This window comes from Ruminococcus sp. 5_1_39BFAA (genome assembly GCF_964240875.1).
Lineage (GTDB): Bacteria > Bacillota > Clostridia > Lachnospirales > Lachnospiraceae > Blautia_A.
Genome location: NZ_CAXSVO010000001.1, coordinates 340,906 through 456,248, shown reverse-complemented (window position 1 = coordinate 456,248; position 115,343 = coordinate 340,906). Strand labels below are relative to the sequence as shown.

107 protein-coding genes and 3 riboswitches (1 of these 110 running past the window's edge) are annotated in these 115,343 nt (G+C 45.6%); of the genes, 97 read left to right on the top strand and 10 right to left on the bottom strand.

The window, feature by feature from the left end:
* The 9 genes from ACESZH_RS02040 to atpC all read left to right on the top strand — a co-directional run.
* Positions 1–341, top strand: the 3' portion of a protein-coding gene (locus ACESZH_RS02040; RefSeq protein WP_373216352.1) for an ATP synthase subunit I. It extends 82 nt beyond the left edge of the window; only the last 341 of its 423 coding nucleotides appear in the window; its start codon lies off the left edge, out of view; it ends in the stop codon at positions 339–341.
* A 132-nt stretch (positions 342–473) separates the two neighbouring features.
* Entirely contained in the window at positions 474–1,235 is a 762-nt protein-coding gene (locus ACESZH_RS02035; protein ID WP_373216350.1) for a F0F1 ATP synthase subunit A, read from the top strand.
* A 45-nt stretch (positions 1,236–1,280) separates the two neighbouring features.
* The gene (gene atpE / locus ACESZH_RS02030) at positions 1,281–1,559 is read left to right on the top strand and encodes an ATP synthase F0 subunit C (protein ID WP_373216348.1); all 279 of its coding nucleotides are present in this window, start codon (positions 1,281–1,283) and stop codon (positions 1,557–1,559) included.
* Between the two features lie 35 nt (positions 1,560–1,594).
* Positions 1,595–2,092 (top strand): F0F1 ATP synthase subunit B, encoded by a 498-nt coding sequence (atpF, locus tag ACESZH_RS02025; protein WP_373216346.1) that lies wholly within the window; start codon positions 1,595–1,597, stop codon positions 2,090–2,092.
* The gene (gene atpH, locus ACESZH_RS02020) at positions 2,089–2,628 is read left to right on the top strand and encodes an ATP synthase F1 subunit delta (RefSeq protein WP_373216344.1); all 540 of its coding nucleotides are present in this window, start codon (positions 2,089–2,091) and stop codon (positions 2,626–2,628) included. The genes atpF and atpH overlap by 4 nt, the downstream gene beginning before the upstream one ends.
* 15 nt (positions 2,629–2,643) lie before the next feature.
* On the top strand, positions 2,644–4,173 hold the full coding sequence (atpA, locus tag ACESZH_RS02015) for a F0F1 ATP synthase subunit alpha (protein WP_373216342.1): 1,530 nt from the start codon (positions 2,644–2,646) through the stop codon (positions 4,171–4,173).
* Positions 4,174–4,195: 22 nt separating this feature from the next.
* The gene (gene atpG / locus ACESZH_RS02010) at positions 4,196–5,056 is read left to right on the top strand and encodes an ATP synthase F1 subunit gamma (RefSeq protein ID WP_373216340.1); all 861 of its coding nucleotides are present in this window, start codon (positions 4,196–4,198) and stop codon (positions 5,054–5,056) included.
* A 78-nt stretch (positions 5,057–5,134) separates the two neighbouring features.
* A complete protein-coding gene (gene atpD / locus ACESZH_RS02005; RefSeq protein WP_373216339.1) occupies positions 5,135–6,535 on the top strand; it encodes a F0F1 ATP synthase subunit beta in 1,401 nt (466 codons plus the stop codon).
* Positions 6,536–6,547: 12 nt separating this feature from the next.
* The gene (gene atpC, locus ACESZH_RS02000; RefSeq protein ID WP_373216338.1) at positions 6,548–6,949 is read left to right on the top strand and encodes an ATP synthase F1 subunit epsilon; all 402 of its coding nucleotides are present in this window, start codon (positions 6,548–6,550) and stop codon (positions 6,947–6,949) included.
* 56 nt (positions 6,950–7,005) lie between these two features.
* Here the strand turns inward: atpC and ACESZH_RS01995 are convergent, their stop codons facing one another.
* On the bottom strand, positions 7,006–7,635 hold the full coding sequence (locus ACESZH_RS01995; RefSeq protein WP_373216337.1) for a Uma2 family endonuclease: 630 nt from the start codon (positions 7,633–7,635) through the stop codon (positions 7,006–7,008).
* A 250-nt stretch (positions 7,636–7,885) separates the two neighbouring features.
* On the opposite strand from ACESZH_RS01995, the gene iorA reads away from it, so the two are divergent.
* The 4 genes from iorA to ACESZH_RS01975 all read left to right on the top strand — a co-directional run bounded on the left by iorA (position 7,886) and on the right by ACESZH_RS01975 (position 12,610).
* A complete protein-coding gene (gene iorA / locus ACESZH_RS01990) occupies positions 7,886–9,661 on the top strand; it encodes an indolepyruvate ferredoxin oxidoreductase subunit alpha (protein ID WP_373216336.1) in 1,776 nt (591 codons plus the stop codon).
* 4 nt (positions 9,662–9,665) lie between these two features.
* Positions 9,666–10,238: an indolepyruvate oxidoreductase subunit beta gene (locus ACESZH_RS01985; protein ID WP_373216335.1), complete on the top strand. Its 573-nt coding sequence runs from the start codon at positions 9,666–9,668 to the stop codon at positions 10,236–10,238.
* A 51-nt stretch (positions 10,239–10,289) separates the two neighbouring features.
* Positions 10,290–11,477 carry a pyridoxal phosphate-dependent aminotransferase gene (locus tag ACESZH_RS01980; RefSeq protein ID WP_373216333.1) on the top strand — a complete coding sequence of 396 codons (1,188 nt, stop codon included), beginning with the start codon at positions 10,290–10,292 and terminating at the stop codon, positions 11,475–11,477.
* Between the two features lie 170 nt (positions 11,478–11,647).
* The gene (locus tag ACESZH_RS01975; RefSeq protein ID WP_373216332.1) at positions 11,648–12,610 is read left to right on the top strand and encodes a hypothetical protein; all 963 of its coding nucleotides are present in this window, start codon (positions 11,648–11,650) and stop codon (positions 12,608–12,610) included.
* A 161-nt stretch (positions 12,611–12,771) separates the two neighbouring features.
* On the opposite strand, the gene typA is transcribed toward ACESZH_RS01975, so the two are convergent.
* Entirely contained in the window at positions 12,772–14,604 is a 1,833-nt protein-coding gene (typA, locus tag ACESZH_RS01970; RefSeq protein ID WP_373216330.1) for a translational GTPase TypA, read from the bottom strand.
* Positions 14,605–14,853: 249 nt separating this feature from the next.
* On the opposite strand from typA, the gene ACESZH_RS01965 reads away from it, so the two are divergent.
* The 13 genes from ACESZH_RS01965 to hpf all read left to right on the top strand — a co-directional run bounded on the left by ACESZH_RS01965 (position 14,854) and on the right by hpf (position 27,642).
* The gene (locus ACESZH_RS01965; RefSeq protein WP_373216329.1) at positions 14,854–15,480 is read left to right on the top strand and encodes a single-stranded DNA-binding protein; all 627 of its coding nucleotides are present in this window, start codon (positions 14,854–14,856) and stop codon (positions 15,478–15,480) included.
* 271 nt (positions 15,481–15,751) lie between these two features.
* Positions 15,752–16,243 carry a cob(I)yrinic acid a,c-diamide adenosyltransferase gene (locus ACESZH_RS01960; RefSeq protein WP_373216327.1) on the top strand — a complete coding sequence of 164 codons (492 nt, stop codon included), beginning with the start codon at positions 15,752–15,754 and terminating at the stop codon, positions 16,241–16,243.
* 38 nt (positions 16,244–16,281) lie between these two features.
* Positions 16,282–17,175: a 4-hydroxy-tetrahydrodipicolinate synthase gene (gene dapA, locus ACESZH_RS01955; RefSeq protein WP_373216325.1), complete on the top strand. Its 894-nt coding sequence runs from the start codon at positions 16,282–16,284 to the stop codon at positions 17,173–17,175.
* A 30-nt stretch (positions 17,176–17,205) separates the two neighbouring features.
* Complete coding sequence (dapB, locus tag ACESZH_RS01950) at positions 17,206–17,964, top strand: 4-hydroxy-tetrahydrodipicolinate reductase (RefSeq protein WP_373216323.1); 759 nt, start codon at positions 17,206–17,208, stop codon at positions 17,962–17,964.
* A 258-nt stretch (positions 17,965–18,222) separates the two neighbouring features.
* Positions 18,223–19,212: a BMP family protein gene (locus ACESZH_RS01945; RefSeq protein WP_373216321.1), complete on the top strand. Its 990-nt coding sequence runs from the start codon at positions 18,223–18,225 to the stop codon at positions 19,210–19,212.
* Positions 19,213–19,279: 67 nt separating this feature from the next.
* The gene (locus ACESZH_RS01940) at positions 19,280–20,806 is read left to right on the top strand and encodes an ABC transporter ATP-binding protein (RefSeq protein ID WP_373216319.1); all 1,527 of its coding nucleotides are present in this window, start codon (positions 19,280–19,282) and stop codon (positions 20,804–20,806) included.
* Complete coding sequence (locus ACESZH_RS01935) at positions 20,806–21,873, top strand: ABC transporter permease (RefSeq protein ID WP_373216318.1); 1,068 nt, start codon at positions 20,806–20,808, stop codon at positions 21,871–21,873. The genes ACESZH_RS01940 and ACESZH_RS01935 overlap by 1 nt, the downstream gene beginning before the upstream one ends.
* 1 nt (position 21,874) lies before the next feature.
* The gene (locus ACESZH_RS01930) at positions 21,875–22,795 is read left to right on the top strand and encodes an ABC transporter permease (RefSeq protein WP_373216316.1); all 921 of its coding nucleotides are present in this window, start codon (positions 21,875–21,877) and stop codon (positions 22,793–22,795) included.
* 28 nt (positions 22,796–22,823) lie between these two features.
* The gene (locus ACESZH_RS01925) at positions 22,824–24,449 is read left to right on the top strand and encodes an amidohydrolase family protein (RefSeq protein ID WP_373216315.1); all 1,626 of its coding nucleotides are present in this window, start codon (positions 22,824–22,826) and stop codon (positions 24,447–24,449) included.
* On the top strand, positions 24,446–25,633 hold the full coding sequence (locus ACESZH_RS01920) for a YgeY family selenium metabolism-linked hydrolase (protein ID WP_373216313.1): 1,188 nt from the start codon (positions 24,446–24,448) through the stop codon (positions 25,631–25,633). Before ACESZH_RS01925 ends, ACESZH_RS01920 begins: the two co-directional genes overlap by 4 nt.
* A 96-nt stretch (positions 25,634–25,729) precedes the next feature.
* Positions 25,730–26,161, top strand: coding sequence for a hypothetical protein (locus ACESZH_RS01915; RefSeq protein WP_373216311.1), 432 nt, complete (start codon positions 25,730–25,732; stop codon positions 26,159–26,161).
* A 117-nt stretch (positions 26,162–26,278) separates the two neighbouring features.
* Positions 26,279–27,049 carry a phosphoribosylformimino-5-aminoimidazole carboxamide ribotide isomerase gene (gene hisA / locus ACESZH_RS01910; protein WP_373216310.1) on the top strand — a complete coding sequence of 257 codons (771 nt, stop codon included), beginning with the start codon at positions 26,279–26,281 and terminating at the stop codon, positions 27,047–27,049.
* Between the two features lie 65 nt (positions 27,050–27,114).
* A complete protein-coding gene (hpf, locus tag ACESZH_RS01905; protein ID WP_373216308.1) occupies positions 27,115–27,642 on the top strand; it encodes a ribosome hibernation-promoting factor, HPF/YfiA family in 528 nt (175 codons plus the stop codon).
* A 129-nt stretch (positions 27,643–27,771) separates the two neighbouring features.
* On the opposite strand, the gene ACESZH_RS01900 is transcribed toward hpf, so the two are convergent.
* Complete coding sequence (locus ACESZH_RS01900) at positions 27,772–28,332, bottom strand: 4'-phosphopantetheinyl transferase superfamily protein (RefSeq protein ID WP_373216307.1); 561 nt, start codon at positions 28,330–28,332, stop codon at positions 27,772–27,774.
* Positions 28,333–28,537: 205 nt separating this feature from the next.
* Here ACESZH_RS01900 and secA point away from each other — a divergent pair, with 205 nt between their 5' ends.
* Entirely contained in the window at positions 28,538–31,114 is a 2,577-nt protein-coding gene (secA, locus tag ACESZH_RS01895; protein WP_373216305.1) for a preprotein translocase subunit SecA, read from the top strand.
* A gap of 25 nt (positions 31,115–31,139) precedes the next feature.
* Here secA and ACESZH_RS01890 read toward each other — a convergent pair whose 3' ends face one another.
* Positions 31,140–31,964: a helix-turn-helix domain-containing protein gene (locus ACESZH_RS01890; protein WP_373216303.1), complete on the bottom strand. Its 825-nt coding sequence runs from the start codon at positions 31,962–31,964 to the stop codon at positions 31,140–31,142.
* A gap of 180 nt (positions 31,965–32,144) precedes the next feature.
* On the opposite strand from ACESZH_RS01890, the gene dapF reads away from it, so the two are divergent.
* From dapF to ACESZH_RS01800, 18 genes are all read left to right on the top strand, one after another.
* Positions 32,145–32,993, top strand: coding sequence for a diaminopimelate epimerase (dapF, locus tag ACESZH_RS01885; protein WP_373216301.1), 849 nt, complete (start codon positions 32,145–32,147; stop codon positions 32,991–32,993).
* A gap of 93 nt (positions 32,994–33,086) precedes the next feature.
* Positions 33,087–33,776 (top strand): response regulator transcription factor, encoded by a 690-nt coding sequence (locus ACESZH_RS01880; RefSeq protein ID WP_373216300.1) that lies wholly within the window; start codon positions 33,087–33,089, stop codon positions 33,774–33,776.
* Complete coding sequence (locus ACESZH_RS01875) at positions 33,773–35,179, top strand: ATP-binding protein (RefSeq protein WP_373216299.1); 1,407 nt, start codon at positions 33,773–33,775, stop codon at positions 35,177–35,179. Before ACESZH_RS01880 ends, ACESZH_RS01875 begins: the two co-directional genes overlap by 4 nt.
* 116 nt (positions 35,180–35,295) lie before the next feature.
* Positions 35,296–36,318, top strand: a complete 1,023-nt coding sequence (locus ACESZH_RS01870) for a hypothetical protein (RefSeq protein ID WP_373216298.1) — start codon at positions 35,296–35,298, stop codon at positions 36,316–36,318.
* Complete coding sequence (locus ACESZH_RS01865) at positions 36,315–37,235, top strand: formyltransferase family protein (protein ID WP_373216297.1); 921 nt, start codon at positions 36,315–36,317, stop codon at positions 37,233–37,235. Before ACESZH_RS01870 ends, ACESZH_RS01865 begins: the two co-directional genes overlap by 4 nt.
* A complete protein-coding gene (locus ACESZH_RS01860; RefSeq protein ID WP_373216296.1) occupies positions 37,216–37,449 on the top strand; it encodes an acyl carrier protein in 234 nt (77 codons plus the stop codon). The genes ACESZH_RS01865 and ACESZH_RS01860 overlap by 20 nt, the downstream gene beginning before the upstream one ends.
* Before the next feature lies 1 nt (position 37,450).
* Positions 37,451–39,034, top strand: a complete 1,584-nt coding sequence (locus ACESZH_RS01855; RefSeq protein ID WP_373216294.1) for an MBOAT family protein — start codon at positions 37,451–37,453, stop codon at positions 39,032–39,034.
* Positions 39,021–40,016, top strand: coding sequence for a hypothetical protein (locus tag ACESZH_RS01850; protein ID WP_373216293.1), 996 nt, complete (start codon positions 39,021–39,023; stop codon positions 40,014–40,016). The genes ACESZH_RS01855 and ACESZH_RS01850 overlap by 14 nt, the downstream gene beginning before the upstream one ends.
* Positions 40,017–40,322: 306 nt before the next feature.
* Positions 40,323–41,436 (top strand): peptide chain release factor 2 gene (gene prfB, locus ACESZH_RS01845; protein WP_373216291.1). Its coding sequence is split into 2 segments (ribosomal slippage): positions 40,323–40,397 and positions 40,399–41,436, totalling 1,113 coding nucleotides; the frame shifts between segments, so codons are not numbered across the junction.
* An 81-nt stretch (positions 41,437–41,517) separates the two neighbouring features.
* The gene (locus tag ACESZH_RS01840; RefSeq protein ID WP_373216290.1) at positions 41,518–41,970 is read left to right on the top strand and encodes an ACT domain-containing protein; all 453 of its coding nucleotides are present in this window, start codon (positions 41,518–41,520) and stop codon (positions 41,968–41,970) included.
* A 7-nt stretch (positions 41,971–41,977) separates the two neighbouring features.
* A complete protein-coding gene (locus ACESZH_RS01835) occupies positions 41,978–43,195 on the top strand; it encodes a homoserine dehydrogenase (RefSeq protein ID WP_373216288.1) in 1,218 nt (405 codons plus the stop codon).
* A 28-nt stretch (positions 43,196–43,223) separates the two neighbouring features.
* Positions 43,224–44,435: a cofactor-independent phosphoglycerate mutase gene (locus ACESZH_RS01830; RefSeq protein ID WP_373216286.1), complete on the top strand. Its 1,212-nt coding sequence runs from the start codon at positions 43,224–43,226 to the stop codon at positions 44,433–44,435.
* Between the two features lie 24 nt (positions 44,436–44,459).
* Positions 44,460–45,668 (top strand): aspartate kinase, encoded by a 1,209-nt coding sequence (locus tag ACESZH_RS01825; protein WP_373216284.1) that lies wholly within the window; start codon positions 44,460–44,462, stop codon positions 45,666–45,668.
* A gap of 23 nt (positions 45,669–45,691) precedes the next feature.
* A complete protein-coding gene (locus tag ACESZH_RS01820) occupies positions 45,692–46,579 on the top strand; it encodes a DegV family protein (RefSeq protein ID WP_373216282.1) in 888 nt (295 codons plus the stop codon).
* 15 nt (positions 46,580–46,594) lie between these two features.
* Positions 46,595–47,383 carry a DUF975 family protein gene (locus tag ACESZH_RS01815; RefSeq protein ID WP_373216280.1) on the top strand — a complete coding sequence of 263 codons (789 nt, stop codon included), beginning with the start codon at positions 46,595–46,597 and terminating at the stop codon, positions 47,381–47,383.
* Positions 47,384–47,448: 65 nt separating this feature from the next.
* Positions 47,449–49,608 carry a Tex family protein gene (locus ACESZH_RS01810; RefSeq protein ID WP_373216278.1) on the top strand — a complete coding sequence of 720 codons (2,160 nt, stop codon included), beginning with the start codon at positions 47,449–47,451 and terminating at the stop codon, positions 49,606–49,608.
* The gene (locus ACESZH_RS01805; protein WP_373216276.1) at positions 49,608–49,883 is read left to right on the top strand and encodes a DUF1294 domain-containing protein; all 276 of its coding nucleotides are present in this window, start codon (positions 49,608–49,610) and stop codon (positions 49,881–49,883) included. Before ACESZH_RS01810 ends, ACESZH_RS01805 begins: the two co-directional genes overlap by 1 nt.
* Positions 49,880–50,806 carry a mechanosensitive ion channel family protein gene (locus tag ACESZH_RS01800; protein WP_373216275.1) on the top strand — a complete coding sequence of 309 codons (927 nt, stop codon included), beginning with the start codon at positions 49,880–49,882 and terminating at the stop codon, positions 50,804–50,806. The genes ACESZH_RS01805 and ACESZH_RS01800 overlap by 4 nt, the downstream gene beginning before the upstream one ends.
* Positions 50,807–50,825: 19 nt before the next feature.
* Here the strand turns inward: ACESZH_RS01800 and ACESZH_RS01795 are convergent, their stop codons facing one another.
* Positions 50,826–52,019, bottom strand: coding sequence for an MFS transporter (locus ACESZH_RS01795; RefSeq protein WP_373216274.1), 1,194 nt, complete (start codon positions 52,017–52,019; stop codon positions 50,826–50,828).
* Positions 52,020–52,153: 134 nt separating this feature from the next.
* Positions 52,154–52,292, top strand: a riboswitch (FMN riboswitch).
* Positions 52,293–52,434: 142 nt separating this feature from the next.
* Here ACESZH_RS01795 and ACESZH_RS01790 point away from each other — a divergent pair.
* From ACESZH_RS01790 to ACESZH_RS01760, 7 genes are all read left to right on the top strand, one after another.
* Positions 52,435–53,070 (top strand): ECF transporter S component, encoded by a 636-nt coding sequence (locus ACESZH_RS01790; protein WP_373216272.1) that lies wholly within the window; start codon positions 52,435–52,437, stop codon positions 53,068–53,070.
* 160 nt (positions 53,071–53,230) lie between these two features.
* Positions 53,231–53,911, top strand: coding sequence for a response regulator transcription factor (locus tag ACESZH_RS01785; RefSeq protein ID WP_373216270.1), 681 nt, complete (start codon positions 53,231–53,233; stop codon positions 53,909–53,911).
* A complete protein-coding gene (locus ACESZH_RS01780; protein ID WP_373216268.1) occupies positions 53,908–55,173 on the top strand; it encodes an ATP-binding protein in 1,266 nt (421 codons plus the stop codon). The genes ACESZH_RS01785 and ACESZH_RS01780 overlap by 4 nt, the downstream gene beginning before the upstream one ends.
* 79 nt (positions 55,174–55,252) lie before the next feature.
* On the top strand, positions 55,253–56,011 hold the full coding sequence (locus ACESZH_RS01775) for an ABC transporter ATP-binding protein (protein WP_373216266.1): 759 nt from the start codon (positions 55,253–55,255) through the stop codon (positions 56,009–56,011).
* Position 56,012: 1 nt separating this feature from the next.
* Positions 56,013–58,358, top strand: a complete 2,346-nt coding sequence (locus ACESZH_RS01770) for an ABC transporter permease (protein ID WP_373216264.1) — start codon at positions 56,013–56,015, stop codon at positions 58,356–58,358.
* 128 nt (positions 58,359–58,486) lie between these two features.
* Entirely contained in the window at positions 58,487–58,951 is a 465-nt protein-coding gene (locus ACESZH_RS01765) for a MarR family winged helix-turn-helix transcriptional regulator (protein WP_373216262.1), read from the top strand.
* A complete protein-coding gene (locus ACESZH_RS01760; RefSeq protein ID WP_373216260.1) occupies positions 58,948–60,279 on the top strand; it encodes an MATE family efflux transporter in 1,332 nt (443 codons plus the stop codon). The genes ACESZH_RS01765 and ACESZH_RS01760 overlap by 4 nt, the downstream gene beginning before the upstream one ends.
* 101 nt (positions 60,280–60,380) lie before the next feature.
* On the opposite strand, the gene ACESZH_RS01755 is transcribed toward ACESZH_RS01760, so the two are convergent.
* Positions 60,381–60,575 carry a hypothetical protein gene (locus ACESZH_RS01755; protein ID WP_373216258.1) on the bottom strand — a complete coding sequence of 65 codons (195 nt, stop codon included), beginning with the start codon at positions 60,573–60,575 and terminating at the stop codon, positions 60,381–60,383.
* A 154-nt stretch (positions 60,576–60,729) separates the two neighbouring features.
* Here ACESZH_RS01755 and ACESZH_RS01750 point away from each other — a divergent pair, with 154 nt between their 5' ends.
* The 13 genes from ACESZH_RS01750 to ACESZH_RS01690 all read left to right on the top strand — a co-directional run bounded on the left by ACESZH_RS01750 (position 60,730) and on the right by ACESZH_RS01690 (position 72,447).
* Positions 60,730–61,341 carry an NUDIX hydrolase gene (locus ACESZH_RS01750; RefSeq protein ID WP_373216256.1) on the top strand — a complete coding sequence of 204 codons (612 nt, stop codon included), beginning with the start codon at positions 60,730–60,732 and terminating at the stop codon, positions 61,339–61,341.
* A 22-nt stretch (positions 61,342–61,363) separates the two neighbouring features.
* Positions 61,364–62,365 carry a Gfo/Idh/MocA family protein gene (locus ACESZH_RS01745; RefSeq protein ID WP_373216254.1) on the top strand — a complete coding sequence of 334 codons (1,002 nt, stop codon included), beginning with the start codon at positions 61,364–61,366 and terminating at the stop codon, positions 62,363–62,365.
* 62 nt (positions 62,366–62,427) lie between these two features.
* On the top strand, positions 62,428–63,312 hold the full coding sequence (locus ACESZH_RS01740) for a ribokinase (protein WP_373216252.1): 885 nt from the start codon (positions 62,428–62,430) through the stop codon (positions 63,310–63,312).
* A gap of 132 nt (positions 63,313–63,444) precedes the next feature.
* Complete coding sequence (locus ACESZH_RS01735; protein ID WP_373216250.1) at positions 63,445–65,178, top strand: S8 family peptidase; 1,734 nt, start codon at positions 63,445–63,447, stop codon at positions 65,176–65,178.
* A 210-nt stretch (positions 65,179–65,388) separates the two neighbouring features.
* A complete protein-coding gene (locus tag ACESZH_RS01730; RefSeq protein WP_373216248.1) occupies positions 65,389–65,829 on the top strand; it encodes a DUF6075 family protein in 441 nt (146 codons plus the stop codon).
* Between the two features lie 16 nt (positions 65,830–65,845).
* The gene (locus ACESZH_RS01725; RefSeq protein ID WP_373216246.1) at positions 65,846–66,013 is read left to right on the top strand and encodes a hypothetical protein; all 168 of its coding nucleotides are present in this window, start codon (positions 65,846–65,848) and stop codon (positions 66,011–66,013) included.
* A 17-nt stretch (positions 66,014–66,030) separates the two neighbouring features.
* Positions 66,031–66,807 (top strand): ParA family protein, encoded by a 777-nt coding sequence (locus tag ACESZH_RS01720; RefSeq protein ID WP_373216245.1) that lies wholly within the window; start codon positions 66,031–66,033, stop codon positions 66,805–66,807.
* Positions 66,800–67,693 (top strand): ParB/RepB/Spo0J family partition protein, encoded by an 894-nt coding sequence (locus tag ACESZH_RS01715; protein WP_373216243.1) that lies wholly within the window; start codon positions 66,800–66,802, stop codon positions 67,691–67,693. The genes ACESZH_RS01720 and ACESZH_RS01715 overlap by 8 nt, the downstream gene beginning before the upstream one ends.
* 19 nt (positions 67,694–67,712) lie before the next feature.
* Positions 67,713–68,837 (top strand): DUF6017 domain-containing protein, encoded by a 1,125-nt coding sequence (locus ACESZH_RS01710; RefSeq protein WP_373216241.1) that lies wholly within the window; start codon positions 67,713–67,715, stop codon positions 68,835–68,837.
* 108 nt (positions 68,838–68,945) lie between these two features.
* Entirely contained in the window at positions 68,946–69,203 is a 258-nt protein-coding gene (locus ACESZH_RS01705; protein WP_373216239.1) for a hypothetical protein, read from the top strand.
* Between the two features lie 22 nt (positions 69,204–69,225).
* Positions 69,226–69,744 (top strand): hypothetical protein, encoded by a 519-nt coding sequence (locus ACESZH_RS01700; RefSeq protein WP_373216237.1) that lies wholly within the window; start codon positions 69,226–69,228, stop codon positions 69,742–69,744.
* Positions 69,732–70,544, top strand: a complete 813-nt coding sequence (gene srtB, locus ACESZH_RS01695) for a class B sortase (protein ID WP_373216235.1) — start codon at positions 69,732–69,734, stop codon at positions 70,542–70,544. The genes ACESZH_RS01700 and srtB overlap by 13 nt, the downstream gene beginning before the upstream one ends.
* Before the next feature lie 55 nt (positions 70,545–70,599).
* The gene (locus ACESZH_RS01690; RefSeq protein WP_373216233.1) at positions 70,600–72,447 is read left to right on the top strand and encodes a CAP domain-containing protein; all 1,848 of its coding nucleotides are present in this window, start codon (positions 70,600–70,602) and stop codon (positions 72,445–72,447) included.
* Positions 72,448–72,810: 363 nt separating this feature from the next.
* Here ACESZH_RS01690 and ACESZH_RS01685 read toward each other — a convergent pair whose 3' ends face one another.
* Positions 72,811–73,119 (bottom strand): helix-turn-helix domain-containing protein, encoded by a 309-nt coding sequence (locus ACESZH_RS01685; RefSeq protein WP_373216231.1) that lies wholly within the window; start codon positions 73,117–73,119, stop codon positions 72,811–72,813.
* A 150-nt stretch (positions 73,120–73,269) separates the two neighbouring features.
* Here ACESZH_RS01685 and ACESZH_RS01680 point away from each other — a divergent pair, with 150 nt between their 5' ends.
* The 26 genes from ACESZH_RS01680 (at position 73,270) to ACESZH_RS01555 (ending at position 104,337) form a co-directional block, all read left to right on the top strand.
* The gene (locus tag ACESZH_RS01680) at positions 73,270–73,905 is read left to right on the top strand and encodes a hypothetical protein (protein WP_373216229.1); all 636 of its coding nucleotides are present in this window, start codon (positions 73,270–73,272) and stop codon (positions 73,903–73,905) included.
* Between the two features lie 178 nt (positions 73,906–74,083).
* Positions 74,084–80,227 (top strand): SpaA isopeptide-forming pilin-related protein, encoded by a 6,144-nt coding sequence (locus tag ACESZH_RS01675; protein WP_373216227.1) that lies wholly within the window; start codon positions 74,084–74,086, stop codon positions 80,225–80,227.
* Between the two features lie 128 nt (positions 80,228–80,355).
* Positions 80,356–80,649 carry a hypothetical protein gene (locus ACESZH_RS01670; protein ID WP_373216225.1) on the top strand — a complete coding sequence of 98 codons (294 nt, stop codon included), beginning with the start codon at positions 80,356–80,358 and terminating at the stop codon, positions 80,647–80,649.
* Between the two features lie 9 nt (positions 80,650–80,658).
* Positions 80,659–81,570, top strand: a complete 912-nt coding sequence (locus ACESZH_RS01665) for a hypothetical protein (protein WP_373216223.1) — start codon at positions 80,659–80,661, stop codon at positions 81,568–81,570.
* 30 nt (positions 81,571–81,600) lie between these two features.
* A complete protein-coding gene (locus ACESZH_RS01660) occupies positions 81,601–82,038 on the top strand; it encodes a PrgI family protein (protein ID WP_373216221.1) in 438 nt (145 codons plus the stop codon).
* Positions 82,013–84,484 carry a VirB4-like conjugal transfer ATPase, CD1110 family gene (locus ACESZH_RS01655; protein ID WP_373216218.1) on the top strand — a complete coding sequence of 824 codons (2,472 nt, stop codon included), beginning with the start codon at positions 82,013–82,015 and terminating at the stop codon, positions 84,482–84,484. Before ACESZH_RS01660 ends, ACESZH_RS01655 begins: the two co-directional genes overlap by 26 nt.
* 16 nt (positions 84,485–84,500) lie before the next feature.
* Positions 84,501–86,180, top strand: coding sequence for an NlpC/P60 family protein (locus tag ACESZH_RS01650; RefSeq protein ID WP_373216217.1), 1,680 nt, complete (start codon positions 84,501–84,503; stop codon positions 86,178–86,180).
* On the top strand, positions 86,170–88,455 hold the full coding sequence (locus tag ACESZH_RS01645; protein WP_373216215.1) for an NlpC/P60 family protein: 2,286 nt from the start codon (positions 86,170–86,172) through the stop codon (positions 88,453–88,455). The genes ACESZH_RS01650 and ACESZH_RS01645 overlap by 11 nt, the downstream gene beginning before the upstream one ends.
* A gap of 10 nt (positions 88,456–88,465) precedes the next feature.
* Positions 88,466–89,077, top strand: coding sequence for a hypothetical protein (locus tag ACESZH_RS01640; protein ID WP_373216214.1), 612 nt, complete (start codon positions 88,466–88,468; stop codon positions 89,075–89,077).
* 10 nt (positions 89,078–89,087) lie between these two features.
* Positions 89,088–90,299, top strand: coding sequence for a hypothetical protein (locus ACESZH_RS01635; RefSeq protein WP_373216212.1), 1,212 nt, complete (start codon positions 89,088–89,090; stop codon positions 90,297–90,299).
* Between the two features lie 12 nt (positions 90,300–90,311).
* On the top strand, positions 90,312–91,271 hold the full coding sequence (locus tag ACESZH_RS01630; protein ID WP_373216211.1) for a hypothetical protein: 960 nt from the start codon (positions 90,312–90,314) through the stop codon (positions 91,269–91,271).
* Between the two features lie 185 nt (positions 91,272–91,456).
* Positions 91,457–91,993, top strand: coding sequence for a hypothetical protein (locus ACESZH_RS01625; RefSeq protein ID WP_373216209.1), 537 nt, complete (start codon positions 91,457–91,459; stop codon positions 91,991–91,993).
* A gap of 249 nt (positions 91,994–92,242) precedes the next feature.
* Complete coding sequence (locus tag ACESZH_RS01620; RefSeq protein WP_373216207.1) at positions 92,243–93,427, top strand: AAA family ATPase; 1,185 nt, start codon at positions 92,243–92,245, stop codon at positions 93,425–93,427.
* Positions 93,424–94,167 (top strand): hypothetical protein, encoded by a 744-nt coding sequence (locus tag ACESZH_RS01615; RefSeq protein WP_373216205.1) that lies wholly within the window; start codon positions 93,424–93,426, stop codon positions 94,165–94,167. Before ACESZH_RS01620 ends, ACESZH_RS01615 begins: the two co-directional genes overlap by 4 nt.
* A gap of 145 nt (positions 94,168–94,312) precedes the next feature.
* On the top strand, positions 94,313–94,648 hold the full coding sequence (locus ACESZH_RS01610) for a hypothetical protein (protein ID WP_373216204.1): 336 nt from the start codon (positions 94,313–94,315) through the stop codon (positions 94,646–94,648).
* Between the two features lie 219 nt (positions 94,649–94,867).
* Positions 94,868–95,800 carry a zincin-like metallopeptidase domain-containing protein gene (locus ACESZH_RS01605; RefSeq protein WP_373216203.1) on the top strand — a complete coding sequence of 311 codons (933 nt, stop codon included), beginning with the start codon at positions 94,868–94,870 and terminating at the stop codon, positions 95,798–95,800.
* Positions 95,769–95,927, top strand: coding sequence for a hypothetical protein (locus tag ACESZH_RS01600; protein ID WP_373216201.1), 159 nt, complete (start codon positions 95,769–95,771; stop codon positions 95,925–95,927). Before ACESZH_RS01605 ends, ACESZH_RS01600 begins: the two co-directional genes overlap by 32 nt.
* Positions 95,928–96,333: 406 nt before the next feature.
* Complete coding sequence (gene mobC / locus ACESZH_RS01595; protein WP_373216199.1) at positions 96,334–96,702, top strand: plasmid mobilization relaxosome protein MobC; 369 nt, start codon at positions 96,334–96,336, stop codon at positions 96,700–96,702.
* A complete protein-coding gene (locus ACESZH_RS01590) occupies positions 96,674–97,927 on the top strand; it encodes a relaxase/mobilization nuclease domain-containing protein (protein ID WP_373216197.1) in 1,254 nt (417 codons plus the stop codon). The genes mobC and ACESZH_RS01590 overlap by 29 nt, the downstream gene beginning before the upstream one ends.
* 103 nt (positions 97,928–98,030) lie before the next feature.
* Complete coding sequence (locus tag ACESZH_RS01585) at positions 98,031–99,020, top strand: hypothetical protein (RefSeq protein ID WP_373216195.1); 990 nt, start codon at positions 98,031–98,033, stop codon at positions 99,018–99,020.
* Positions 99,017–99,247: a hypothetical protein gene (locus ACESZH_RS01580; RefSeq protein ID WP_373216193.1), complete on the top strand. Its 231-nt coding sequence runs from the start codon at positions 99,017–99,019 to the stop codon at positions 99,245–99,247. Before ACESZH_RS01585 ends, ACESZH_RS01580 begins: the two co-directional genes overlap by 4 nt.
* Before the next feature lie 185 nt (positions 99,248–99,432).
* A complete protein-coding gene (locus ACESZH_RS01575; RefSeq protein WP_373216191.1) occupies positions 99,433–100,422 on the top strand; it encodes a DUF5688 family protein in 990 nt (329 codons plus the stop codon).
* Between the two features lie 89 nt (positions 100,423–100,511).
* Positions 100,512–101,087: a hypothetical protein gene (locus ACESZH_RS01570; RefSeq protein ID WP_373216190.1), complete on the top strand. Its 576-nt coding sequence runs from the start codon at positions 100,512–100,514 to the stop codon at positions 101,085–101,087.
* Positions 101,084–102,061, top strand: a complete 978-nt coding sequence (locus ACESZH_RS01565) for a hypothetical protein (RefSeq protein ID WP_373216188.1) — start codon at positions 101,084–101,086, stop codon at positions 102,059–102,061. The genes ACESZH_RS01570 and ACESZH_RS01565 overlap by 4 nt, the downstream gene beginning before the upstream one ends.
* A 4-nt stretch (positions 102,062–102,065) precedes the next feature.
* Entirely contained in the window at positions 102,066–104,132 is a 2,067-nt protein-coding gene (locus ACESZH_RS01560) for a VirD4-like conjugal transfer protein, CD1115 family (protein ID WP_373216186.1), read from the top strand.
* A gap of 19 nt (positions 104,133–104,151) precedes the next feature.
* Positions 104,152–104,337, top strand: coding sequence for a hypothetical protein (locus tag ACESZH_RS01555; protein ID WP_373216184.1), 186 nt, complete (start codon positions 104,152–104,154; stop codon positions 104,335–104,337).
* Between the two features lie 91 nt (positions 104,338–104,428).
* Here the strand turns inward: ACESZH_RS01555 and ACESZH_RS01550 are convergent, their stop codons facing one another.
* From ACESZH_RS01550 to ACESZH_RS01540, 3 genes are all read right to left on the bottom strand, one after another.
* Positions 104,429–105,232: a helix-turn-helix domain-containing protein gene (locus tag ACESZH_RS01550; RefSeq protein WP_373216183.1), complete on the bottom strand. Its 804-nt coding sequence runs from the start codon at positions 105,230–105,232 to the stop codon at positions 104,429–104,431.
* 63 nt (positions 105,233–105,295) lie between these two features.
* On the bottom strand, positions 105,296–106,159 hold the full coding sequence (locus ACESZH_RS01545; RefSeq protein WP_373216181.1) for a leucine-rich repeat domain-containing protein: 864 nt from the start codon (positions 106,157–106,159) through the stop codon (positions 105,296–105,298).
* Positions 106,160–106,185: 26 nt separating this feature from the next.
* Positions 106,186–106,336, bottom strand: a riboswitch (cobalamin riboswitch).
* Positions 106,337–106,359: 23 nt separating this feature from the next.
* Positions 106,360–107,205: a leucine-rich repeat domain-containing protein gene (locus ACESZH_RS01540; RefSeq protein ID WP_373216179.1), complete on the bottom strand. Its 846-nt coding sequence runs from the start codon at positions 107,203–107,205 to the stop codon at positions 106,360–106,362.
* Positions 107,206–107,403: 198 nt separating this feature from the next.
* A riboswitch (cobalamin riboswitch) is annotated at positions 107,404–107,601 on the bottom strand.
* 329 nt (positions 107,602–107,930) lie between these two features.
* Here ACESZH_RS01540 and ACESZH_RS01535 point away from each other — a divergent pair.
* The 6 genes from ACESZH_RS01535 to ACESZH_RS01510 all read left to right on the top strand — a co-directional run.
* Complete coding sequence (locus ACESZH_RS01535) at positions 107,931–109,088, top strand: DUF4430 domain-containing protein (RefSeq protein ID WP_373216177.1); 1,158 nt, start codon at positions 107,931–107,933, stop codon at positions 109,086–109,088.
* A complete protein-coding gene (locus ACESZH_RS01530; RefSeq protein ID WP_373216175.1) occupies positions 109,085–109,972 on the top strand; it encodes an energy-coupling factor transporter transmembrane protein EcfT in 888 nt (295 codons plus the stop codon). Before ACESZH_RS01535 ends, ACESZH_RS01530 begins: the two co-directional genes overlap by 4 nt.
* Positions 109,945–111,654 (top strand): ABC transporter ATP-binding protein, encoded by a 1,710-nt coding sequence (locus tag ACESZH_RS01525; RefSeq protein WP_373216173.1) that lies wholly within the window; start codon positions 109,945–109,947, stop codon positions 111,652–111,654. The genes ACESZH_RS01530 and ACESZH_RS01525 overlap by 28 nt, the downstream gene beginning before the upstream one ends.
* A complete protein-coding gene (locus ACESZH_RS01520) occupies positions 111,636–112,373 on the top strand; it encodes an ECF transporter S component (RefSeq protein ID WP_373216171.1) in 738 nt (245 codons plus the stop codon). The genes ACESZH_RS01525 and ACESZH_RS01520 overlap by 19 nt, the downstream gene beginning before the upstream one ends.
* The gene (locus tag ACESZH_RS01515; protein WP_373216169.1) at positions 112,370–113,260 is read left to right on the top strand and encodes an energy-coupling factor transporter transmembrane component T; all 891 of its coding nucleotides are present in this window, start codon (positions 112,370–112,372) and stop codon (positions 113,258–113,260) included. Before ACESZH_RS01520 ends, ACESZH_RS01515 begins: the two co-directional genes overlap by 4 nt.
* 855 nt (positions 113,261–114,115) lie before the next feature.
* Positions 114,116–115,343 (top strand): hypothetical protein (locus tag ACESZH_RS01510; protein WP_373219842.1); only part of this gene is annotated, 1,228 nt, incomplete at its 3' end.

The following is a 115,343-nucleotide window of genomic DNA, read 5'->3' as shown; positions in this document are numbered from 1 at the left end:
TATTAATGTGGGTGGTGTTCGGCATCCTCCATGTGATAATGCCGGAACAGGTACCCTTTGACTATACTGTGATTTTGGGAGGACTGGGAGGCGGCATCATTGCCGTGCTGAATTTTTTCCTGATGGGGCTGACTGTACAAAAGGTGGTGTCTCTTACAGACGAAGGCGATGCACGCAATAAAATGAAAGCGAGCTATTCCCAGAGAATGATGCTTCAGCTCCTGTGGGGCGTGGCTGCTATCGCAGTGCCATGCTTTCAGTTTGCCGCAGGACTTCTGCCGCTGCTTTTTCCGAATATCGTGATCAAGGCAGTCGGGATTTTTGGAAGAAAAAAAGAGTAGGTATCAAATTGACAAAAGAGGAATTTCAGCGGATAAAGTTGGGAACTCTTATAAAAGCAGAGAATTACCAGGCTCCTTGTATTTTGGAGTCGTAATCATAAAAATTCAGCCGGATAGGAGGTGGAAACATATATGGACATAGAGATAACAGGTGGGAAAATATTTTATACCTTTCCCATTGATTTTCCCATCCTGGGAAAATTCCAGATTACCGAAACGCTTGTGGTAAGCTGGATCGTTATGCTGCTGATTACAGGTTTGTGTATCTGGCTGACTCGCGACCTGAAGGTGGAAAAAATATCAAAACGCCAGGCAGTGGCTGAGATGCTTGTGGAAACGGCCAATAAATTCGTTGTTGGAAACATGGGTGAAAAATTCCGGTACATGATTCCATTTGTTGCGGCGTTATTTGCCACAAGCGTTGTGTCAAATCTTATCAGCCTTGTAGGCTTAAGAAGCCCGACTGCGGATCTATCCACAGAGGCGGCATGGGCAGTCGTAGTATTTATTATGATCACCGCCCAGAAGATCAAGGCAAACGGCTTCGGCGGATATTTAAAGGGCTTTACAACGCCGATCCCTGTTATGACTCCTTTTAATATCCTTTCTGAGCTGGCTACGCCGATCAGTATGGCGTGCCGTCATTTCGGAAATATTCTGTCAGGAGTTGTAATCAACGGCCTGATCTACGCAGCGCTGGCGCTGGCAAGCTCCAAGCTGTTCGGACTGATTCCGGGTGTCGTTGGAAAGGTTCTGTCACAGATTCCATTCCTGGATGTAGGTATTCCGGCGATCCTGTCCGTTTATTTTGACTGGTTCTCAGGAATCATGCAGGCATTTATTTTCTGTATGCTGACGGTAATGTACATTGCCAATGCGGCAGAGGAAGGCTAAATTTGTAAAAAACAAAAGTATTTTTAAAAATAGGAGGATTTTATTATGGATTTTCAGGTACTGGCAAAAGGTATTGCATTAGCAGGTTGCGCGATTGGTGCAGGTTGTTCTCTGATAGCAGGTATCGGACCTGGTATTGGTGAAGGTAACGCAGTAGCAAAGGCTCTGGAAGCTATCGGACGTCAGCCGGAGTGCAAGGGTGATGTAACATCCACTATGCTCCTTGGTTGTGCAATCGCAGAAACAACAGGTATTTACGGTTTCGTTACCGGTCTGCTGCTGATTTTCGTGGCTCCTGGCTCATTCATGAAATTCCTGGCATAATCCGGAGGCAGGAAGCAAGAACAGGAGGTTAGATCATGCAGGAACTTGTTGGAATCGTGCCATGGAATTTCGTTGCGCAGATTTGTAACCTTTTTCTTCAGATGTACTTGATCAAACGGTTTTTATTCAAACCGGTGTGTGCCATGCTGGAAAAGAGAAGAGCTATGGCTGATGCCCAGATTCAGGATGCGGTAAAGGCAAAAGAGGAAGCGCTTGCCATGAAGTCTGAATATGAGCAGAATATGCTGGAGGCAAAGAACAAAGCCAATGAAATCGTGACAACCGCCCAGAAGACTGCGGCTGTTCAGAGCGAGGAGATGCTGCGGGAGGCAAGCCAGCAGGCAGCAGCCATGAAGGCAAAGGCTGAGAGCGACATCGCCCAGGAGAAGAGAAAAGCGGTCAATGAAGTGAAAAATGAGATCGGCGGTATGGCTATGGAGATTGCCGGAAAGGTGATCGAGCGTGAAATTAATGAAGAAGACCATGCGAAACTGATTGATGAATTTATAGCGAATGTAGGTGAGGCATCATGACGCAGACTGCCAGACTGTATGGCGGCAGCATGTACGAGCTTGCTGCTGAGGAACAGCTTACGGATACTGTGATGGAGCAGATGAATGAGATCCGGCAGCTTTTCAGGGAAAATCCTGATTATATGAAGCTGCTTGGTGAGCCGTCCATTCCAAAAGCGGAGCGGACAGGCATGATAGAAGCGGCATTCGGCAACCAGGCAGAGCGGTATTTGGTGAATTTTCTGAAGCTGCTGTGCGAGCGGAATATCCTGATGGAATATGCAGGATGCTGTGATGAATTTACAAGGCGTTATAATGCGGACCGGGGAATCGCTGAGGCTGTTGTGACAAGCGCAGTAGTCTTAAGCGAAGAACAGATGGCAGCGTTAAAAGCCAGACTGGAAAAAATGAGCGGAAAGACAGTGTCCCTCATTCAGAAAAAAGACCCCACTGTGCTGGCTGGTCTGCGCGTGGAACTTGAAGGAAAGCAGTTGGACGGAACTGTACAGGGCCGTCTGTCGAGCATTTCCAGAAAACTAAATGAGCTTATAGTATAAGGATGGAAAGAAGACATGCAACTAAAACCTGAAGAAATTTCAAAGGTCATCCGCAGTCAGATCAAATATTACGAAAATGCCATTCAGCAGAATGAGACAGGCACCGTTCTGGTGGTGGGCGATGGTATCGCCAGGGCCAGCGGACTGATAAACTGTATGGCAGGTGAGCTGCTGGAATTTGAGGACGGCAGCTTCGGCATGGCGCAGAACCTGGAAGAAAACAGTGTGTCCATCGTATTATTTGGAGATGACTCCGGAATCGGCGAGGGTCAGACCGTAAAACGTACCGGTAAGGTCGTGTCTGTACCTGTAGGCGAGGCTATGATAGGCCGCGTTGTAAATGCACTGGGACAGCCGATTGACGGTGCAGGCCCCATTGCAACAGAAGAATTCAGGGCGATCGAAAGCCCGGCACCCGGAATCTGTGAGAGGAAAGGCGTAAACCAACCCCTCCAGACCGGAATTAAAGCAATTGACTCCATGGTACCTATCGGAAGAGGACAGCGTGAGTTGATCATCGGTGACCGTCAGACTGGTAAGACCACTTTGGCAGCTGACACCATCATCAACCAGAAGGGTGAAAACGTAATCTGTATTTACGTTGCCATTGGTCAGAAACGTTCTACCGTGGCTTCCCTGGTGGAGAACCTGACGAAAAACGGTGCTATGGATTATACTATCGTTGTGGCGGCTTCCGCTTCAGAGGCAAGCCCGCTGCAGTATATTGCGCCCTATTCAGGATGTGCAATGGGCGAATACTTTATGTACAAGGGAAAAGACGTACTCATTATTTATGATGACCTGAGCAAGCATGCGGTTGCTTACCGTGCACTTTCTCTGCTGATCCGCCGTCCGCCGGGACGTGAGGCGTACCCTGGCGATGTTTTCTACCTGCATTCCAGACTTCTGGAGCGTGCGGCAAAGCTGGATGATGAGCACGGCGGCGGTTCCCTTACCGCGCTTCCCATTATCGAGACACAGGCGGGAGACGTTTCGGCGTATATCCCCACCAACGTTATTTCTATTACAGACGGGCAGATCTTCCTGGAGACAGAACTGTTCCATTCCGGTGTTATGCCGGCTGTAAACCCCGGTATTTCCGTATCACGAGTTGGAGGAAATGCCCAGATCAAAGCAATGAAAAAGGTTGCCGGTACTTTAAAGCTGATTTATTCCCAGTACCGTGAACTGCAGAGCTTTGCCCAGTTTGGTTCTGACCTGGATGCAGACACCAAAGCGCGTCTGGACCAGGGCGCCCGTATTGTGGAGGTGCTGAAGCAGGATCGGAATGCCCCTGTTCCTGTAGAAAAACAGGTGGCGATCCTTTATGCTGTTACCAAGGGGATCCTTACAAAAGTGGAAGTAGAAGATGTAAGAAGCTACGAATCCGGACTTTTCACCTATCTGGATACAGACGCGGACGGAATGGCTGCTATGCAGGAGATCCGCTCCACCGGAAAGCTGGAAGCAGATACGGAAGAAAAGCTGAAAAAGGCATTGGAGCAGTATACGGAGAATTTTCTGAATACAAGACCTGAGAAATAAATTGTGATTAGGAGGACTGAATATGGCTGCAAACATGAAAGCGGTAAAGCTGCGTATCAAAAGTGTGCAGAGCACCATGCAGATTACCAAGGCTATGGAACTTGTAGCATCCTCCAAACTGCGTAAGGCGAAGGAAAGGGCAGAAGTATGCCGCCCTTATTTCCAGACTCTTCACGGAACACTGAAAGAGATCGCACAGGGAAACACGGACTTTTCTTCTGTTTATACCAGAGATGCCTCCAGCGAAAAATGCTGCTATGTGGTGATCGCAGGAGACAGAGGACTGGCAGGCGGATATAACGCCAACCTGTTCAAACGTCTGGAAGCGGACTGTGCAGGAAAGGATTACATGGTCCTTCCCATTGGAAAAAAAGCAGTGGAATACTTCCGGCGAAAAGGCATTGAATGTCTGACAGAGGCTTTCGCGGAGATTGCAGACGTTTCCGTGGCAGATTGCTTTGAGATGGCAAATCTGCTGTGTACGGAGTTTAAGAATGGCAGATTCGGTCATATAGATCTGTGTTACACAAAATTTGTTTCCATGCTGTCACAGCAGCCGGATGTGATCTCAGCACTCCCGCTGAAGGATCTGGCTGAGGAGGCAGGAGAGAAAAAGGGAGCTGTCCGTAACCTGATTTTATATGAGCCAAACGGAGCAGAGGTGTTTGATGCCATTGTTCCGGAGTATCTGGCGGGACTGATCTATGGCGGTGTGTGCGAGGGTGTTGCCAGCGAGCTGGCAGCAAGGCGTACAGCTATGGAGGCCGCTACCAGCAATGCAGAGGAAATGATCGAGCGTCTGAACCTGCATTACAACAGGGCACGCCAGGCCAGCATAACGCAGGAAATCACAGAGATTGTTGGAGGTGCGGAAGGAGTATAACGGTTTCCGTTCAGCATCCGGCTGAATGGTATCGTAAACGCACATTGCAAGTAGAACGTATTAGAAAGGAAACCAGGAATGAGCGAAAAACACATTGGCGAGGTAGTGCAGGTCATCGGTCCTGTTTTGGACATTCGTTTTGCACATGATGAATTGCCTGCGCTTCTCAATGCCATCGAAATTGATAATAAAGGCGTAAAGCTTACAGCCGAAGTAGCTCAGCAGATCGGTGACAATACAGTTCGCTGTATTGCCATGAATTCCACCGATGGTCTGGTAAGGGGAACAAAGGCAGTGGACACCGGAGGCCCCATTACCGTGCCGGTAGGTGAAGAATGCCTTGGCCGTGTGTTTAATCTGCTGGGTGACCCGGTAGATAATCTTCCGGCACCGGAGGCAAAGGAACGCTGGGCAATCCATCGTCCGGCGCCATCCTACGAGGAGCAGACCCCGGCTACAGAGATTCTGGAAACAGGCATTAAAGTCGTTGACCTGATCTGCCCCTATGCGAAGGGCGGAAAGATCGGTCTTTTCGGAGGCGCGGGAGTTGGAAAAACCGTTCTTATCATGGAGCTGATCCACAACGTGGCGACGGCGCATGGCGGACTTTCCGTATTTACGGGTGTTGGAGAGCGTACCCGTGAGGGCAATGACCTTTACAATGAAATGAAGGAGAGCGGCGTAATTGACAAGACTGCCCTGGTTTACGGGCAGATGAATGAGCCGCCGGGAGCACGTATGCGTGTCGGCCTTTCCGGCCTGACTATGGCAGAGTATTTCCGTGATGTGAAAAATCAGGACGTGCTGCTGTTTATTGATAATATTTTCCGTTTTACCCAGGCAGGCTCCGAGGTATCGGCGCTTCTTGGACGTATGCCTTCTGCGGTAGGTTATCAGCCTACACTGGCAACGGAGATGGGTACTTTGCAGGAGCGTATTACATCTACCAGAAAAGGATCTATCACATCTGTACAGGCTGTCTACGTGCCTGCGGATGACTTGACTGACCCGGCTCCGGCTACCACCTTTACCCATCTGGATGCCACTACGGTATTGTCCCGTGACATCGCGAGCCAGGGTATTTATCCGGCAGTTGATCCGCTGGATTCCACCAGCCGTATTCTTTCCCCGGAGGTTGTGGGCATAGAGCATTATGAGATCGCCCGTGCAGTACAGAGGGTGCTTCAGCGATATAAAGAGCTTCAGGATATCATTGCCATCATGGGTATGGACGAGCTGTCCGAGGATGATAAGCTGACGGTAAACCGCGCACGTAAGGTACAGCGTTTCCTGTCCCAGAGCTTTTCCGTGGCAGAACAGTTTACGGGTATGGCAGGACAGTATGTGCCTCTGAAGGAGACACTGAGAGGATTTAAGATGATTCTGGACGGCGAATGCGATGATGTTCCGGAGAGCTGCTTCCTGTTTACCGGAACCATTGACGATGTATTCGAAAAGGCAAAGAGCCAGAAGCAGTAAAGGAGGCTGTCTATGAGGACATTTCCGCTTAGAATCGGCACACCGGACGGCCTTTTGTTTGAAGGAGAGGTAGAGCGGGTTGTCTGCCGAAGCATTACCGGAGATCTGGCGATCCTGGCAGGGCACTGCAATTTCTGTACAGCCCTTGGTATGGGCGAAGCCCATGTGGTGACGGCAGACGGCACCAGACGGGAGGCTGCCTGCATCGGCGGAATGCTTTCCGTGATGGATGGAGAGTGCCACGTTCTTGCGACTACCTGGGAATGGCAGGAGGATATTGACGAAGAGCGTGCCAGCAGCGCAAAACAGCGGGCTGAGGAAAAGCTTGCCAAGGGCGGCCTTACCGACCAGGAATACAAGATTGTTCAGGCCAAGCTGCAGAGAGCGCTGGTCCGGCTGAGTGTAAAGAATTAAACTATAAGCAAAAAATGGCGCTGTCAGCGGATGACAGCGCCATTTTTCAGCCATTTTTACAACCGGAAATCCAGTTCTTTGAAGTCAATGGAGAAATCTCCGTAGATAGCTACGGGTATGGTGTCTTCGAAGGTGTACTGGGTTGGGACGATGCCGTTCTGGAAGTCATAGACAAGAACCCGTTCCGTGCCGGGATCTACGATCCAGTATTCTCTCACTCCGGAGGTGGAGTATTTGCTTAGTTTATTGATGTAATCCATTGTCCTGGAAGAAGGTGAAACAACTTCCAGGACAAAATCCGGCCCGCCGTAGCAACCATTCTTCTGGTATCTGTCTTCTTCTTCGCCGCGAGGACAGATGATCAAAAGATCCGGTTCCAGATAGTTGTATTCATCGCGGTTGATGAACACGGCAAAGGGTGCAAAGTAAGTCCGGCATTTTTTTCCATTTTCCTTCTGATATTTCAGAAAAACGTAGGACAACTCTGCAAGCAGTGTTTGGTGAATCAGACTTGGGGAGGCCATATAGAAAATCTCCCCGTCAATGAGTTCTGCCCGTACTCCTTCGGGTAACTCTTCGATATCTTTTGTAGTGTAAAGCCTTTTGGTGTCTAATGCCATAGTTCCATACACTTCTTTCTTTAGATTAGGCCGTATGGCCATAGTGGTATCCATTAAGGAATTCATGGTAAATAGTTTTCTCCTTGCTCATTATACATAAACATTTGAATAGTGACAATTAGAGAATTAAAAAAAGGGGAATATTGGCGAAATGCCGTGAATCAAAATTAATTAAAATAATAATATAATATGAGTCATGAGATTGCAAGGGTTAAGTAAATAACGATGCCAGAACTCTTTAGCACATAAATGCGTTGACACCATAAGCTGTAAGGGGTTACAATTGTTATTAAGAGAATATCATAGGAGGTAACTTATGAGGAAGTTGATGACCGGCGATGAGGCCATCGCCAGAGGGGCTTATGAAGCAGGGGTTTCCTATGCGTCTGCATACCCGGGAACTCCCAGTACCGAGATTTTGGAAAATCTTTCTACATATAAGGAAATTTATACAGAATGGGCGCCAAACGAAAAAGTGGCTATGGAATCAGCCATCGGCGCATCCGTAGCCGGACTTCGAAGCATGGTTTCCATGAAGCATGTGGGAATGAACGTTGCGGCAGACCCTATGTTTACCTGGGCTTATATGGGGGTTAACGGGGGAAATGTGATCATCACGGCAGATGAACCCGGAATGTTTTCTTCACAGAATGAACAGGACAACCGAAACTATGCAAAAGCTGCTAAAATCGCCATGCTGGAGCCATCTGACAGCCAGGAATGTATTGACATGGTAAAGGCTGCCTATGAGCTTGGAGAAAAATTCGATACCCCATTTATCATTCGTATGACCACCCGTGTCTGTCACTCCAAGTCCATTGTGGAATTAAGTGACAGGGCAGACATTCCGGCAAAAAGCTGGGAAAAGAATCCGGCAAAATATGTTTGTCTCCCTGCAATCGCCAGAAAGCTCCGCGTAAACCTGGAGGAGCGCATGAAAAAGCTGGCTGCATACAGCGAGACAACACCTTTTAACCGTGTGGAAATGGGCGATACCAAGGTGGGTGTCATTGCCTCCGGTGTCTGCTATTACTACGCAAAAGAGGTATTCGGAGACAGCGCTTCTTACCTGAAGCTTGGCTTTACCAACCCTCTTCCGGCAGATATGATCAAAGATTTCTGTTCCAAGGTAGAAAAAGTATATATTTTAGAGGAGAATGACCCGTATATAGAGGAGTCTGTAAAAGCTTTGGGATGCGCATGTGTGGGAAAAGAGCTTTTCCCATCCTACGGCGAGCTGACCCCGGATGTGATCCGTGCCTGTGTTACCGGAAAAGCCAACAAGACTATGGAGTTTGACAGAAGCAAGCTGATCAGCCGTGCGCCTACCTTCTGTGCAGGATGTCCTCACAGAGGATTATTTTACCGTCTGGGCAAGCGTAAGGACATTATGATAAGCGGCGACATCGGCTGCTATACCCTGGCAGCAGGAAAGCCATACAATGCTATGGATTCTACCGTATGTATGGGCGCGAGCATCAGCCTTGGCGCAGGTGCACAGAGAGCTTTCAATATGGAGGGTGTAAACCGGAGAGTGGTGACAGTGCTTGGCGACTCCACATTTTTCCATACAGGAATCAATTCCCTGATCAACACGGTTTACAATAAGAGTAATACAGTCAATATCATCCTGGACAACCGTATTACAGGAATGACAGGCCACCAGGACAACCCGGGTACCGGGTATACCGCAAAGGGCGAGGAGACGACCCTCATTAAGATTGAGGATCTTGTCCGTGCGATCGGAGTAAAGTATGTTTATGTCATTGATCCGAACAATCTGCAGGAGGTAGACGAGACGCTGGATAAATGTCTGGCATTGGATGAGCCGTCTGTGATCATCACACGCTGGCCTTGCGCTCTGAAGAAATTCTCCGCTGAGGATAAAGAGGAATTTGACAGCCTCTTTGTGACAAAGAATAAGGTAGATACGGAAAAATGCGTGGGATGTAAGCTCTGCCTGAAGGCTGGCTGTCCTGCCATGTCTTATGATAAGGATGCAAAGAAGGTACATATCAATAAGGCACAGTGCGTAGGCTGTGATGTCTGCACACAGGTTTGCCCGAAGAATGCCATTGTGAAGGAGGATTAAGACCATGACAAAAAGCATTTTATTAGTAGGTGTGGGCGGTCAGGGTACCATCCTCGCCAGCAAAATTCTCACAAACGGTCTGATGGAAGCCGGATATGATGTAAAAATGAGCGAGATCCACGGAATGTCCCAGCGGGGCGGCAGCGTTTCCTCACAGGTGCGTTATGGAGAAAAGGTTATGTCCCCCGTTATCGAAAAGGGACAGGCTGATATCGTGGTTTCCTTTGAAAAAATGGAAGCCCTGCGTGCTCTGGACTATCTGAAGGAGGATGGTACCCTTGTTGTAAATAATGAGGAAATCCCATCCATGTCTGTTATTACCGGAGACGAGGTTTACCCGGATGATGTATTGGATGAAATCCAAGCACATGTAAAGGCAAAGGTGGTGGACGCCACCCGTCTGGCACAGGAGCTTGGAAATGAAAAGGCAGCTAATATCATTCTTCTTGGCACCATTATTAAAGCAATGGGACTGGAGCATATTGACTGGGATAGTATTTTAGAGGCAAATATAAAGGCAAAATTCCTGGAGCTGAACAAAAAGGCATTGAAGGTCGGCATGGAAGCTCTTGCATAAAAGAGAGTATCCTGTTCGAGCTGCCTTCTGGGAAAAAAGGAGAGATTAGAAATGATAGCAGAAAAAATGAAACCTTATGTACAAAATAACTCGGCAATTCGTATGATGTTCGAGGAGGGCAACCGTCTCCGTGCAATTTACGGGGCAGAAAACGTGTTTGACTTCAGCCTGGGAAATCCAAGCGTCCCGGCGCCGGACTGTGTGCGTCAGGCGATCATCGACCTGGTGAACGAGGAGGAGCCTACCTTCCTGCACGGTTATATGAGCAATGCAGGCTTTGAGGACGTGCGCCAGACTATCGGGGAGTCTCTGAACCGCCGTTTTGGCACTGCCTTTGCAGCGAAAAACCTGATCATGACCGTAGGTGCTGCCAGCGGTCTGAACGTGGCATTTAAGACGATCCTGAATCCGGGCGAAGAGGTGATCGTATTTGCCCCGTATTTCCTGGAATATGGCGCATATGTAAAAAATTACGACGGTGTGCTTGTGGAGGTTTCCCCTGATACAGAGACTTTCCAGCCTAATCTGGAGGAGTTTGCACAGAAGATTACGGCAAAGACAAAAGCGGTTATCGTAAACACACCCCACAACCCTACAGGAGTGGTATATTCGGAGGAAACTATTAAGAAGCTGGCTTCTATTATGGAGGAGAAGCAGAAGGAATTCGGAACAGTGATCTATCTGATCTCCGATGAACCATACAGAGAGCTTGCTTATGATGGTGTAGAAGTTCCGTATCTGACAAAATACTATGCAAACACGATCGTGGGCTATTCCTACAGCAAATCCCTGTCTCTGCCGGGAGAGCGTATCGGCTATCTTGTAATTCCGGATGAGGCGGACGGAAGCGAGGAGATGATCACAGCGGCTGCGATCGCAAACCGTACTATTGGAAGCGTAAACGCTCCGTCCTTGATCCAGCGGGTTATCGGTCGCTGCGTAGATGCAGAGGTAGATGTTGCCGCATACGACAAAAACCGTCTGGCTCTTTACAATGGATTAAAGGAGCTGGGCTTTGAGTGCATCAAGCCTCAGGGAGCCTTTTATCTCTTTGTGAAATCTCCTGTCGCAAATGAAAAGGAATTTTGCGAAGCAGGAAAGAAATACAATATCCTGATGGTACCGGGAAGCTCCTTCGCCTGCCCGGGCTATGTGAGACTGGCTTACTGTGTTTCCTATGACACCATCATCAATTCCCTTCCGCAATTCAAAAAGCTGGCAGAGGAATTCGGACTGTAAAAAACTCAAATAGAATCAGACAGCACTCTTTCGTGGGGTGCTGTCTTTGTTTGAAGGCATAGGTTCCAAGGGTTGGCAGAAGATGATTTTTGTGGTACGATAGCTATAACAGAAGTGCGTAAGCTTTCTGGTGATGAGCTGCAGAATATAAAAAGGAAGCGGGTGATGTAATGTCAAATACACCATATGATGATGTATTTCGTACTTTACTTAATGACTGCAGTAGTCTGGCTTTACCATTGCTGAATGAAGTTTTCGGGGAACACTATACCGGAAAGGAGAAAATTGTTTTTTCTCCCAACGAACATTTCATAAACCAGCAAGATGGTGAAGAGGATAAAAGGATCACAGATACCTGTTTTGTCGTAGTGGACGAAAAGAAAAAGAGGTATCACTGGGAATGCCAAAGCACAGAAGATAAAAGAATCCTGGTTCGGATTTTTGAGTACGATGCACAGATAGCACTTGATGAAGGAGAAATTACCGGGGAGGTTTTGGAGGTGGAGTTCCCAAATTCTGCAGTGCTGTCCCTGCGGGGAGGCGGATCCACTCCGGAAAATATGAAAATCCGTATTAAAACACCGGGCGGAACCATAGAATATCCGATTCCCGTAATGAAGATGAGGAAATATACTTTGGATGAAATTTTCGAAAAAGAACTGCTGTTTCTTCTGCCTTTTTATATTTTTACCCATGAAAGCAGATTCTCAGAATACGAAAGAGACGAGGAAAAGCTGGAACTGCTAAAGGAAGAATACATATCTATGGTTGAACGTCTGGACAAACTATGCTTGGAAGGAAAATTCGGCGAATATGAAAAGTGCGCAATCATAGATATGAGTAAAAAGGTGGCCGAAAATATAGCTTCCGGCTATGAAAGGGTTCGGAAAGGGGTGAAGGAGATCATGGGCGGACAGATATTGGATTATGAAGCAAAGACCATATTAAAACAAGGCATTGAGAAAGGCAGAGAGGAAGGAATAGAACGAGGAATAGAACAGGGGCAGAAAACCTTTGCGGATCTTACAGCAATCCTTCTGGAAGAAAACCGCTTGGAGGATTTGAAACGTGCTACGCAGGATGCGGCATATAGAAAGCAGCTCTGCAGGGAATTGCATATCGGGGAAGATTAGGGAAGCTAAATAATCTGCTGTTGGATGGAAATTAATACGCAAAAAACTGCCTGTCAGAGTACAAATATGATCTGACAGGCAGTTTTTGTTAAATTTCATCGAAATGCTTACTTAGCGGAAAAATTGGATTGGCTCTTCAGCAACTATCGAAATATCTTATATCAGCTCTTTCTAAATGCAGCTCTCTTCCTGTCTCTGGAATCCAGGATCCTCTTTCTGATACGCAGGCTTTTCGGAGTGACCTCCAGAAGCTCATCCGTATCAATAAACTCAATGGACTGCTCCAGGCTAAGGATTTTCGGCGGAGTCAGCTTCAGGGCTTCGTCGGCAGAGGAGGAACGGGTGTTAGTCAGGTGCTTGGTCTTGCATACGTTCAACTCAATATCCTCAGCCTTGCCGTTCTGTCCAATGACCATTCCGGCATACACCTTTTCACCAGGTCCGATAAACAGAGCACCACGCTCCTGGGCTGCGAACAAACCGTAGGTGACTGCCTCTCCTGCCTCAAATGCAATGAGAGAGCCTTGCTTTCTGTACTGGAAATCTCCCTTGTAAGGAGAGTAACCGTCAAAAATCGTATTCAGGATACCGGTACCCTTTGTGGAGGTCAAAAAATCTCCGCGGAAACCAATCAGTCCTCTGGAAGGAATGTGGAACTCCAGTCTCACGGAGCCGTCGCTTGCAGTACTCATTCCCTGCAGCTCGCCTTTACGTTCACTTAACTTCTGGATCACCGTACCGGAAAATTCCTCCGGTACATCCACATAAGCAATCTCCATAGGCTCCAGTTTTTTGCCGCGCTCATCGAATCGGTACAGTACCTCCGGCTTGCTGACAGCAAATTCATAGCCCTCACGTCTCATATTCTCGATCAGCACGGAAAGATGCAGCTCACCGCGCCCGGAAACCTTAAAGCACTCCGTGGTGTCCGTATCCTCCACACGAAGGCTTACGTCGGTATTCAGCTCCTTGTACAGCCTGTCGCGAAGGTGGCGGGAGGTTACATATTTTCCTTCCTGTCCTGCCATAGGGCTGTCATTTACAATGAAATTCATAGCAATGGTCGGCTCAGATATCTTCTGGAAAGGAATAGCCTCCGGATTTTCCCCGCCGCACAGGGTATCACCGATATGGATTTCTGAAATACCGGAAAGCGCCACGATTGAACCGATGGATGCCTCCTTTACCTCCACCTTGTTCAGTCCGTCAAACTCATATAACTTGCTGATCTTTACCTTCTGCTTTTTATCTGCATCGTGATGATTCAAAAGAGTCAGCTCCTGGTTGACAGCGATGGTACCATTTTCTACCTTTCCAACTCCGATACGTCCCACATATTCATTATAATCAATGGTACTGATCAGTACCTGAGTGTCCGCCTCCGGATCACCTTCGGGAGCAGGAATATATTTCAAAATAGCCTCAAAAAGCGGAGCCATATTTTCCGGGGTATCCTTTAAGTCAAGTACAGCATGGCCTGTCTTCGCGGAAGCATAGAGGAACGGACAGTCAAGCTGCTCATCGGAAGCGCCAAGATCCATAAGAAGTTCAAGTACTTCATCCACAACCTCATCGGGACGTGCCTCAGGGCGATCAATTTTATTAATGCAAACGATTACGTGGAGATCAAGCTCCAGAGCCTTTTTTAAAACAAACTTGGTCTGGGGCATAGCGCCTTCAAAGGCATCAACCAGAAGGATAACGCCGTCCACCATTTTCAGTACACGCTCTACTTCACCGCCGAAATCTGCATGGCCAGGGGTGTCGATGATGTTGATTTTTACATCTTTATAATGCACAGCAGTATTTTTGGAGAGGATCGTGATACCGCGCTCTCTTTCAATGTCATTGGAATCCATGACGCGTTCCTGAACCTCCTGATTTTCGCGGAAAACACCGCTCTGCTTCAGAAGCTGATCCACCAGAGTGGTCTTGCCATGGTCAACGTGTGCAATAATGGCTACGTTGCGTACATCTTCGCGTTTCGTCTTCATAAAAATCGAAATCCTTTCTTTTATTTCTATATTAATGTATTTTTCTCATATTCTTGTCCGATTTTCCAGTTTACCACATTTTTCGCAGAATACAAGGTGTTGAAAAAAATTTTTTCAATTTTTGGTTCTAAACATGTTTTTGCGAACATACATAAATATAGACCAAATCAACCAGCCGTATCATGGCGACCATGGCCATGGCATGGCTTAAGTCTACAGACAAAGTGAAAGAGGAAGGAGAACTACATCATGGCAGATAAAATTATTGAAAACAATCAGGTTTCGATTATGGGGAAAATCGTTACCGGCTTTACGTTCAGTCACCAGGTATTTGGGGAGGGCTTCTATACAATGGAGCTTCTGGTGAAAAGATTAAGTGATTCCGAGGACCGGATTCCGGTTATGGTTTCTGAAAGGCTTGTGGATATCACACAGGATTATGTAGGGGAATATATTGAAATTCACGGACAATTCCGTTCCTATAACCGGCACGAGGAAAAACATAACCGTTTGGTGCTTTCGGTTTTTGCACGGGAACTGAAATTTGTGGAGGAAGAGGACGATACCATTCCGGTGAACCAGATTTTTCTGGACGGATACATCTGTAAACCTCCTGTTTACCGGAAAACCCCTCTTGGAAGGGAAATCGCTGACCTTTTATTGGCAGTAAACAGACCCTATGGAAAATCTGATTACATACCGTGCATATGCTGGGGGAGAAACGCCCGCTATGCCTCTGCTTTTGAGGTGGGCGGACATGTACTGATCTGGGGAAGGATCCAAAGTCGGGAATATATGAAGCGGATTGGGGAAAATGAGACGGAAAAGCGGACCGCTTATGAGGTTTCGGTGAGCAAACTGGAATATATTGAATAGTCCGTATCACTGTGCTTTGGTAATATTATGTGAGGCATTTCAGGGGGGAATTTGCAGTGACGCAAATGGACATTATACCAGGCTTGCAATTCTTCCCAATCTGAGGTAATATAATCATATTAAATTGGCATATCTTGCGCCATATAAGAAAGTCGCTGCTCCCAAAGGCAGAGGCTTATGGCGGCAGGATGTGTGGCGCCAGGCATCACCGGGAGGAGACTCCGGGACTTCAGGTATAAACATACCTGCATTAACAATAAGAGGAATTGCTATGGAAAAAGAATTAACGGAAGTTTACTGTGGAAATGCCAGAGGAAAGACGACCCTGGCTATGGGTCAGAGCCTGAGGGCTTCCACACAGGGTAAAAGTGTGATCATCATCCAGTTCCTAAAGGGAAGCGAGAAGCAGGAGCTTGATTTTCTGGAAGAGCTGGACAATCTGGACATTAAGATTTTCCGGTTTGAGAAGATGGAAACCTGTTACGATGAGTTGAACGAACAGGAGAAGGATGAGGAAAAACGCAATATCCTGAACGGACTTAATTTTGCGCGAAAGGTCATTGCCACCCGGGAATGTGATTTCCTGGTGTTGGATGAGATTCTGGGGCTTTTGGATAATGGCATTGCCACAACGGAGATGATCACAGATATCCTGAAGCTGAAAGATGAGTCCATGCATATCATTATGACAGGCAGGACGATGCCGGAAAGCATGGAGGAATATGTGGACAGTGTTACCACTATGACCACCGAGGAAAAATAATAATAGAAGCTGCTAAAGAAAGAAGAGGAGGAAACGAAATGGCAATTTTTAAAGGAGCAGGCGTTGCAATAGTAACCCCGATGCATGAAGACGGAAAGGTGAATTACGAGAAGCTGGAGGAGCTGCTGGAGTTTCAGATTGCCAACAGCACCGATGCGATCATCATCTGCGGAACGACAGGTGAATCTTCTACTTTGACACACGGAGAGCATTTACAGACGATCAAGTTTGCAATTGATAAGGTGGCAAAGCGTGTTCCGGTTATTGCGGGAACAGGTTCCAACTGTACAGAAACTGCCATTATGATGTCTAAGGAGGCTGTATCCTATGGTGCGGATGCCCTGCTGATCGTGACTCCATATTATAATAAAGCAACCCAGAAGGGTCTGATCAGACATTATACCGCAATCGCAGAAGCGGTTTCGGAAACTCCGATCATTATGTACAATGTGCCCAGCCGCACAGGCTGCAACATCCAGCCGGCAACTGCGGTAACACTGGCAAAAAATGTAAAAAATATCGTTGGAATCAAGGCTGCAAGCGGCGATCTGTCCCAGATCGCAAAGATGATGTCCATGGCAGACGGCTGTTTAGAGCTTTACTCCGGCAATGACGATCAGGTGCTACCTATTCTGTCACTGGGCGGTTTAGGCGTAATTTCCGTACTTTCCAACGTTGCGCCAAAAGAAACCCATGACATGGTTATGAAATTCCTGGAAGGTGACCTTGAAGGAGCTGCAAAGATCCAGTTGGATGCCATCCCGCTGGTCAATGCTCTCTTCTGTGAGGTAAACCCGATCCCGGTTAAGGCAGCTCTGAATCTTATGGGCTGGAAGGTTGGCCCTACCCGCATGCCGCTGTGCGAAATGGAACCGGAGAACGAGGAGAAGCTTGCAAAGGCACTGAAGGATTTTGGAATCAAACTTGCATAAAGCAGCAGAATCATAGAAAGGGAGATACAAATGGTAAAAATTATTATGCACGGCTGCAACGGTCACATGGGTCAGGTGATTTCCGGCCTTGTGGAAAAAGATCCGGATGCAGAGATCGTTGCTGGAATTGATATAGCAGACCAGGGAAAGAACAGCTATCCGGTCTTTACGGATATGGATGCCTGTCAGACAGAAGCAGATGCGATCATTGATTTTTCATCTGCAAAAGCAGTGGACGCTCTCCTGGATTACAGTGTGAAGCGCCAGATTCCTGTTGTTCTGTGTACAACAGGCTTAAGTGAAGAACAGCTTGCAAAGGTAGAGCGGGCATCCGAAAAGGTTGCTGTTTTAAGATCTGCCAATATGTCTCTGGGAATCAACACCCTTCTGAAGCTGATCCAGGATGCGGCAAAGGTTCTGGCAGCGGCAGGTTTTGATATGGAGATCGTGGAGCGCCATCACAAGCTGAAACTGGATGCGCCGAGCGGCACAGCCCTTGCTCTGGCAGACAGTCTGAATGAGGCTATGGATAATCAGTATCACTATGTGTATGACCGCAGCCAGCGCAGAGAGCAGCGTGATGCAAAGGAAATCGGTATTTCAGCAGTCCGCGGAGGAACTATTGTGGGCGATCACGAGATTATTTTCGCCGGACCGGACGAGGTGATCGAGTTCAAGCACACAGCATATTCCAAGGCTGTTTTCGGAAAAGGAGCTGTGGAGGCCGCTAAATTCCTGGCAGGAAAGCCGGCTGGTAAATATGACATGAGTGATGTCATCAACGGATGATATTCGGCATAATTGTAACTAAAAAAATTTGAGATTATCTAAAAAAAATTATTTATTTTGCAAAAAAAATATTGAATTCGTTACTGGTATGTGTTATACTTAGTCTATCAAAAAACAGGGACTGTGATTACAAAGGCGTAGACTCCATAGTTTGGGTCTGCGCCCTTTTTCTTTATCACATCATGCGGTTCGATGGAAAAAAATCAGCATCTGGATATGGAAATTCGCGGTCAGCCTGAATTATAAGGAGGAAAAAACATGAAGAAAGCATTTTTTGCAGCAGCAGCCTTATGTGGAGCTTTGACTCTCACAGCAGTGCCGGTATTGGCAGAAGAACCGGATTACGCATCTATGAAAATTGTTCTGATCCTTCCGGGAAGCATTGATGACCAGAGCTGGAACGCCAGCAATAATGCAGGCGCAAAAGCCTGCGATGAGCAGCTTGGAACTTCCATCGAGGTTGTAGAATCCGTTCCTGTTGAAGAGTTTGAGTCTACCTTTACCGAATACGGTGAGAAAGGCTACGATCTGATCATGTCCGCAGGAAGCCAGTTTGATGAGGCTTGTGCAGCAGTAGCTCCGCAGTATCCGGAATCCATTTATACTGTTATTAATGGACAGGTAAGCGAGTCTGATAATATGGTTCCTGTATTCCCGAAAGAGTACGAAGGCTCCTATCTTGCAGGTATTGTTGCCGGCTATGCTACTGAGAACGGAAACTTTGCAGTAATGGGCGGCGAATCCAACGCACCTATGGTTAAGCTGATGGATACCTATGATGGAGCAGCAAAGGCTGTTTGTGAGGAAAGAGGACTTGAATTTACCACAACACGTTCTTTCGTAAATACCTGGACAGATGTTTCCGCTACAAAATCCATGGCAGACCAGATGATCGATAACGGCGCAGACACTGTATTCTGCTACTCCAACGAGGGTACCTCCGGAGCAATTCAGTCTACAGACGAAAAAGACGCTAAATTTGTTGCATTTGCAGCTAACAAAAACGAAGAGAGCGACAGCGTAGTTGCTTCTATCAATATGAACTGGGTAAATGTTTATCCTTGGATCATTGAAGGCGTTGCAAAGGGTGAGCTTACCGGCGCACAGGAAGTGGGCGTTGCAGAAGGCGTATTCGAGCCGATCTTCTCCGATGCATGCTCTGACGAGTGCAAAGAAGCAGTAGAAAAAGCTGTTGAAGATATCACTGCCGGAAATGTTGATTTTACACAGTATTTTTCTGAGGAATAAATAGTATTCAGATTGGCAGTGTGTCACAGCACTGCCAATTTTTTTTAATAGAAAGGATGATGCAGAAATGAGCGAGGCTGTCATTCAATTAAAGCATATCACAAAGCGGTTCGCCAAGGTTCTGGCAAATGACGATGTTTCCATCACCATCCATAAGGGAGAAGTGGTAGCTCTTCTCGGAGAAAACGGAGCTGGAAAGAGTACCATTATGAAAATCCTTTACGGCCTTTATCATGCAACCTCAGGAGAAATCCTGATCGACGGGCAGGAGAGGAAAATATCTTCGCCCAAGGAGGCCATGGGTCTGGGAATTTCCATGATTCAGCAGCATTTTTCACTGGTGCCTGCTCATACAGTGACGGAGAATATTATTCTTGGCAACTGCAAAGGAAAGCTGGACATCAAGGCGAAAGAAAAGGAAATCGAGGCTCTGGCAAAGCAGTACGGCTTTGACGTTCCGGCAGGGGAATATATCCGCAATCTTTCTGTGGGAACACAGCAAAAGGTTGAAATCTTAAAAGCTCTTTACTTAAATGCCAGAATCCTGATCATGGATGAGCCTACCGCGGTTTTGACACCTCAGGAAATTGACACCTTGATGGAATTTGTAAAAAGCTATGTTGCAAAAGGCAATTCCGTTGTGTTCATTACCCATAAAATGAAAGAGGTCATGCAGGTTTCCGACACCATAGTGGTTATGAGAAACGGTAAGATATGCGGAACCGTAAAGCGCGAGGACACCAACGAAAAGGAACTGGCGCATATGATGATTGGCCGTTCCCTGGAAAACCTGAAAACACCGGGACTGGAAGATCTTTCGGACAAAAAGGTACGGCTTTCTGTGGAGAATCTTACGATACAGAAAAAAAGTCAGGCACCTGTACTTGATAATATCAATTTTGTCATCCATGAGGGAGAGGTACTGGGCGTTGCTGGTGTATCAGACAACGGACAGGAGGAGCTGTGCGAAGCCTTGTACGGAGCAGCGGATATCACTTCCGGAAAGATCCTTTTGGACGGAAAGGATATTACAGGTACAACCGTAAAGGATCGGATTGCCATGGGAATTGGATATACTGCCTCGGACCGCCATCGCTACGCCATGGTGGCAGACATGAGCCTTTCGGAAAACATGCTGATGAAGTCAAGCTATCTGAAAGACTGGGTGAGCCATGGGATCATTAATTGGAAAAAGCTTCACCAGTACACGGAGGATTGTATCAAAAAATATGCCATCAAAGCGCCGGACCACAGCGTAACTGCAGGAAGCCTGTCGGGAGGAAACCAGCAGAAGGTAGTAGTGGCCAGAGAGGTGGACATGGGGGATAAAGTGATCATATTTGACCAGCCCACCAGAGGACTTGATCTTGGCGCCATTAACTATGTTCACAAAACCATACTTACCGAAAAGGAAAAGGGAAAATCGGTTCTTTTGATCTCCACGGAGCTTTCGGAAATTTTTGCCCTGTCTGACCGCATAGCGGTTATGTATAAGGGAAAGATCATGGGAATCTATAAAAATGGCGAGCTTACCACAGAAAAGATCGGTCTTCTGATGGCAGGCTTTCAGCCGGATAAGGAGGAGAGTGCGTAATGCAAAAAGGAAAAGTAAAAGATTTTCTTCTGTGGACATTCCTGGCGATTATCCTGGGTCTGGCAATGAGCTTTGCGTTTCTGCCGCTCCTTGGAGTAGATCCTATTGATTCTCTGGTCATCATGCTGACAGAGACATTTTCCGATAAGTTTACCATGGGAAATATCCTGGTAAAAACCACGCCGCTGATCCTCACCAGCCTTGCTTTTGCCTTTACCTACAAGGCAAATCTCTATAACATCGGCGCTCAGGGACAGTTTTATGTAGGCTGTATCTGCGCTGTGGCAACCACACTGGCACTGGAGACAAAGGTTCCGGGCGTGGTAGTGCTGCTCTGTGCTTTTGCAGCAAGTGTGCTGGGCGGCGGTCTGATCGGTCTGCTCATCGGATTTTTAAAAGCGAAATTTAATGCCAATGAGTTCCTGGTAAGTATGATGTCCACTTACGTGGTGCAGTATGTGATGCAGCTTCTGCTGCGTACTGTGCTTCAGGAGCCAAAGCATGAATATATCAAGACAAAATATATTGATGCGTCCGCCTGGCTGCCTAAGATTCTTCCGGGAACCTCCGTTTCCCTGGGAATCGTGATCTCACTGGCAGCGGCAGTTCTGATCTGGTTTATCCTGTACCATACCGCATTGGGTTACCGGGTAAGGGTAACCGGCCTGAACCAGGATGCAGCAGCTATGTCTGGTATTAATCCGAAAAAAATGTGTATGACCGCATTTTTTATCAGCGGTGCCATTGCAGGACTGGCAGGCTTCACGGAAATCAACGGTATGCAGCATATGCTTTTGACGGGCTTTGAATCCGATATTGGTTCCTATGGTATCGGTATTGCGATCATGGCCAACGCAAACCCTATCGGTATTATTTTTGCAGCGCTCCTTTTTGGTGCCCTGCAGGTAGGCGGTACGGCCCTTGGGCATTCTACGGACGCACCTGCCAGCGTTATTGATGTAATGCTGGGATTTGTAATGCTGTTTGTGCTCATGTCCTTCTTTGTGAGACATAAGCTGGAAATCCGTAAAATGAAACAGCAGAAGCTGAAGGAAGGAGAGGCATGATATGCAGATATTTGTGAATTTGATATCCAGAGCATTTTTTATGAGTACGCCTCTGATTCTGGGGGCATTGGGCGAGGTGCTTGCAGAACGCACCGGAATGATGGTTACGGCTGTTGAGGGTATTTTCCTGATCGGAGCCTGGGGAGGCTTTATCGGCGCATATCTCTCAGGAAATATGCTTGTAGGTTTCTTGGCTGCTATGGGATGCGGTCTTTTGGTGTCCCTTCTTTATGGTGCCACAACGATTTATATGAACCAGCACCAGATCGTAATGGGAACTGCGATCTCTATATTGATAACAGGCTTCTGTACCTTCTTCTACCGTGTTATTTTCGGTGTGCAGACGGTGCCGCTTAAAGTATCGCCTCTTCCGGTGATAAAAATTCCGCTGCTGTCAAAAATCCCTGTGATCGGGCAGGTTCTGTTTTCGCAGAATATCATTACGTACCTTACGTATATTCTGGTTCCGATTATTTTCTTTGTAATCTATAAAACATCGCTGGGATTGTCCATGCGTTCCTGCGGAGAAAATCCTGAGGCAGCAGACGCAGCGGGAATCAATGTGGCAAAAACCAGATTCCTGGCTGTGGCAGTAGCAGGCTGCATGGGCGGCATTGCCGGAGCCTACTACTCACTTTGCAATGTGGGAATGTATAATGTGGAGATTATCGGCGGACGAGGCTGGATCGCATTTGGAATCTGCTTCTTAGGAAACTGGAATCCTGTGGGAGCGCTGATCTTCGGCATTATTTTCGGTATTTCCGATGCCCTGGGAACCTACGTGAGAGCGTTGGGAAATGCTTCGATTCCGAGCGAGCTGTTCAGCGCTCTGCCATATATTCTGGTAATCGTGCTAACGGTTTGCAGAAAACAGTTCAATGTTCCGGCTAAACTGGGCGCAAATTATGTAAAAGAGGATTAAAAGCCCCACAGAAAAGCGGATGATAAAAATGTTTGATTATCTTATAAAAAATGGTTTCATTGTAAACGGAAAAAAAGAAAAAGCTTTTCCTGGCGCCATCGGTGTGAAGAACGGAAAAATCGCAGAGGTTTTTCACACCCCGGAGCCTGAACGGGAGGTTTCTGCGGAGAAGATCCTGGATGCGGCAGGCAGCTATGTGACGCCGGGATTTATTGACATTCACCGCCATGGCGACTGGGAGGCTTTGCGAAACGGTGACGATGAGCTTTTAAACAGACAAGGATTGACCACAGTTGTAAACGGAAACTGTGGTCTTTCCGTTGCTCCGGCAGGGAGAAAATACCAGGAGGAAATTACGGCTTTTCTAAGCAGCGTAACGGGAAATCCGCCGAGGGATGTTGCTGCGGCACCGCCTGTTTCTGACATGAAGGAGTACATGGAGGCGCTGCGCAGGGTGAAACGAAGCGTAAACACCGGAATGCTGGTCGGAAACGGCACCATTCGCGCCGGTGTCAAAGGCTATGAAACGGGAAAGCTTTCCCGGACAGAGCTTCGGGAGGTGTGGAAGGCGATGGAGGAAGCCTTGGAAGCAGGAGCCCTGGGGGTGAGCCTGGGAATCGCTTACGCGCCGGAATTTGAGTATGACAGGGACGGCCTGGTGGAAGCGCTCCAGCCTTTGAAAAACGGGAATACCCCCATCACGGTCCATGTGAGAAATGAGGGAGATGGAATCTTGCCTTCTATGAAGGAGATTATTTCCGTCGGAAAAGCACTCAACATTCCTGTACATATCAGCCATCTGAAATGTATCGGAAAGAAAAACTGGGGAGAAACGCCGAGAGAGATACTGCGGCTTTTTGATGAGGCTGCCAGCCAGGGTGTAAAAGTGGACTTTGATCTTTACCCTTATCTCACAGGCTCCACTCAGCTTGTCCATGTGCTGCCGCCCCAGTGTCAGCAAGGGGGAACACAGGCCATTTTAGAGCACCTGGCAGATCCGGATTATCGCAGATACCTGACGGAAATCCTACAGAAGCCTTCCCGGGAGTTTGAGAATATTGTGGAGCTGGCAGGGTTTGAGCGAATTTATGCCAGCACTCTCCATACGAAGGAATATGGTTCTTATGCAGGCCAGTCCATCGCAGAGATTGCGGGAAGGCTTGGGAGGGATCCCTATGAAACCCTGTATGACATCCTTCTGGCTGAAAAGTGCAGGGTGACCATGCTGGATACCATTGCTTCGGAGGAGGATATGCTGTTTTTCCTTTCTGATGAGAGGGCAAACCTGATATCCGATGCTATTTATCCGGCAGGAGGCAAATACCATCCAAGGGTCTGCGGGGCGTTTCCAAAGCTTTTGACAGACTATGTAAGGGACAAAAGAATTTTTTCCATTGAGGATGCGGTTTACAAAATGACGGCAAAGCCCGCCCGGGTGCTGGGGATAAAACGTGGTACACTGGAGGCAGGAATGCCGGCGGACATCAATGTATTTCATCTGGAAAAGCTTGCTGTGCCTGCAGATTTTGAACATCCGGATAAGCTGTGCACCGGATTCGACTATGTTTTGGTGAATGGTCAGATCGTTGTAGAAAAGGATGTGTGGAGGAATCCGGGCTGCGGCCAGGTGGTTACGGAAGGGAGCGAAATATGAAGCTGACAGAAAAAAGAAAAAACGAAGTCCTTGCGCTGTGCAAAAAACTGATTTCCGCCCGCAGCTACTCCGGCGAGGAGGAAGCTGTGGCAAAGGAAGTGTCAGAATATATGAAGGCGCACCTTTTTGATGAAGTAATGGTGGATCCATACGGCAATGTGATCGGCAGGATTACGGGAAACCGCACGGGCAGCAGAGTACTTTTTGACGGACATATGGATACGGTTCCGGCAGAAAATCCGGAAGCCTGGACCCATGATCCCTTCACGCCTGTTGTGGAGAATGACAGGCTTTATGGAAGGGGAACCTCTGATATGAAGGGAGCAGTAGCAGCCTTTTTGTCTGCCGCAGCTTTTTTCGCAGAGGATTTTGGACGGGATTTTGCCGGGGAGCTTTACCTGGCAGGAGTGGTGCATGAGGAGTGCTTTGAGGGTGTGGCTGCCAGAAGCATCAGCGAGATCGTAAAACCGGATTATGTAATCATTGGAGAGGCCTCTGAGCTGAACCTGAAAACAGGTCAGAGAGGCAGGGCGGAGATTGTTCTGGAAACTTTTGGAAAAGCGGCCCATTCCGCAAACCCGGAGAAAGGGATCAATGCAGTGATGAAGATGTGTGAGCTTCTTCCTGAAATCAAAAAAATCCAGCCTCCGGTACATGAAAAGCTGGGCAAGGGGATTTTGGAGCTGACTGACATCATTTCCGCGCCTTATCCGGGAGCATCCGTAGTGCCGGAATACTGCCGGGCAACCTTTGACCGCCGCCTGCTTACCGGGGAAACACGGGAGAGTGTGCTTGCGCCTATTCAGGCAGTGATCCGTGAAAAAATGGAGGAAGATAAAGAGCTTCGTGCAAAGGTTTCCTTTTCCACAGGAAAAGAAAAATGCTATACCGGAGCGGAAATTCAGGGAGAGCGCTTTTTCCCGGGCTGGTATTATCCTCCGGAAGAGGAATACATCAGGAAAATCGAAGAGGAATTAAAAAATTCCGGCTATTCTCCAAAATTAACCCAGTATAGCTTTTGTACAAACGGAAGCCATTATGCAGGAGAAAAGGGATTTAAAACACTGGGATTGGGACCGTCCAGGGAAAATCTGGCGCACACGGCAGATGAATATGTGGAGCTGTCACAGCTTTTCGGAGCAGCAGAGTGCTATTACGGAGTGATGAAAGCGCTTTTAAAATAAAGTTAAAAAAATTTTTTCGGCTTCTCAGAATAGGATTCGGTAAAATGTGCATATTAGGAATATAAATCAACTTTCAAGGAAAAGGAGACAGATAGAATGAAAAAATTCAAAGCTATTCTGACAGGCACCTTACTTGTATTTACATTATGCGCATTTACTGCCTGTGGTACAAACGACAACACAGCAACCGACGAGGCCAATGACACAGTAACCGATGACAATGCTGCTAACGATGATACTACGGCTGGCGATGCAGATAACGCAGCGGAAAATAATGCGGCAGACAATGGGGCAGATAATGCGGCCAACAATGCAGCAGATAACGCAGCAGGCGATACAGCAGCAGACAATGCAGCAGACAACACAGATACACCGGTCACAGATGATACCGCTGTTGACGAAAACAATAACGGAGACGGCACAGTTTCCGGTGAGCTGGGCAACAGTGTAAAGGACCTGGGTGACGGCGTAGGTGATGCTGTGGAAGATGTAGGCGATGCAGTAGGAAACGCAACCGAGGGAAGATAGTATACGGGAGATTTGCAGTCAGAGATTGCAGAACCCAGGATTTGATGCTATTATCAATGCATGAAAAGAAAAGCCGTAACCTTGCAGTGATACGCAGGTACGGCGCAGGAGGTAAATATGAAATTCCGGCCATGCATTGATATACATAATGGAAAAGTAAAACAGATCGTGGGAGGAAGCCTGAAGGACGCAGGGGATCAGGCAAAGGAAAACTTTGTGTCAGAGCAGGACGCGGCTTTTTATGCCAGAATGTACCGTGATGCGGGATTAAGAGGCGGTCATGTGGTCCTTTTAAACGGCGCAGATTCCCCGTATTACGAAGCTACCAAACAGCAGGCTTTTCTGGCGCTTGGAGCTTATCCGGGAGGTCTGCAGCTTGGTGGCGGAGTAAACCCGGAAAACGCTGCAGAATACTTAGATGCAGGAGCGAGCCATGTGATCGTTACCTCATTTGTTTTTAAGGATGGACAGATTTCCTGGGAAAATCTGGAAAGAATGGAAAAGAGTGCAGGGCGTGAGAAGCTGGTATTGGATTTAAGCTGCCGGAAAAAAGATGACCATTATTATATTGTGACGGACCGTTGGCAGAAGTTTACCCAGGTCCCGGTTACGCTTGATCTGATGGAGGAGCTGGGCAGCCATTGTGATGAATTTCTCATCCATGCAGTAGATGTGGAGGGGAAGGCGAAGGGCATTGAGAAGGAACTGGCTGCGCTTCTGGGGCAGTATAAGGCACGTCCTGTCACCTATGCAGGTGGTGTAGGTTCACTGGAGGATGTGGAAACTCTGCGGAGGGCAGCAGGCGGGAAACTTGATGTGACTGTAGGCAGTGCGCTGGACATTTTCGGCGGACCAATACCTTTTGAAAAAATGGTGAATTTATTATAAAATGATACTAATATTCACGCCGATGTGTTATAATAAGCTTATCAAACAGCAAAGGGGATGGAAGCATGAATTTTATAATCAGCGGAAAAAATATACCAGTAACGGAAGGGCTTAGAACAGCAGTAGAGGACAAGCTTGGAAAGCTGGAAAGGTATTTCACTCCTGACACCGAAGTTGTAGTAACTTTAAGTGTGGAAAAAGAAAGACAGAAAATTGAAGTGACGATCCCTGTAAAGGGAAATATCATCCGTTCCGAGCAGGTAAGCAACGACATGTACGTGTCCATTGATCTGGTAGAGGAAGTAATCGAACGCCAGCTCCGGAAATACAAAAATAAAATTGTGGACAAGCAGCAGGCTGCCGCAAGCTTCCAGAAAGCATATCTGGACAAGGATTACGAGGAGGATGAAGAGGTTAAGATCATCCGTACCAAGAAGTTTGACATTAAACCCATGTATCCGGAAGATGCCTGTGTACAGATGGAGCTTTTAGGACATAACTTCTTCGTATTCTGCAATGCAGAGACAGACCAGGTAAACGTTGTCTACAAGAGAAAAGGAAACACCTACGGGCTGATCGAGCCGGAGGTATAAAAGCATCCGAAGTTTTATAAGGGCTGATAAAGTACAAAAGCCGCCCGGGAGTACAGACGTATTCTCGGGCATTTTCTAGTTTCGTAGGAAAGTACTCCATTTTATTCATAATAGGGCGAAACAAAGAGTTTACATAAAACTGTAAGAGAGATAATATTTCCCCTTTTCCAAAGGAAGGCTGACCGTATGGATCTCCGGGTGAAGCAGGAGGATATCACGGAAATCACCTGTGATTCCCTCTCCGGTGAGCTTTACGGCGCTTTCTTTTTTTGTCCACAGACGGCAGAAATCTTCGTCTGTGACGATGGATAGCTTTTCTTCCGGGGTGCATATACGTCGCACAACGGCAGGGCGGAGGGGAACAGTCTGCTGGATATCCAGCCCTATTTCACTGTGGTGCAGAGCGCAGCCTACATAACTGCCGCTGTGGCTGATGCTGAAAAAGGGCATATTCTTTCCTATAAGGCAGGGTTTTCCGGATGGGCTTAAGGAAATATCAGGAAGCTTTCTCATGCCATATTCCTTGCGAAGACCGTAAACCAGCAGAAGATAACCGATGACTGTGCGCTTCTGATCCTCAATCCTCCGAAAATGCAGTGCGTATTCCCGCCGGGCAGGCGGAAGAAACGGCAGGGCGCGGGAAAGGGTCTCTTCAGTAAAGGTATCCAGTGACGGAAAAAGATAGATCATAGCGGAAAAGCCTCCTGTTTCTTTTGGGATATTTTAGTACGGAAAAGCTGCTGCTGTCAACACGGTAAAGGGAGGAAAACAACCGTGAACAGCAGCACATACTTTGTTCATTAAAAATTTATTGTTTTCCTGGCAGGAAAGTGATAAAATGGTAGAATATATTAGGTTATATCAAATAAAGTCAAAACAGGAGCAAAAGAGATTCATGAATATGTTTTCAAAAGTTTTCGGAACACACAGCCAGCGTGAAGTGAAGAGAATCATGCCGCTGGTAAACAAAATAGAGAGCCTGCGTCCTGAGATGCAGAAATTGACTGATGAAGAACTTCGGGATAAGACCAGACAGTACAAAAAACGTCTGGAAGAAGGAGAGACACTGGATGACCTGCTTCCGGAGGCTTTTGCAACCGTCCGTGAGGCTGCGAAACGTGTACTGGGAATGGAGCATTACCAGGTACAGCTTATCGGCGGTATCATCCTTCATCAGGGCCGTATCGCAGAGATGAAGACTGGTGAAGGTAAAACCCTGGTTTCCACGCTTCCGGCTTATCTGAACGCTCTGGAGGGCAGAGGCGTACACATTGTAACGGTTAACGACTATCTGGCAAAGCGTGATGCTGAGTGGATGGGAAAGGTTCACGAGTTCCTGGGCCTGACCGTAGGCGTTGTATTAAACGACATGAAGCCAGAGGAGCGCCGTGCAGCATATGGCAGCGACATTACTTATGTTACAAATAACGAGCTGGGATTTGATTACCTCCGTGATAATATGGTTATCTATAAGGAGCAGCTTGTACAGCGCGAGCTGCACTACTGTATCATCGACGAGGTTGACTCCGTACTGATCGACGAGGCGCGTACCCCTCTGATCATTTCCGGACAGAGCGGCAAATCCACCAAGCTTTATGAGGTGTGCGACATCCTTGCACAGCAGCTCGAGCGCGGTGAAGCCAGCCACGAAATGACAAAGATGGCAGCCATCATGGGTGAGGAAGTCATTGAGACAGGCGATTTTGTAGTCAATGAAAAGGACAAGATCGTAAACCTTACCGAACAGGGTGTAAAAAAGGTTGAGAAATTCTTCAGCATCCAGAACCTGGCAGACCCGGAAAACCTGGAGATCCAGCACAACATCATCCTTGCCCTTCGTGCTCATAATCTGATGCACAAGGATCAGGATTATGTGGTAAAGGATGATGAGATCCTTATCGTAGATGAGTTTACAGGACGTATCATGCCGGGCCGCCGCTATTCTGACGGACTTCACCAGGCAATCGAGGCGAAGGAGCATGTAAAGGTAAAGCGTGAGAGCAAAACTCTGGCAACCATTACCTTCCAGAACTTCTTCAATAAATATGACAAAAAGGGCGGTATGACAGGTACAGCTCTCACAGAGGAAAAAGAGTTCCGTGATATTTATGCAATGGACGTTGTTGAGATCCCTACCAACAGGCCGGTTGCACGTAAGGACCTGAACGATGCGGTTTATATGACAAAGAAAGAGAAGTTCAATGCCGTTGTCCAGGCAGTAAAGGAAGCGCATGAGAAGCAGCAGCCTGTACTGGTGGGTACCATCACCATTGAGACTTCCGAGCTGTTAAGCCGTATGCTGAAAAGAGAGGGAATCCAGCATAACGTACTGAATGCAAAATTCCATGAACTGGAGGCTGAAATCGTAGCACAGGCAGGACAGGCAGGAGCCGTTACCATTGCCACCAACATGGCAGGACGTGGTACGGATATTAAGCTGGACGAGGTTGCAAGAGATGCCGGAGGTCTTAAGATCATCGGTACAGAGCGCCATGAATCAAGACGTATTGATAACCAGCTCCGCGGTCGTTCCGGACGTCAGGGAGATCCGGGTGAATCCCGTTTTTACATTTCCCTGGAGGATGATCTGATGCGTCTGTTCGGTTCCGAACGTCTCATGAAGGTATTCACCTCCCTGGGCGTTGCTGAGAATGAGCAGATCGAACATAAAATGCTTTCCAGTGCTATCGAGAAGGCACAGGAAAAGATTGAGTTTAATAACTTCGGTATCCGTAAAAACCTGCTTGATTACGATGCGGTAAATAACGAGCAGCGTGAGATTATTTATAAAGAGCGCCGCCAGGTTCTGGACGGCGAGAACATGCGCGATGCCATCTACAAGATGATCACAGACATTGTGGACAGCACGGTAGATATGTGCTTCTCTGATGATGTGGATTCTGAGGAATGGGATCTGGACGAGTTTAACTCCGTACTCCGCCCCATTATTCCTATTGAGCCTGTTACCTCCGAAAAGGTAAAAGGCAAGAGAAAGAATGAGATGAAGCATGTGGTCAAAGAGGAGGCAGTGAAGCTTTACGAGGCAAAGGAATCCGAATTCCCGGAGGCAGAGCAGCTTCGTGAACTGGAGCGTGTCATCCTTCTGAAGAGCATTGACAGCAAGTGGATGGATCACATTGACGACATGGAAATTCTCCGTCAGGGTATCGGTCTGACAGCATACGGCCAGCGAGATCCGGTTGTAGAATACAAGATGAGCGCATTCGAGATGTTCAACAATATGATCTCCTCCATTCAGGAGAATACAGTGAGAATGCTTTATCATGTTCATGTTGAGCAGAAGATCGAGCGTGAGCAGGTTGCCAAGGTTACAGGAACAAATAAAGATGACTCTCTTGGTCGCAAACCGGTTCAGCGTAAGGAAATCAAGGTTTACCCCAACGATCCGTGCCCATGTGGAAGCGGTAAAAAATACAAACAGTGCTGCGGTAGAAAAGCAGCGAAGGCATGACAATAAAAAGAGGCGCACTGCCCGGCTATTTGCTGGGCGGTGCGCCAAATTGTTTTTTGTAGGCACGGGAGAAGGTAGTGTAGTCTGTAAAGCCGCTCATGTGGGCTGCTTTTACTACAGGAGTACCCTGGGAGATCAATGTGCGTGCCATAAGAAGCCGCTTGCTGATGATATAGCTGTGAATGGTGTATCCTGTTTCTTCCTTGAACTTTCGCATCATATGATACTTGCTCAGGTAATATTTACGGGCAAGGGTTTCGATGGAAAGGTCAGCCGTGAGGTTGTGGTTGATGTACCGCAGAAGGCTTTCCACCTGGGAATCATAGGTGTAGGATTTCTGGTCAAGAATATATTGCTTTTCCAGAAAAATGCGGTTTACGTAAACCATGAACTGGGTGAAAAGGGCATCGCTGAGCAGGTCGCTTCCAAATTCCTCTGCTTTTAAGGAAGCAGAAAGGTCATACAGAAGTTCCTTTAAGTGTTCCTGAACCTGAGAATCCAGACGGATGAGGTTAAAGCTCCGGTCGCTGGCCTTCTGAAAGCAGCGGGTAAGCTCCTGATGGGCAATGTCATCGCGGATCCACAGAATAAAGCGCTCATAAGGCACCGAAGGATCGATCTCTGGTTTATGTATGGCGTGGCGGCTCACCAGAAGAATATCCCAGGGCTTCAGGTAATAGGATTTTCCCTCAATGTGATAGGCGGCTCGTCCGGAGAGAAATACCACCACCTTGTGAAAATCATGGTAGTGATAGGCAAATTCTTTTTTCGTCTGATCTTTAATATGAAAAAGCCGGAATTCCTGTTCCAGATAACCGGATTTTTCCGTAGGTTCCTGAAAAGTTCCCATAATATCCTCCCTTTCCTGTTTCTATTTATGATACCTGAACTGATATTATTATACAAGACAATCTGCGCATTTTTTGCAATATAATCCGCAAGTTATCCTATATACATGGGAAAAATAACAGATATAATAGAAGTAACAAAACGGCGTTTTTCGGAAAAGGATTCAGAAAGGGAGCAAGTTATGAGAGACAGCATCATTTTGACAAAATATCAGGGATTAGGAAACGATTATCTTATATTAGATGCAAACAGAAACAGGATACAGCTTCAGGGAAAAAAGGTAGCACTGTTGTGCCAGAGAGGTTTTGGGCTTGGAGCGGACGGCATTCTTTACGGACCGGTTGACATTAACGGAAAAATGGGCGTGCACATCTATAATTCCGATGGAAGCGAGTCCGCTATCAGTGGAAACGGCGTGCGAATATTTGCGAAATATCTGATGGATCAGGAATATGTAAAGGAACAGGAATTTGACATTGAAACACTGTCAGGCACCATTCATGTGGAATGTCTCAATGCCCGTGCCACGGAGTTCCGTGTGAATATGGGCAAGGCATCCTTCCTTTCCAGAGAAATTCCGGTAAGCGGCGAGGTACGCGAGGTTATCAACGAAACCTTTACCTTTAACGGACAGGAATATAAGGCAACCTGCCTGACTGTGGGCAATCCGCACTGTATTATTTTTACGGATAATGTAAGCAAAGAAATGGTTACAAAGCTTGGGCCATATGTGGAGGATGCGGAAGAATTTCCGGAACGTATGAATCTGCAGATATGCCATCAGATCGACAAGGGAAACCTGGATATTGAAATCTGGGAGCGCGGCTCCGGCTATACCAAGGCTTCCGGAACCGGAAGCTGTGCTGCAGCTATAGCAGCCTACCGCCTGGGAATGATGGAAAACCGTATTAACGTGAATCAGCCCGGCGGCATGATCCAGATCGACATTGCGGAGGACGGGACGATCTTTATGACCGGAACGGTGGGATATATTGCAGACGTGAGTGTGGCTGAGAGCTTCTTTTCCTGATTAAATATTACACGGTTGTTTCATATGAAAAAATAATGTATACTAATCTGTAACAAAACGATTGTATAGCGCAATCTCAATGGAGGAAGAGCTATGGGGAAGAAAATCCTTGTTGCAGATGATGATTTTCTCATACGCGATCTGCTCCGGGATATTCTGGAGCAGGAAGGGTATGAGGTGGCAGCGGCGGAGGATGGAATCCGTGCGCTGGAATATTATAGAGGACACCAGGATTTAGATTTGATTATCCTGGATATTTTGATGCCCGGAAAAAACGGGCTTTCGGTGCTTCGGGAAATCCACCGGAATTCACGGATTCCAGTAATTATGCTGACAGCTCTTGGAAGCTCGGAGAACGAGCTGGAGGGGTTTCAGGAAGGAGCCTGTGATTATATCAGTAAGCCCTTTCATGCGCAGGTACTTCTGGCAAGGGTGCGGGCAGCCCTGGAATACAAAGCTGTGGATGAACCGGAAAACAGAAACCGCTATACCATGGGAAAGCTTACGGTGGATCTGGACGGCTGCACGGTACGGGCAGCAGGTGTGGATGTGGAGCTGACAAACAAAGAGTATCAGCTTTTGGTCTATCTGATGGAAAACCGTAATATTGTTCTGTCCAGAAACCAGATTCTGGAGAGAATCTGGGGCTTTGACTACGAGGGAGATATCCGCACCATTGACACGCATATTAAGATGCTTCGCACCGATCTTGGAGAATGCGGAAATTATATCCGCACAGTCCGGGGTATGGGATACGTATTCCAGTGGGAGGAAGGCGTATGAAAAAGACGCTGAGAGCAAAATATATTTCAGCAGGATGCCTGATCATCGTAGGCTTTTTAAGCTTTCTTTTGGTTACGGCAAGAATTCTGCAGAATACTTTTGTGGAGCGCTGGAATCAGAAGCAGATGGAAGTTCTGGCTGAAGAGGTGATCGGGGAAATCGAAAGCAAAGACTGGAATCTGGCAAACGTGGATCTGGATACCATGGCCTTTGAGAATAATATTTCTGTAACCGTGGCAGATGATAGCTTTAATATTCTAAGCAGTACCAGAGCGCATGAGGTAGCCAGAGGTACGCTAGGCAATAAGAGTATGAAAGCCATCGGGGAAAATGAAAAGGCTCTGGATAACACGGGAAAAGGCTTTTACAGTGATTTCGATGATGACAATAAGGCATCTTTTATCCAGATCAACAAGATCAAAGGGTATGGGTATCTTCTGATCCGAAAATCTGTTACGGGCGTGAATGCCAGTATGTTTGTAATGGAAATCTGCTTCGCAATTGCAGCAGGGGTTACCTTGCTGGGTAGTATTCTGATGCTTATCTGGCTTACAGGAAAGATGGTCCGGCCTATCCGGGAAATCAATCGTGTGACAGGTCAGATAGCCAAGCTGAATTTTGATGAAAAGGCTGTTGTGGAAAGCGAGGATGAGTTGAGAGAACTGGCGCAGTCGGTTAACGTAATGTCTGACAGGCTCAAGGAAACCATGGAAAGTCTCACTCAGGATGTGGAAAATCGGAAGGCGCTGGTGCGCAATATGGCTCATGAGCTGAAAACCCCTATTGCCGTTATTATGGGATATGCTGAAAACATGTCTTATATTTCGAAAAAACAGCCTGAGAAGCTGGATAAATACTGTACCGTGATTTCAAATGAATGTGAGAGAATGGACAACCTTATCCGGCAGATGCTGGAGGTATCGGCGTACGAAGCAGGCGGAGATGCGTTAAACAGGACTGAATTTTTTGTAAAAGATCTGCTGGAAGGAGTACGCAGATGGTATGAGGATGAATTTCCGGAGAGAAAGGGCATTTACAAAGAAGCAGATGAAACTGCAAAAAAGATCAGAGGAGATTCCCAGGTGCTTCAGACAGGATTATATAACCTGGTAAAAAATGCTGTCCGTTATGGTAATCCGGACGGCCTTATCTTCATCCATGTATGGGAGGAAGCGGAACAGATTTACTTCAGTGTATTCAATGAAGGAAAAGGAATTCCTGTTCAGGAACAGGAAAAAATCTGGGATGTATTTTACAAGGTAGACGCTGCCAGAACAAGAGATGAAAAAAGCTTTGGAGTTGGTCTTTCCATTGTCAAGCAGGCGGCAATCGCCCATGGCGGCGGTGTGTTTGTGAAAAATCTGGACAATGGAGTAGAGGTAGGCTTTTTTATAAAAAATTAAAAGTATTACGGAAATATTTCACCAAGATTACACAAAAGCCTTTTATATTGATACAGAAATGTATCATTATGAAAGGCTTTTTGTATATCCGTTGGATATACAATGAGGGAAAAAGAATGCGATATTGTGAAAAATGCGGATTGCCGGAGAACTATCCGGGAATTCGTTTTGATGAAGAGGGAATCTGCAATTACTGCGGATTTTACGAAAAGCACAGGGAGCTTCTGGAAGACAAGGAGAAACGGGAAGCACTTTTTGCGGAACAGGTGGAGCTGGCAAAGAAAAAAGCCGCGGAAAGCGGCGCGCCCTATGACTGTATCGTGGGCTTCAGCGGAGGCAAGGACAGCACTTATATCATCTGGCAGATGAAACATACATATGGGCTGAGAGTCCTGGCAGTGACTTTCCAGAATGGTTTCCATACGGAATACGGGCGTAATAATATTGAGATCGCTCTGGACAAGATCGATGTGGATCACCTTACTGTACGGATGAAGGAAGACGAGCTGCGGAAGATATACAGCAAAAGCGTGTCTGTGCTGAAGAATTTCTGTTCTGTATGCTTCCATTATATGCACTATTACTGCCATGAGATCGCAGGACGCCTGAGCGTTCCGCTGATCGTAAACGGCAGGACAAAGGGACAGATCATGCAGACTGCTCTGGATGAGCGCGGCATAGAACCATTCCAGCTTTCCCATAATCTGCGGGAGTTTGAATACCAGATGTTCGGGGAGCTGTCTGAGCGTCTGGCACAGCGCGGCAGAGTGGATTACCTGGAAAATATGGCTGTTACATCCCTTTCTTATTTCGCTTATCATGATGTGTCAGAAGAGGAAACGATGGCATTTCTGGAAAAAGAACTTGGCTGGATCCGTCCAAAAAGCGGAGTTCCCCATGCAGATTGCTGGGCACATGCCATGGCAGAGAATTTCAGTATTAAAAAGAGAGGCTTCCCGATTAGGACGGGAGAACTGGCAGTGCTGGTCCGTTCCGGTGAATTGACGAAAGAGCTGGCAGGGGTGATGCTGAAAGAGGATTATGAGCATTACCGCACTGTGGATAAGGAGCTTTCCGATCGCTTTTATGAGAGAATCCGGGTGCGCACGCTTTCCGGAAAAAGCGGAGGCAGGGAATGACAGAGACAGGCAGCAGATTTGATGTTCTGTGCGGCAGCCGGTCTGTTTACGACAGGATCATTTTGCTGGGAACCGGAAAATTATTTCTGGACTGTATGGAATATACATCCAGGTTGGGCGTGCCCTATGCGGGTTACGATATGAGCGAAAAAACGCAAAAGGTGACGAGAGCCCAGGCTGCTGATAAGGGACTTTCCTATTTTCAAATAGAAAAAAAACTGATATATGAAGAACTCCGCAACGCTGGGGAAAGGATACTTCTTCTCAGTGTAATAAATCCCTGTATTATTCCGGGAGACATTCTGGACAGGGAAAATATTACGGCTTATAATTGCCATCAGGCGCTTCTTCCCAGACACAAGGGCAGAAATGCAGAAGCCTGGGCGTTATTTTCGGGAGATACGGAGACAGGAATTACCTGGCATAGGATGACTGCCGCGGTGGATGGAGGAGACATTCTGATTCAAAAGAAAATTCCCATCTCGGAGACAGCCACCTCGTTTCAAATTTTCCGCAGGCAGCTTGAAGCGGCATATGAAGCTTTTACGGAGTTTATGCCCCAGGTGCTAGCAGGAGAGGAAACATGCAGCAGGCAGGAGGATATATCGGACGGAGATTTCCATTATTCCTGGGAGATACCGGGAGACGGATATCTGGATTTGTCCTGGAGCGGTGAAAAGATCAGCCGTTTCCTGCGCTCCATGGATTATGGGATTTTAAAGACAATGCCCAGTCCAAGGGTTTTCCACGAGGGAAAAACCTATACCTTCAAAAGCAGCAGGATTGAAAGAACCAGCGGAGAATCTGAGGAACAGGTTCTTTTTGAGAGCAAATACATAACCATTATCAAACAGGATTATAAATTTACACTTTTAAAATACAAGGAGGAAAACGATAATGAAAGAGCAGTTGATTAACATTCTGGAGGGCTTACGTCCGGCAGTTGATTTTGAAACGGAGACAAAGCTTATTGATGAGGGAATTCTGGATTCCTTTGACCTGGTGTCTCTGATCGGGGAGATTAACGATACCTTTGACGTGGAGATTTCCTTTGATGATATTGAACCGGAAAACTTCAACTCTGTGGATGCCATGGAGAAGCTGATCCGGAGACTGACAGAGGAAGAGTAGGATGACAGTCAACCAGATAGCTTTTTTAAGTCTTGTGTTCGTATCTGTGATCCTTTATTATCTGGCGCCAAAAAAATACCAGTGGTGCGTCCTTCTGGGCGTCAGTCTGGTATTTTATTATCTCATGGGAGTCGATAATTTTCTTTATGTGCTGATCACCAGCGCAAGCCTTACCTGGGGGACAAAGAAAATATTCAGTCTGGACCAGGAACTGCAGGCGCGCCTGAAGGATAAGGAAAATCCTGTACCAAGGGAAGAACGCAAGGCATTGAAAAATGCTGTGAAAAGCAGAAAACGTCTATGGCTGACAGGGGTCATAGTAATCAACCTGGGAATCCTTCTGGTCTTAAAGTACGGCGACTTTTTTATTGAGAATGTCAACGGAATCCTGGGGTACTTTGGGATAAACGGCATGAACCAGCTTGGATTTATCGCGCCGCTGGGCATTTCTTACTATACCCTTCAGGGAATCGGCTATGCGCTGGAGGTGTATAAGGGAAAAGTGCAGCCGGAAAACAATCCGTTAAAAATATTGCTTTTTGTTACTTACTATCCCCAGATGACCCAGGGCCCCATCGGAAGATATCCGGATCTGGCACCCCAGCTTTTTTCCGGTCATGATTTTTCCTATGATAATCTGGCATGGGGCTGCCAGCGGATACTTTGGGGTCTGTTCAAAAAGGCCGTGATTTCCGATAATCTCCGGCCGTTGGTAAAATCTATTTTTGGAAGCTACACCGAGGTCAGCGGTTTTACCCTGTTCTTGGGATGTATCTATATGGTCTTTCAGATGTATGCGGATTTTTCCGGGTATACGGACATTGTGTGCGGTATTTCCAGGCTGTACGGCATCACTATGATGGAAAACTTCAAAAGACCGCTGTTTTCCCAGTCCCTGGGGGAATATTGGAGAAGATGGCATATCTCTCTGAGCTCCTGGTTCCGGGATTATGTGTTTTATCCTGCGTCCATTTCCAAAGGCGCACTGAAATTCGGAAAATTCGGTCAGAAGCATTTTTCTCCCAGGATCAAAAAGGTATTTCCGGTGGTATATGCTATGGCAATCGTATGGTTCTGTACTGGACTGTGGCATGACGCAAGCTGGCGGTATATCCTGTGGGGTGTGGCAAACGGCGTGGTACTCATTGCAGGTGTTGTCCTGGAACCACAGCTTACAGGGGCAAAACAAAAGCTGCACATCAACGAAGATGCCTGGTGGTGGAAGGGCTTTTGTATGCTGCGCACTTTTCTGATCGTAGCGCTGCTGAAGGTCTTTCCCGCAGCGGACACCACCGGAGGAAGCTTTGTTATCATCAGCAGGATTTTATTCCATTTTAATCCGCAGCTTACCTATAAAGCGCTTTTTATGGATGCGAAATGGTTTAATACAGCTTACGCTATGGGCGGGCTGCTGATCTTTCTGGCAGTAAGCATTTTAGAGACAAGAACCACCATGGAAGAGTGGATGGGAAAAAGACCGCTGGCAGTTCGCTGGCTGATTTATCTTTCGTTTATTGCGATGATCGGATATCTGGGGAATTTTGACGCTATAGTGACAGGAGGGTTTGAGTATGCGCAATTTTAAAAAGATCCTTCTGCGATTCCTTCTGATCGTGCTGTTCATTGTATTGATAGACAGAGTTGGGCATTATCTCTATGAGTCAGTGGGAGACAATACATATTTTACTATTGATGAGCTGAAGGAAGTGGACGGAACCATCGAGACACTGCTGCTGGGCACGTCGCTAATGCAGCGCGGCATGGACCCTGCCATCATCAGTGAGACGCTGGACACCACCTGCTTCAATCTGGCAAGCTCCGCCCAGCCCATTGCCGGTTCTTACTATCTGCTGAAGGATCAGATCAACAGGAGCCCCATCGAGCGGGTGTTCATGGGTGTGAGCGTAAAATCCTTTGTATCAGATGAGGACAGCAAAAGCACCACCTCCAAGCTGCGGGCCTTTGACCTGATTCGCTCGCCCCTGATAAAATGGCAGTTTCTGACGGAAATCGCGGAACCGGGAGAATACGAACGTTTCCTGTTCTTCCCCGCCAGAGTAGAAAAGGTGGTAGGCTTATCAGCCATGATCCGCAATGTGAAGTACCGCCAGACCGCAGCCTACCAAAACAGGATATCCTATCCGGGTGCTCCTTTTGAATACTACGGAATGGGCTTCCAAAGCAACGTAGAAGCATATGACGGTTCCCTGGCTAAGAATGTGATCCCGGAAACCTCCGTGTGGGCAAGGGAAAAAATCCTGGAAGAAAACATTTCCTACCTGAAAAAAATGGCCGAGCTTTGCCAGGAAAACAACGTAGAACTAAACATCGTAGTATTCCCCCATGTAGAAGACTACGCCACAAAACAAGGCAATCTCGCCGATATGGACGACTACCTGCAGGATTTCTGCACCGAAATCGGCGCAAACCTATATAACTACAACTACACAGCACGTCCAGACATCTACGGAATCCTCCCAAACGAATATTTCATGGACAGAAAACACCTCAACACCACCGGCGCCGCCCAAATGGCGGAAATGCTGTGTCAGGACTACCAAAAATAAAAAACCGCGGCTTTTTCATGTAATATGAAAGCCGCTGTTTTTTCCCTCCCTCTCCTCTTACAACTCCCCACAAACCGAACCCGCCAAATACAAAAAGATACCCAGGCGGAGGAATCCCCCCAAAAACTATCCCACGAATTTCCGGCGAAAAGCGGGGCCAACAGGGGGAGCGCGAGGGGGCATTCGGCCTTCGCAACTCTGAGATTGCCCCCTCCCAGTTTTTCTCCCAACAGTTGTTTTTTCAAAAAAAATATGCTATGTTATTAATGATTGTGTATACCAAAATAAATGAAAGAAGGTGAAGCTATGGTTGAATTAGACCAGTTCAAGAGCATTCTTGCAACATACACAGAACCATTAGTGGAAGTGAGGGATTCACTTTGACCTGGCTAACAAAGAGCAGCGGGTTGAAGAATTAGAGCGCGAAATGGAAGCGCCTGATTTCTGGGACAATGCAGAGCTTTCCCAGAAAAAAATGAAAGAATTGAAAAGCATGAAAGACGATATGGAAACCTATCAAAACCTGGTAACTCAGATGGAAGATATGGAAACCATGATAGAGATGGGCTATGAGGAAAACGATCCCTCCATAATCCCGGAAATCCAGGAAATGCTGGATGAGTTCCAACAGGATTTTGATACCATCCGTGTCAAAACCCTCCTGTCCGGTGAATACGACGGCGAAAACGCCATCATCAAGCTGAATGCGGGAGCCGGAGGAACAGAAGCCTGCGACTGGTGTGGAATGCTGTACCGTATGTACAGCCGCTGGGCTGACCGCAAAGGCTTTACAATGGAAGTCCTGGACTACCTGGACGGCGATGAAGCAGGCATCAAATCCGTAACCTTCCAGGTCAACGGCGAGAACGCCTACGGCCTGTTAAAATCCGAGAAAGGTGTTCACCGCCTTGTTCGTATTTCACCCTTCAATGCAGCGGGAAAACGTCAGACCTCCTTCGTATCCTGCGATGTCATGCCGGACATTGAAAAGGATCTGGATGTGGAAGTCAACGATGAAGACATCCGTATCGACACATACCGAAGCAGCGGCGCCGGCGGACAGCACATCAATAAAACCTCATCTGCTATCCGTATCACCCATTTCCCCACAGGAATCGTGGTACAGTGCCAGAATGAGCGTTCCCAGCATATGAATAAGGATAAAGCTATGCAGATGTTAAAAGCAAAGCTCTATCTTTTAAAGCAGCAGGAGGCTGAGGCAAAGCTTTCCGGTATTCGAGGAGAAGTGACTGAGATTGGCTGGGGAAACCAGATCCGTTCTTATGTTATGCAGCCATACACCATGGTAAAAGACCACCGCACCAATGAGGAGACTGGAAACGTGGACGCAGTGATGGACGGCGCCATTGATATTTTCATTAATGCTTACCTGAAATGGATTGCCCTTGCAAAGAAATAACTTGCAGACTTTGTTTTTGTATGGTAAGATATCCCTCATAGAAAAACATATGTCCCTATAATGCGGACAGAGGGGATTAAAATGCAGAAATTAACAGAAAAGAAAAAATATTATGTGGTGAGAGAACGTGCTGTACCCGAGGTTCTGCTGAAGGTGGTGGAAGCCCAAAAGCTTCTGGACTCCAAAAAAGCAGCCACTGTTCAGGAGGCTGCGGAGCAGACCGGCATCAGCCGCAGCTCTTTCTACAAATATAAGGATGACATTTTCCCCTTCCATGAAGAAGCCAGGGGAAAAACCATTACCTTTATCATACAGATGGATGATGAGCCGGGGATTTTGTCAAATGTACTTCAGACAATTGCGCATTATCACGGCAACATTCTGACCATCCACCAGAGTATCCCGATTAACGGTGTGGCAACTTTGACCCTGAGTGTGGATATTCTTCCCGGAAAGGGAGATGCGGAAGCCATGGTGGAAGACATTGAACAGATGGAAGGAATACACTATCTTAAAATTTTAGGCAGGGAGTAACGGACAAATGATAAATATTGCAGTATTAGGATACGGCACCGTAGGAAGCGGTGTTGTGGAGGTCATCAACACCAATCATGCCAGCATCAACAAGCGTGCCGGAGATGAGATCAATATTAAGTATGTACTGGACCTGAGAGAGTTTCCGGGAGATCCGGTAGAGAAGGTCCTTGTCCACGATTACGAGGTTATTGTAAATGACCCGGAGGTGGATATTGTGGTAGAGGTCATGGGCGGGATCGAGCCTGCGCATACCTTTGTAAAACGGGCTTTGGAAGCAGGAAAAAGCGTTTGCACATCCAATAAAGCTCTGGTGGCAAAGCATGGCCCAGAGCTGATGGAAATCGCCAGAGAGCGCAGCATTAACTTTTTATTTGAAGCAAGCTGCGGAGGCGGAATCCCTATTATCAGGGCTTTGAATTCTTCTCTCACAGCAGATGAGATTGATGAGGTTACCGGTATCCTGAACGGAACCACAAACTATATGCTTTACAAGATGAGTACAGAGGGGAGCCCCTTTGATACGGTATTAAAAGAAGCACAGGGAATGGGTTATGCGGAGGCAGACCCCACTGCAGATGTGGAGGGCTATGACGCCTGCCGCAAGATTGCAATCCTTTCTTCCCTGGCTTACGGAAAATTCTTAAATTACGAGGATATTTACACAGAGGGGATCACCAAGATCACCCCTATTGACATGGCATATGCAAAAGAGCTTGGAATGACCATCAAGCTTCTGGCTACCAGCCGGAAGATCGGTGACGATTCCTTCTATGCGATGGTGGCACCCTTCCTGATTGGAAAAACCAGCCCGCTGTACAGTGTAAATGATGTGTTTAATGGAATTTTCGTACACGGAAATGTGCTGGGAGATGCTATGTTCTATGGAAGCGGAGCAGGCAAGCTTCCCACTGCAAGCGCTGTAGTTGCCGATGTGGTGGATGAGGCGAAGCACCTTCACAGAAACATTATGACAAACTGGACCAGCCATCCTCTGAAGCTGATGGAGATGAGCGATGTGGAGGGGCGTTTCTTTGTCCGTGTGAAAGATACAACGCCGGATAAGGTTGACAGTGCTTTCGGTAAGGTGCAGATGATCGTGAGTCTGGAAAACTGCCCGGAGGAATTCGGCTTTATCACAAACAACATGACCCAGGGAGAATACCAGGAAAAGATCAGCAGTCTGGAAGGTACGGTTCTGTCCATGATCCGTGTAAAGGACTGAGAACAGAGCTGCGAAGTTGGAGGAGATTATGAAATATGTGGTAATTTTGGGCGATGGAATGGCGGACTGGCCTTTGGAGGAGCTAAACGGCGGTACGCCTCTTTCCTGCGCAAAAACGCCTGTTATGGATGAATTGGCAAAGGTTTCCGAAATCGGAACTGTGGCGACCATTCCGGAGGGAATGGCGCCCGGAAGCGATACGGCAAACCTTTCCGTGCTGGGCTATAACCCGGAGAAATATTACACCGGACGTTCTCCGCTGGAAGCATTGAGCATCGGTGTGGATATGAAGGATACAGATGTAGTGTTCCGCTGCAATATTGTAACTGTGACGGAGGAGGAAGGGCTTTCCTATGAGGAGCAGACGATTCTGGATCACAGTTCCGATGAGATCAGCACGGAGGATGCCGACGTACTGTTAAAGGCAGTGTGTGCGGAGCTGGAAAAAGAATTTGCAGACTATGCCTTTTACACGGGCACAAGCTACCGTCACTGTATGGTATGGGATAATGGAAATGTTGTGGAGCTGACACCGCCCCATGATATCCTGACCAGAAAAATCGGAGAGTATCTGCCAAAAGACCCCATTCTGCGCAGAATGCAGGAAAAAAGCTACGAAATCCTGAAAAACCATCCTCTGAATCTGGAGCGGAAGGCTAAGGGCTTAAAGCCTGGCAACAGCTTTTGGTTCTGGGGTGCAGGCACAAAGCCAATACTTACTTCCTTTGAGGAGATTTACCATAAAAAGGGTGTGATGATCTCTGCTGTGGATTTATTAAAGGGAATCGCAGTAGGTTCCGACATGGACAGGATCCTGGTGGAAGGTGCAAACGGCGGTCTGAACACCAATTATGAGGGCAAGGCGAAGGCAGCAGTGGACGCGCTCACAAAGGGCGGCTATGATTTTGCCTATGTGCATGTGGAAGCGCCGGATGAGATGGGACATCAGGGAAGCGTGGAGAGAAAAATAAAGGCAATTGAATATCTTGACCAGAGGCTTATTAAGCTTGTAAAGGACGGTCTGGATGAATCCGGAGAGGATTACCGGATGCTGATCCTGCCTGACCACCCCACGCCCATTAAGGTGCGCACCCATGTGGCTGAGCCGGTTCCATATCTGCTCTATGACAGCAGTGCGCCTCAGGAGCATACCTGGCATTATGATGAAAAAGATGCAGCCATACTGGGAAATAAGATTGACCACGGCTGGGATATGATGAGTTATCTGTTTTCAAAGTAAAATTAGCGCAGGAAGGAAATGTCTATGCTGATAGTAAAAAAATTCGGCGGTACCTCGGTGGCAAATAAAGAGCGCATCTTCAATGTTGCCAACCGCTGTATCGAAGAATACAGAAATGGAAATGACGTGGTTGTGGTTTTGTCCGCCATGGGAAAATATACGGATGAGCTGATCGATATGGCTCATGATATCAATGAAAAACCGCCAAAGAGAGAAATGGATATGCTGTTTACGATCGGAGAGCAGATGTCAGTGGCTCTCATGGCAATGGCGATGAATAAGCTGGGAGTTCCTGCTGTTTCTCTGAATGCCTTTCAGGTGACTATGCACACCACCAGCAATCATGGAAACGCCCGCCTGAAAAGAATTGATACAGAGCGTATCCGGCGGGAGCTGGACGCAAGGCGGATCGTGATCGTCACAGGCTTCCAGGGGGTAGATAAATACGATGATTATACTACTCTTGGGAGAGGCGGCTCCGATACCACGGCTGTGGCTCTGGCAGCAGCCCTTCATGCGGATGCCTGCGAGATCTACACAGACGTGGATGGTGTGTACACGGCAGACCCCCGTAAGGTTCCGAAGGCAAGAAAGCTTAAGGAGATCACGTATGACGAAATGCTGGATCTGGCAACTCTGGGAGCAGGAGTCCTTCACAACCGTTCCGTAGAGATGGCAAAAAAATACGGCGTGCCTCTTGTGGTACGGTCCAGTCTCAACAACAGTGAAGGAACGGTGGTTAAGGAGGTAGTTAGCGTGGAAAGAATGTTGATCAGCGGCGTTGCACTGGATACGGATGCAGTCCGCATTGCCATAATCGGTTTGAAGGATGTGCCGGGAACGGCATTTAAAGTATTTGATACTCTTGGAAAGAAAAACATCAATGTAGACGTGATCCTGCAGTCCATCGGACGTGCCGGAACAAAGGATATCTCCTTTACGGTACACAAAAATGACCTGGACGATGCGGTAGCTGTTCTGGAGGCAAACCGCGCCCGTCTTGGCTATAAGGAGCTGCATTCTGAGCGGAATATTGCAAAGCTTTCTATCGTAGGTGCAGGAATGATGAGCAATCCCGGCGTGGCTGCCAAGATGTTCGAAAGCCTGTATAATGAAGGCGTTAATATTAACATGATTTCCACCTCAGAAATCCGTGTTACGGTTCTCATCAATGAAAAGGACGGCATCCGCGCTATGAATGCGGTGCATGATGCCTTCGGTCTGGCTGACTGATTGTCGTTTAGAAGGAGGGAAATATGAGCGATTTTATCTTAAGTTGCTGTTCCACAGCGGACCTTACAAAAGAGCACTTTGAGGAACGGGAAATATCCTACATCTGCTTCCATTACGAGATGGACGGAAAACAGTACGATGACGATCTGGGTCAGTCCATGCCATTCGAAGAGTTTTATAAGGCAATGGCAAACGGCGCAGAGACTAAAACCTCACAGATCAACGCAGAGGAATTTATAGCCTATTTCGAAGGATTTCTGAAACAGGGAAAGGACATTCTGCATGTTTGCCTGTCATCCGGCATTACAGGGGTTATCAACTCTGCCCGGATCGCAAAGGAAGAACTGGAGGAGCGATATCCGGACAGAAAAATCCTGGTGTTGGATTCACTGGCAGCTTCCTCCGGCTACGGGCTTTTGATGGATCGTCTTGCAGACCTTCGGGATGAGGGGAAATCTATTGATGAGGTTTGCCAGTGGGCAGAGGAGCACAAGCTGAATCTCCATCACTGGTTTTTCTCCACGGATCTGACCTTTTATATAAAGGGAGGAAGAATTTCAAAGGCATCCGGATTTATCGGGGGAGTGCTGAATATCTGTCCTCTTTTGAACGTGGACAACAACGGTAAGCTGATTCCGAGATTCAAGATCCGCACAAAGAAAAAGGTAATCCGCGCCATTGTGGATAAGATGGAAGAGTTTGCGGATAATGGACTTGACTATTCTGATAAATGCTATATCTCCCAGTCCGGCTGCTATGAGGATGCCAGAGAAGTAGCAAATCTTGTTGAGGCCCGGTTCCCCAAATTAAAAGGCAAAGTAGAGATCAACTATGTGGGCACCACTATCGGAAGCCACACTGGTCCCGGTACGGTAGCCTTGTTCTTCTGGGGAAGCAAGCGGATCAACTAAGGAGAAATTTATTATATGAAAAAAAGTATACGAACGATCAAATCCTATGCGAAAAAGTCATTGCAGGGATGCTTTGGCAGCATGATATTGGGAATGCTGGCGGTTTTTGGGCTGAATGCCCTGGGAAGCAGGATGGCGACCAGACTGTTTGGCGGCAGCGGTATCCTGAATCTGATCCTGAGCGAGATATTCCTGTTGGTGGTATCACTGATCACCGGGATTTTTTCTGCAGGCTACTGCTATATGCAGTTAAATATCGCCAGAGAGAAAGAGTTTTCTCTGGGGGATCTGATCTACTTTTTTAAAAACCAGCCTGACCGGGTTATCATTGCCGGATTTGTGCTGGCGATCATCCAGGTGGTGACGGCCATTCCCTATTATTATGTGAGCTTTGCCACAGACATGGGCGTTACGCTGGAAGAGCAGATGGCGTGGATGACAAAAGTAATGGGTCTGATGCTGCTTTCCATTGTGCTGAATCTGCTGGTGAGCCTGCCATTTGCCATGACCTTTTATATTATGGCTGATGATGTGGAGCTGGGAGGAATTGCAGCGCTGAAGGAAAGCATGAGGCTGATGAAGGGAAATCTGGGCAGATATCTGCTTTTGCAGATCAGCTTTATCCCATTATTATTTTTATCCGTATTTACGCTGTATCTGGCGCTTTTATGGATCATTCCGTATATGGAAATGTCATCGGCGGCTTTTTACAGGGATTTAAGAGGGGAGTTTGACTATAGGGAAACTCTGCCGGAAAATCCAGGATATAACATCCCGGAATACAGAGACGATTCCGAGGCTTGATAAGATATTACTAGAGGGTGCCCTCCGGAGGCACCCTTTTCAGACTGTTAAGAGGAGAGTGAAGAATGGATATTATTCAGGTAATTGCGCAAGAGCTGGGCGTGCAGAAATGGCAGGTTGAGGCGGCTGTAAAGCTGATTGACGAGGGAAATACAATACCTTTTATTTCCCGATATCGCAAGGAAGCCACAGGAACGCTTAATGATGAGCAGCTCCGAAACTTGTATGAGCGTCTGAATTATTTAAGAAACCTGGAGGAAAAAAAGAATCAGGTTCTGGCAAGCATCGAGGAACAGGGAAAGCTGACGCCTGAACTGAAAAAACAGATCCTGGATGCCCAGACGCTGGTGGTCGTGGAGGATCTGTACCGCCCTTACCGTCCGAAACGGCGTACCCGCGCGACTATTGCAAAGGAAAAGGGACTGGAACCTCTGGCAAATATCATCATGCTGCAGATGACAAAGAAAGCACTGGAAGAAGAGGCGCAGGCATTTCTTTCTGCGGACAAAGAAGTAAATTCGGTGGAAGAGGCCATTGCCGGGGCAAAGGATATCATTGCGGAGCATATTTCCGATGAGGCGGATTACCGTATCCGCATTCGTGATCTGACAACAGATAAAGGAAGCATCAGTTCTGCTGCAAAGAATGAAGAAGAGCAGTCTGTGTATGAGATGTACTATGAATTCCAGGAGCCGATCAAGAAGCTTGCAGGCCACAGGATTCTGGCGCTGAACCGGGGTGAGAAAGAGAAAATCCTGACAGTTAAAGTAAATGCACCGGAAGAAGATATTATCCGTTATCTGGAGCACCAGGTGATCACAAGGGACAATCCTGTTACAACACCCGTATTAAAGGAAGTAGTGGAGGACAGCTATAAAAGGCTGATCGGTCCGGCTATCGAGAGGGAGATCAGGGCAGATCTGACAGAAAAAGCAGAAGACGGCGCGATCAAGGTATTTGGAAAAAATCTGGAGCAGCTATTGATGCAGCCTCCAATTGCAGGCCAGGTAGTGCTTGGATGGGACCCGGCTTTCCGTACAGGCTGTAAGCTGGCAGTTGTTGACGGGACAGGAAAGGTTCTGGATACAACAGTGGTTTACCCCACAGCGCCGACTAACGAAGCGAAGATCAAGGCAGCGAAAGATACTGTGAAAAAAATGATCAAAAAATACGGCATTACCCTGATTTCTGTTGGAAACGGCACTGCTTCCAGAGAGTCAGAGCAGGTGATCGTGGAAATGCTGAAGGAGATCCCCAATGAGAAGGTGCAGTATGTGATCACAAATGAAGCAGGTGCATCGGTGTACTCCGCAAGCAAGCTGGCGACAGAGGAATTCCCGAATTTTGACGTGGGACAGAGAAGCGCTGCATCCATTGCCAGACGTGTGCAGGACCCGCTGGCTGAGCTTGTAAAGATCGATCCGAAATCCATCGGTGTAGGGCAGTACCAGCATGATATGAACCAGAAAAAGCTTGGGGAAGCGCTGTCAGGCGTAGTAGAGGACTGCGTAAACAAGGTTGGAGTGGATCTGAATACCGCATCGGCTTCCCTGTTAGAATATATTTCAGGTATCAGCAAGGCAATCGCAAAGAATATTGTGGTCTACCGCGAGGAGAACGGTCGTTTTACCAGCAGGAAGGAGCTTTTGAAGGTGGCAAAGCTTGGCCCGAAGGCATTTGAGCAGTGCGCCGGATTTATGCGCATTGCAGGAGGAAAAAACCCTCTGGATGCCACCAGTGTCCACCCGGAAAGCTATGAGGCGGCAGCAAAGCTTCTGGAAAAGCTGGGCTATGAGCCAAAGGATATCACAGGCGGTAAGCTTTCCGGCCTTTCCAGACAGATCAAGGATTACAGAAAGCTTTCCAAAGAGCTGGAAATCGGGGAAATTACCCTTCGTGATATTGTGAAGGAGTTGGAAAAGCCTGCCCGTGACCCACGTGATGAGATGCCAAAGCCCATTCTCCGCACCGATGTGCTGGATATGAAGGATCTGAAAGAGGGCATGATCTTAAAGGGAACTGTGCGAAATGTAATTGATTTCGGAGCATTTGTGGATATCGGTGTGCATCAGGACGGATTGGTACACATTTCTCAGATGAGCGATAAGTTTATCAAGCATCCGCTGGAAGCGGTAAGCGTGGGAGATGTTGTGGAGGTACGTGTCCTGGGTGTGGATTTACAGAAAAAGCGGATCAGTCTTTCCATGAAAGGGATTAATAAGTAATGTCTGATATTTTAAGCATATATTTGCTGGCAGTCAATGTCCTGGCGTTTGCGGTTTATGGGGCCGATAAACAGAGGGCGCGGAGAAATATGTGGCGAGTGCCGGAGTCTCAGCTTTTGCTTTTGGCAGCAGCAGGAGGCTCAGTGGGGGCGCTGCTTGGTATGCGGTGCTTCCGCCACAAGACGAGAAAACCGAAATTCCGTGTGGGAGTTCCGGTGATTCTGATCATACAGGCAGTGCTGGCGAGTCTGCTTATGGCAGGAGGTAACGGATGATGGGGCTGGTGTATAGAAAACCTTTGTATGCAGCGGAGGTTTTGAATCAGGAAACTGTGGAAGAAACCGTGCAGGAAATCACGACCAATGTAAACCGGTATCAGCAGTATATAAAGGATCATATTCCGGATATCGCAGGCTTTGGCATCAAGGTGGTCCTGGCGATCGCGGCATTTTATGTGGGCGGAAAGCTGATAAAATGGCTGCTGAAGGTTGTCAGGAATTCCATGGAACGTGCGGGAGTGGACAAGGGTGTGATCCAGTTTGTTGGCTCCCTGGCAAAATTCATGCTTTATATGATCTTGATCTTTAGTATTGCCATTCAGTTTGGGGTGGAGGAATCCTCTGTTGCGGCCCTTTTGGGAACAGCCGGTGTTACCATCGGTCTTGCCCTGCAGGGAGGGCTGTCAAACCTGGCGGGAGGCGTGATGCTTCTGCTGTTCAAGCCCTTTCAGGTGGGAGATTACATTGTTCAGGATCAGGCAAAGGGATGCGAAGGGACCGTAGATAAGATTGAAATCTGCTATACCACTCTGCTTTCCGTTGACAATAAGCATATCGTAATCCCAAACGGCACATTGTCCAACAGTACCATTATCAATGTGACCGCGAGGGATATGCGGAAGCTGGAAATTAAGGTAGGAATATCCTATGATTCGGATGTACGTCTTGCAAAGGCGACCCTGGAAGAGCTTTTAAAAGAGGATCCGGATACAAAAGATGATAAGGATATGGTAGTATGTGTGGATGAACTGGGTGAAAGCGCTGTTGTGATGGCGCTTAGGGTCTGGGTCCCCACAGACCGCTACTGGCCTGCGAAATGGCGCCTGAATGAGCGTATCAAAGAGGAATTTGACAACAGGGGAATCGTGATCCCATACAACCAGTTGGAGGTTCACGTACATCAAAAAGAAGAGAACTGAACCGGGTGTTTCTTTAACTTCAATGCGGCATTTCGGAGGTTTTTTCTGTGGCAAAAAGCAGGATAATCATGCCAATAGCAGCCGCTGCTGTACCGAAGGTCAGCATGGCAGCTACGCCTGCCTTGTCAATGAGAGGGCCTCCAAGTAAGGCGCCAAGCACACTGCCCAGGGTATAGGTCATGGTCATATACGCCTGGCCCTTGATCGCATCCCGGGAATCCATGATGGAATTTACATAATACACGGAGGAGACGGTGATCAGCGCCCAGCCCAGCAATTGGAAAAGCTGGATTGCATAGAACACGGGCATATTTGGCGCAAGCAGGCTTCCCAGGCATTTCAGCATAAAGAAGATGCCGGAAATCCGGAACCAGATGTCACAGCGGACTTTTTTCAGCATATAGCCAAAGAGAAACATGGTGGGCAGCTCGATCAGCGAAGCAAGGGCCATGGAAAATCCCATCTCTGCGCTGGTCCCGCCCTTGCTCTCCACGATCTGGAAGGTAAAGCTGTTCAGCAGAACGTGGCTTATGTAAAGAAGGACACAGCCGATCAATACAACGGCAAAACGTGGATATCTTTTGAAAAAATACAGAGGGCTTTGGCTATTTTTCTCCTTTTTGGACGATTCGGATACAGTCTTTTGAAAAGGAAAGACCATCAAAAAGAAGAAAAGTGCAGCAAATACTCCAGCCGTTGCCACAGGTACAACACCTGCGCCTGTCCGGTCTGCCACAATGCCGAGGATATAGGCGGCAACCGCATAAGCCACGGAGCCCATGCCACGGGAAACGCCGAAATTCAAGCGCTTTCCCTGGTTGATGCTTTCCATGCCCAGCGCGTTCACTAAAGGGGTCAGAAGCTGCAAGATGGTGATACATCCGCCGTAAAGCAGTCCGGTCAGCAACAGGGAGCCTTTGCTGAATATAAGAAGCAGCCCCATAACGATCACAAGGATCGTGAACACAGATACGATCCTTTTCAGGGAGGGACTTGATGGGCTGTCCGCATAGCTGGCGATGGTCGGCTGCAGCACTGCCGAAATGATTCCCGCCGCTGCGATCAGCAGGCCAATCTGTGTATTAGAAAAGCCAACATCCAGAAGATAAAGGCTGCTAAAGCCCATGATCACAGCGAAATTCATCCAGAAAAAGCCCTGGATGAAGGCATATTTTACAGTAAGGTTTGAAGATTTTTCTGTTGATGGTGACATATTTTTGCTCCTTAATATTTAGTAACGATAAGTGAACAGTACCATTTAAGCACAATTTTTTCATATTGTAAAGAAAATTTCGAAACCCTATTGAAATCCATACTGTATAGGTTTATAATATAGTCCGTAAAAGAAAATTTCTTCGGGGCAGGGTGATCGAGGTCATAGCAGCTTTGAAATTCCCTACCGGCGGTATAGTCCGCGACCCGCTTTGGCGGCTGATTTGGTGAGATTCCAAAACCGACAGTATAGTCTGGATGAGAGAAGAACGCGATTCATAGTTTCATGTTTACGTGCTCAGCGCCCCGGGATTTACGCCCGGGGCTTTTTTTCCGTAGAAGATGGGTGGCACCGGAAGCTACAGGGAAAACTTGCAGAAATTTTCTTTCAGAATAATTTCAAAGGAGCGAACAGTATGAGTGAACAAGTATTGAAAAACGGAGACGTAATGGCGAGAAGCCGTACCAGGACCATTGCACAGGTGGCAATGCTGGGAGCCGTGGCAGGAGTACTGATGAATTTTGAATTCCCACTTCCTTTCCTGGCCCCCTCCTTTTACCAGCTTGATTTTTCTGAGATTCCTGTCATGGTAGGTTCTTTTGCGATGGGACCGATCGCAGGTGTACTCATTGAACTTGTAAAGATTCTGGTACACTTGGTGACAAAAGGCACCATGACAGCAGGTGTAGGTGATGTGGCAAACTTCCTTTTCGGCTGCGCATATGTGGTTCCGGCAGGGCTGATCTACCGTTACCGACATGTAAAGACCAGAAAACACGCTGTGATGGGAATGGCTGCAGGTACAGTTCTCACGACCATCCTGGCATGTTTTGTAAATGCGTTTATATTACTTCCGGCATACGGAAAAGCATTCGGAATGCCTGTGGAGGCTTTCATTGAGATGGGAACTGCCGTACATAGCAGTGTACACAACCTGTTTGGGTTTGCAGTGATGATCCTTGTGCCGTTTAACCTGTTTAAATACACGCTGACATCTGTCATTGTATTTGTACTTTATAAGAGAATCCGCGTGATCCTTCGGGGAGACTGATCAGGATTAACTGAATATGAGCTTAGCGGGCACTTGCCTTTGGCTTTACAGGTCACAGGCAGGTGCTTTTCTTTGTTTCATAGGAAAGTACTCCAGTTAGCTGCTTGCTATTATCCCTTTGAACAGTTATGATAGACTCAGTATATTTGGGAGGGAAGCAATGAAATACGATTGTTTGATCATAGATGATGAGGAACTGCTGGCAGACAGCACAGCGGAATATTTTAATCTGTTTGGCGTAAAAACGGCTGTGGTATACAATGCCTCAGACTGCAGGAGTTTTTTCCGGGAGAATACGGCAGAGCTGCTGTTGCTTGATATCAACCTTGGAGACAGCAGTGGCTTTGAGCTGTGCCGGGAACTGCGTGAAAAAACGGAAATCCCGATCCTGTTTATTTCTGCACGGACAAGCGATGATGATAAGATCGTTGCGCTGAATATCGGAGGGGACGATTATGTGCAAAAGCCTTATTCGCTGGGAGTTCTGTTAGCAAAGGTAAAAGTGGTGCTGAGGCGGTATGGTCAGAGTGTGAATAAGGGGTATACGGACGGATGGCTAAAGGTGGACTTTGGTGCAAGGGAGGTGCTGGTTGACGGAAAAACAGCCAGACTGACCTCACTTGAATTTAAGCTGCTGTCCTATCTGATCAAAAATGAAAACAGAGTAGTTTCAAAACAGGAGCTGTTTGAAAAAGTCTGGGAGGATAAGTTTACAGGCGATGGAACACTGAACGTACATATCCGGAAAATAAGGGAAGCAATTGAACGGGAGCCGGGAAGACCCCAATATATTCTTACGGTTTGGGGAGATGGGTATAAGTTTGTGGGGGAAAAGCAATGAAAAAGCGTGTGCTTCTGATCTGTCTGATACTGGCCTTTGCAGTGGAAATCATAGCTCTGGTTGGTTTTGCAGTGCAGGATCCGGATAATTCGCAGGATGCAGTTGCGGTAAATGAGGCCGTCCAGTCCGTACAGAGAGACTGGAACTCAATGGAAAACCATAAAAACCACACAAGTCTTGATTACGTTGTGATCGACAGGAACGGAAGGGTGGTCTTTCAAACAAAGCCGGGCTTGAGTGAAAGTATCAATATGGCGGTCATACATCGTGATACCATTCTCGATATCCAGTCAGACGGCTCCGTGGAGGGAAAAATTATAATCTGGAACAACGGTGCTCAAACCCTGCAGTCGCAGAAACGCACGGCAGTTATGGTTCTGGCAGCCGCGATCCTGATACAGTGCGGCATCTGCGTGGGATATGTACTCTATTTGGATCGGGTGGTAATAAAACCGTTTCAGGATCTGAAAGGTTTTGCAGAGCGTATTGCAGGCGGAAACCTTGACATTCCGCTGGAGATGGACAGACACAATCTTTTCGGGGTATTTACGGAGAGCTTTGACATTATGCGCGCGGAACTGAAAAAGGCAAGAGCAGCAGAAGCGGAAGCCAATGCCAGCAAAAAGGAACTGGTAGCCAAGCTTTCACATGACATCAAAACGCCTGTGGCAAGCATCAAGGCAGTTTCTGAGGTAGGAATGGCGCTGGCAGAGGATGATAAAATGCGGAACAATTACACACAGATCATCCGCAAAGCAGATCAGATCAATACGCTCATCACAAACCTGTTTACCGCAACGCTGGAAGAGCTAAGACAGCTTACCGTAACGCCCACTGATATAGAAAGCAGGGAATTGAAAACACTGTTTGAGAATTCGGATTACCTGGGCCGCGCATTTATCCCGGATGTTCCCGATTGCCTTTTATACGCAGATAAGCTGCGTTTGCAGCAGGTATTTGACAATATTTTTGCCAACTCTTATAAATATGCAAACACGAAAATCGATGTAGCGATATGCAAAAACAGCCGCAGTCTCAGTGTCTGCATGGAAGATCACGGAGGCGGAGTCAGCAGGGAAGAACTGCCTCTTTTAAAAGAAAAATTCAAGCGCGGAAGCAATGTAAAGGATATGGAAGGGGCTGGTCTGGGACTTTATATTTCCGACTATTTTATGAAAGAAATGGGTGGGGGGCTGGTTGTTGAAAATGGACAAAATGGACTGAAGGTGACCGTGACGATCGCTTTGAGCGGTACGATTTAAGGAATCTTTAAGGTTTGGCTAAAGACATTTAAGAATTAAAAAAATAAAATAGAACGTGTAAAAAGCAAGGAGGTTTGACATGAAAGAAATATTGCTGAAAACAGAAAATTTAAGCAAATCCTTCTCAAGCGGCGGGACTTTGCAGCACGTTCTGAAAAACATTGATCTGCAGCTTTATAAAGGGGATTTTACCGTGATCATGGGAGCAAGCGGTGCGGGAAAATCCACGCTTTTGTATGCGCTGTCAGGAATGGATACGCCCTCTCTGGGCACGATCACTTTTGGAGATGAAGTCATATCGGATTTAAATTCTGACCAGCTTGCCGTATTCAGGCGCAGGCACTGCGGGTTTGTATTTCAGCAGATATATCTGATTGACGGGATGAGCATCATGGATAATGTGCTTTCAGCAGGGCTGCTTGTGAATAGAGATAAAAAGGCGCTGGTCCGGCGCGCTGGGGAGCTGTTAAGGGCAGTAGACATATCCGAAGAAACGGAGAAAAAATTCCCCACCCAGATTTCAGGCGGTGAGGCGCAGCGGGTTGGCATTGTCAGGGGCCTCATCAATTCTCCGGAAATCCTTTTTGCCGATGAGCCTACGGGGGCGCTTAATTCGAAAACAGGTCTGGATGTACTGAATATGCTTACAAAATTTAATGAGCAGGGTCAAAGCGTCGTGATGGTTACCCACGACATGCGCTCTGCGCGGCGGGGAAACCGTATTTTGTACTTAAAGGACGGCGCGATCCTGGGAGAATGCGATCTGGGCAAATACAGGCACGGCGACCAGGCAAGACATGAGAAGCTTTCGGGTTTTCTTACACAGATGGGGTGGTAGCATGAAGAAAAATTTTTTAATTGCCCGCTCCAATATACGGAAGGCGAAGGGACAGACTGCCGCGATTATCGTTCTTATACTGCTTGCGGCAATGATGATGAATTTGTGGCTTATGCTGTCTATGGATTATAAGCGGAATTTTGAACGTTACCATGACCGGCTTAACGCGGAGCATGTTACATTGGCTTTAGGCAGCCGCGATGCCGGATTACGGAGCTTTATCTCGGAGATTCTTGGGAAAGATGCGCGCACAGAGGAATATTGTATGGGGGATGCCTTATTTATGGTTGGTTCCTTTGCGTACAACGGCGGCGAGGTAAACGCGGAATTTATTATTCAGGAAAAGCAAGCTGCCTTAAATCGTTCCGTAGGAAGGATTGAGATCGTGGAGGACAGTGATTTTACAAGCGGTATTTACCTTCCCATGCTTTATAGCGCTGACAGCAATCTTACAGTGGGGCAGACCATTGAACTGACCATTGGAAGTCATGTGGAAAAGTACACGGTATGCGGATTTCTGAACAGTGTCATGACAGGCTCCCATAATTGCAGCATGACAACGCTTATGTTTACGGAAGATAAGTTTAAGGAACTGGAAGAAAAGGGTTATGCCCCCAAATCTACGTTGGTTTCGGTTAGGATCCATGACGAAGAGGAAAGCGAGGATTTTGAGACAGACCTTAGCAATGAGGTATCTTCACAGTATCCTGGTGTGCGTATCTTAAGCAATTCCTATACGCTTGTGGCATCTTCGCGCTATATTTCACAGATGATCTGCTCCGGAATCGTCAGTGCAATGGCATTTTTTGTAACGCTGATCGCGTTGGTCGTGATCGCTTCCAATGTTATAAATTATATTCAGGAGAATATGAAAAATCTTGGTGCATTGAAGGCGGCAGGTTATACAAGCAAACAGCTTATTTGCGTACTTTTATTACAGTTTACAGGCGTCGCGCTGCTGACCAGTACGGCAGGGATCGCATTGTCCTACTGCCTTTTTCCAGGCATAAACAGGATGATGATCTCACAGACAGGCATTCCGTACAGAATGAGATTTTTGCCCATGCCTTTTCTCATAACTTTTGTGCTCGTAGAGGGAACAATTGCTTTTACGGTATGGCTGTCAGCCCGCAGAATTAAAAAAATAGCGCCTATCGTTGCGCTCCGTCAGGGGGTTCAGACACACAATTTCAAACGCAATCATGTTCCCCTTGACAGAACAAAGGTGTCCTTAAATCTTGCGCTTGCATTTAAAACCACTCTGTCCGGAGTAAAACAGAATGTTACGGTTTGTGTCACGATGCTGGTTCTTTCGCTTATTGTAGTATTTTCGGGATTGATGACAGAGAACGTTATTGTGGACATGGGACCGTTTGTTGATCTGATCGTGGGTGAAACGGCGGACTCGTGCATTAATGTAAATGTGGAAAGCGAAGACCATTTTTTGCAGGTTATGGACAAAGATGAACGGGTGGAAAAAGCTTATCTTTATAACAGCATAGAAGTCCTGCATGTTGACGGTGTTGCGCTGACTGCGACCCTTACGGAGGATTTTGGGAAAGTGAACAATCAAAAGGTTGTTTTTGAAGGGCGGTTCCCGAAATTTGATAACGAAGTGGCGATTGCCGCAAAATATGCAAAGGAATATGGCTTGAAAATCGGTGACGAAATTACAATGGCGGCAGAAGGAAATGAGAAGGACTATATCATCTCCGGGTTTACACAGATTTCCAACAATCTGGGAAAGGATTGTCTGCTGACACGGAGCGGTTATGAGCGAATGGGAAGCCTTCGGAATGTGAGCTACTATATTAATCTTGCAGAGGGGACTGACGTGGACGCATTTAATGAAGAGATCAGCAGGCAGCTTGGAAATAGCGTAAATGTAACCATAAATATAGAATCGGTTATGAACGGTACGGCTACTGTCTATGTATCGCTGATGACCATTATTGTAATTGCGATCCTCGTATTAAGCGGAATCATTATTACATTCGTATTGTATCTGCTGGTAAGGATCATGCTCAACAACAAAAAACGGGATTACGGGATCCTGAAAGCCCTTGGCTTTACCACAAGACAGCTTGTCCTGCAAACGGCGGTCAGCTTTATGCCTGCCGTTATACTATCAACGGCAGTTGGGATCGTGGTAAACGCCTTTTTGATCAATCCGCTGGTTGGCCTTTTTTTGAACGGTATCGGCATTGTAAAGTGTACGTTTAAAATTCCGGTTGGCTTTATCACGGCTGCGGGAATAGGACTGGTACTGTTCGCCTTTGGAATCGCGTGCCTGCTGTCCCTGAAAATCAGGAAGATCACGCCCAGGGCTTTGCTGGCAGGAGAGTAAACAATACAGGAACCTAAACTGAGTGTGCGCTTGGCGCACACTCTTTTGCGTCTTGACAAAAGTCCGAAATCGGAATATAATACCTACTGTTATAAAAAGTCCGATTTCGGATAAAGGGGAGACGCAGGATGGAAAAGAAAAATATTGAAAAAAGACTTTCGGAATATAACGGCATCATAAAAGAGAATGATGAGCTGTACCGCGGCGTCGCGAAGGCATTCGGCCTGCCGGATTGTGCGTTTTGGATCCTGTATGCCCTGCGGGAGAGTGGCAAAACACTGACACAAAGCGAGATCTGTTATGCGATGTACCAGCCGAAGCAAACGGTCAATTCTTCCCTGAAAAAGCTGGAAAGAGAGGGCTGTATTGTGCTGACGGAGATGCGTGACCGCCGCAGCAAGGAGGTACACCTGACAGAAAAAGGCGTAAAGCTTGCGGAAATGACAGTTGACCATGTGATCTCTGCGGAGCGCATAGCCTTAGCAGGATTGACGGATGAAGAGCATGATACATTTATGAAACTATTCCGCAGATACACAGGATTATTGAAGGACAGCATTGGTGATCTGCTGGAAAAACAGGAGGAAAAATGACGATTCAGTTATCAGACCACTTTACTTATAAGAAACTGCTAAACTTTTGTTTTCCGCCTATAATCATGATGATATTTACCTCCATTTACGGAGTGGTGGACGGTTTATTTGTATCAAATTTTGTGGGGAAAACGCCCTTTGCGGCTATTAATCTGGTGATGCCTTTTATTATGATACTGGGTGGATTCGGGTTTATGATCGGTACCGGAGGCAGCGCGCTGGTTGCCAAAACCCTGGGAGAAGGAAACAAAGAGAGAGCAAACCGTTATTTCACCATGATGATCATAGCTACCGTGATCGGAGGAATTGTGCTTTCGGTTCTGGGTATGATTTTTATACGCCCCATATCCTATCTTTTGGGCGCAACGGAAGCAATGATCGAAGACTGTGTTCTCTATGGAAGGATTCTTTTTATATTTAATACGGCATTTATGCTGCAAAATGTATTCCAGACCTTTCTGGCTACAGCAGAAAAGCCTAAACTGGGACTTGCTGCTACGGTGGCAGCCGGTGTTACCAATATGACTCTGGATGCTTTATTTGTTGCCGGGTTTAGATGGGGCGTTGCAGGTGCGGCACTGGCGACAGGGCTTAGTGAGTGTATCGGCGGCATTCTTCCGCTTATTTATTTTTTACGTCCTAACAGCAGCCTTCTCCGGCTTACAAAAACAGGACTGGAGGGGAAAATACTGCTGAAAGCCTGTATAAACGGAGCATCTGAGCTGATGTCAAATATATCCGGTTCCCTGGTGAGTATGCTTTACAATTTCCAGTTGATCCGTTTTGCAGGAGAAAATGGGGTGGCAGCTTACGGGGTGCTGATGTACATCCAGTTCATTTTTGTGGCGGTTTTTATAGGCTATACCATCGGAACATCTCCCATTGTGGGGTACCATTACGGTGCGGGAAATCACAGCGAATTGAAAAGTATACTTCGGAAAAGCCTGAAACTGATGGGGCTGGCGGGTATCGTTATGATGATACTGGCACAGGCTCTTGCAGCACCGCTGGCAAATATATTTGTAGGATATGACAGGGAACTTTTCGACATGACAAGACACGCATTTAAAGTATTTTCCTTTTCGTTTATTCTGTCCGGTGCAAATATTTTTGCATCCTCATTTTTTACTGCATTAAACAACGGCGGAGTTTCGGCGGCAATCTCTTTTCTGCGGACGCTTGTGTTCCAGATGCTTTCTGTGTTGATCCTTCCGGTTGTTTTCGGACTTAACGGAATTTGGTGGGCTATCACGGTGGCAGAAGTATGCGCCTTTATGATTTCCCTGATCTTCCTTTATGCAAAGCGAAATAAATATCATTATATGTGATAAAAAATGGCGATACAGTTTATAGTGACTGTACCGCCATTTACTGCAATTCGCTTTACAAACTGCAATGCTAAATAGCTTCGCGCTACGGCTTCAGCTATTTAGTCCTCTTTTTTCTCCACTACGATGGAGTCGATGTCTTCAGCCTCAAAAACGTATCCGCAGGAGCATTTTGCATCTTCTACAATTCTGCCTCTGTTTGTAAAGACCTCTACTTCCTTTCCACATTTTGGACAGGTGCGGTCCTCCGGGACCGGAGTTCTGTACTGGGATTCACAACCATCTAATACTGCCATGATAAATACCTCCTGTTTTTTTCTTTTATTATACTCTCAAACAGGGGGCAAGTAAAGGGAAAGCCATGGATTGATTTTACTTGCCTCTTTACAGACGGGATGATTATTTTTATAATGGGAATATATGTGAAAACGGAAGAAAGAGGGGTTTATCATGGGAAAGATCAACAGCGTAGAAAAGCTTACAGATAACCGTTTTGTCAATCTCTATAACGTAAAGGCAACCAGTGTCCATAATACACAGGTGGACTATTTTGTAGCCTCCCGCGCGAAAAGCATTGAAAGTATGAAGCTTTCCACACACAAAAATATTCCGGACGGCGTGATCATTTACAGTGTTTACGGCGAGAAGCACGACAAAGTGGTGCTGATTCGCCAGTACCGCTATACCCTGGGAGATTATATCTATGAATTTCCGGCAGGACTGGTAGAGCCGGGAGAAAACTATCACGAGGGGGCCGTGCGGGAGCTTTACGAGGAAACCGGGCTGACTTTAAAGCCCATCGAGGTGGAGGAAGCTTACCAGAAACCATACTTTACCACAGTGGGAATGACGGATGAATCCTGCGCTACGGTTTACGGCTATGCCAGCGGCGAGATCAGCGCAGCAGCCCAGGAGGACAGCGAGGAGATCGAGGTTGTGATAGCTGACCGGGAGGAAGTAAAAAGGATACTTCGGGAAGAAAATGTGGCGATCATGTGTGCATATATGCTGATGCACTTTCTGCATGATGATGAGCCGTTTGCATTTTTGAATCAAAAATAATTGCTTAACGAAATAACATAGGATGGTGCGGAAAATGATCAGAATCGGAACGGTAGGAACAAGCAATATAACACAAAAATTTTTATCAGCAGCCAAAGAAAGCAAAAGGATTCATTATGGTGCAGCCTATTCCAGGAATATGGAAAAGGCGAAGGATTTTGCACAGAGATTCGGGGCAGATAAATCTTATGATTCTTTGAAAGAAATGGCTGAGGACAAGGATTTGGACGCAGTATACATAGCCAGTCCCAACTTTCTTCATTTTGAACAGACTATGCTGTTTTTAAGGGCAGGAAAGCATGTTCTGTGTGAGAAATCGTTGGCTTCCAACAGTTGGGAGGCAAAACAGATGATAGAATATGCAAACGAACATAGTCTTGTATTGCTGGAAGCAATAAGACCTATTTTTGATCCCGGCTATGCGGCGATAGAATCAAATATCAGTAAGCTTGGAACTATTCGCCAGGTTAGATTATGCTTTGGACGGTATTCAAGTAAATATGATGATTTTCTGGAAGGCAAATCACCCAATATATTTGAGCCAAAGTGTTCTGCCGGAGCTTTGATGGATATGGGAGTATATTGTGTTCATCCCCTTGTAGGACTATTTGGGTTTCCTAAGCAATTACAGTCTGCCTGTGTGAAGCTTTCGAATGGAATTGATGGAAATGGTCTGATCCTGGGAACTTATTCCGATATGATTGCCGAACTTTCTTATTCTAAAATTTCAGACAGCCAATTACACAGTGAGATTCAAGGCGAGCTTGGAACAATGATAATTTCTGATATTTCATCGCCCGAAGATATAAAAATTTCGTATAAAAACGGGAAGGAAGAGATATTGGAAGTCCCTGTATGTGAGAATAATATGGTTTATGAAGCAATTGCATTTGCAGATGCAATTGAGAATCAAACAGATACTGCGAGGTATCATAAAATTTCATTACTTGCTATGAAATTGATGGATGAGGTTAGAAAACAACAAAGTATTATTTTTCCGGCTGATACGAATATAGGAAAATAATTTTCAGGTTTATAAGTGGTGTAGTAAAAGTAAATTGAAGAAATGTCTATTGGGAGGTTTATATGAAGGTTTTAAATTTTGGTTCCTTAAACTATGATTATGTTTATAAAGTGGATCACATGTTATTGCCAGGAGAAACGCAGAGCTCATCGGGAATGGAGCTTCATTTGGGAGGCAAAGGACTGAACCAGTCTATTGCCCTGGCAAAAGCAGGGGTTCACGTTTTTCATGCCGGAATGGTGGGAGAAGACGGGGAGCTTTTTCTTGAGACCTGTAAAAAGAATGGGGTAGATACCACCTATATTAAAACGATTCCAGGAAAAAGTGGACATACAATCATCCAGCTTGACAAAAATGCACAGAACAGCATTCTTTTATATGGCGGAAGCAACCGGGCGATCACAAAAGAATATATTGACGAAGTGCTTTCAAATTTTGAAAAAGGAGATATCATTCTTCTTCAGAATGAGATCAGTAATCTGGATTACATCATAGAGGAGGCTTATAAAAAGGAAATGAGCATTGTTCTCAATCCTTCCCCCTATGATTCTTATCTTGATGCGTGCGATATGTCAAAGATATCTGTTTTCCTTTTAAATGAGATTGAAGGAGGCCAGATATCCGGTGAAACGGAAGCGGAAAAGATTCTTGATGTGATGCTTGAAAAATTTCCAAATGCAAAGGTCGTACTTACCCTGGGAGGCGATGGAGCTATGTACCGCGACTCCGAGCAAACCTGCCACCAGAAGCCTTTTAAGGTAAAACCAGTGGATACCACGGCTGCAGGAGATACTTTTACGGGGTATTTTATCGCTGCTCTGCAGAATGGACTGCCTGTACAGGAAAGCCTTGCGCTTTGTTCCAAGGCAGCAGCAATTGCCATTACAAGGATGGGTGCTACAGATTCCATTCCTACGATGAAAGAAGTTCAGGAAACAGTATTGTAATGATAAGCTGACAGCGATTGGAGTTTATTCCCGCGAGTAATGAGGCATGTGCGTTTCAATAATAAGTTATGTTCTGGGATGGCAATTCTGCTAATAGAATAAAAAGAACAGACAATTTTGAGGTCTTATTTTATGGCAGATCAGAAGCTGGATAATCTGTTAAATCTTGCAATAGATTCCACACGGCGGGAACGGGAAAAGTCCTGGAACTTAAATGTAGGCTATGATGAAGAGCTGAATCTTTGGGATGTGATCGTGAAGTACAGCGGGTCGGAAACCTCTCTTTTGGGAGAAAGGATCACGGCAGTGCCGCTCCTTGGAGGATACGCCATTGTGACGCTGCCGGAGGAGCGGTTGGAAGCGTATGCCTCCAGGCCGCAGGTGGAATTTATGGAAAAGCCGAAGCGCCTTTATTTCAGTACTTTTCAGGCAAAAAGGGCAAGCTGTATCCGTTCTGTGCAGGGCAGCGGGACGATTCCGGGAATCGGGACAGCGGGGCTTACGGGAAATGGGATTCTTGTGGGCGTGGTGGATTCAGGTGTGGATTACCGGCATCCTGATTTTTGTAAAGAGGATGGGAGTACTCGGATCCTGAAGCTGTGGGACCAGGGGGCTATGCCGGAAAGTCCGGATGGAGCAACGGGAAACCAGGACGGTGAAGGGGAAACAGCGAGAGATTCCGCATCCGATTGGGTGCGCAGACCGCCGGAAGGATATTCCACCGGAGTGGAATACACCCGGGAAATGATAGATGCGGCCCTGGTTTTGCCGCCGTCGGAAGGATATAGGATCGTTCCGGAACGGGATCTCAGCGGTCACGGAACCTCTGTCCTTGGCATTGCAGCAGGAAATGGACGGGCGTCTGAGGGTGTAAACAGCGGTGTTGCATACGAAAGCGATATTATCGTGGTAAAGCTTGGAGTTCCAAAGGAAAATTCTTTTCCCAGAACAACAGAACTGATGCAGGGAATTGATTATCTGGTGCGGCAGTCTCTGGAGCTTGGACGCCCCATGGCGATCAATCTGAGCTTTGGGAATAACTATGGTTCCCACAGAGGAGATTCCCTGTTGGAGACATACATTGATACTGTGGCAAATATGGGCCGCGTTGTAATATGCGCGGGAACAGGAAATAACGGAAATGACAATCTGCATACAGCGGGTCAGGTAGTGGGCCGTGAAATGCAGGAAATAGAGCTTGGGGTAAGCCCTTATGAGCCGGTGCTGAATGTTCAGTTATGGAAAGCTTATTCAGATGAAATAGAAATCTATCTGGAGCATCCGTCAGGGACACGCATCGGCCCTCTTTATGAGGAGCTTGGCCCCCAGAGATACAGGGCAGGGGATACCGAAATATTAATTTATTACGGAAAACCCGGCCCTTTTCAGATTACCCAGGAAATCTATTTTGACTTTATTCCACGGGGAAGCTATGTGGACAGCGGCGTATGGAAGATCCTTCTGCAAGGCCGCAGAGTCCGGGAGGGCGAATACTATCTATGGCTGCCTGGTGGCGCTGTACTAAATCCCAATACGGGCTTTTTTTTGCCTCAGGCAGAGGGAACCCTGACCATTCCCTCCACCGCTTCCCGGGTCATCACCGTGGGCGCCTACGATTCCCGCCTGAATGCCTATGCCGATTTTTCCGGAAGGGGAAGCGTGAACCTGGTTTACCGAAAACCGGATCTTGCCGCTCCCGGTGTAAATATTACCGCTCCGATTCCAGGCGGCAGTTACGCCTCCGTCACCGGAACTTCTTTTGCCACGCCCTTCGTCACCGGCGCGGCAGCGCTGCTGATGCAGTGGGGAATCGTCATGGGGAACGATCCGTTTTTGTATTCACCAACTATAATAGGACTAAGGTAGAAACAACCTGATAATTTCAGGGGATTCTGCTTAGTCCTATTTTTCATTTCATCAGATTTTCTACATCTGATTTAGTAACGTTACGCTAAGTATAACACAAAATATACCGGTATTCAAAGGAATTTATGCTGTCGGTCAGATATTTTTGGACCGGCAGCAAAGTGCACATGATTTGCAGTAAATACAATACAGAATCGGGAGGGTTTGCACATGAATAGTACAGCGACAGGAGCGGAAAACAAGAATGCAACTAATACAATAACCTTTATCAGTCGGGAACACGAGGCATTTTATATTGAGTATCTTTTAAAGTGCAGATATCAGGATGTCTACCATAAGGCATTGATTTATTGCCTTGGGATTAACAGAGATACAAGAGAACATATAGATAGGATTTATGATTTTGTCACAGGATGCGTAAAAGTGAAGTGTCTGCAGGAAGGATGGCAGACCAGCGGCAGCTTAAGAGTGGTTCGTTTGGCATTTAGTTTATATTGCGATGGAATGCCAAGTGTGCGTAGTAAACGGAATACAGAAGAAAAAGTGAAGGAGTGTCAGGAATATACAGTCAGTGAGTTGTTTTGTTGCGAATATGCGCCGTACTTTTGGGAAGCAATCAAAATCCGTTATCCGGGATACTGCATGGATTAATGGAAGGAGGAACGATATGCTGAAAATCAGGCTTCAGGGGACAAAGAAAGATATTAACTGGTTCAAAAAAGTAATAATGCAAAATGATGAAATCGAAATTTTGCAGTTTTCAGAACCATATGCAAATAAAGGAACCACGAATTATTTTCGGGTGTACGGTGAAGTAGAAAAGAACGACAAATAAGGATAAAGGTGAAGGTTATGTGTAAAGTTATCGCAGTTGCAGGACAAAAAGGTGGAATTGGAAAAACGACTACAAGTATCAATTTAGGAGCCGGATTAGTCAGACAGGGGAAGAAGGTTCTTCTGGTGGACGCTGATCCGCAGGGACATCTGACTTTAGGATTGGGATATCCCAAGGCGTTGAAGGTGTCTCTGAAAAATATGATGGAAAATATTATCATGGGAATGGAATTTGATCCTCACGAAGCGATATTGAACCATTCAGAGGGAATGGATATAGTTCCATCTAATAAGCTGTTGGTCAGTATGGATGTATCTTTGTTTTCTGTGGAAGATAGGGAAACAGTCCTGAAAGAATATCTGGAACTTTTAAAAGCGGATTATGATTATATCATTATTGACTGCATGCCGTCCCTTGGTATGTTGACGATTAATGCGTTGTGTGCGGCGGACAGTGTACTGATACCGGTCCAGCCACAGTTTTACTCTGCAGACGGTCTGACAGAACTGTTAAGAGTGGTAAAAGGAACGCGACAAAGATTTAATCCTGCTTTGGAGATAGAGGGAATCTTATTTACCATGGATGCCAGCCGTTACAACAATTCCAAGCGGGTAAAAAGTGCGATTGCATCTACATATGGAAAAGATTTCAGGATTTTTCCATGCAGTATCCCACGATCTGAAGCATTAGCTGTAGCCCCACAGCAGGGAAATAGTATTTTTGCCTATGATGGAAATGGTAAAGGGGCAAAGAGCTATGCGGAATTAGTGGAGGAGGTGCTGAATCATGCGTAAGCCTACAAAAGAGATTCAGCTGACTTCTTATGATGAACTGCTGGGAATCAATGAAAGTGAAAGTTCTGCTCAGGGAAAAGTAGTTGAAGTGCCACTGGACGAGCTGCATTCGTTTAAAAATCATCCATTTCAGGTGAATGATGATGAAGAAATGGATGACTTGGTAGAGAGCATCCGGCAGCATGGTGTATTGAATCCTGGAATTGTCCGTCCAAGACCGGAAGGTGGATATGAAATCATATCAGGACACAGAAGGAAGCGCGGCAGTGAATTGGCAGGGCTTTCAACACTTCCAGTTCTAATTCAGGAATACAGTGATGATGAAGCAGTGATAATCATGGTGAATGCCAATATTCAGCGTGAAAATATTCTTCCGAGTGAGAAAGCATTTGCTTACAAAATGAAAATGGAAGCATTGCGGCATCAGGGGATGAAAGACAGCAAAGGGGAAGATACAGCAGAGCTGGTTGGAAAAAAAGCTGGTGACAGCGGCAGGAAGGTTCAGCGGTATATCCGTTTGACCGAACTGTTGCCGGAACTTCTGGAGAGGGTAGATCAAAAGAAACTGAACTTTATTTCGGCAGTCTCTTTATCTTACCTGACGAAAGAAGAACAGGAATGGGTAGTTCAGTGCATAACGGAAAAGCGGGTAAGCATATCCGGTAAAGCCGCGGAAGAACTAAAAAAATACAGTGCAGAAAAGAAACTGACCAGACTGGCAGTGGAATTGGCTCTTTGTAAAGAGAAAAAAGAAAGCCGGAAACTTTCTTTTTCAGAGGAAAGAGTCAATAGGTATTTTCCGGCAGAGTATAGCAAAGAGCAGATGGAAGAGGTAATCTGCAGGCTTTTAGAAGAATGGAGTAAGAACGAAATACCGAGTAAATGAGAAGCAGGAGGGGTGACGTATGCAGGAATTACAGTTTGACTATTTTCGGGGCGGAGAAGCGGAGCAGTTCAGCTTCTACCGTGTTCCGAAGGTACTGTTTACTGCGGAATGTTTCAAAAATCTTTCCTGTGAAGCGAAAGTTCTGTACGGTCTGATGCTGGACCGTATGGGACTTAGCATAAAGAATCGCTGGTTTGATGAAGAAGACAGGGTTTATATAGTATTTACAGTTGAAGAAATCATGGAGTTGCTTAACTGTAAGTCTCAAAAAGCGACCAAATTGATAAAAGAGCTGGATATGGAAAATGGTATTGGCCTGATCGAAAAAAAGAGGCTTGGACTTGGCAAACCGAATGTCATCTATGTGAAAAATTTTATGATTAGAGAGTCTGCGGAACTAAAAGGCAGACTGGAGACAGAGGGAGTTTTAGCAGGACAAAACGCCGAAGATGCAGCAGAACATAAGGAATTATGCGGTGTTTTGCAGAATTTTGAAAATCAAAAATCAAGAGTTTTGAAAATCAAAGATCAAGAATTTCGGGAATCAAAAATCAAGAATTTTGAAAATCAAAAATCAGGAGTTTTGAAAATCGAAAATCAGGAATTTCGGGAATCAAAAATCAGGAGTTTTGAAAATCAAAATTCTGGAAGTATGAAAATCAAAAATCAAGAATTTCGAAAATCAAACTCTAATAATACTGATATTAATGATACTGAGAAGAATGATACTATCTCATCTTATCTATCTTTTTCGGAGCAGGGAATGAAAGAGGATCCGATGGATATGATGGATGCCTACCGGGGAATTGTCAGGAAAAATATTTCTTATGATGCATTGGTGCATGATGCAGTATACAGCCAGGAACAGTTGGATGAGCTTGTAGAGCTGATTGTTGAAGTGATGATGCTGCCTGATGAAATGCCGGTTCGTATCGCTGGTTCAGAGAAACTGGCGGCAGTGATAAAGAGCAGATTTATGAAGCTTACTATGATGCACATAACGTATGTTCTGGAGTGTTTGCGTGGCAGCAACTCAAAAATAGGAAATATAAAGGCGTATATTTTAACCGCGTTGTATAATGCGACAATGACAATGGAGCATTATTATCAGGCAGAAGTAGGGCATGATTTTCATGGTTCATGAAGTGTCAGGGAAGAAGAACTTCGCGACAAATTGTCGGGAAGTGCAAGTTGTGTCAGGGAAAAGAACTTCGCGACAAATTGTCGGGAAGTGGAATGGAGCTAGTTGGAAATGGTGAAGAAAATGATGATCCGGTTTCATCTGGAGGACGAGCAGCACAGGCTGGCCTATGAAATTTTAGTGGGAAGAAATCGCTGCAGGTATAAAGCGCTTGCAGATTATGTCGTACCGGCAGTGACAGAATATGCAAAGCATGCGGAAGAGCAGAAGTCTTTACTGTTGTCTGAACATGATAAGGAGCAAATGGTGAAAGAAATTTTGAGAGAGCTGGAAAGAAAAAATCAGCTTCCTCATGAGCCGGGAATTTAAAACAGAGAAATGGTGAGCGCGTATGATTTTTGGACCGATGGATGAAACTGAGATGAAACAGTATCTTCAGGAGATGAATACTCTGGAAGAGAAAATAGACAAACGAAAAAAGCAGGCATATCAGGCAGTGGAATCTCTGGAAGAAAGCATTGAGAGAAATTCTTTTCCTTCAACGGTTCGGGAATACAGTCCATCCGGTATAAGGATGAAAGACAAGGTATTTGATATCCTGCAGAAATCGTACCGTGATATCGACCGCCAGCTGGAAGATTTATCGCAGGAACTTTTACAGATTACAGAAGAGGAAGAAAAAATGTATTTTGTAAAACGGTGCATACGAGGGCTGCCTCTGACGCAGGCTGATCTGATTAAAGAACTGGTCATAGATGGCTGCAGCTGGGAACTGTTTGCAAAGAGAAATTATATCAGCAAGGCAACCATTTCCAGAAGGAGGAAGACGGCAATGAGGAATTTACTTTTTTTGTATAATTTTCGATTCTCACAGAAGAAGGAAGGGGAGGGAACGAATTGCGGAAATTGATTACCGTGATATCGGTAGTTATGATCTCTGCCGGATGCTGGTATGCGATCACTGTATTTCAGGAATATCGGGATGGACAGAAACTTTATGAAGATATAACCGACCAGTTTACCCTTCCGGTGACCGGAGAAAACATGGAAGAAGCCATGAGACAAGGCAGTAAAGAAAAGGAAGTACAAGAATCTGCAAATGATGGTGAGATGCAGAAAGAGTTGCCGCCAGAGGATGCGCCGGAACGTATGGAAGTGGATTGGACAGGCCTAAAAGCGGTGAATCCGGATATAGTTGCGTGGATTCAGCTTCCTGCCATTGATATTTCTTATCCGGTGGTACAGGGGGATGACAACAGTTATTACCTGCATCGTTCGATTACAAAGGAAGAGCTTTTTTCCGGCTGTTTGTTTGTGGATGCGTATAATGATCCGAACCTGCAGAATTTTAATACGATTATCTACGGGCATAACATGCGGGATGGAAGCATGTTTGCAAAGTTAAAAGAATACGATAACGCCGAAACGTGGACTGCCTGCCCTTACTTTTGGATTTATACGGAACAGGGAGATCATCTGTATCGTATTTTCAGCAGCCATAAGGCAGAGGTAAATGGGAGCACGTTTACAGTACGCTTTTCAGATATAAAGTCCTATGTCAGCTGGCTGCAAAAAATGAAAGACAGTTCCAGCGTGGCTTCGGAACTTGATCTTGCCTATGGTGATAAGGTGGTGACATTGTCTACCTGCACATCAGGTGGCGGTGTGCGTCAGATTCTGCAGGGGGTTCTGGTCTATCAGTCATGGTAAGCAGAAAGAAATTTTAGAGAAGTGGTTTTAAATGGGATAAGGAGGAAACAGCAGTATGAGCAAACGGAAGAATAATTGTGTATATGGGATACTTGGATTTGTTGTGTTGCTTGTTGGATTATGGTACAGTACTTGTCTGGCGAACGCATCTTTCTATGGGGATGAGTTTGAAATTTCTATTCAGGCAGTGGAAAAATATGATATGGCATATGAACTGCTGAGTTATATAAATCAGGAACGGGAAAGTCTGGGGCTGCAGCCACTTGTGATGGACCGGCAACTTATGGAGGCCGCACTGATAAGAGCGACAGAAGTAAATGTGCTGAATTCCCACTGGCGGCCAAACGGAACACGGTCCACCAGCACAATGGGTGTGGAAGCGGTGTATGAAAACATCAACAGCTATGCAGTATCAGCCAAAAGTGTGTATGAGGGCTGGATGGCATCCACAGATGGACACAAAACACCGGTTATTGATCCTGCCTGCAGAGCAGTTGGAATCGGGATTGTTAATCATGTTGCAGTAGCGGAATTTTCTTATTCCGAACCAGAAGAGATAAAGTTAACTGGCACTAATAGCAGAATACGACAGGTCCAGCTCCGGTTGAGTCTGTGCCGGTTTTCATTGAGTACAGGAAACAGTCTGGAATATGGAAATCAGGATAAACTGATGCTTGTTTCTACGATTGAGAATCAGGGAGTTCCGACAGAAATAGATCTGGCACAGTTTCAGATTTCAAGCAGCGATCCGGATATGATTACCGTTATGTCAAATGGTGTGTTGCGGGGAAATAAAGCGGGATCGGCAGTGATCGAGGTGGTTTGGAGAACAGATACTTCCATAGCGAGTGATCTGACAATTCCAGTCAAGCCTTTGGATATTAGCGTTCAGGGAAATGCAGGATTTATTTATGAGCAGAATCAGGCTTATTCTGGAACATCCATAGAGCCGTCAGTTACTGTTACAGACAAGTATGGAAGCACCTTACAGGAAGGAAAAGATTTTACCTTAAGTTATACAGATAACGTGGACAGCGGGACAGCTCTGATAAAAGTTCAGGGAATGGGGAATTATAGTGGAACGAGATATCTTTCATTTTCTATTCAAAAAACATCTGATTCAGCAAAAATAGAGGAAATGGAAATTGAAGTACAGAACACAGAAACGGAAAGTACATTCCTGGCTAATTTTAATTACATTGCCCCGACCATAACATTATCCCAGAAAAATTATCTTTATGATGGTACAGCGAAAACTCCGGCAGTGTCTGTAAGTGTAAAAAGAGAGCAACTGCAGGAAGGAACGGATTATCGTGTAAGCTATGAAAATAACGTAAACCCGGGACAGGCAGTTGTGGTGATACAGGGAATAAACCGTTGCTCCGGAGAGCACCGGGTTACTTTTTACATTGAAAAGGAGACGGTGCAGAGCGAAGCGGAGAGTGTTAAAACTACCGTACAGACATCTACAGGTTCTTCAGCAGCGGTATCAAGTATGGCAGGTTCTTCTGCAGATTTGAGTGCGGATATAGGGAACGAAACAAAAGCAGAAGCTGCTATTGAGAAAAGTATGTCAGGAAAAGAAGTTTCGTCAGGAACTGCAAAGAAAGTAACGGTAAAGCAGCCAAAAATCCAGAAGATTAAGCGGTCAAAGAAAAAGCAGATTACGGTATATTGGAAAAAGGATAAGACAGTGTCCGGATACCAGATTCAGATTGCGACCAATAAGAAGATGTCAAAAGGAAAGAAGACGATTGCTGTCTCTAAGAAAAAGACATCTTATACTGTAAAAAAACTGAAATCAAAACGGACCTATTATGTAAGAATCCGTTCCTACAAGAAAGTAAAAGGAAAGATATATTATAGCAAATGGTCACAGATAAAGGCTGTTAAGGTAAAGTAAGAATTCTCTCTTGCCCGCCTTAATTAGACATGGTATAGTAACGTTTATAATTGAATCAGGAAGCAGGATGTATATTTCGATCTGCCCTCAAATTTTATGAAGGAGAGGGTGATGCCCATGGATACAATGGAAGTATTAACGCTTTTATTAGTTGTCTTCGCGGCGCTGACCTACATAGATCAACATAATAAGAAATAGCATCCCACCGTCCAAAGTAGATGCTATTTCTTAAATGAGATAAATTTTCTACTGAGGGCATCAGATTTTGCATCTGACAACCTTTCTGATTTGATTATACATCGGGGGGCTTGGGAAATCAAGTCCTCCTTTTTTCAGAGTGACAGCCATGTTGGCAGGCACAGCCTATTTCTTCAGGCTTTTGATAATGGCTTTTACATTTTTCAGGCATTCCGGATCTAAAGCAGACAAATCTTCAATGAGTTCCTGAAACTCTGTTGGATGCTCATTGCCTTCATCAAAAAATTCAGATGGCGTAACACCAAGGTATTCGCAGATATAGAAAAATACCTGCATGGATGGAAATCCATTTCTGTTTTCAAGTGCGTTGATGTAACCGGCACTCTGTCCGATAGACAGACTCATATCCCGTGCGGATACGCCCTTTTCCATTCTTAACTTTGCCAGTCTTTGATAAAATAAGTCTTCAAACATAGTGCACCACCTTTTTGTAAGATTGTACCCTACACTATATGTAATTATGTCTGGTTTGAACGGACGTTTTAATTGACGTATCTGGTTGTACTATATATTATGGAGAAAATGAAAGGTTTGACAGGATACAAAGGAGGAATACAAGCGAAAATGTTGAAACAAGTGAAGATGATAGCAGCATGTCTGGGGATTTTGTGTATCTGGTATAGTTCTACAAAAGCGGTGGAAACGCTGTCTTTGTATGATCGGGAGATGGAAGCAGAAATCTGCCTTTTATGTGGAGAGAATGAAAGGGCATTGCTTTCTTATTACAAAGGACAGAAGAATATCGGCATCATCAACCTGCATACAGGGGATTTTTCACCCGTTGAAATTAACCGGTATACGGATTCCGGAACCCTTATCAGCAGTGCTTCAAAGAGCATGACCGCAGCAACGAATTCTTTTGAGGGTGGTTTTGTTACGTCCGTTACGCTGAATACGGATCGTGGTTATGCCAATGTATCACTTTCTTTTCAAAAACAGGCTATGGATAAAAAGATAGCAGAAAAAAATATATGCGCGGACTGCCTGACAGGTATTCTGGAGAAAAGTTGGGGGGATGCGCCTTATAGTATCGGTGTGATTGATTTTGCTACATTTGAGGTCCGTCTTCTGGAAAAATCTGTGGCTGCCTTTTTATTTGGGGATTATTACATATCCTGCGACTACCGGGAACGGCAGCCGGATACAGAAAAGGTGGATGCAGAACTGTTGGTTTTTTATTGTCCGGAAAGATATCAGTAGAAAAGTGAAACTTTGTGAAAACCTTTGAAAATGAATTTTGTGTTATGCTTAACCTGTGAAAAATAGAGAACGAAAAAGAAGGCTGCCCGGTGCAGTCTTTTTTTCATGCCTTTTTCAGAAGGAAAGGGGGAAGTACTTGCAGATCTGAAAAGGCATAGCAGTGTAAAAGGAGGATAACATGCGATCAAAATTGAAAAGAGGGGTGTCCCTGTTGCTGTCTGTGGTGATGGCAATGTCGGGGGCAGGAAATGTAATAACGGCATCGGCAGAAGAACTGGCAGAGGAAAATGCGGTGGTCAATGAAACGGAGCTGCTGGAAACAGAAGCACCGGTTTATTCTATTACACTTCCTTATTATGAGGAATGCAGCTATGACTTTGATAAAGAACATTTGAGAGAGCCGGTGGAAGAGAAAAAAGAAATTGTCCTGACCTATGAAGCAGATGAAAAGGTAGAGATTTCTCTTTTGCCAAGTGGAACGCTGGAGCTTGGGGAAGTGCGTCTGTCCGATCAGGAGAAGCATGACATTCTATTTGAATGGAAAGATGAGAATGCATTGGAGTTTTTTATGCCTGCAAAGGATATCTGGCTGGAAGCAGCATTTGTAACACCAGCTACAGAGATGATGCAGACGGAGGCAGCAACAGAGATCGTTCAGACGGAACTGGCTTATCCGGAAACAGAACAGGCAGACGAGCCAGCAGCGGAAGAAGAGACTGGGGATGCGGGGAAATCTGAAATAGAAGTATTACCAGAAGAATCAGAGCAGGAACCGGAAATCGCTGGAGGTGATACGGCAGTTGAGGAAGAAACAGTGATGGAAACAGAAGCGGATGGAACGGAAGTTCCGGATGCAGAAGTGACAGAATCTGAAGAAGAGGTTTCTTATCAGGAGGAGACGGATGCAGACGGACTGCCGCTGCAGGGAAGCATCGTGCAGGTGGAATCCATAACCATTCCTTTTGATACCTGGGAGTTTGACCAGTATTCTGATTTCCGGAACATTCTCTATGATACAGATGTCTGTACGATTGAATATATTTCGGATGATATCATTTATGATGCGGCAGGAACGTACAGCAGCATCTATCGCGTAACAGATAAAGAAAGCGGAAAATTCTGGTTTGTGCTGCGCCCGGTTGTGGTATCTGAAAAAAATGCAGAAGAAGTTGTGGAGACTGAAGCGCAGGATATTCCCGTGGAACGTGAAACAGATCTTTCTGAGCCTACAACGGAAAGCGAAGAACTGATCGAGTCAGAAGGAATGACGGAAGTTGTAACAGAAGAATCGGAAGAGATGGAATCAGAGTCGGTAAGTGAAATAGAAGTGATCGAGGAGGCGGAATCAGAACAGGTAAGTGAGACAGAAGTATCAGAACCGGAGTTTCTGATGGATGCAGAAGTGGAACCGGTTATGCTTCTTGCCGAGGCTGAAGAGGAAGAAGCAGATGAAGACCCGGTGCCGGATAAATTCAAGTTGGTGGTGAAGGGAATCTATACAGCACCGTCTGCTTTAAAAGCAGGTGATGCATCCACCACTTATAAAACCGTTGTATTTTATGAAGACGATGGCTCAACGGTAACGCGGATGGCTTATTGTATCCAGCCAAAGGAGACAAGTCCCGGAAGCGGGCAGACCTACGATAAGGATGATATCGAAATCCTTGATGATAGTACGAGCAAGGATAAAAAAATGATGAAGGCGATGTATTACTTATACGGAGGACCTGCCTGGAACAAGAGCATTGAGTATGCGGACGGCAGCGGAAGTGTAAATTTAAAAACAGTCATGACGGAAGCGGGATGCAGCTCTGTCTCTCATTACTATACGATGACCCATTACGTGCTCAGTTATTTATATATGAATGGAAGCAACTGGAATTATAACAGCAGTGAATCCGGAGTATTAAACAGCAGCGGCGTAAGTCTTGTAAAAAGTGTAGTCAGTTATCTGAATAAACTTCCGGTCCCGACAACAGAACTGACCCTGTCATCCCTTACAGCGACGTATGCGGATGGTATCAGTGTTTCTCAGACTACTACTTATAAAGCGATTGACGAAAATACCGCAAAGATCAAGCTGCCGGATGGAGTTGTACTGGTAAATGAAACCGCCGGAGAAAGTGCGACAGGAACTGTGACGATCAGTGGCGGTGATAAATTCCATCTGGAAGCAGATGCATCCGTAGAGGGGAGTGCAAGTTATACGCTGACCTGTAAATATGCAACGGATTTTACTGCAATGAAATTAAAACTGAGCGGTAAACAGGATATTGGGTTCAGTTATTTTTCGGGTGACAAAACATTGTCTTTATCTGTAGAATGGCCGGAAATTCCAAAGAATAAATCCATCGAGCTGCAAAAGTATGACAGTGTGACCGGACAGGCCGTGGCAAGAGGAAAAGGCGCTTCTTTTGCAGGAGCAGAGTATACCATCTATGCGGATGCAGCTTGTACCACAGCTGTTGAGGTAATGACAACCAATGCGGATGGATACGCGAAAAGTTCTGAGATCCCGATCGCGACCTACTATGTAAAAGAAACCAAAGCACCGGTGGGTTACTCCATGGACGGGGCTGTTTATACGGTGGAAATGAGTCTTACAGATGAAGTGGAAGTCTACGCGGTAAGCTCTAAGGAATCCATTATTCCGGAATATATTGAACTGCAGAAGAAGGATAAAGAAACCGGACTTACGAAACCTTACAATGATCTGGTATCTTTTGCAGGAGCAGAGTATACCATCTATGCAGATGCAGCCTGTACAGAAAGAATCGAAGTCCTGAAAACAGATGCAAATGGATATGCAAAGAGTTCCCCGTTACTGGTAAATACCTATTATGTGAAAGAAACCAAGGCTCCCAGTGGATATCTTCTGGATGAAACTGTTTATACGGTGGATATGAACCATACAGATGCTATTTCTGTTTATGCAGTAGGTTCCCCAGAGCAGGTGCTTCGCAAACCCATTGAAGTGCAGAAGATGGATGGCGAGACCGGACTGGCCCAGCCGCAGAACAGTGCCGTAAGTTTTGAAGGCGCAGAATACACCATTTATGTGGATCAGAACTGCAGCGAGCAGCTGGAAGTGCTTGTGACAGATAAAAACGGATATGCGAAAAGTTCAGACCTTCCGGTGGGGACTTATTTTGTAAAAGAAACCAAAGCACCGGTCGGCTATCAGCTGGATACCAACCTGTACACAGTAACGGTTGGTGAGGATGATAAAACCGTATACCGGATTACTTCTATGGAACAGGTGATCCGGGGTAGCCTTTCCATTATGAAGTTTTTAGATGACAGCTATGAGGAATCCATCCTGCAGGACCGTGTAGAGAGTGGCATTCTTTCAGGTATTTGTTTTGTGCTGAAGCATGAAGATCAGACGGTCCCGACCGTAAAGATCGTAACGGATAGATATGGCTATGCTGCCACAGATGCGGATGCGCTTGTGTATGGTACCTGGTATATTACGGAGGATCCGGAAACTACTCCAGAGGGGTATGAAGGAATCACGGATGTAGAAATTATGGTATCCGAAGCGGAGACGGACCTGAAATATGTAGTCAGCAACAACCAGCCAGCCGCGCAGATCAAGTTGGTGAAAAAGGATGCCCATACAGGCAATGAAGTTTCCATTTCCGGAGGAAAGTTCCAGATCCTTGACAGCGAAGGAACTGCTGTGACTATGCCAAATCCGCTGAACTATGCAGAACTTACGGATACCTTTACGCTGGATGTAAATGGCATGATCTATTTCACCAATGCATTAAAAGCAGGAAAGTACCAGATCAAAGAACTGGAAGCACCGGAAGGATACCTGATCGGGGAAACACTTAAGTTTTCTGTTACAGAAAATCATGATTATCTGGATCCTATGGTGATCGAATTTGAAGATGAGCCACAGATGGGAAATATCCGTATCAAAAAGCTGGATCAGGATACGGAGCAGATGCTTGGGGAAGGATTTGCATTTGAGATTTATGCGGCAGAGGATATCACGGACGGAAGCGGTGCAGTGCGGACCATCGAAAGAGATGGAAAGATGGTAGAGCTGAAAAAAGGGACTCTGGTTACGACTGTAGAAACCGGGTCAGATGGCTGTGCGGAAACGGACAACCTGTATCTGGGCAGCTATCTGGTAAAGGAAAGTATAGCCGGAGAGCATTATGCGATCAGCCAGAAGGAGTACCCGGTAACACTGAAAGCAAATGCGAAAGTAACTGATGTGACTGTGGAAGTACAGGTGAAAAATGAAAAGACGAAACTGGAGCTTTTAAAAGTGGATGCATCTGAGGAAGAAACGGTACTGGAAGGAATCCGGTTCCGTATTTATTCCAGTAGTGATGTGGAAGCAGAAAAGGCAAGACAGGTAGCGGAAGCAGTAGAAGAGCTGCGGATCAGCCAGAACCCGGAGAGGGAAGCATTCCTTGCACAGCAGAGCGAGGCACTGGCTTATTTTGATGCAGAGCAGCACTTAGAGGAAGAACGTGAGCAGTTTTTGGCTGTTCAGGCAAAAGAGCTGGAAGCATTTGATGACGGACTGCAGAAAGACCGTGATGCACTGGAAGCGCAGCTGAGGGAAGAACTTAAGATCACAGATGTTTCCGGACTTGGGGCGGAATATATTACAGATGAAAATGGCTATATCCTTTTGAACGAGTTGAACCATGGCTGTACCTACTTCGTATATGAGACTGGTACACTTCCAGGCTATAACCTTGATACGGCAGTTTATGAATTTACAGTGGATGCAGATGGTCTGATCGATGGAAAATCAACCTACCGCTTAAAGATCGCCAATCAGCCAAATCAGTTGGAAGTAAGTAAGATGGATATTACAGGAGGCAAGGAGCTTCCGGGGGCGACTCTTACCATCAAAGACAGTGAGGGAAATGTGGTGGAGACATGGGTATCCACAGAAGAACCGCATCGGATCGTTGGGCTTCCGGCAGGAAACTACATATTGATTGAGGAACAGGCTCCGGAAGGATATGCCATTGCAGAAAGTATTACCTTTACGCTTACCGACAGTCTGCAGGTACAGCAGGTAATCATGTACGATGACCTGATCAAGATTGAGATTTCAAAGAAAGACATCACGGGAGAGGAAGAACTTCCGGGTGCATACCTTGCGATCACCGATCAGGAAGGAACTGTGGTGGAGGAATGGATTTCTGAAGAAGAACCGCATCTGGTCAATCTTGCAGTGGGAACCTATACGCTGACGGAGATTGCAGCTCCGGAAAAATATGCGACAGCAGAATCTGTTGAATTTACCGTAAAAGATGATATGTCAGTGCAGCATGTGACCATGTATGATGCACCGATTCAGGTATCTGTTTCTAAGAAAGATATCACAGGTGGAGAAGAACTTCCGGGAGCGCAGCTTACGATCACGGATCAGGAAGGGGCTGTGGTAGAAGAATGGATTTCAACAGATACGCCGCACATGGTAAATCTGGCTGTCGGAACTTATACCCTGACGGAGGTGGCAGCACCAGAAAAGTATGCAAAGGCAGAGAGTATTGTTTTTGAGGTCAAAGATACCATGGAAGTACAGCAGGTAGTGATGTATGACAAACTGATTGAGGTTTCCATTTCCAAGAAGGATATCACGGATGATGGGGAACTTCCGGGAGCGCAGCTTACGATTACGGATGCAGAAGGAACCGTGATAGAGGAATGGACTTCCACCGATACACCGCACATGGTAAATCTGGCAGCCGGGACCTATACCCTGACCGAGGTGGCAGCGCCGGAGAAGTATGCAAAAGCAGAGAGCATTGTCTTTGAAGTAACAGATGGCATGGAAGTACAGCCAGTTGTCATGTATGATAAGCCGATTGAAGTATCTATTTCCAAGAAAGACATCACGGATGATGAAGAACTTCCGGGAGCGCAGCTGATCGTAAAAGATAAGGATGGAGCTACTGTGGAAGAATGGATTTCCACAGATACGCCGCATCTGATGAATCTGGCAGCCGGATCATACACGCTGACCGAAGTGACAGCTCCGCAGGGGTATGAAGTTGCAGAAACGATCACCTTTGAAGTGACAGATTCTATGGAAGTGCAGCATGTGACTATGTATGATGCACCAAAAGAAGATACCGTGGATCTGACGGGAAAAGAAGATACGAAAACGACTACCGTAGGTACTGGTTCCACACCTTATGGCGGAGGTGGGACAACCGTTACTTCCGCACCGGTCCAGACAGGAGACTATAACCGTTTTGCGGTTGCGATCCTGCTTATCATTGGTGGTATGGCTGCATTAACGGCCTTGATCGCGGAAAAGAAAAATAAAAAGAACAAATAAGAGAGTGGAAACATTTTTACAGGGCAGGTGTACCGGTGTGGTATGCCTGCTTTGTTTTAGGAGCGGATACTTTGCAGGAATGAAAAACAGTAATTCACCAGCAGAGTGCTTCTTAGAAGGGAATGGTAATGATGAAAAAACAAAAAAGGAACAGGGCATGGATGCTTGGTATGCTGCTTTTGCTTATGATGCCGGTTCAGGCAGGCGCGGCAGAGGTAGTAACCAGCAAGATCAATGCCTTAAATGAGATCGTATTAAATATCGTAACTGCAGCCGGTGTGATCGTACTGGCATGGGGGATATTCGAATTTGCCACTGCTTACCAGAGCCACGATACATCCCAGCAGACCATGTCACTGAAAAAGGTAATATCAGGGATCCTGATGGTTGGTGCGCCTACCATCATCAACTTATTAAAATAGGAGGTTTGCATGGGACTTATCAGTAGTGCGATTGATTCTGCGCTGGAAAGTGTCGGGAGCGGCATGATGGATACCGGGGAATGGATGCTGCAGGGAGGTTATGCCGTGTGGCAGAGCTGCAGCGCCTTGACTATGGAGTATGTTAAAAAAAGTCCGATGGCGCAAACCAATGCCTGGGCAATTGTGACCGGTCCGGTTTATTCTTTATCGCTTGGCATTGCGGCATCACTTGCAGTGCTGTTCTTTGTGATGGGCTGGCTGCGGGAATCCATTGATATCAGGAATAACTTTACGTTAGAAAATACCTTCCGATTTTTTGTCCGTTTTGCGATCACCGCGTCACTGATCGTAAATTCACTGGCACTGGTAAATGGCATTACAGAGTGTGCGACTGCAGTCGTTGGTACTATGAATACACAGATGAAAGAAGTGGATGCAGATGGTATTTTTGATGACCTTCGGGCATCCATCGAGGAGGATGACGCGGCAGATGGGGGAACATGGCTGGCAATCGGATTTGGAAGTATGGTCGGCGGGCTGCTTGGCGGCCTTGTCATCATTGTATGCGCAGTCACTTTGGTACTGTCAGTATTATCAAGGCTTTTTAAGCTGTTGCTGTGTATCCCCTTTGCCCCGGTGGCGTTTGCCGGATTTGCCGGAGGCGCAGAGTTTTCCCAGACAGGGATCGCATGGCTTCGGACTTTTATCGGATATGCGCTGGAAGCGGTGGTGATCGCGCTGGCGATTTCCATTAGTTTTGGTCTGTTTCAGGATGCAAATCTGTTCGGAACTGCCGGGGCGGAAGCAACTATAGTGACTTTGATCCTGCAGATCTGTGAATACTGTATGCCAATGATCACGGCTTGTGCTTGTGTCAAGGGAGCAGAGATGACCGTGCGCAGATGTCTGGGACTGGGCTAAAAAGAAATGAGTGTTATGGAGGTGACAGGGATGCAGATACCTGTAAATAAGAATCTGGATGAGTACAAGGATGATTTTTATAAAGGACTGACACTAAAGCAGACGGTGCTTTCTGTTCTGACTGTTGTGGTCGGTACGGGAATGTTTCTGCTTTTGCATAGTATCTGCGGGATAGGGCAGACTGCCGCACTATATCTTGCGGTTCTGGCAGCATTGCCCTTTGCAGCTTCCGGTTTTTTGAAGGTTCATGGAATGGCACTGCCGGAGTATTTCAGGCGCAAGAGAGAGGTGACCGGGCAGGTGATTTACCGGTTTGAGCCGGTACTGATTGAGGCGCAGGAAGAATGGGGACAGGATTTTCCGGAGAAAAGAAGAACAGGAAAAGAAAAACATCCGGTTCTTGAAAGCAGGGAAGAAATGACAGCGAGGATGAGAGTGATTTATGAAGAAACGAATGCAGGATTATAAGCAGCTTACAACGCGGATTTACAAGGTGCCAAAAAGTGTGCAGGAGCTGCTTCCCATAGGTAAGATTTCAGAGGATGGGATCTTTCAGCTGGAGCAGAAAACAGAAGGAGCTAAAAAGCAGTTCGATAAAGCTTATTTATTCCAGGATACGAACTTTGCCGCCATGGATGAGTATGAAAAGGAAGAGTTTCTGAAGAAGTGGTGTGTCCTTCTAAATAGTATCAGCGTGTCTGTAAAATGTCTGGTCATGAATCTGAACCGGGATATGAAGCGGGCGGAGGAAGAAGTATACCTGCACAGCAATGAAGCGGACCAGCAGGAGCTGACAGAGGATTTTAATGCACAGATTTGCAGTGCGATGGTGGGAGGAAGAAATGGAATTGAACAGGTCCGGATTCTGGTTTTCAGCTGCTGGAAGCAAAGTGCAGAACAGGCCAGAGATTATTTCCGGTCGATGGAAGCAAGTCTGCAGATATCATTTAAAGGCCTGCAGAGCAGCCTGACACCGCTTACTGCAAAAGAAAGATTTCGCTATCTGCATGCTTTTTACCGTCTGGGAAAAGAAAAGCAGTTCCAGATGAAGGAGCAGATTTCTTTTTGGAGAAAAAAGGACTGGAGGGATCTTATTGCTCCACGTTTGGTGAAGCATTATCAGGATGAGTACGGGACATGTGATGGGATCACCCTGCAGATGGAAGGGCGCTATGTGCGGACATTGTATGTTCCGGTGCTTCCAGGCAGCATCAATCCGGAGATCGTCCGGATCCTGACTTCGGTGCCTTTCCATGTGATCCTGACTTGTGATGCGGCGCCGGTTCCAAAATCAGTAGCCATGAAGCGGCTGATGGAGCTTTACATGCAAAACGGCAGAGCGATTGAAAAACAGCAGGAAGCAAGGCGAAAGGCAGGGGCGTGGGCCAGCGATATTACTTATGAGCGGCGCAGGGAACGGGATGAACTGGAAAACTATATGGATATTGTCAGTGAAAATGATGAGAAGCTGTTCTATGTGGGCATCTATGCCACCTTAAGCGCAGGAAGCAAACAGGAATTGGAAAATCAGGTGACAGCGTTTTGCAGCATTGCGGAAGGCGAGGGCTTCTATTTTGAACCGGCTTACTGGCAGCAGATCGATGCGCTTGATACGGCGCTGCCCACCGGGGCAAGGTTCTGCAGCATGATGCATCCTGTTTTTACGCAGTCGCTTGCGGCATTTACGCCATTTATCGTTCATGAAATTTATCAGCCTGGCGGCTTTTTCTATGGGGTCAACCGGATCAGCAAGAATGTGATCATTGCCGACCGCAAGCTGCTGAAAAATGGGAACGGCTTTATTCTTGGGATCACAGGAAGCGGAAAAAGTGCGCAGGTAAAGATGCTGCTTCTTCAGATATTCCATGGGACCAAGGATGATCTTATCATTATCGATCCGCAAAATGAGTACAAAGCGGTTGTAGCTGCGCTTGGTGGACAGTTCATTGATTTTGGAGCCGGATCGGGACATTATATCAATCCTTTGGATATGGACAACCTGAACTATATGGATTCATGGGATACCTTTCTGATGGATAAGACAGAGCTGATGCTGGGGATCTATGCGCAGATTTTAAATGATGAGCTGACTGCGCAGGATAAATCCATCATAGGCCGCTGTGTCCGGGAATTGTATGGAAAGGTGGGAACATGGAAAAAGAAGTCCCCTACGCTGCAGGATTTTTATATGGTCATGGAACGACAGCCGGAAGCACAGGCACGGGAACTGACCCTTGCGCTGGAGCTGTTTGTGACCGGTTCGCTGGATATGTTTTCGGTTCAGACGAATGTAAATACCAAGAGCAGAATGACCGTATATGGGCTTGCAAATCTTGGAAAGGAAATGTCCGGGATTGGCATGCTGATCATGCTGGAGAGTATCCGGGCAAGGATCGCGGAAAATGCAAAGAAAGGCAGGGCAACCTGGCTTTTCATTGATGAGTTTCACAATCTGGCTTCGGATGAGTTTTCCGCCCGGTATCTGGAAAAAATCTGGAAGGAAGTGCGTAAGATGGGCGGCCTTTGTACTGCTGTGACGCAGAACATCGCAGACCTGCTCAGCTCAAAAACGATTGAAACCATGCTGTGTAATTCGGAATATCTTTCTCTTTTGAACCAGTCGGACATTGAAATAGAGATCCTGAGAAATACGCTGGGGATTTCAGATAACCTTCTTAAATATGTCCATAACGTGGAGCCAGGATGTGGACTGCTGAAATTTGGAGAGAAATATATCCCCAATGACTGCAGACTGCCAAAAGAAAGTGCGACCTATCAGCTTTTGAATACGAATTTCCATGAGATCCAGAACATGAAGCAGAAAGCCGGAGGAAAAAAGGAAATCCGGAACATGATTGCAGGATTGGAAGGGGAGGTCAGACAGATGGCAGAAGAGGAAAAAGAGTATCCATAAAAGGATGTGAACTTGGATGGAGTTACGGACAAAAGAAGAGATACGGGAGATTGAGACCACAAAGGTGATCCTGCGTCAGGCAGGCGGTGCGGTGATCTATCAAAGGGGAGCATACAAAAAAGATGGTATGGGAAATCTGGATGACCGCAGGAGAAAAAGAAAACAGGGGGAACTTCAAAATAGATCAAAACGTCCGGAGCATGTCATGCAAAAGCAGAAGCTTACCGCAGAACAGCAGAAAAAGTGGGCTTCTTATTCAACAGTACAGAAAAAACGGATACTTGTGCAGGCAGAAAAAGCTGTAAAGCGGAAACTGCCGGAGCAAAGAGAGGAACTTTATAAGGCGCAAAAAGAGCCGTTTATCAAATTTATCGTACAAAAACGGTGGTTCCACAACAGGAAGCAGCATGATGGAACTGCAGATAAAAAAGAACGAAAGACTTATGCAGAAGAAATCCGGCAGACACATTATGAAGAACGGCATAGGAAAAAGGAACAGCGCAGACGGAAACGGATATATGCTGCAGAGCTGATCGGGGCGGTTGAATTAGATTTAAGGCGGGATGACTGGATCAGACAGCAGCAAATGAGAGGACAGCTGGAAGCCAGCATGGGAGAACTGGAATGGAAGACAGGGACGGCAATAATAAGGACTGTGATGCTGCCAGTTCGGGTTCCAGTGTCCGTAATCCGGACCAAAGTAGAGGCAGCTCTTTTGCAGGCAGGAGCAAACCTTTTAAAATATGCAGCCTCCGCAGTGGTTCCGCTGGTGACTGCGTTACTAATCTTTTTGTTTGCCGCTTCGCTGCTTTCCGGTATTGCCGGTGAGGAAGAACAGCTTGGGTATGCTTCTTCGGGATATGAGATCGTTGCCTATGCAGAGGAATGGATCGGAGTGACGAAATATATCTGGGGAGCTGGAAGAGACAGTGCGACAGCGTGGCAGTCCTATGCAGACTGCAGTTCTTTTGTACATGGGGTGTTTGCTCATTTTGGATATGAGATCGGATATGACACTTATGCGCAGGAGCATGCCGGGACTCTGGTATCCGGAGGTCTGGACGAGGCTCTTCCGGGAGATATCATACTGTTCTTCAGCGGTTACATAGGCGCGGGAAACAGTTCTCACGTAGCGATTTATGCAGGCGAGGGAAGGATGATCCATTGTTCTGGAGGAAGAAGTAATGTATCACCGGAAACAGCAGGAAGAGGTGTCTGCTGGGGATATCCGACTGCGGATGGCAGACCATTTCAGGTGCGCCGGATCGTGGAGTGGGCATCTGGCGGTGATGCGGGAAATGCAACATCTGGACACCGGAAAGATACGACTTCTTATACACAAAGCCAGATGGAGCTGATCTGGGCGATTGTAGCACAGGAAGATAATGGAAGTTATGCGGGAGCGTTAGCAGTTGTTACTTCTGCTATGAACCGGACAGAATCGGCAAACTGGAAATATTGCGGCAGCAACGCTCTGGCACAACTGACCGCGTCCGGCCAGTATTGCTATAGCAATGATAACTACTGGAGGGCGAGGTTAAATGGTAACGTTCCATCCTATGTAAAACAGGCGGTCAGTGACTGCCTGCAAAGGGGGATCCGGAACCATTCTTTTACAAGTTTTCGAAGCACAAAAGGGAGTCAGACTGGCCCTAATGCGGTGCAGATAGGAGGAAATTGGTACTTTGGCAATTAGAAAAAAGAGGAGATATAAAACAGCTGCAGTGATCGTAAGTGCAGCATTACTTGCAGGAAGTGTGTGGCCGCTGGGGGATGCGGGGCAGAAAATCTATGCGGAAGAAATAAGCAGCGAAAAAGAAACGGAGACTGCAGAAGAAACCGAGTTTTTGAAAGAAATGGAACAGACTGAGGAAACAGAACTGGAGAGTGAGAAAGAAAACACGGAAGAGTCCGAACTGCCAGATGAAGTGGAACTTCCGGGAGAAACAGAGCAGATGGATGAGCGCACTGATCAGAATGAAACAGAATCGGAAAGCGAAACCGAGAATACAGAGGAGGCCGAGTTTTCTGATGAAGTGGAAGTGCCGGAAGAATCCGATCAGTCGAATGAAATGGAAGAACCGGAGCAATCCGATGAAACTGAAGAGCCAGAAACTTCAGATAAATCAGGAGAACTGGAAGATTCAGAACTATCAGATAAGCCGGAGAATCCGCAGGAACAAGAGAAAGAAGAAAGTCCGGCAGGTCCAGAGCAGCAAGAGGAAATAGAGAATCTGCAGGAATCAGAAATGCCAGGGGAAACAGATGCTTCGGTAGAAACGGAACTTTCAGGAGAAGCAGAAGTTCCAGAAGATACAGAGTTTCCCAAGGAATCGGAAGTGGAAACAGAATCAGAAGCGGAGACAGAATCCGAGGCAGAGTCGGAAAGTGAATGGGTGACAGAAACAGAACTGGAAAGTGAATCTGAGACAGAGGCGAGTAGAAGTAAGAATGAAGAGTATTCTTACTCCAGTTCATTTAGCGGCAGTTCCTACTGGGATGAGAGCTGGTACGTGGAGAAAGATTTCCGGTTTGTCCAAGTCGAAAAGGAATATGGAATCGTAGAAGGTGGGCAGTCCATTGCTGTTTATGAGGCTCCGGATACAACGGCAGAAGTTGTCGGGGAAATCCCATACTTTGGTATCGTCTATGTTCTGGAGGAAGAAGATGCGCAGTGGGTTTATGTAGAATCCGGAGCAGTCCGGGGCTTTATGCAGACAGCATTTCTGGCAGATGCCGGTTATGCAGATACGCTGGTAAAAGCGATAGGGGAAAATTCTTTTCGGCTGGCGGAAGTAAGCTGCGAAAAAGCAGATAATGACGCATTTACCTATACCCATACAACAGTACAGGAAGTGCTTGCTTCAAAACAGTATTCTCTGGTGATCCAAAGCGGTTATATTCAGGAGTATCCAAAAGAAGAGTCCAGAGAGATTGGAAAGATCACTTCAGGAAGTCTTGTATACCTTCTGGAAGAAACAGAGGATGGATGGTTTTTCGTAGAATCCGGTGAGAGCCGCGGCTTTATACGAAAGGAGATGCTTTTATCTGGAGCAGCGGCAGAGGAAATGGTGACGGTGCTTGGCGAAGAGGAAGTTTCGCTTGCAGAAACTTATATCCAGCCGGAAGAGAACCGGTCCTGTTATTTTACCCTAAAATCAGTGAAGTCTGCAGAAAACGGAAACGGGGAAAAGATTGCGGAGCTTGCACTTAGTTTTGCCGGAAAACTTCCTTATGTCTGGGGTGGGACAAGCCTGACAACAGGGGCAGACTGTTCTGGCTTTGTACAGAGTGTCTATGCAGCATTTGATATCTCAATTCCAAGGCTGGCAGAGGAACAGGGGATATCGGGTCTTGAAGTACAAAGTATTGAAGAGGCGCAGCCGGGAGATGTAGTTTACTGGGCAGATGGTCCACATGTTGGCATTTATATCGGGCATGGGCAGGTTGTTCAGTGCAGCGGAAACAGTAGTAATACTGTAGCCAACCCCGGCAAAGGGGTGACGGTCAGTGCGATTGATTACCGACCAATCACTTCTATCCGGCGGTTCCAGATCGAAACAGACTGGTATACCGGAAATGGCGGGGAGCGTGTGGATCAGACCACTTATTCACAGGAACAGATGGAACTCATCTGGGCAATCGTGGCACAGGAGGATAACGGTAGTTACGAGGGCGCACTGGCAGTCATCACTTCGGCCATGAACCGTACCGAGTCGGCAAGCTGGAGCTATCTGGGGAATAATGCGTTATCGCAGCTGATGGCACCGGGGCAGTATTGTTACAGCATGGACAATCACTGGAAGCCAAGGTTAAACGGAAATGTTCCGGAGTATGTAAAACAGGCGGTAAATGACTGCTTGAAAAAGGGAATCCGGAACCATTCTTTCACCAGTTTTCGAAGCACAAAGGGAAGCCAGACAGGAGCAGATGCAGTACAGATCGGCGGCAACTGGTTCTTTGGATCATAATGGAGGGCGCATGGAGAAAAAAGAGATACGAAGATATGTTGTAATCATAGCAGCCATCTTTTTAATATCAGCTCTGATTCCTGCAGCTATCGGAGCAGTAACAGATATGCTGGTTGAGCAGATCCAAATGGGACAGGTTGATGAGGCACAGTCAGAAGAAAGTGAAGAAGCAGGAAAAATGAGTGTTACACTGCCGGACTTAGCAAAAGGTCAGCTAAATTCCGGCAGCGTAGAAGAAACGGAAACGTCAGAGCTGCCATCTGCAGAGAAAGAGATCATTTCGGATACCGAAGATTCCTATGAAAGAGAATTGGAAGCATACCGAAAGCATATGCAGCCGGAGCTGTCTGAAACGAAGAAAGGGGCTGCGGCAGATTTTGTAGGAGAACGGAAACAACAGTTTTTTACTGCAGTTGCGGATTACATTTTTTCGCTCTATGGTGACAGTTTATCGGTTACAAAAATTGATGTGATCGAACTGGTAAAGGACAATGAAACAGAGCTGGTATATCAGATCGAAGTATTTGCAACAGATGGCAGCAAGGAGTATTCAGAGCAGTTTATCAGCTCTTACAACAGAGAATGGGATTTTTACAGCATCTATTCCTACAGCGTAGAGTAAAGGAGAAGTCATGTATAAGAAGAAAAATAATGCACCATTGTACATCACAATCGCTGTGGTTGTCCTGGTACTTGCCGGGATGGCGGCAGCAACCTATATAAAAAAAGGCAGGGAGAAAGCTGTGCAGGAAGCACAGGCACAGGCAGCGGAAGAGATTCCTATGCATGATGTCCTGCTTTATAAGACCAATGCAGCCAGCATTGAATTTGAAAAAGAATGGCTAAAAAGCGATAATGATACAGAATCGGTGCTTCGGATTCAGGAAGATACGCTTGTTACATTGATAGTAACACCGAAAGAAGGATACTATCTGGAACAGGCAGATATCGTAGACTATGATTTCCATGAGGTGAATAACTTCCTGCGGGAGACATCAACAGAAGCAATCCGGGTAAATTTTGTCATGCCGGATACGGATATCATCATTAACTTTGACTTTGCCAAGATGGAGGAAAATGAAGAAAAGATTCCGGAAACAGAAAATGCTGCCGATGCAGAAACAGAACAGACAACAGAAGTATCTGAACCGGAATCACCTTATGGGCTTACGCTTCATGGCGTGACTGCAGATGTGATCTTATCTTTCAACGGGCAGTTTGATGACCGGGAGTTCCTGCAGCAGCTGGGGGATGCGCTGCATATCGATTCCGCGCGCTCCGAGTATCGGGAAGTTACAGATGTAACGTTCAGTTCCGAAGCTTATGAGGGGGAACAGGAATCGGACAAAGTATACCACTACATTTATTTCAATGAAGACCCTGCATGGAGGTTGTTGGCTACTTACTATCTAAAGGAGGATACCTACCTGTTTACAGAGCTTGTGGAAGAGATGGAAACAGAAACACAGGCACAGGATTTCAGTCAGGGCAGCGGAGCATACAATACCGGACAGTCTTCTTATGGAAACTCCTATAGTGGTGGAAGCACTGGAGGATATGGAAACGGCAGTGTCCAGACCGTAACGACAACCACAGCATTTGATATCATGCAGGTATCCACTACTTTTCTGGCTTATGTTGGTGGGAAAGAAGCATTTTACCAGAAAGCATTTGAATATGTGCTTTCCAGTGGCTTGACCGGAAATATCATAGGTACAATGAGCAGCTATGAAATTCTTCCGGAAGAGCAGAAGGCTGAATTTAAGATCACGCTCAATACCGGCGGCAGCATAAAAGGCACTTATTCAAAGGCAAACGGGAAACTTCAGTTTTCAGGACTGTAAGGATGGTGACGTATGGAAGATAAAAAGAAGACAGGGCAGGAGCAGAGCAGCAAAGCAGCGGTGCAGCGGATGAACAGAAATTTTTTTGTGGTTCTGGGAATTTTGCTTTTACTGCAGCTGGGAATCGTTTTGTATTGCGCAGTGACTGACTTAAGAGAAGAAAGAAAAGCAGTAAGCGAAACAGAAAGCCTGACAGTGCGCGTGGTCGGTCTGGATGAGTTGCAGGAACAGCGGCAGGAGGTGGAGGCAGCGGAATTGGAAACACAGGAACAGGCTGCAGAAGAAAGGCAGATGCAAGAAGAGCAGTTTCTTTCCCTGATTTTTGATGATAAGGGAAGCACTGTGGGCAAGGGCCAACTTAAAATCTCAGGGTTATTCGCAGCTACCAAGACACAGCTTTCTTTTCGGGAAGCTGATTTCATTGCAGAGCTGACTGATTTTTTGCAGGAACAGAAGATTGATGCATCCGAGATCGTATTTGAAAAGGAGATCATGACTTCTGCAGAGAACGTATCCGGATATCAGCTGGAAATTCCGGGAAATGAAAAGCTGCAGTTGGTTGCGCTTTTCTTTCCAAAGCTGCCGGGTCAGTATTTATTTACGATATTGGAAAACGAGGAGCAAAAGGTACAGGAGTATACGGAGCAGCAAAATGTAGTGGTGGAAACACCAGCTACGGTACAGGTTCAGACCGAAGTGACGGCAAGTGAAAGTACATACGATGCATCAACGCTTTCAATCACAGGTATTCCAGAAAAACTGCTGAACTATCTGGATAATCGGTATGAGCTGCAGTACAGCCTTTATGATTATCTGTACAGAAATGGATATCGGGATGTGAAAAGTGTAGCTGTTGAAAGTTATGAAATCCATGCCGAAAAGAAAGAAGCAGAGATTGGGCTTGTAATGGAAAATGGGGATAAAATCATAGGTATTTATGGTAAGGAAAAGAATACCTATTTGTTTTATTGATACTGGAAAAGATTTCGTTGTTAGGCAGAATGGTGGAACGAATGTTTGTCTTTGGGGTCGGTATATGTTACAATAAATTAATTCCGGGAAAGGATGAGGAAGATTAAGAAGAAAAGAAGAATAAGCTATATAAAAATATGCTTGGGTACATCTTATATAAATATGAAGAGAGGGAGTGCTTTTACATGAACGTAGAAAAAAAGATATCCGAAGAGAAAATAATTGGATATGACTGGCAGGGCGGGAAACTGGTGGTTAATCCATTTGAAGCGGAAAGTGTAAAATGGATATTTCAGAGTGTAACGGACTATACAAAACAGCCTCCAAGAAATTTGGTTGATGCTGCCATTGAGCGTCATCGTATCTCCGAAAAGGTAGAATTAAGCTACGAAGAAGCAATTTCAAAAGTCTATTACTGCGAAATACTTGATTATGTGACCGCAGAGTTAAAACAAAAATATAAATTATTCAAGCAAACTTCTTCTGATAGCGATATCGAAGAATGGAAGCGGATTTTGGCGCTGCCATTAGAGACGGTTGAGCAGCAGTTAGCGAATATATCATCAGACAATGAGAAAAGTCATGAACCTATTATTTCAAGGGAATTATTTGAAGCCGTGCAAAGTATGAAAAGCGGACATATGACATCCGAAGCGCAGAAGGAGCTGTTAAAGAAGCGCGCGGCGGAAACTGGTTTTATTGTAGATATGAAATGTTTGTAATTAAAAACAGTCCTGCAAGTGCGGGACTGTTTTTTATCCATTTGTGATTGGAATTGTGATTAAGGAGACTTTTTTCGGTTACTATTGAGATAAGAATATTAGATAAATGCCAAATGATATTAGAGCATTATGCACGATATCTAAAAATCAAAAAATGTTTTATATAGTGAGAAAAATGATATTTAGATATGGATATTTTTTGTAACAATGCTATAATAAAATTACTAAAATTTTTGTTCGGAGGATACTATGGTAATAAAGGAAATCGGTATCAGGAACTTTAAAGCGTTATATGATGTAACAATAGAACCGGGAAAGGTTAATGTATTTATTGGAGCGAATGGTTCTGGTAAGTCTACTGTTTTGGAAGCAATCGGTATTCTAAGTGCGGCAATGACAGACAGGGTCAATAACAACAGTCTTCAGAGAAAAGGTGTTCGCTTGAGTGCATCACAATTATATAAATCTAAATTTAAGACTATTGAAAGAGAAAGGTCTACCGTTGACTTAGATATCAAATGGGAATCTGATATGAAAGAATACGAGTATTCTGTTCATTTAACTACGCCCAAAGATACAGACTATGATTCATGGAAATATCATTCGGAAAATATATGTGAAGATGGTGCTTCTGTCTGGGGAAGAAGCAACAGATCGTCAGTGCAATTAAACAATAGTATTGGGTATTTTATGCTTGCAGAAACCCTGAATAATCATGGTTGCAGAAAAATGGGAGAGTATATTGAAAAATATGGAATATACCAACCAGATACGCTTACTCTCAGGGGAACCATTGCTGATACAACGCAAATTACGCCGTTGGGGCTTAATGGCGGACGGCTTGCAGATGCGCTGGAAGATATTATTAAAACAATTGACGGAGATGAAATGTTAGGGTCTCTTTACATGGAAGAGATATTAGATTTGATAGATTGGGCATCTGATTTTAGGATAACAGTTCCGAAAAAATCAAATCTGAATCCTGGAGTACCATCATCCAGACAAATCATTGAATTCAGTGATAAATATTTGAAGGGAAGTGCATCTTTTACAGGATATGATGCCAGCGAAGGCGCTTTATATGTTTTATTTATGCTTTGTCTGGCAATGCACCCGGATACTCCTAAAATGTTTGCTATAGACAGTTTTGATCATGCTTTGAATCCTCGGCTTGCCAAGAAAGTAATGGAAGTGTTCAGTCAGTTAATGTTGGATTCTGGTAAAACAGTATTTTTGACAACCCATAATCCGCTGGTTTTGGATGGGCTTGATATTAGCAATGAGCAGATTAGATTATTCACAGTTGGAAGAAACAAGGCGGGGCATGCTGAGCTGAACCGAATTCAAGTTTCAGAAGAATTATTGAAATCAGGACAGCCCTTATCACGTTTGTGGATCAATGGACGTTTAGGAGGTGTTCCGGACCTGTTATGAAAAAAGTGATCGGTATAGTCGGAGAAGGACCAACGGATTATCTTGTGATAAAGGAAGTGATCGATCATATTTCCGGGGAAGAAAATACCTATATCAGACTACAGCCCGAACCGAATTTGGAAGGGAAATTCGGGAATGGGTGGAAAGGTGTCTGGAAATGGTGTGAGGATACATCAGGCATATTGGAGCAGATGTTTTGTGATATTATTCCAAAGATGGACATGCTTGTGATACAAATGGATGCGGATGTATCACGAAAGGAAAAAGAAGTGCATTGTTTATGCGAACATAACAAATGTGACAATAAAGCAGAGGTACATCCACTGGAATGCGATAAGATAGGGAAAAAGGAATGTCCTGTTGTTTTGCCTTGTGAAAGTCATACGCCATCGCCAGATGGATATGTCGGGCATTTACATGCAATGATACTGAAGTGGCTTGGATTGGAAGAAGAACAAGAAAACATTCTTATAGTGATCCCGTGTGATAGTACGGATGCGTGGATTGTAGCCGCATACGAAGAATTTGAAGATGTGGAAACTATCGAAGAGCCTTGGAATACCATTATTGCAAAAAAGAAAGAATATCATGAGATAAGAGTACCGGGAAAAAAGAAAAATGTATCGGTATATAGTAAGTTTGTACTTCAATTAATAAATAACTGGGGAGCTGTTAGAGATAAGTGCCAAAGTGCGAAAAATTTTGAGGATGATATCAGGAAGGCTTTGCATATCTCATAGTTTCAACATAAAATAATGTTTGTACATTGTAAATGAAAACGTAGAGAACCATGAGTAGAATCTGGTAAAAACTACAAAATGAAGGAATTTGTCAATTGATTTCATGATATAATCATCTGCAGAGTATAAATGTGATGGTGAATTTATGATAATTGAAAATTGTTTTTGTGAACTGAAAAATAAATATGGCGAAGCGTTTTGCTGGAATAGAGCAGACAGAGAAAAGGATGCACTTGTAGATGAAGTATATAGTGAGATAGGACAGGATCATCCTTTGTATGGGATGAAGCTGTTCTGCCTTGCAAAACATGAATCAAATGACAAGGTTTTGTTTTGCACGGAATATGGGCAGTTTGTGGTGATTCATTTGACTTATAGTAATAAAAATGATTCTGGATATCCAAGATACAAATTATTTGATACACACCAGGAATTAAAAAAGTATTGGGAGGCGGAGATTCAGGAAAATAAACAGGTGTGAAATTTTAGTGTTGAATTACCTTTGAATACTGTTATGAATTGAAGTTAGATGATGTACTTATATAAAGAAGACAATGTGGCACGGGCAACCGTGCCATTTTAATACAAAAAAATAAAAGAATGAACTAGAGGGCAGCCGATCAGGCTGCCTTCCTTCGTACAGGAGGTGATTCAGATAACGAAAAAAAGTATCTATGACATCATGCAGGCCAAACTTCTTTTGAAACTGGAAGAAGCCATGCAAAGCGGTGAGCAGTTCACATGGGTAAAACCATGGAAAGGAGCACCGTATCCCTGCAGCTATAATTACCCATCCAAACCATTTTCTTCCCCGATCAATCTGCTGTTTCTGGAAGCGGGGGAGTATTTAACTTTCCAGCAGATTTGCAGCCATCCGGATGCAAAAATCAAAAAAGGAGCAAAGCAGGAGATCGTGTTCCAACGGTTTCCAGTATTCAAAAAGGATGAGAACGGAAAGAAGGTACTGGATGAAACTGGCAATCCGGTGATCGAACGGTTTCAGCTGAAATACACCAGAGAATACCACATCTCAGATGTGGAAGGAATTAAAAGTCATTTTGTTCCCGTTGATTATGAGCATGTCAAAACAAAAAATATGGAGATGGCAGACCTTTTGATCGCCGCATACAGTCAGGCACATGGCGTGGAAGTCAGTGAACTATATGGAACTGGACAGGCCTACAATCAGGGCAGTCGGGTAGTGCTGCCGGATCGGCGGCAGTATAAAAATGTTTATGAATATTATTCCACTGCGTTCCACGAACTGGGGCATAGCACCAGAGGGGAACTGTACCGGGGTCAGCTGGAATATGCGCAGGAAGAGCTGGTGGCAGAGATCACGGCATCACTTCTTTGCGCCAGCCTTGGACTGGAAAATGAAGATGCATTCCGGAACAATCTGGCATACCTGCAGCACTGGCATGCGCATGTAAAATCTGTAAGACCAAAGGAACTTTACTTTGCTGTGGAAGCGGCGAAGGCAGCGGCGGAACTGATCCTGGATTCCTGTCCGGTTGTGAAGCAGTATCTGGAGCCGAAGATACAGCAGATCGATGAACCGGAGCAGGAGGCAGCCAATCTTGGAAAGGAGGCACAGCTTGATGGAACAGGAAGAAACGGTAAGGCTTTGTGAGGAACTGGAGCTTCTGTTTGAGCATATGGAAGGACATATTACTCTGGAAGAATATCATGCCCGAATGCAGCAGCTGCAGAGGGAACGGGAAAATATTTTGAAAGATTCAGGGATGCTTGCGGAATAAGGGGCATGTGAATGGGGATGATCTGCTTGGTTATCCGTTGTCTTGTGGTGCTTCTGCCCCTGAAGCAGATGCGCTGCGTTTCATCAGCCCTTGAAGTAATGATGACAGCGGTTTGACGGCAAAGACGGCAAAATGCTGTCAAAGCTGGCAGAATGCTGGCATTCTGGCGGCGGGAAAACATTTTTTCGTTTGAAAAATGGCAAGATACGCATTTGTATGACAAATGCACGCAGTTAGGGGATATCCCCCTAAGACCCCGGTAAAACCAGTTTTTTTTGCTGGCAGAGCAGACCTGTGATGGCAAAATGCTGTCTGTGACAGCTTTGCTGGCAGGAGGACAAAAAGAAAAAATGGACAGGAAAATCAACGGTACAAATAATAAAAAATTAGGGAGAGGGGGAAAAGGATGGCAAGGCTGACCTGCAAAAAAGAATTCCGGTGTACTGCAGAAGAAGCTGCATGGATAGAAAAGTGTGCAAGGCAAATGGATATGACAGAATCCACTTACATGCGTTACCGCTTGCGGGAGAAACAGAAGATCCGCATGCCGCCGGATATAAAAAATCTTCTTCAGGAACTGAAATATTATGATCTGAAGATCGGAACCAATATCAACCAGATCGTCCGGTCCTGCAATTCCAAGCGTTTTATCACGCAGGCAGATTATCAGAAGCTGGTCGAATATCTAACCCTGATTGACCGGAAGTATCAGGAGACACTGGACAGGCTGCAGGAGGTGCTGGACTATGGCGGTGACAAAGCTCCGGAGGATTAAGGAGACTTCCGGGAAAAGTCCGGCAGCTCATTTAAAGAAGAATCTTTTTTATATCTGCAATCCGGAAAAGACGCAGGGTGGCATCTACGTAGGCGGCAATGCCGGGATCAGCCCGGAAGAGATTTACCGGACGATGCTGCGGAATAAAGAATACTGGCAGAAAACAGATAAGACCCAGGCATACCATTACATGCTCTGTTTTCCACCGGATTGCGGGATAAAAGAAGACCTGGCCTATCAGGTTGCAAAAGAGTTCTGCGAGGCGCTGCTGGGAGACCAGTATTATTATGCTTTTGCGGTACATAACGATAAGCCCCATATGCATGTCCATATCACGTTTGATTCCGTAGCAAAAACGGATGGTTATAAATTCCATTCCCCAAAAGGAGACTGGCAGAAGCGGATCCAGCCGATCACAGACCGGCTTTGCCGGAAATACCATCTGCCGACTTTGGAATATCAGGAAAAAGAACGCACCGGGATGCATTATGGAAACTGGAAAAAATACTGGGAGCCAAAGAAAGTCTACTATGACTGGAACGATATCATACGGGATGACATAGATGAAGCAATTCGGTATAGCGTTTCCATGGAAGAAGTTCTGCAGTATCTGTCCGAGCAGCAGTACGTGATCCGAAATGGCAAATACCTTTCTTTGAAGCCATACGGAAGAAAACGGGCGATCCGGACCGGAAGGCTGGGACCGGGTTATACAAAAGAAGAGATCATCCGGAGGATACAGAATAAAGCTTTGGAACCGGAGATTCAGAAGCGGTACAAGACCTATGGGAACCGTGAGGAAATCCGGCAGATCATTTATGCGAAAGTGCAGCGCTGCCCAGGCTGGAAGATGAACGCCATGCAGAGGCAGTTTTTCCAGAGATGGAACAATACCTACTATATCCGCAAGCCGGGAAGATACCGGCAGGCATGGAAATATAAAGCAGATATTCTTGAGGTGCAGAATCTGGCAGATGCACTGAACTATCTGATCACCTATGATATTGGGGATGAACAGATGCTGCTTGAAAGGCAGAAAAAAGTGCAGCAGGAAGCGGATGCCCTGCGGCTGAACGTAACAGTGCAGCAGAGCGCTCTTCGCAGAAAAAATGCAGATCAGGATACCGGAAAAACAGAACTGACACAGCTTCGCAAAGTGTTAAGGGACTGTAAAAAGGAGCTGGCCCTGATTGAAAAAACGAAAGAATTATTCTATAGCGGTTAGGCCCAGAGGGACTTCCAGCAGGAATGCGGTCTGGAAACACCAGAGCAGGAGACGGATAAAAAGCAAAGAGAATCTAAAGATGGAAGGAGGCAGATAAAACAGGATGGAGACAAAGAAGAACAGATCGACAAAGATCGTCTGGGAAAAAGATATGGATGATCTGGAAGGAAAATACAGGAGCAGCACAGAGCGGTATCCTTACTTAAAGGAAGAAAAATACTGCCATAAAAGAGAGCAGCTGTATCTGATGCTCCAGTATGGGATGTCAGATACGTTCATAGACAGCTTTTTTAAATGGGATGAAAATATTTCTTCTCGTGATTTGGATTTTGTCCGGATGACGGCAATGCTTTTTGGTGAGAACTTTACCACGGAGCATTTTTATAAAAAAGAACACACGCTGGAGCAGGCGAAAGAACTTCTGGCCGGGCACGTGGTTCAGATGCGCCTTGCAGGACTTCCGAAGCTGGAGGAGCTTTTGCAGGAGCAGAAATGGATGAAAGAGCGGTTTGAGCTGCAGTGTGAATTTCTGGAAAAGGAACGGGAGCGGTCAAAGCAGCACTTTGAAGAACTGCTTGCAAAAGAGAGAGAACTGTGCGAAGAGCGGGCCAGCAGTGAGCGGCTAAAGATGGAACTGGAATACGGTTCACTGGAAGAAAAGTTCAGAAATTCCGAGAAAGAGAAAGTGGAACTTAAAGAAAAACTGGATGATGCCACAAAGCAGAGACAGAACGAAGCGGACCAGTGGGAGGCGGAAAAAAACAGGCTGTTAGATAAATGTACAGAATTGAAAGAACGTCTGGAGCAGGACGGGGTACATACCGATGCGCCAAAGGAAAGTTATTTTTCGCAGCTGCGCAGCAGAAAAGAGCAGCAGCGCAGACGCAGGGAAAAGGAAGAGAAGAACCGGCTCATTCTTACCGTGATCTCTGATTCCGACTACTCTAAAGAACAGCTGGAATTTATCATACAGGCAGTTCAGTCAGAATTATCCCTTCCGGAGCTGCGGCAGCTGTGTAATCCTAAGTTACCTATAAAAAGCATGGAACTTTTGGAACAGTTCTATCTGGAGCAGAGAGGAGGCATAGGATGATAGGCATGGCAAATGCAAAGATTGATGCACTGCAGGCAGCGTGTATCGAAATGATTGATTATATGGAAAAGGCGAATGAAACATTCAACCGGATCATTGCAAGAGAACTGGATGTGAAGCTTCGGTGGGAGCAGTTCTGTCAGAGCAGAGGACAGGAAAAGGAAATTCTGAAAAAACCGGAAGACAGAATTGTAGATACAAGAAAAACGAATAGGAAACAGAGATAAAAGCTGTGACAGATCTGATCTGCCATGGCTTTTTTCATAAGAAAGCAGGAGAGGAGGGAGCGTATGCAGTTATTGAAATGTGAGTCTTTGAAACAGACCAGAGAAAACCAGAAAAAAAGATACGGAGCATATCTGGACAAAGCAAAGCAGATGAAAGAAAGCAAAGAGAAAGAAGGGAAATAAGAATGAATTTTGATGCGTTTTGTATGTATGTAAAAGAGCATATCCATGAGTATCTTCCGGAAGACTATAGGGAGTACAGGGTAAGAATGGAAGATGTGGTAAAAAATAATGTGGGAAAACTGCGGTCTTTTTCTCTGAAACAACCCGGATCAGGGAGCAGTCCGGTACAGTATATGGAGTTGTATTACGAAATTTACCAAAAAGGAATCCCATTGGATGAGATCCTGCCTGTAATAGCCGAGCGTCAGCTAAAACTGGAGAACATGAAATCAGAGATTACAGAAGAGGTGTTCAGTATCCTGGATGATTTCAATTTGGTAAAAGACCGCATCATGATCTGGGCGGTCGGGTATACGCTGAACCGTGAAATGCTGAATGGTGTGCCGCATAAAGTCATGGGTGATATAGCGGCAACCTACAGAATATACTTCGGCAGAGATGGTGAACTGGAAATGAGCTGTCTGCTTGATGACAGGCTTATGAAAAGCTATGGTATCACGCTGGATCAGCTGCATGAAATAGCAGTGAACAACAGTATGCATGCTATGCCAGTGGAGATCATGGGATTAAATGCCATGATGCGGGAAGTGACCGGTGACGGAAAGATTGTGCTGTATCCGGATAATGGCATGCTGGTTGCGACAAATAAACAGAACTGTCACGGGGCAGCCATTGCTTTTTATCCGGATGTATTCGAAAAAAATGGGATACCGATAGAGCAGTATTATATCGCACCCAGTTCCGTGCATGAGTTTATGCTCATACCGAAGCATTTGATAACCCTGGAAGGGGCGAATGAGATGATCAAAGAAATCAATGAAAACTATGTGGAGGCAGATGAGGTTTTGTCCGATCTTGCCCACGAGTATGACCCGGTTTCCAGGCAACTTGTCATCGGCGGTACATTAGAGAGAAACAGGACTTTAGAAGTATATGCCATAGAAGAGCCTGCAGTATTGCCAGTCTCAAATTCGCCTGCATGGGGACTATAATTTGCAGAACCTGTCATGTACAGCATGGCAGGTTCTTTTGCTGAAAAGAGAAGAAAGATTCAGGAAAACAGTATTGAGGGGGCGTTGCCATGAAGATTGAATCAGATATGAGGATCATCAATAAAAATGGATTGGTGGCGATCGGCAGTATCACGCTGGATGAGATTATCACGATCCAGGACGTAAAGGTGCTGGACCGGTCCAGTGAGGAAGAAAGGGCGCAGGGAAAAGAGAACTGGATGATCTCCATGCCCAGAAGAAAAGGAAAAGAGGGATGGAACGGCGTGATATTTCTTAGAAATGCCGCCATCCGGGAAAAGATAGAAGAAAAAGTATACGAAGGAATCCGTAAAAACCTTATGTGTGATCTGAATGCAGAGCCGGAATTTGATGTACATATAACGCTTTACAGCAAAGATACATTGGCTGGATATGCAAATGTACTATATGAGAACGCAGTGGAGATACGGGGGATTCAGATACATCGGGATAGAGAAGGAATCCGGATCAAGCTGCCGTATAATCTGAATGATGGAAAGTTCCAGAGCCTGATCCAGATGAATACAGAGCGGGTATATGATCTGCTGAAAGTCAAAATAGAAGAAGCCTATCATCATACGGTACAGGAAAGAGAAGCTTGCAAAGATGGGAGGGAACGCAGATGAGTGAAGTAAGCGATGCAACCCAGCTTCTGATCGTAACAGGAAAAGGAGCATACCTGCTTGGGAATATCACAGTAAAAAGCGCAGCTCTGGTTCTGAAAGTTCTTAACACTATCTATCTCGCAAAATGGAAGGGTAAGGTATCGCTTAACCGGTTCAGGAGAATCTGCGGCGGGGATTTTGTTTTTATCAATATGGGAAGTGAAGAACCAAAGATACTCCGGGGCATTGAAGCGGAAATGAAAGCCCACGGGATTTTATTTGCAAGGCTTCCTGATCTGTGCGGTGGGGATGGCAGGACCCAATATGTCATCCCGCCGGCAGATATGGCAAAAATGAAAGCCTTTCTGCTGGATCATAAAGTAGGAAAATACGGTCATATCAAAGTAGGTCCGATCAGTCCGGAGGATTACGCAAAGACCGGATTGACGGAGGCAGGCAAACCCACAGAGGAACTGGCAGAACTGACCATGTCCGCACTTACGGCGCTCCCGGAAAAGAAACGGGAGCGTGAAGAGCTGCTTTCGCTGGGAGATGTACTGAAGGTTCCGGAGGTATGGGATGCGGTCAAAAAGCATGATGCAGAGATTGATTTTGGCAGACATGTGAGCTGGATCAAAGGGAAGCCGCTGAAAGAGCATTCCAGCTGGGGCATGTATCTGATGCCGGATGGGATCCATGCGGACATCATCCCAAAGCAGGATATTGTGCCGGAGCGGAAAAACGCAGTTACCGGGAAGCTGATCCCTGCGGAGTATGCGGTATTCGATGCAAGGGAGTATATGGTATTTAATTTGCAAAATGGAGACGGCCGTCTGCAAAGAGGAAGGGATGTGGTACTTTCTATGAACAGAGCAAAACCGGCGAATCCTCTGAATAGGAACGAACTGCAGGTACGCAAAGAAAAAGAGCAGAAGGAACATGGCCTGCATGATAAAACCGCAGTTTTAAAAGAATCACAGAAATGGGGCAGGTGATGGGATGCTGCAGAAAAGAAAACCTAACCATGGCTTTTTTCTGATGATGCTTCCTGTCAGTTTATATATTGGATATTGTCTTGGAAATGGAAACTGGCAGGCAGTTACCATTGAAACATTGTCAGACTGTCTGAAATACTTCCTTACCCATCCACTGCCATTTCACTTTACAGAGCAGACTGCGCAGGGATGCGTGGCAGGAGGAGTGATCTGGGGGATCGCTTACCTTTCACACATCAGTTCCATCCGGAATTTTATGCCCGGAAAAGAATATGGTACAGCGAGGGTTGCGCAGCCAGCAGAACTGAACCGGAAGCTGCAGGATAAAGATCCTGCCAATAATAAGATTCTTTCCGAGCATCTGCGGATCAGTTTTGATACGAGACTGACCGGTATCAATAATAATACCATTGTTATTGGCGGAAGCGGATCAGGAAAGAGTTTGCGCATGGTAAAACCAAATGCTTATAACTGCGGCACACAGTCTTACATTTTCTGCGATCCAAAAGGGGAGCTGTTGCGGGATACTGGAAACTATCTGGAAGCGCATGGATACCGGATCGTGGTGCTGAACCTCGTGGATATGGAATCTTCGGATTGCTATAATCCATTTGAATACATACGAAAAGATGAAGATATCATTAAGCTGATCAATAACCTGATGGCAAATACAACTCCAAAAGATGTAACCAAGGGAGATCCTTTTTGGGACCGGTCGGAGGGAATGCTTCTGCAGGCTCTGATGTATTATGTCTGGTATGAGTATCCGAAACAGGGAAAGGCGGCAAATTTCCGTGGTTTATTGGAACTTCTGAATAAGGCGCAGGTACAGGATAATCCAAAAGAGCCGTCAGAGCTGGACCGGCTGATGTTTCGGCTTCCAGAAAACCATCCGGCACTGATTACCTACAAAAAGGTAAAAAGCGGTGCTGCAGATACGATCCGGTCCATTATCATTACCGCCAACTCACGGCTCAGTTATCTGCAGAACCCAAATATCCTGCGGATTCTTGATAAGGATGAAATACAGATTCCTTTTCTGGGGGAAGGAGTATATGAGAATCCGGAACGAAAGACTGCTTTATTCTGTGTGATCCCGGATAATGATAAGTCCTATAATTTTGTCGTAGGGCTTCTCTACACACAAATTTTTCAGGAATTATACTATATAGCAGACCACAAATACGGAGGCAGGCTGCCTGTCCCGGTGTCTTTATGGATGGACGAATTTTCAAATGTCGCATTGCCGGACAGCTTCTGCGAACTGCTTTCTACCATGCGCAGCCGTGATATTTCCTGCAATATCATCATCCAGAATCTGGCTCAAATAAAGGCATTATTTAAAGATACATGGGAAACAATTCCGGGCAATTGTGACAGCTTCGTTTTCCTTGGCGGCAATGAGCAGAGCACGTTTAAATATGTGTCGGAAATGCTTGGAAAGGTTACAATTGATAAGAAATCCACTGGCGAAACAAAAGGCAGCCATGGCTCGAGCAGCAGCAATTGTGATGTGCTTGGCCGTGATATGATGGCACCGGATGAGGTACGGAAGCTGGACAATCAGAAATGTGTGGTTCTGGTGCGTGGATTTGACCCGGTGATTGATGAGAAATACCGGATGCTGGAAAAGGATGTTTTCAAAGAGTCCTGCAGTATGGGTGCATATTGTCACCACCGGGAAAGGGAAGACCTGTATGAGACTGGACGTTTGGCATTTTTCTTGGATGGTAAAGGCGCGAAAACAAGAGAAGAATCCTACCGAATGCAGGTAGAATTGTATAAAGGTATATTTGCAGAATCAGAGATCGGTGAAGAACTGCAGGAGCTGAACGAGAAATATTTGTACCTGCCGGATTCTTATCATGGATATGTGGCAGAGGAGCGGGAAGCTCTTCCGGTGTTTTTCAAAGAAGTGGAGGCTGTAAAATCAGGCAGCAGCGTATTACATAAGCACTGGCTGAGTGGCTATTGTTTAGATGGGGAATTTTATGCTGTAGAGAATAGTGACAGAGACACGATTTTTTGTGAAGGAAATCGTGTGACTGTATTAATGCGGGCAATGATGTAAAAAGGAGAATAGGGTTTGCATGAAAGAAATACAATTATTAACGGAAAAAGATCTGGAATATTTCAGGAAAAAACAAAAGGAAGGGAGTGCTGTGATATTGGAACTTTCGGATGAAGATTTACTGCGATTGGATTTCGAACATTTGGAGAACTATAGGATAAATTCCATCATTAAGAAAAAGATGTTAGAGATATTCAAGGAATAATTCAATGAAAGTCAAAATGATGCAGAAACTGCTGTAACTAATTATGGCTACAGCAGTTTTACAAATTCTATTTCACATGGATAAAACAGGACTATTTACATACCGGCATATAGATATATGTATTTTCTCCCAGATAACGCTCAAAATTGAATTTGCTTTCATCATATTTCCATTCGCTGTTATCAAGCCATTCTGTATAAATGTATTTCCATGTTTTCTGAATGTTAGCATGTAATTCATTCACATCTTTTGCCTGCGGAACAGTAAATACAGCATATTCCGCTTCCGGGATATGAATAAGAGACATACCTTCCGGTACATAGTCAGTGTTTTTTACGATAGGTCCGAAATAGTAGCAGAGTTCTCCGGTTGTACTGTCTGGATGAAGCCATGCTCCAATCTCAGAATATCCGTCATAAGTCAGCTTCTGGTAATCTTCCAGACTTACAGAAGAAAAGTCCTTTCCAAGCCAGTAAGCAGTGTTGCTTATAAAGTCAAATTCACCTTCCGGTTTGGCAAGGCAGTAACATGCTGCTGTAAAAGCATCCATTTTTTTGATTTCCGGTTTCATCATAATCCTCCATTTTTTATATTCGGTAGGAGACATTCCGTATTGTCTGCGAAATGCTTTGGCAAATCCGGATTGAGTATCAAACGCATATTTGCAGGAAACATCCATAACGCTTTGTCCATACAAAAGATCTTCAGCCGCCATGGTAAGACGAAGATTTCTGATATAAGCTCCTACAGAATAACCGGTAACATTGGAAAAAACATGACAGAAGTGATACAGGGAATAGCCTGATTCTGATGCCAGTTCTTCAGCAGTAATCGGTTCTGTAAGATGTTCCAGAATATAATTCTTACTTTTTTCAATACTTTCCAGATAAGTCATATTCTTTGCCTCCTGTATTTACTATAGCAGGAACAAGGATTATTTGCGCGTCCGTACTTGCGATTATTTCCAGATAGAAAATTCAGGTTCTCCTTCCAGATATTCTACATTCAGTTCATTTTCCTGACAATATTTATCCATAACAGAACCTTTGTAGCATCGGATCGTAGTCTGGCGATTGATAATTTCTTTTCCTACAAATTCCGGATTGTGTCTGATTTCCAGATATTTCAGGCGATTGCATCCATGAAATGCCTGGCTTCCGATATGCTTTACTGAGGTTGGCAGAACGACAGAGATCAATTTTGTGCATTTGAAAAATGCTGCTTTTCCAATATATACCAGAGAGTCCGGAAGATGAAGTTCCGGAAAACCGCAGAAATAAAATGCTTCCTCACCGATGTATTTCAGATTCTTTGGAAAAGGAAAGTTTTCCAGATTTTTGCATCGATAAAAGGCTCTGCTGTGGATTCTCTGTACGCTGTCCGGTAAAACCAGAGAAGAGAGCGCATTGCAGTTTATAAACGCTCCGGGTCGAATTATCTTCAGTTTACTGTCGGATGGAATAGTGATATTATGCAGCATGCCGTTATAAGCAAAGAGACCATCCGGAATAATAGTCACAACAGATGGGAGAGTAGCCTTTTCAAGTGTGAGGCATCTTGCAAATGCTCCAATACCAAGTTTTACTACTCTTTTTGGAAGATGTGCTTCTTTCAGACTGGTACAGTTGAAAAAAGCTTTCTCTTCGATTACACGTAAAGAATCCGGGAAAGAAACGCTGTTTATTTTCCGTTTATTTGAAAATGCTTCTGCTTCAATGACCGCAAGATCAGAAGGAAGCTGTATATCACGCTGAACATAACGGGAGACATTATCGGGCGAGATGGTAAGTCTATTGGTGAAAATTTGTGTTGTTACAGCCATAAAAACTCCTTTGTATAAAAAGAAACGGGTCTTTTTTCGCTTTAAGCAGATGGCTGGCTTGTGTAAAACATACACTTACAGCAACACAATAGCTCAGGATTTTCACCTGTATTTCCTCTTGGCTGTTGTATGAACGGATCGTATGGATACAACAGAACTTAAAACCGATATTTTTTCAATTATTTAATTATGAATAGCATTTAGTCTTCAAGATATTCAACGGTTAATTCATTATCCTGACAATATTTATCTACTACAGAACCTTTATAACAACGAATAGCAGCAGCACGGTTAATGATCCATTCCCCGATAAACTCAGGATCATGACGTATGGTAAGCGTCTTCATTCTGTGGCAGCCGTGAAAACACCATTTGCCGATATGTTTGACAGATGTCGGAAGTTCTACATGAACCAGATATTTGCATTTGAAAAATGCGCTTTCCCCCAAATATTCCAGAGAATCAGGCAATTGCAGATCTTCGAGACCGCAGAAATAGAATGCAGAATTACCGATACTCTTTAAATTTGGTGGAAAATGTATCTCCCTTAGTTCTTTGCAGCGATAAAATGCACGACTTCTGATTTCAAGAAGACTGTCCGGAAGATTCAGTTCTTTCAGAGAATCACATTCAAAGAAAGCACCGGATCCGATGGTTTCTGTCTGGCAATTTTCCGGAAATATAACCTTTTTTAAACGACGGTCACTGTTAAATACTTCGTCTTTCAGATCACGGAGCATAACCGGCATAGTTACACTGGAAAGTGCCGGACATTCAGCAAAAGCGTACACACCAATCTCTGTTACGCTGGCAGGAAGGTTTATTTCTCTCAGATAGGTAGATTTATAAAATGCCCTGGTTCCAATCGCTTCCAGATTCTTTGGAAAATCAATCGTATAAATTGTGTGATTTTTATAAAATAACTGAGACGGAATTTTTGAGACGGAATCCGGCAGTATGGTATGTTTGGCTACATATTTGGCAACATCTTTATGGGTTAGAATATCACATTTTAAATGGGGGGGACACACTGACGGGGATAACATAAAAAACTCCTTTACGAAAACTGTTTTATTGTTTTCCTGTAAAGGATAAAAGATGGGTATACACATGACCATCAGGTGGTTAAACTATCGAATAAATACAGGAAAACTCCGGTAGAGATGTAATTGTGACCTCTATACATACACGGAGCGATTCGCACATCAAAAGAAAACCACCTCCCATTTTCCTATTACGTGTAGTATATGGTAGTAGCTTTAAGCAGGTATTCTGACTCACGCAGTAACGTTATATCTCCCTTCTCATGGACGACCACAATGGATATGAGGTATAACTGCACGTTTACAGCAGCACGACTGTTCCGGATTCACACCGGATTCCCTCTAAGCCGCAACAGTGGGATACCCCACAGTCTTGGAACTTAAAACCGATAGTTGTATAAAATAATATTAAAATTTCCTTAATCATACATGAAATTACTGAAAAAGGCAATATTATTTGACAAAAAGTTTTTGGCGGAGTATACTCATATAGATAATATTGTGATTTTATGTGTTATTCATATGTGGGAAAGCTTCAGCGAGCAGATGTGATTTCTGCACAGGTGTGTGCGCAGCCGTATAGTCGGCGAGCTGGGGTTTTTGGTATAAGACGAGGTGGTTTCGCACGAGAACGCCTGTCAGGTAATGTAATTTCTTCCAGGGGATTACATTACCTTTTTTTTGCGTTAATTTTTATCAGAGCATTCTTAAAACAACAGGAGAATGAAATGGAGACAAAGGCAAAAAAGCGACTGTTCAATGGGATTATGATACTGATACTCATTGTTCTGGCAGCGGCAGGTGTGTTTACAGCGGGAAAGATTCAGGGATGGTTTGGCGGTTCGAAAGAGACTATTCTGACCAGCAAAGCGATAAAAGGTGTTGCCGATATGGAGCGAAAAGGAATCGGATATATGCTGGATTCCGATGCTGCACTTCAAAAAGGCGATGCAATTGCAACCAGAGAAGGAGCACAGGCGGAATTGCTGATCAAAGAGAAGGGCAGTCTTGTGTTGAATGAAAATACAGAAATCGTTCTCACAGAATGCAGTACAGAGTCTATGATGCTGGAATTAAAGAGAGGCGAACTCTTTGCAGATACAGTGGCATATGAAGGCACATTTCAAGTATGTCTAGGAGAAATGAAAGCAGAGCTGACAGGATGTGTTTTCTCTGTGGATGTACAGGAAGAAAAAAGCAATATCTATGTATACGCTGGGAAGGCAGAGATTCATCTGGCAGATGGTACAGAAAAAACAGTAGATGCAGGAAGCATTCTGATGGTTGAGAAGGATACTGTCTGTCAGTCGGAAGAGTTGCAGTCAGATGTTCTGAGTGATTTCCTTCTTGGCCGGTTACAGAACTGTATAAGTGCAGAACAGCTTTGTTTTACAAGTGCGGAACTTCAGAAACTACAGGAAGAACGTACGAAAGAAAAACATGCAGTGGCAGAGGAAAAGCTGAACGGACACCAGACTGCAGAAAAGGAATGTACCGTTACCATTCTCTGCAATACTATCCTTGACAACATGGATCTTCTGGATGCAGGAAAAGAAGCATACGTACCGGAAGATGGTGTGATCCTTGCAGAAACCATCGTAGGATTTGAAACAGGTGAGACAGCGTTTGATGTGCTGAAACGGATCTGTGAAAGTATGGACATTCAGATCGAATATTCCTGGACGGCAGTATACGACAGTTATTACATTGAAGGTATCAATCACCTGTATGAGTTTGACTGCGGCAATGAGTCCGGATGGATGTATAAGGTAAACAACCAGTTTCCGAATTACGGAAGCTCCGGCTATGAGTTACAGGATGGAGATCAGATCGTGTGGCAGTACACCTGTAAAGGATTCGGAGCAGATGTGGGGGCAGAACAGTGAAAGACAGATTTGCAGCATATCATCCAGTGATCAATTTTACATTTTTCATCGGCGCGATCATATCAGGAATGTTTCTGATACATCCGTATTTTCTTCTGTGTTCCGTGATACTGTCAATGGTTTACTACCTGATTGTAAGAGGAAAAGCAGGACTGCCGTTTGCAGGCGGGATGGTGTCACTTCTGGTGGTGTTATCCGTACTCAATCCATTATTCAACACACTGGGAGAACATGTTCTGTTTACATATTTTAGAAGACCGTACACAATGGAAGCATTGTTTTACGGAATGGCGCTGGCTGCGGTAATGGTATCCATACTTAGTTGGTTTGCATCTTATAATGCAGTGATGACCAGTGACAAGTTTCTGTATCTGTTTGGAAGAATGGCGCCATCGGTTACGCTGATCCTGACGATGGTACTTCGTCTGGTTCCCTCTTATAAAGATAAAGTGATCCAGATGAACGGCGCCAGACGATGCATTGGAAAAGGGGCAGATACAGGTACCGCAAAAGAAAGAACAGAGCTTGGAATGGTATTGTTATCCTCTTTGATGTCCTGGGCACTGGAGGGCGGTGTCGTTACAGCAGACAGCATGCGAAGCCGTGGATATGGGTGCGGAAAAAGAACGTCCTTTTCTTTGTATCGGTTTGAAGGCAGAGATAAATGGATGATGGCACTTATGATATTGTTTCTTGGTATGGTGGTGTTTTGCTGTACAAGAGGAGCAGCAGATGTTACTTATGTTCCGGAATTTCAGATTAAAGGATTCGAGGATCCTTATCTTGCGACAGGGCTTTTGGCTTATACAGCATTTCTGGCGATACCGTCAGCAGTAAATATTTGGGAGGAACTGAGATGGCGCAGTTTGAGATCAAAGATATGAGTTTCTATTATCCGACAGACAAAAAGAAAGCAGCTCTGGCGGGAATAAACTTAACCATTGAACAGGGGCAGTATGTAACTGTGTGCGGCAGGAGCGGAAGTGGAAAGACCACACTTTTAAAGCACCTGAAAAGTGTGCTGGCTCCGCACGGAAAACTGACAGGAGAAATCCTGTTTGAAGGAAAACTATTAAAAGATGTGGATCTGCGTACCCAGTCCTCAAAAATCGGTTATGTCATGCAGAATCCGGATAATCAGATTGTGACAGATAAAGTATGGCATGAACTGGCCTTTGGTCTGGAGAGCCTTGGGGTAGATCAGAAAACGATCCGCCTTCGTGTGGCAGAAATGGCAAGCTATTTTGGTATCCAGAGTTGGTTCCATAAAAATGTAAATGAACTGTCCGGAGGTCAGAAACAGCTTCTGAACCTGGCATCTATCATGGCAATGCAGCCAAGCGTTCTCATTCTGGATGAACCGACCAGCCAGCTTGACCCGATTGCAGCATCAGATTTTTTAAATACGGTAAAAAAGATTAACCGTGAACTGCGGACAACAATCATCATTACCGAACATCGGCTGGAAGATATTTATTACTGCTCGGATAAAGTAGTTGTAATTGAGAATGGAAAGATCATTGCAGAAGATGAGCCGCGCAAGGTCGGTGATTATCTGCAGAAAGAAAATAATGAGATGTTTGTGGCGATGCCGACACCGGTACAGATCTACTATGGAGTACAGGAAGGGCTGAAAAATAGTCCGGAAATAACTGCGGTAACAGGAAAATGTCCGCTTACCGTAAGAGAAGGTGCAGAGTGGCTGGATGAATTGTTCAAAACGAATGTGCCGGAGCATACGTCTGTGGATAAAGAAGAAAGCAGGATAGATCCGGATAATGTCACAGATGCGGCAGTGCTGGTGAAAGAAGCCTGGTTCCGGTATGAGAAAGACAGTCCGGATGTGCTCAAAGGCATCACACTGCAGGTTCCGAAAAATACCCTGTATGCAATCGTCGGAGGAAATGGTACCGGAAAGTCCACTACTTTAAAAACAATTTCAAATATCTGCCGTCCGTATCGCGGCAAGGTACTGATCAATGGTAAGAAGATTGATAAGTACCGTTCCGGTGAACTGTTTAACGGTGTACTTGCCATGCTTCCGCAGGATCCACAGAGTCTGTTCGCCAAAAAGACCGTGAGAGAAGAACTGGAAGAGATGGTATCCGGTAAAAAAGAGGATCATCAGAAAGAAATCGGGGAGATTGCAGACCTGTGTGATATCACCCATCTGATGAAAAGCCATCCCTATGATCTTTCCGGAGGAGAACAGCAGAGGGCAGCGCTTGCCAAAGTTCTTCTGACTCATCCGAAGATATTGCTTCTGGATGAGCCGACTAAGGGAATCGACAGTTTCTTTAAATTAAAATTTGCTGAGATTATGGAGCAGTTAAAAGAACGCGGAGTGACGATCATCATGGTATCCCACGATGTGGAGTTCTGTGCAAGATATGCAGATCTGGTAAGTATGTTTTTTGACGGTGGTATCGTGACAACCAATACCCCAAATGCATTTTTCTCAAAGAACAGCTTTTATACCACAGCAGCCAACCGTATGAGCCGCCATGTGTTCAGCAATGCAATAACGAATGAGGATGTGATTACATTATGTCAGAAAAATCTGTAAAAGCAGCGAATCGGAAAAAACATACCTGGATCAGTATCTCAATGATCGCGGTCCTGTTTCCATTATTACTGATCGTATCCAGATATTTTGGAAACCGGAGATATTATCTGTTCAGTCTTTTATTTATCATCTTTTCCATGATTCCGTTTTTCCTGAGTTTTGAAAAACGCAAACCAGAAGCACGTGAGATTGTAACACTTGCTGTTATGTGTGCAATCGCAGTAGGTTCCCGTGCGGCATTTGTGATGGTACCTCATTTCAAACCGATGGTGGGTATTATCATTATCACCGGTATGGCATTTGGCGCAGAAGCCGGATTTCTGACCGGAGCAGTCAGCGGCTTTGTCAGCAACTTCCTTTTTGGTCAGGGACCATGGACACCGTGGCAGATGTTTGCCTACGGTATCGCCGGTTTTCTGGCAGGACTGCTTACAAAGGCAGGGATTCTCAAACAGGAGAAAAAAGTACCGGCAGCAATCTACGGTGGAGCCGTAGTATTATGTATCGTTGGTCCGTTACTGGATACGTCCACACTGTTTACTGTAAGTGCAGTGATCACAAAAGAAGCTGCAGCGGCAACCTACCTGTCCGGATTACCGGTAAACGCCATTCATGCAGCAGCTACATTTATTACCGTTCTTGTACTTGGTAAACCGGTTCTGGAAAAACTGAACCGTATCCGTATGAAGTATGGCATGATGGAAGAGGAAGAAGTATGAGATTCGACAGCTATCATCCGATGATCAATTTCATATACTTTACTGCAGCGATCATCTGTGCGATACAGTTTCAGCATCCGATGTTCCTGATGATTTCCTATCTGGCAGCGTTTCTCTATTCCGTAAAACTGAACGGGAAGAAAGCACTGATCTTTAATCTGTGCCTGATACCGCTAGCAGCAGCGTATACCGGATGGTATGCTTATTATAATCATTTTGGTGTTACCGTTCTTCGCCTCAATATGATCGGGAATCAGATCACACTGGAATCAATCATAACAGGAATGGTAAGAGGAATCACAGCAGTCACTGTGATCATGATTTTTACCTGTATCTTTACTATCGTATCTGCAGATAAGATCATCTATCTGTTTGGCAGGATTTCACCGAGACTGTCCCTGTATTTATCTGTCCTGCTCAGATTTGTTCCAAGAGTGAAGCAGAGAGCAAAAAGGATTGAGCTTTCCAGAAAAGGAATTGGAAAAGGCTGCCTGCAGGGGGATATCCTGCAGAAAATCCTGCATACCTGTGGATTTCTTTCCATCCTGATCACATGGACACTGGAGGACTTTGTGGAAAGTGCAGCTTCCATGAAGTGCAGAGGATATTCCTTAAGAGGAAGAACAGCATTTTCTATCTATCGCTTTGACAACAGAGACAGAGGATTTGTGATCGCTATGTTTGCCTGCCTGATGGTGTGTGCAGCAGCAGTATTATTTGATCAGACAATGATTACATACAGACCGGAGATTATCATGAACCGGATCACCCCGATATCTTATGTGTTTTATGGTGTGTATGCTCTGTTTTTATTATTGCCGATGATTTTGCAGGTGATCGGTGAAAAACGTTTTGAAATAAAAGGTTTGACATTAACTGTAAGATGACTTACAATACATACAGATGAAGTCGTGAGAATTTTATGCGGATGACGCATAGGAAGCAGGTGAGAATCCTGCACAGGAACGCTACTGTGTGATGTGAAAACATCGAGTCAGATCTATTCTCATGATGGATGTACATTACTCTTCGGACTCAAGAGGTACAGTGGTCGATTATTTGGTCATGCCTTTTTGTCCGGCATGGCTTTTTTGTGTTAAAGGAAAGTTCTCCGAATTTTCCTTTAACACAAAATATTATGCACACGGGCACGTATGGAAAATGTTGCTGCGCAACCGTGCCCGGCGCGGTAAAAAAATGTGCTTCATATACGAAAATGAAGACCGCGGGGATGTGCGAAGCACATTTTTTTATTTGTTAAATCATGGAACTTTAAAATTGTAAGTCTTTAAAATCACTCTAAACACCAGATGAGAAAACTGCTGTGTTTGATTATCGCCTGTCAGCATGGCAGGTTCTCTGAGGAGGATGAATTGGAGTGAGAAATTAATTATAAAAAAATTATATATGAACTGTAGACAGAAATATTTTCTGTTTTATGGTTGTGTACAGGCCCATCAGGAACAACAGTATTTTTCGCTGACTGTTGGGGACAGAGAAATTGAAAACATTATGATATTGGTGAAATTCCAAAGCAAGTGCGTACGTTCCCGTAATAGCCGGGGCATGATGGTTTCCTCTTTTTAGATATGAATCTGCGTACATGGATGTCTATCAGATAACGAAAACTTAGGAAAGTTAGCGTTATCTTTTTTATTTGCAAAAAAACATTATAAGCAAATAAAAGCTGAATGGACTGTGCGCGTATAGATTTATAAAACTATTTAAAAGGAGGAAAAAATATGAAAGCGAAACAAAAGCTGTATCGGTTTTTGTGTATCCTGCTTACATGCATGATGGTGCTGAATGCACCGATGTCTGTACTGGCATTTGAAGATGTGCAGATCTTGGATGTAGTGGAAGAAGCAGAAATCGTGGCAGGCGAAGAATTTTCATCTGATGAAGTGGTATTTGCAGATGAAGAAGTGGTAGAGGAAGTAGTAGAACCAGAGGAACAGGTTCTGGATAACTCGGCAGATGAATTAAGTCTGTTTGAGGATGAGAGTCCGGAACTTGGAGAAAGTATTGAGATTACAAGTATCGAAGAAGTTACAATTGATACGATGGAACTGTTTGCAAGTGGAAATGATGCACCGACAACAGAAATCCCGTTCACAGTATCTGTAAATGGAGAGACAGTAGAACTGGAAGATGGCGGCGTAGATGAGAGTGACAAAACGCAGTATTGTGATGTTTCTGCACCGAAAAAAGTAATCGCAAAGGTACCGGCAGGAACAACATCAGTAACGATTGCAAATGAAACAGCAAACATGATGATCATGGATACGCCATGGCATAATTTCCTGGATACAGGTACAAAGAGCTATACTGCAGAAGTCGGAGAAGACGGAGCAGTATACTGTATTCAGGCAGGAGAATACTATCATCTGTATATTGAGGTAGAAGAAGCGGAAGAAGCGAAACTGACAGATGTAAATCTGATCGTACCGGAATCCCTTACAGCAGAAGCAGATGGTGTTACATACAAGTATGTAACAGGTGAAAGATGTACATTCAGCTATGAAACAGTACCGGCAGGTCTTGAGACAACTCAGAAATGGAACCTTCAGGATACTAATGGAAATAAACTTAACTGGGAAACACCAACTATGAGCTGGACATTTTCAGGCGGTGAGTGGACATTAGAACTCAGTGTTACATATGGAGAAGATACCATCACAAAGACAATCTACCTTAAAGAAGGTGGAGAAAGCGGAGAAGGCGGAGAGACTCCGGATGCACCGACAACGGAAATCCCGTTCACAGTATCAGTAAATGGAGAAACAGTAGAACTGGAAGATGGCGGCGTAGATGAGAGTGACAAAGCGCAGTATTGTGATGCTTCTGCACCGAAGAAAGTAATCGCAAAGGTACCGGCAGGAACAACATCAGTAACGATTGCAAATGAAACAGCAAACATGATGATCATGGATACGCCATGGCATAATTTCCTGGATACAGGTACAAAGA

What these genes read in the sequence shown, in the direction of transcription:
- ACESZH_RS02035 (WP_373216350.1), top strand. Translation starts at nt 474, where the DNA reads ATGGACATAGAGATAACAGGTGGGAAAATATTTTATACCTTTCCCATT.
- atpE (WP_373216348.1), top strand. Translation starts at nt 1,281, where the DNA reads ATGGATTTTCAGGTACTGGCAAAAGGTATTGCATTAGCAGGTTGCGCG.
- atpF (WP_373216346.1), top strand. Translation starts at nt 1,595, where the DNA reads ATGCAGGAACTTGTTGGAATCGTGCCATGGAATTTCGTTGCGCAGATT.
- atpH (WP_373216344.1), top strand. Translation starts at nt 2,089, where the DNA reads ATGACGCAGACTGCCAGACTGTATGGCGGCAGCATGTACGAGCTTGCT.
- atpA (WP_373216342.1), top strand. Translation starts at nt 2,644, where the DNA reads ATGCAACTAAAACCTGAAGAAATTTCAAAGGTCATCCGCAGTCAGATC.
- atpG (WP_373216340.1), top strand. Translation starts at nt 4,196, where the DNA reads ATGGCTGCAAACATGAAAGCGGTAAAGCTGCGTATCAAAAGTGTGCAG.
- atpD (WP_373216339.1), top strand. Translation starts at nt 5,135, where the DNA reads ATGAGCGAAAAACACATTGGCGAGGTAGTGCAGGTCATCGGTCCTGTT.
- atpC (WP_373216338.1), top strand. Translation starts at nt 6,548, where the DNA reads ATGAGGACATTTCCGCTTAGAATCGGCACACCGGACGGCCTTTTGTTT.
- ACESZH_RS01995 (WP_373216337.1), bottom strand. Translation starts at nt 7,635, where the DNA reads ATGAATTCCTTAATGGATACCACTATGGCCATACGGCCTAATCTAAAG.
- iorA (WP_373216336.1), top strand. Translation starts at nt 7,886, where the DNA reads ATGAGGAAGTTGATGACCGGCGATGAGGCCATCGCCAGAGGGGCTTAT.
- ACESZH_RS01985 (WP_373216335.1), top strand. Translation starts at nt 9,666, where the DNA reads ATGACAAAAAGCATTTTATTAGTAGGTGTGGGCGGTCAGGGTACCATC.
- ACESZH_RS01980 (WP_373216333.1), top strand. Translation starts at nt 10,290, where the DNA reads ATGATAGCAGAAAAAATGAAACCTTATGTACAAAATAACTCGGCAATT.
- ACESZH_RS01975 (WP_373216332.1), top strand. Translation starts at nt 11,648, where the DNA reads ATGTCAAATACACCATATGATGATGTATTTCGTACTTTACTTAATGAC.
- typA (WP_373216330.1), bottom strand. Translation starts at nt 14,604, where the DNA reads ATGAAGACGAAACGCGAAGATGTACGCAACGTAGCCATTATTGCACAC.
- ACESZH_RS01965 (WP_373216329.1), top strand. Translation starts at nt 14,854, where the DNA reads ATGGCAGATAAAATTATTGAAAACAATCAGGTTTCGATTATGGGGAAA.
- ACESZH_RS01960 (WP_373216327.1), top strand. Translation starts at nt 15,752, where the DNA reads ATGGAAAAAGAATTAACGGAAGTTTACTGTGGAAATGCCAGAGGAAAG.
- dapA (WP_373216325.1), top strand. Translation starts at nt 16,282, where the DNA reads ATGGCAATTTTTAAAGGAGCAGGCGTTGCAATAGTAACCCCGATGCAT.
- dapB (WP_373216323.1), top strand. Translation starts at nt 17,206, where the DNA reads ATGGTAAAAATTATTATGCACGGCTGCAACGGTCACATGGGTCAGGTG.
- ACESZH_RS01945 (WP_373216321.1), top strand. Translation starts at nt 18,223, where the DNA reads ATGAAGAAAGCATTTTTTGCAGCAGCAGCCTTATGTGGAGCTTTGACT.
- ACESZH_RS01940 (WP_373216319.1), top strand. Translation starts at nt 19,280, where the DNA reads ATGAGCGAGGCTGTCATTCAATTAAAGCATATCACAAAGCGGTTCGCC.
- ACESZH_RS01935 (WP_373216318.1), top strand. Translation starts at nt 20,806, where the DNA reads ATGCAAAAAGGAAAAGTAAAAGATTTTCTTCTGTGGACATTCCTGGCG.
- ACESZH_RS01930 (WP_373216316.1), top strand. Translation starts at nt 21,875, where the DNA reads ATGCAGATATTTGTGAATTTGATATCCAGAGCATTTTTTATGAGTACG.
- ACESZH_RS01925 (WP_373216315.1), top strand. Translation starts at nt 22,824, where the DNA reads ATGTTTGATTATCTTATAAAAAATGGTTTCATTGTAAACGGAAAAAAA.
- ACESZH_RS01920 (WP_373216313.1), top strand. Translation starts at nt 24,446, where the DNA reads ATGAAGCTGACAGAAAAAAGAAAAAACGAAGTCCTTGCGCTGTGCAAA.
- ACESZH_RS01915 (WP_373216311.1), top strand. Translation starts at nt 25,730, where the DNA reads ATGAAAAAATTCAAAGCTATTCTGACAGGCACCTTACTTGTATTTACA.
- hisA (WP_373216310.1), top strand. Translation starts at nt 26,279, where the DNA reads ATGAAATTCCGGCCATGCATTGATATACATAATGGAAAAGTAAAACAG.
- hpf (WP_373216308.1), top strand. Translation starts at nt 27,115, where the DNA reads ATGAATTTTATAATCAGCGGAAAAAATATACCAGTAACGGAAGGGCTT.
- ACESZH_RS01900 (WP_373216307.1), bottom strand. Translation starts at nt 28,332, where the DNA reads ATGATCTATCTTTTTCCGTCACTGGATACCTTTACTGAAGAGACCCTT.
- secA (WP_373216305.1), top strand. Translation starts at nt 28,538, where the DNA reads ATGAATATGTTTTCAAAAGTTTTCGGAACACACAGCCAGCGTGAAGTG.
- ACESZH_RS01890 (WP_373216303.1), bottom strand. Translation starts at nt 31,964, where the DNA reads ATGGGAACTTTTCAGGAACCTACGGAAAAATCCGGTTATCTGGAACAG.
- dapF (WP_373216301.1), top strand. Translation starts at nt 32,145, where the DNA reads ATGAGAGACAGCATCATTTTGACAAAATATCAGGGATTAGGAAACGAT.
- ACESZH_RS01880 (WP_373216300.1), top strand. Translation starts at nt 33,087, where the DNA reads ATGGGGAAGAAAATCCTTGTTGCAGATGATGATTTTCTCATACGCGAT.
- ACESZH_RS01875 (WP_373216299.1), top strand. Translation starts at nt 33,773, where the DNA reads ATGAAAAAGACGCTGAGAGCAAAATATATTTCAGCAGGATGCCTGATC.
- ACESZH_RS01870 (WP_373216298.1), top strand. Translation starts at nt 35,296, where the DNA reads ATGCGATATTGTGAAAAATGCGGATTGCCGGAGAACTATCCGGGAATT.
- ACESZH_RS01865 (WP_373216297.1), top strand. Translation starts at nt 36,315, where the DNA reads ATGACAGAGACAGGCAGCAGATTTGATGTTCTGTGCGGCAGCCGGTCT.
- ACESZH_RS01860 (WP_373216296.1), top strand. Translation starts at nt 37,216, where the DNA reads ATGAAAGAGCAGTTGATTAACATTCTGGAGGGCTTACGTCCGGCAGTT.
- ACESZH_RS01855 (WP_373216294.1), top strand. Translation starts at nt 37,451, where the DNA reads ATGACAGTCAACCAGATAGCTTTTTTAAGTCTTGTGTTCGTATCTGTG.
- ACESZH_RS01850 (WP_373216293.1), top strand. Translation starts at nt 39,021, where the DNA reads ATGCGCAATTTTAAAAAGATCCTTCTGCGATTCCTTCTGATCGTGCTG.
- ACESZH_RS01840 (WP_373216290.1), top strand. Translation starts at nt 41,518, where the DNA reads ATGCAGAAATTAACAGAAAAGAAAAAATATTATGTGGTGAGAGAACGT.
- ACESZH_RS01835 (WP_373216288.1), top strand. Translation starts at nt 41,978, where the DNA reads ATGATAAATATTGCAGTATTAGGATACGGCACCGTAGGAAGCGGTGTT.
- ACESZH_RS01830 (WP_373216286.1), top strand. Translation starts at nt 43,224, where the DNA reads ATGAAATATGTGGTAATTTTGGGCGATGGAATGGCGGACTGGCCTTTG.
- ACESZH_RS01825 (WP_373216284.1), top strand. Translation starts at nt 44,460, where the DNA reads ATGCTGATAGTAAAAAAATTCGGCGGTACCTCGGTGGCAAATAAAGAG.
- ACESZH_RS01820 (WP_373216282.1), top strand. Translation starts at nt 45,692, where the DNA reads ATGAGCGATTTTATCTTAAGTTGCTGTTCCACAGCGGACCTTACAAAA.
- ACESZH_RS01815 (WP_373216280.1), top strand. Translation starts at nt 46,595, where the DNA reads ATGAAAAAAAGTATACGAACGATCAAATCCTATGCGAAAAAGTCATTG.
- ACESZH_RS01810 (WP_373216278.1), top strand. Translation starts at nt 47,449, where the DNA reads ATGGATATTATTCAGGTAATTGCGCAAGAGCTGGGCGTGCAGAAATGG.
- ACESZH_RS01805 (WP_373216276.1), top strand. Translation starts at nt 49,608, where the DNA reads ATGTCTGATATTTTAAGCATATATTTGCTGGCAGTCAATGTCCTGGCG.
- ACESZH_RS01800 (WP_373216275.1), top strand. Translation starts at nt 49,880, where the DNA reads ATGATGGGGCTGGTGTATAGAAAACCTTTGTATGCAGCGGAGGTTTTG.
- ACESZH_RS01795 (WP_373216274.1), bottom strand. Translation starts at nt 52,019, where the DNA reads ATGTCACCATCAACAGAAAAATCTTCAAACCTTACTGTAAAATATGCC.
- ACESZH_RS01790 (WP_373216272.1), top strand. Translation starts at nt 52,435, where the DNA reads ATGAGTGAACAAGTATTGAAAAACGGAGACGTAATGGCGAGAAGCCGT.
- ACESZH_RS01785 (WP_373216270.1), top strand. Translation starts at nt 53,231, where the DNA reads ATGAAATACGATTGTTTGATCATAGATGATGAGGAACTGCTGGCAGAC.
- ACESZH_RS01780 (WP_373216268.1), top strand. Translation starts at nt 53,908, where the DNA reads ATGAAAAAGCGTGTGCTTCTGATCTGTCTGATACTGGCCTTTGCAGTG.
- ACESZH_RS01775 (WP_373216266.1), top strand. Translation starts at nt 55,253, where the DNA reads ATGAAAGAAATATTGCTGAAAACAGAAAATTTAAGCAAATCCTTCTCA.
- ACESZH_RS01770 (WP_373216264.1), top strand. Translation starts at nt 56,013, where the DNA reads ATGAAGAAAAATTTTTTAATTGCCCGCTCCAATATACGGAAGGCGAAG.
- ACESZH_RS01765 (WP_373216262.1), top strand. Translation starts at nt 58,487, where the DNA reads ATGGAAAAGAAAAATATTGAAAAAAGACTTTCGGAATATAACGGCATC.
- ACESZH_RS01760 (WP_373216260.1), top strand. Translation starts at nt 58,948, where the DNA reads ATGACGATTCAGTTATCAGACCACTTTACTTATAAGAAACTGCTAAAC.
- ACESZH_RS01755 (WP_373216258.1), bottom strand. Translation starts at nt 60,575, where the DNA reads ATGGCAGTATTAGATGGTTGTGAATCCCAGTACAGAACTCCGGTCCCG.
- ACESZH_RS01750 (WP_373216256.1), top strand. Translation starts at nt 60,730, where the DNA reads ATGGGAAAGATCAACAGCGTAGAAAAGCTTACAGATAACCGTTTTGTC.
- ACESZH_RS01745 (WP_373216254.1), top strand. Translation starts at nt 61,364, where the DNA reads ATGGTGCGGAAAATGATCAGAATCGGAACGGTAGGAACAAGCAATATA.
- ACESZH_RS01740 (WP_373216252.1), top strand. Translation starts at nt 62,428, where the DNA reads ATGAAGGTTTTAAATTTTGGTTCCTTAAACTATGATTATGTTTATAAA.
- ACESZH_RS01735 (WP_373216250.1), top strand. Translation starts at nt 63,445, where the DNA reads ATGGCAGATCAGAAGCTGGATAATCTGTTAAATCTTGCAATAGATTCC.
- ACESZH_RS01730 (WP_373216248.1), top strand. Translation starts at nt 65,389, where the DNA reads ATGAATAGTACAGCGACAGGAGCGGAAAACAAGAATGCAACTAATACA.
- ACESZH_RS01725 (WP_373216246.1), top strand. Translation starts at nt 65,846, where the DNA reads ATGCTGAAAATCAGGCTTCAGGGGACAAAGAAAGATATTAACTGGTTC.
- ACESZH_RS01720 (WP_373216245.1), top strand. Translation starts at nt 66,031, where the DNA reads ATGTGTAAAGTTATCGCAGTTGCAGGACAAAAAGGTGGAATTGGAAAA.
- ACESZH_RS01715 (WP_373216243.1), top strand. Translation starts at nt 66,800, where the DNA reads ATGCGTAAGCCTACAAAAGAGATTCAGCTGACTTCTTATGATGAACTG.
- ACESZH_RS01710 (WP_373216241.1), top strand. Translation starts at nt 67,713, where the DNA reads ATGCAGGAATTACAGTTTGACTATTTTCGGGGCGGAGAAGCGGAGCAG.
- ACESZH_RS01705 (WP_373216239.1), top strand. Translation starts at nt 68,946, where the DNA reads ATGGTGAAGAAAATGATGATCCGGTTTCATCTGGAGGACGAGCAGCAC.
- ACESZH_RS01700 (WP_373216237.1), top strand. Translation starts at nt 69,226, where the DNA reads ATGATTTTTGGACCGATGGATGAAACTGAGATGAAACAGTATCTTCAG.
- ACESZH_RS01690 (WP_373216233.1), top strand. Translation starts at nt 70,600, where the DNA reads ATGAGCAAACGGAAGAATAATTGTGTATATGGGATACTTGGATTTGTT.
- ACESZH_RS01685 (WP_373216231.1), bottom strand. Translation starts at nt 73,119, where the DNA reads ATGTTTGAAGACTTATTTTATCAAAGACTGGCAAAGTTAAGAATGGAA.
- ACESZH_RS01680 (WP_373216229.1), top strand. Translation starts at nt 73,270, where the DNA reads ATGTTGAAACAAGTGAAGATGATAGCAGCATGTCTGGGGATTTTGTGT.
- ACESZH_RS01675 (WP_373216227.1), top strand. Translation starts at nt 74,084, where the DNA reads ATGCGATCAAAATTGAAAAGAGGGGTGTCCCTGTTGCTGTCTGTGGTG.
- ACESZH_RS01670 (WP_373216225.1), top strand. Translation starts at nt 80,356, where the DNA reads ATGATGAAAAAACAAAAAAGGAACAGGGCATGGATGCTTGGTATGCTG.
- ACESZH_RS01665 (WP_373216223.1), top strand. Translation starts at nt 80,659, where the DNA reads ATGGGACTTATCAGTAGTGCGATTGATTCTGCGCTGGAAAGTGTCGGG.
- ACESZH_RS01660 (WP_373216221.1), top strand. Translation starts at nt 81,601, where the DNA reads ATGCAGATACCTGTAAATAAGAATCTGGATGAGTACAAGGATGATTTT.
- ACESZH_RS01655 (WP_373216218.1), top strand. Translation starts at nt 82,013, where the DNA reads ATGAAGAAACGAATGCAGGATTATAAGCAGCTTACAACGCGGATTTAC.
- ACESZH_RS01650 (WP_373216217.1), top strand. Translation starts at nt 84,501, where the DNA reads ATGGAGTTACGGACAAAAGAAGAGATACGGGAGATTGAGACCACAAAG.
- ACESZH_RS01640 (WP_373216214.1), top strand. Translation starts at nt 88,466, where the DNA reads ATGGAGAAAAAAGAGATACGAAGATATGTTGTAATCATAGCAGCCATC.
- ACESZH_RS01635 (WP_373216212.1), top strand. Translation starts at nt 89,088, where the DNA reads ATGTATAAGAAGAAAAATAATGCACCATTGTACATCACAATCGCTGTG.
- ACESZH_RS01630 (WP_373216211.1), top strand. Translation starts at nt 90,312, where the DNA reads ATGGAAGATAAAAAGAAGACAGGGCAGGAGCAGAGCAGCAAAGCAGCG.
- ACESZH_RS01625 (WP_373216209.1), top strand. Translation starts at nt 91,457, where the DNA reads ATGAACGTAGAAAAAAAGATATCCGAAGAGAAAATAATTGGATATGAC.
- ACESZH_RS01620 (WP_373216207.1), top strand. Translation starts at nt 92,243, where the DNA reads ATGGTAATAAAGGAAATCGGTATCAGGAACTTTAAAGCGTTATATGAT.
- ACESZH_RS01615 (WP_373216205.1), top strand. Translation starts at nt 93,424, where the DNA reads ATGAAAAAAGTGATCGGTATAGTCGGAGAAGGACCAACGGATTATCTT.
- ACESZH_RS01610 (WP_373216204.1), top strand. Translation starts at nt 94,313, where the DNA reads ATGATAATTGAAAATTGTTTTTGTGAACTGAAAAATAAATATGGCGAA.
- ACESZH_RS01600 (WP_373216201.1), top strand. Translation starts at nt 95,769, where the DNA reads ATGGAACAGGAAGAAACGGTAAGGCTTTGTGAGGAACTGGAGCTTCTG.
- mobC (WP_373216199.1), top strand. Translation starts at nt 96,334, where the DNA reads ATGGCAAGGCTGACCTGCAAAAAAGAATTCCGGTGTACTGCAGAAGAA.
- ACESZH_RS01590 (WP_373216197.1), top strand. Translation starts at nt 96,674, where the DNA reads ATGGCGGTGACAAAGCTCCGGAGGATTAAGGAGACTTCCGGGAAAAGT.
- ACESZH_RS01585 (WP_373216195.1), top strand. Translation starts at nt 98,031, where the DNA reads ATGGAGACAAAGAAGAACAGATCGACAAAGATCGTCTGGGAAAAAGAT.
- ACESZH_RS01580 (WP_373216193.1), top strand. Translation starts at nt 99,017, where the DNA reads ATGATAGGCATGGCAAATGCAAAGATTGATGCACTGCAGGCAGCGTGT.
- ACESZH_RS01575 (WP_373216191.1), top strand. Translation starts at nt 99,433, where the DNA reads ATGAATTTTGATGCGTTTTGTATGTATGTAAAAGAGCATATCCATGAG.
- ACESZH_RS01570 (WP_373216190.1), top strand. Translation starts at nt 100,512, where the DNA reads ATGAAGATTGAATCAGATATGAGGATCATCAATAAAAATGGATTGGTG.
- ACESZH_RS01565 (WP_373216188.1), top strand. Translation starts at nt 101,084, where the DNA reads ATGAGTGAAGTAAGCGATGCAACCCAGCTTCTGATCGTAACAGGAAAA.
- ACESZH_RS01560 (WP_373216186.1), top strand. Translation starts at nt 102,066, where the DNA reads ATGCTGCAGAAAAGAAAACCTAACCATGGCTTTTTTCTGATGATGCTT.
- ACESZH_RS01555 (WP_373216184.1), top strand. Translation starts at nt 104,152, where the DNA reads ATGAAAGAAATACAATTATTAACGGAAAAAGATCTGGAATATTTCAGG.
- ACESZH_RS01550 (WP_373216183.1), bottom strand. Translation starts at nt 105,232, where the DNA reads ATGACTTATCTGGAAAGTATTGAAAAAAGTAAGAATTATATTCTGGAA.
- ACESZH_RS01545 (WP_373216181.1), bottom strand. Translation starts at nt 106,159, where the DNA reads ATGGCTGTAACAACACAAATTTTCACCAATAGACTTACCATCTCGCCC.
- ACESZH_RS01540 (WP_373216179.1), bottom strand. Translation starts at nt 107,205, where the DNA reads ATGTTATCCCCGTCAGTGTGTCCCCCCCATTTAAAATGTGATATTCTA.
- ACESZH_RS01535 (WP_373216177.1), top strand. Translation starts at nt 107,931, where the DNA reads ATGGAGACAAAGGCAAAAAAGCGACTGTTCAATGGGATTATGATACTG.
- ACESZH_RS01525 (WP_373216173.1), top strand. Translation starts at nt 109,945, where the DNA reads ATGGCGCAGTTTGAGATCAAAGATATGAGTTTCTATTATCCGACAGAC.
- ACESZH_RS01520 (WP_373216171.1), top strand. Translation starts at nt 111,636, where the DNA reads ATGTCAGAAAAATCTGTAAAAGCAGCGAATCGGAAAAAACATACCTGG.
- ACESZH_RS01515 (WP_373216169.1), top strand. Translation starts at nt 112,370, where the DNA reads ATGAGATTCGACAGCTATCATCCGATGATCAATTTCATATACTTTACT.